Here is a 114,893-nt window from a genome sequence, read left to right as displayed (position 1 = left end):
TAGTAAAGGCAAGCAGCAGTGTTAAAAATTTCTTCATCGCATGCACTTCCAATCTGTAATCACATTGGGTGAGCTCTTGAAACTTTTAGCTTTGTTCAACTGGATGTAGAATGATACATAGCGTTCTGGCCGGCAGCACAATGCCGAATTGGGCGTTGAGGAGAGCGTTATCCGTTCACCTGGTTGACGATGCCCACAAAGAGGGGAACGCCCTCGGTGCGGATGACAAAAAGGAAGGGGCGGTCCAGATCCATCACCATAGGCTCGGGATCTTCCAGAGCGGCGGTGGCGTCCATGGTGAGGATGGTGACGGCGGCGGCCTCCACGCCCTCCTCGTCTGCCTTTACCCGGGCCATCTGGGTGGCGCCGGAGAGGTAGGCACCGATGGAGGTGAGGGGAGAGAGGTCGGCAGCATCCGCATCCAGCAGATCGGTGATACCCAGCGCTTCTAAGGCCGGGAGCAGATCCAGCTCGGAATCCACGTCAAATTTGGGGACCGACCACGTGATAGCGCCGCTTTGGGCCCCGGGGTCATTGAAGTCCAGGCTGGACAGAAGGCTTCCGTCCTCCAGCAGGGACTCGGGAGTGACGCCCTGGTCAGGCAGGACAAAGACTACCTCGCCCAGCTGAGTGCTGAGACTGGCCGCCTGCCAGCCCGCTCCGGTGAGCATGGTGCCGTGGTGTTCCTGATGCATGAAGTCCACCTGAGAGGAATTTCCTGCGGCATCGGTGAAGGTGTCGGCCCAGGTCTGGGACTCTGAGAACTCCTCCGCCCAGGGGGCTTTGTAGTAGAGAGAGGAGGCCAGCAGGGCCAGGGTGTACTCCTTGGTCTCCACCACGGGCTCCTCCCCGCCGATGAGACCGTGGGTCTGCTGGCTCACCCAGTCGGTGACCGCCTGGTCGGCCTCAGCAGTGCCCATGGGGACGGCAAAGGCGCCGGCGTAGTAGTTCTGAGCCAGGGCCTCCAGAGTCTCCTCCACGTAGGAGCCCTCCATGCTGCTGTTGAGCCAGATGGAGTTGGCCAGAAGCAGGGAACTGACTCCGTTGTCTGTGTAGAGCCCCTGCCACACCTGAGCCACCTGCTCCTGAAGGGATTCCAGCCCGTCGCTGCCCAGGGCCGTGAGCACCTGCTGACGGCTCTCACCCCCGGAGCACTGGGCCAGCATAGCCAGAGCGGACCACAGAGACAGGGGGGAGTAGACGGTGTTCTCCCCCTCCATGCCGGCGATGGCCAGGGCGGTGCTGCGCCCGGCAAAGTCAGAGAGGGCCTGCACCGTGTCCGGGGCGATTCCGTCACCCCGCAGGGCAGAGAGATCTTCATAATATTCCGAGGAGGCCCGGTCATAGGACTCCCAGTCCTCCCCAAACTCGCTCAAGTCGGGCTGCTGAGGAAAGTCGGGATAGACAGGCTGGTTGAGAGCCAGCTTGGAGACAGAAGGGGGCAGGGAGCTTCCGGAGCCGGAGTGAGCGGGGGAGCCGCAGGCAGTGAGAGAAAGGGCCAGCAAAGCGGCCAGTGCGGCGGTGAGGATTCGTCGTTTCAAGACAATGCACTCCTTTCCAAAACGGACAGATGCCGGTTTGTTCTGTCTCTTTAGACGGATAAAACAGGAAAAAGTTCCCCCAATGCCCGTAAAACACAGAGAGAAAACAGATTAGACGGGTAAAAAAAGCCCCTGCCTTGCAGAACGGGAGGCAGGGAGTCACAGGGGCTTTCGGAAACGGGGGGAGCGGGGAACTTTGTAGCGGCACAGCTGCTCCGGGCAGTGGGCGCATTGGAGCAGCTTGTTGGAACCGTACCAGAACCGCTCCGGGTGGCGGCGGTAGCGCACCTCCCAGAAGATCAGCACCACCACGCCAATCCAGAACAGGCTCTGGGCGTACCAGTGGGGGACGCACATGAGGGGAGCGGCCATCATCCAGGAGCCCCAGGCAAAGATCCGGCAGTTGACGCAGCATCGGTTTTTCATGAGAAAGGTCTGGAAGGGACAGAAGAACAGCACGCAGATGAGGTCGCAGAGGTAGCACAGGGCACACAGCAGAACCAGCACCGGTACAGACAGCACACCGCGGTGATAGAGAATGCCGAAGCACAGGTTGATGGCCAGCCATACCACAGCCACCTTCAAAGCGCCGCGGTCCTGAATTTTTACCGCCTGCCGCAGATCCTCCGGACGGTAATGGTCCACCGGGTCATAGCGGGTGGGATACTGCTTGAGGCATCCGGTGGTCAGCAGGCTGTTGGGGTTGAGCTGAACCACCATGGAGCCGGCCACAGCCAGCCAGAGCAGCAGAAGGGGCAGGACCGGAGCGTTTCCCGTGAAGTCCAGCCAATCCGGCCGAAAGAGAAAGAGAGTGGCCACAAAGAGAAAGACCGCCAGGCGAAAGGAAAAATCCCGCAGATAGTGCCGGGTCACCTTGGACAGCTTGGGGATGGTGGGCATTGCCGTGACGCTCCTTTCTCAGTGGTGTGGCGCTTACATTTCCCGCCGGCCCTCCAGCGCCCGCATGAGGGTGGCGTCATCGGTGTACTCCAGGTGGCTGCCCACGGGGATGCCGTAGGCCAGGCGGGTGACCTTCACCTGGAAGGGCTTCAGCAGCCGGGAGAGGTACATGGCGGTGGCCTCCCCCTCTGTATCCGGGTTGGTGGCCATGATGACCTCGGACACTCCCCCGGCAGCCACACGCTCCAACAGGGACTTGATGTGCAGATCGTCGGGGCTTACATGGTTCATGGGGGAGATGACCCCATGAAGCACGTGATAGAGCCCCTGATACTCCCGGGAGCGCTCCATGGCCACCACATCCTTGGGGTCGGCCACCACGCAGATGAGAGAGGTGTCCCGGCGGGGGCTGGCACAGATGGAGCAGGGGCCGTCCCCCTCCGTAAGGTTCTGGCACACGGGGCAGCAGTGGATGGCACGCTTGGCCTCTACAACGGCCTGGGCAAAGGCCTCCGCCTCTTCCGGAGACAGGGAGAGGACGTGGAAGGCCAGGCGCTGGGCGCTCTTTCGGCCGATGCCGGGCAGCTTGGCAAACTGTTCCACCAGATTTTCAAGGGCGGGGGGAAAGTATTCCATGGGGACTGACCTCCAGGGGATGAGAAATGAGAAATTTAGGAGTTAGGAATTTTGGGATTCCCGTTCCAGAGTAATGATAAATTTGAGTTGGAACCGGGGCTGACGGGAGGTTCCAGCCACCCGCCAGCCCGCCTGAACCATGTCGTTCATGACCTGCTCTGGACTGTCTGCGGTGAGGAACTGGTATTCCTTTATGCCGCGGTTTTGGTCAGCCTCGCAGGGCGGCGATGGCGGCGGCGGGGTCGGGAGTGCCGTACACGGCGGAGCCAGCCACCAGCACGTTGGCACCCGCCTCTATCACCAGCGGGGCGGTCTTGGGGGAGACACCGCCGTCCACCTCCAGCTCGCAGGCGGGGTTATAGCGGTCGATAATGGCCCGGACCTGGCGGATGGTGTCCAGCTGGTTTTCCATAAAGGACTGGCCGCCGAAGCCGGGCTCCACCGTCATCACCAGCACCATGTCCAGCTGCTCAATGTAGGGCAGAATGGCATTGGGAGAGGTGATGGGGCGAAGGGCGACGGCTTTCTTCACGCCGCACTGGCCCATAATGTCCAGCGCCTGGGCAATGTGCTTGGGGTGGTCGGCCTCCAGGTGGACGGAGAGCAGGTCGGCTCCCGCCTTGGCAAAGGCCTCAATGTAGCGAACGGGCTTGTCCACCATCAGGTGGACGTCCAAAAACATGTCCGTGCACTTGCGGATGGACTGGACCACCGGCACGCCCAGGGTGATATTGGGCACAAAGGCGCCGTCCATTACATCCACATGGAGGTATTCCGCGGAGGAGACGCGCTGAATGTCCCGTCCCAGATTTGCAAAGTCAGCGGACAGAATTGAAGGGGCGATTTTTACCATAACTGACAGCCTCACTTTCCATACGACAAAATAACAAAGCGGTTGCATCAGGGGCAGCCCGGACTCCGGGCGCATAGGATACAGGGCGGAGAAGGGGAGCGGACGCTTCCCGGGAGCCTCCGGGAGAACGGATTTGCTCCGGGCCGAGCCCACGGCCCACCCCCGTCCGTTCCATCCCGGCCGGCCCGCCGCTTTTCAGATAGCCGCCCGCCGGAGGAGCCTCACTCCCCGGCGGGCGGCAGAGGAAGAACAAGGTTCCGCTTCCACTTCCGGTTTAGTTGTAGAAATCGGCGGTGTCCGTCTCCACGGCGTGATAGCCCGCCTCACCCAGGGCCTGGAGAATCTGCTCCTTGTGCTCGTGGCCGAAGGCCTCCAGCGTGACCCGAAGCTCCACGCCGGACTGGCGGTTGATGTTAATGAACTGGTTGTGCTCCAGCTTGATGATGTTGCCGTTGTTTTTGGCCAGCACCTCAGCCACCCGCAGCAGTTCGCCGGGCCGGTCAGGCAGCTGCACGGCGAAGGTGAAGATCCGGCCCCGGCGGATAAGGCCGTGCTGGACCAGGGAGGCCATGGTGATGACGTCCATGTTGCCGCCGGAGAGGACGGAGACCACGTTCTTGCCCCGGCAGTCCAGGTGACGCAGGGCGGCCACGGTGAGAAGACCGGCGTTTTCCACCACCATCTTGTGCCGCTCCATCAAATCCAGGAAGGCCTCCACCAGCTCGGTGTCCTCCAGAGCCAGCACCCGGTCCACGTTTTTCTGGACATAGGGGAAGACCAGATCGCCCGGAGTCTTCACCGCCACGCCGTCAGCAATGGTGGTGGCGGTGGGCAGGGTGACCACATGGCCGGCCTCCAGGCTGGCCTTCATGGAGGCGGCCCCCACCGGCTCCACGCCGATGACCTCCACGTTGGGGTTGAGAAGCTTGGCCAGGGTGGATACGCCGGCGGCCAGACCGCCGCCGCCGATGGGGACCAGGATGACGTCCACATCGGGCAGGTCCTGGAAAATCTCATAGGCGATGGTGCCCTGGCCGGTGGCCAGGGTGAGGTCGTTGAAGGGATGGACGTAGGTGAGCCCCTGCTCCTGGGAGAGCTTGGCGGCCAGCTCAGCGGCGTCGTCAAAGACCTCGCCATGGAGCACCACCTTGGCTCCGTAGTCCTTGGTGTTGTTCACCTTCACCAGGGGAGTGGTGGTGGGCATGACGATGGTGGCGGCCACGCCGGCGGCCTGGGCCGCATAGGCCACACCCTGGGCGTGGTTTCCGGCGGAGGCGGTGACCAGACCGCGCTCCTTTTCCTCCGGAGTCAGGGTGCTGATTTTATAGAAAGCGCCTCGAATCTTGTAGGCCCCGGTGACCTGCATGTTCTCCGGCTTGAGGTACACATGGTTTCCGCACAGCCGGGACAGGTAGGGGGAATCAATGAGGTGAGTGGGCCGCAAAACGCCCTGGAGCACATTCCGGGCGTTTTTAAACTGTTCGAGGGTCATGGTTCCGTCTCCTTTATTTCGTTTCGCAAAATACGATTTACCATTAAATATACATAATTATAAGGGATAAGTCAATGTAGGAGAATCAGATTCAATTGGACCAGCCTTCACCCAGTACCCGGTCATAGGTGATCTGCTCCATGGCCTGGGGGAAGAAGGTGTCCTCCTGACTCAGGGGAAGGAGCAGACGGTTATTGTAGAAGGGGACGTTCTGATAGAAGTCGGCCAGCAGCTCCATGTAGGGGGTGCGGGCCATGCCGGTGGAGCGGGCCAGGGAGTTGAGCAGGTTGTAGTCGGAGATCTGGTTTCCGGTGTGCTCCTCCAGCAGTCCGCCCTCCAGCTCCCGGTTGGAGTAGATGATAAAGGGGGTGGAGTAGAGCAGCTGCCGGTCTTCCGTGGTCTGATTCCCGCTGGCGTCCACAAATCCCGTTTCATCGTAAGCGGAGAAGTTGCTGCCCAGGGTAGGCAGATGGTCACCGAAGAAGAGCAGTACAGTGGGCTTTTCCCGGATGTCAATCCAGTCTGCCAGGGAGCCCAGCATCTGGTCCGCATCGTAGAGCCCCTGGGTGTAGGTGGTCAGGGCGGTGAGAGAGGCCTCAGACATGGCGGGGCAGTCCACCTGAATGTGGATGTCCTCCGCGTCCAGGGCATTGAAGGGCTGGTGATTTTCCATGGTAATGGCAAAGAGGAAGACCGGATCCTCCTGGCTGTCTACCAGGGTGCGGATGGCCTGGAAGGTGGTGTCATCGCTGATGTAGCTGCGCTTATAGGTGGGCTCCACCAGCTCGGCCACCTCCTCCTGGCCGTAGAATTCATCAAAGCCCAGCAGGGGATAGGCGGTGTTTCGGGCGTAGAATTTCTTGTCGTAGGGATGGACGGCCAGGGTGGTGTAGCCCGCGTCCTTATAATTGGATACATAGGTGGGGAAGGCGTGATCCACATACCAGTAGGGGGTGGTGACGTCGGGCATGTAGTCGGTGGTCAGTCCGGTGAGCAGGGCGAATTCCGGACGTACGGTGCCGCCTCCCAGAGCGGTGGTATAAATAAGTCCGCTGTAACTGTTGGGGTCGTCCAGCAGCCGGTCATAGTTGTCCAGCGGATTTTCCGAGAAAGAGACTCCGGGCAGAATGCGGGGGTCGAAGAAGCTCTCGCTGAGGACTACCACCACGTCGAAGACCTGGGCGTCAGGATCGGCGGCCACGGCCTGATAGGGCTCCAGAATGGACTGAATGGTGTCCTGACTGTACCCGGCGGGGGGCTGGACCTGCATACTGAGTACGTTGATGGTGAAGGCGCCCACAAAGCCATTGGCGGCATAGTTGGAGCTCTGAAGGGCGGAATCGATGGTGGACATGCCAAAGCGGTTGAGCACCCGCTCAGTCTTGGTGGTGGTGTTCACCGATAAGTAGACGGCCAGAATGATCAGGGCCGCTGTGGACCAGCGCCAGAAGAAGGGGCGGAGCAGGGCGATGCGGAACAGCCAGAACCAGCCCACCCACAGCAGCACCGCCGCGACACCCAGCCAGAACCAGACAGGGGTATCTCCGCTGATGAAGGAGGTCAGCTCCTTGGCCTGAGTGACCATGGCCAGATCCTGGGGATAGAGGTGGTCGCCGTTGAGGGCGGCCTTGGTGTAATTGACGTAGGCGGCAATCAGGGACAACAGTCCGAAGATCAGCCCCGAGATCCAAAGACGGCGGAGAATCAGGGTGAGGACCGCAAACAGAAGAAGCACCACCACCACTTCAAAGAGTGCGGAGCGGGGGTGCCGCTCCCAGAAGGTGAACTGGACGGTCAGGTGGCCGCCGAAGTTCATGTAGTCCATGACAAACAGACAGAACAGGGGGAAGAAGGGGGTGCTCAGCCACCCCAGCCCAATAAGCACCCGCGTCCCGCGGATACGGGCCAGGGGAGAGGAGACCGCTTCGCCTGCGGGAGCGGCAGGCATCAGCAAGTCGGGCATGGAAATCACAACTCCTTTGCAAAGAATGGGCATAAAAAATGCCCTAAATTATGAGACGGCAGCCGATGGCTGCCGGTGGGGAGAAAAAAGGACAATCTTTGACAACAGATATCGCTATTGTAGCGCGATTAAATTCGGATTTCAAGCGGGAATCGGAGAAAATGGGCAACTTGACACCCCTCTTTGGGAAGGATATAATGCATTCATAAGAAAAATACCCAGCGCCCGGCCCGATTTCGCCGCGGCATGGAAGGCTGTGAGCTGTGGAGGTTTGTTATGGCAAAGCATGTAAAGCGCTCGGTACTTCCCATCTATCTCATCGGGGTGACCAGCTTGGTTTATGCCCTGGTTTTCCCCCTTCGCCGTCCGGTCCACTACGCCCTGTGTGCGGCGGTATGTGCCGTGGTATTTGTGGTGGGCAAAGCCATATTCCCGGATAAAGCCTACGCCATGCCTGGGGAGGAGAAGAAAGAGGAACCCAAGAAAAAGGAGGAGGCCCCCAAGAAGGAGACCCCCAAATCCACCGGAAACCCGGAGATTGATGCTCTGCTGAAAGAGCGGGAGCGGGCTTTGAGTGAGATGCGTCGGCTCAACGACAGCATTGAGGACGAGAAGATTTCTGCCCAGATCGACCACCTGGAGGAGGTCACGGGCAAGATCATCGACCAGGTGGTGGCTCAGCCCAAGAAGCTGCCTCAGATCCGCCGCTTCCTGGACTACTACCTGCCCACCACGCTGAAGATTCTCAACGCCTATGACCGGATGGATGCCGCCGGCATCTCCGGCAGCAACATCGACGCCACCAAGGGCAAGGTGGAGACCATGATGGATACCATTGTCCAGGCCTTTGACAAGCAGCTGGACGCCCTCTTTGGGGAGGAGGCACTGGACATCTCCACCGACATTACCGTAATGGAAAACCTGCTGGCCCGGGAGGGCCTGGGCGGGATGCAGATGGGACAGGAACAGAAGAAGGATACGGACGTGAACCTGGAGCTGTAAGGAGGGCTTGCGGTGATGGGATATCGGAACCGGATCAGCCGGGACGAGTGCCTGGCGGCCGCCCTGCTCTGGACGCTGGTACTGGCTATCCAGCTAGGCTTTTTTCTCGCTGCCGGCCGCAGCCTGGACGGGGTGAGCATGAGCTTGGCAGCGGTCCTGGTTTTGCTTCAAGTCCTGTGCTGCGCCCTTCAATGGTACTGCTATCTGGCATATAATTGGAAAAAATCGAACGATAACAACAATTTAGGAGGAAATCCACATGAGCGATGAACTGAATCTGACCCCGGAGCTGACCCTGACCCCGGATACCGCCGCGGCTGCCCAGGCCCCTGCAGCCCCCGAAGCGCCTGCGCTCACCCTGGAACCCCCCGTCGACACGGCTCAGGCCCAGGCGGAGGCCGTTCAGGCCCAGCGGGATGCCAACGCGGTGAAGCTGGATGAGTCCATGCTCAGCGAGGCGGAGCGGAAGATGGTGGACGACTTTGCCCAGAAGATCGACGTCACCGACTCCAACATGGTGCTCCAGTACGGCGCGGCGGCCCAGAAGAACATCGCCGCCTTCTCGGAGAGTGCCCTGAACAACGTAAAGACCAAGGACCTGGGCGAAGTGGGCGAGGCCCTGTCCTCCCTGGTGGTGGAGCTGAAGAACTTCGGCCAGGGCGAGGAGAAGAAGGGCGGTATCTTCGGCTTTTTCCAGAAGAAGAAGGACGAGCTGGAGGCACTGAAAGCCAGCTACTCCAAGGCGGAGACCAACGTAAACAAGATTGTGAAGGTGCTGGAGAACCACCAGATTGTCCTCATGAAGGACATCGCTATGTTCGACCAGATGTATGACCTGAACACCAAGTATTATAAAGAGCTCACCATGTATATCATCGCGGGCAAGAAGCGCCTGGAGTACCTGCGCACCCACGATCTGGAGGAGCTGAAGAAGAAGGCTGCCCAGACCGGTGCCCAGGAGGATGCTCAGGCCTACAACGACTTTGCCAACCTGTGCACCCGCTTTGAGAAGAAGCTCCACGACCTGGAGCTGACCCGGATGATTTCCATCCAGATGGGTCCCCAGACCCGCCTTCTGCAGAACAATGACACCCAGATGCTGGAGAAGATCCAGTCCTCTCTGGTAAACACCATCCCCCTGTGGAAGAGCCAGATGGTGTTGGCCCTGGGTCTGGAGCACGGCCGTCAGGCCACTGCGGCTCAGACTGCTGTGACCAACATGACCAACGACCTGCTGAAGAAGAACGCAGATATGCTGAAGATGGGCACCATCGAGACCGCTCGGGAGGCCGAGCGCAGCGTGGTGGATATCCAGACCCTCCAGCACACCAACGAGCAGCTCATCTCCACTCTGGACGAGGTCATGAAGATCCAGACCGAGGGCGCCCAGAAGCGGAAAGAGGCCGAGGCCGAGCTGGGCCGCATCGAGGGCGAGCTGAAGCAGAAACTGCTGGAGCTGAGAGGATAAAAGCAGCGCAGAGACGGCGGAGTTATTGACCCGTCCGTGCGGCCAATCCGCAGCGTGACAGCGCGAAGCGCGAAGGATCGCCGCGCGGCAGAAATGAGAACCGGAACAAGCACAGCGAAGAAAGGAACCGGCAATGAAATTTTTTCAGAAAACCTGGGTGGCGGTGGTCATCACCCTGGCGATGGTAGCCGGGGCGGTGTTCATCGGCCTGAACCGGGAGGAGACCGTGCCAAACAGTCCTGCGTCGGTGGGATTGGACACCAGTCTGTCTACCAGCTACAGCGAAGGCTTTTTGCTGGACGAGGCGGACGTGCTGACTCAGGAGCAGGAACGCCAGATCAACCTATACAACGCCAACTGGCTGAAGCGCTATGACAGCCTGGTGGCGGTGGCGGTGGTACCCACTGCGTCCGGCAGTCTGGAGGACTACGCCTATGACCGGGCCATGGCCTGGGAGCTGTCGGCGGCAGATGCCGTGCTGGTAATTGAGACGGGCAGCGGCAGCGCCTACTTCCTTCCCGGAGATAACTACCCTCTTACCGACAGCCAGATCAACTCCTACATGAACACTTACCTCTATGAGGGCGTGGCGGACAAGGAGTATGCCTCCGGCATCCTGGAGCTGTTCCGGGAAGTGAATGAGTACTATGTGGACCAGTATGGCCTGGGCTATCTGGGCAATGGAAGCTATGGCTATCAGAGCGGAATCAACGTCTACGGCATCGTTATGCTGTTGGTGATCCTGCTGGTCATTGCCACGGTGGTGGACAATCTCCGCTACGCCTCTTACCGGCAGCGCTATTACGGCGTGGTCAATCCGCCCGTGATGTTCCGGCCCATTCTGTTCTGGCATGGACCGGGCTACGGCTGGTACCGGCGGCGCTGGCGCCGTCCCCCGCCTCCTCCCCCCGGAGGACCCAGGGGACCGGGCGGCTTCGGCGGCTTTGGCGGTCCGGGTGGTGGAAATCACTCCTCCCGCCCCGGCGGCGGGGGCTTCTCCGGCTTCAGCGGACCGGGCCGTGGTGGCAGCTTTGGCGGAAGCCGGGGTGGCGGAGGCTTCTCTGGCGGCAGCCGAGGCGGCGGTTTCAGCCGCGGAGGCGGCTTCGGCGGCAGCCGGGGCGGTGGTGGCTTCGGCGGTGGCCGCGGCGGAGGCTTTGGCCGGCGCTGAGTCATTTAAAACGAGAGCAAAAAGGGCGTCGTCCCCACGTGGGGCGGCGCCCTCTTTTTGTGTCCGTGCCCAACATATCCCGAAGAGGCGGGGCATATACATGGAAGGAACCAACGATTTGGGAGTGTGATATTCCATGAGACAAAGCTCCGCCGACCTCAACCGAATCCGCCTGCATGGCCGGCTTGAGGAGGCTCCTGTGTTTTCCCACGTGAACCATGAGGTGGAATTTTTCCGCTTTCCCCTGTGTGTTGCCCGTCTGTCCGGAGCGGAGGACCGGGTGTATGTGGTGGCCCCCCGGACCCTGTTGGAGCAGTGCTCCGGCCTTGGAGCCGGGGAGGAGGTAACCGTTCTGGGAGAGGTGCGTACCTTCAACAACCGCAGCGGAACAGGCAGCCGCCTGGTGATCAATGTCTTTGCCCGGGTGCTCCAGCGGGAGCCGGGGGAGGACGAAAACCGTCTGGAGCTGTCGGGCACCCTGTGTAAGGAACCGAGCCTGCGGGTGACGCCCTTGGGGCGGACCATCTGCGATATGATTTTGGCGGTGAATCGCCGCTATGGGCGGGCGGACTATCTGCCCTGCATCACCTGGGGCAGTCTGGCACGTCGGTGCGGCGCCATGGAGGTGGGGGACCGGCTCCAGATGTCCGGGCGGCTCCAGAGCCGGGGCTATACGAAGATCGTGGAGGGCAAGCAGGAATTCCGCACAGCCTTTGAGGTGTCCGTGATGTCTTTGGAGAGCGGCGCAGATTGGATGGCGGATAAGCTGTGCGGTACGGCTCCGGACCTGGCAAGAGTAGAATAAACTTTGGCCGAAATTGTAATGGAATAGGAAAAAATAAACCGGAAATTTGAGAAAATCAGAAAAAATCTGTTTTTTGCACGGGGGAACGTTGACATTAAAATTTGTTCCTACTATAATTTACTCCTGCGTGAAAAAGGAGAACGTTGGGAGGAGATTAGGGTGGGAACACCTGCAAATGAGAATAAAATGGGCGTTATGCCCGTCAATCGTCTGCTGCTGAACATGGCCGTACCCATGGTGATCTCCATGCTGGTACAGGCCCTCTATAATGTGGTGGACAGCGTGTTTGTGGCCAAACTCAGTGAGGATGCGCTGAACGCAGTTTCTCTGGCGTTTCCGGTGCAGAACCTGATGATTTCTGTGGGCGTGGGCACCGGCGTGGGTATCAATGCCCTGCTCTCCAGGAGCCTGGGACAGAAGGACCAGGAGAAAGCAAACCAGACTGCCACCAACGGCCTGTTTCTGGCGCTGCTCAGCTGTCTGGTCTTTACCGTGCTGGGCTTTACCTGTTCCCGCCTGTTTTATGCCATCCAGACGGACATTGCCCCAATTGTGGACTATGGTGAGGACTATCTGACCATCGTCTGCGGCGTCAGTGTGGGTATGTTTGCCGGTGTGACTCTGGACCGGATTCTCCAGGCCACCGGGCGGACCTTCCTCACCATGATTACTCAGGCAGTGGGGGCTATTATCAACATTGTCCTGGACCCCATCATGATTTTCGGCCTGTTCGGCTTTCCGCGGATGGAGGTAGCGGGCGCTGCCCTGGCCACCGTCATCGGCCAGATCTGCGGAGCGTGCCTGTCGGCCTACTTTAATCTGCGCCACAACCCGGATGTGCAGATGAGATTCCGCGGCTTCCGGCCCAACGGGGCCATTATCCGGGGCATTTACAGCGTTGGCGTGCCCTCCATTGCCATGCAATCCATCGGTTCCATCATGGTATTCGGCATGAATCAGATCCTGCTGGCCTTTACCGCCACTGCCACGGCGGTATTCGGTGTGTACTTTAAGCTTCAGTCCTTTATTTTTATGCCGGTCTTTGGCCTGAACAACGGAATGGTGCCCATTGTGGCCTACAATTACGGCGCCGGCCGGCCGGACCGTATCTCTAAAACCATTCGTCTGAGTGTTCTGTATGCAGTGGGCATTATGCTGCTGGGTCTGCTGGCCTTCCAGCTGATTCCCCATGTATTTCTGTCCATGTTCATGGCAGATGGAGAGACCGCGGGCGATATGCTGACCATTGGCGTGCCCGCTCTTCGTATTATTTCCTGCAGCTTTCTCTTCGCAGGTTTCTGTGTGGTCAGCTCCTCTGTGTTCCAGGCCCTGGGCCACGGAGTGCTCTCTCTGCTGGTGTCGGTGGTGCGTCAGCTGATGGTGCTGCTGCCGGTGGCCTTCCTGCTCTCCCGGCTCTTTGACCTCCAGGCGGTGTGGTGGGCCTTCCCCATTGCAGAGCTGGCGTCTGTAACCCTTTGTATCTTGTTTTTGCGCCGGGTTTACCGCAAGGAAATCCTGCCTCTGAAAACGCGGCAGGAACAGAAAAACGCTTAACGAAAAAGACGCATCCATATGGATGCGTCTTTTTTATTTTGGAAAAATTACAGGACTACGATTACCTGGTACATGAGGATAAAGTGAAAGATGCTGCCCAGCAAAATGAACAGATGGAAGATCTCATGGCAGCCAAAGCGGGGATTGTTTCGTCCGGGCCATTTGACGGCATAGAGTACACCGCCTACGGTGTAGGACAGCCCGCCGGCCAGCAGCCAGACGAATCCGGCAGTGGGCAGCGCCCGATAGAGCGGGACAATGGCAAAAATGGCCAGCCAGCCCATAATGAGGTAGATGGTGCTGGTGAGCCAGCGGGGGATTCCCAGCTTGGCGATGGTGAGCACCAGTCCGGCCGCCGCCAGGGTCCATATACAGCTGAGCAGAAGGGGGCCGCCGCTGTTGCGCAGGGCGGTGAGACAGATGGGCGTATAGCTGCCGGCAATGAGCAGATAGATGGAGCAGTGGTCATATTTCCGCAGGGCAATGCGTCCGGGAACGGATACGTTAAGACAGTGGTACAGGGTGCTGGCGGTGTACAGCCCCACCATGGACAGCCCGTAAATCAAGAAGGGCAGTATTTCGGACGGATGACCCAGCTGCAGGGCCCGCAGCAGCAGTGCGGCCGTACCCACAACGGCCAATACCGCGCCCGCTCCATGGGTGATAGCCGACCAGGGGCGCAGGCCGTCATAGGGATCCCGTACCTCCCGGCGGCGCCGGGGTCTGGGCTCAAAGAGAGGGGACTGGGCGGTCAATACATCGGAACGCATGGCGGACACTCCTTTCCGGGGAACGATTCTTTACACCATCAGTATATCCATATCCGCCAAAAATATCAATATAAAAAATGACTAAATATAATTTTAAAAATTAGATTATGAAATATAAAAAACAACGCCGGGAAAACCCGGCGCTGCTTTTTGACATTAGCCCTGGGAAATAGCGCCCACGGGGCAGTTGCCGGCGCAGGAACCGCAGTCCAGGCAAGCGCCAGCGTCGATCACGTAGTGGTCGTCGCCCTGAGAAATAGCGCCCACGGGGCAGGAATCCGCGCAGGAACCACAGCTGATGCAAGCATCACCGATAACATAAGCCATGATAAGTACACCTCCCTTAGAATGTACATTCATTCTAACACAACTTTTCAAAAATGCAATGCTAAATTTTTCAAAAGGGGGAATCATTAACAGAAGATTTACGTAGGGAGGAACACTGCTATGTCCGACAGCCGCTTCACATCCACCGCCCTGGGGGCCATTCGTCTGGCCCAGGAAAATGCCGCCCGCCTGGGGCACAGCTACGTGGGCAGCGAGCACCTGCTGCTGGGATTGGCCAGTCAGGAGTATAGTCCCGCGGCTATGGCGCTGCGCAAGTCGGGGGCGGGCAGTCCGGTGCTGCGGGCGGCCATTGCCCAGCGGGTGGGCATTGGGGTCCCATGCCCGGCGCTGCACCAGGGGCTGACACCGCACTGCTGCCAGGCCATTCAGGGGGCGGTGGGGGAGAGCCGCCGTCTGGGGCAGCGGGCCATCAATTCGGAACATCTGCTGCTGGGTCTGCTGGGGACGGAGGAGAGCGGCGCCTTCCGCCTGCTGCGGGACTGCGGGGTGGACTGCAAGGGACTCTATCAGATGGTGAGCGCCTCCCTGGGCGGGGAGGAGTACACGCCCCGCTTTCGCCCCAGGGAGCCGGAACAGCGGTCCGGTCCCACCGATACCCGCCAGCTGGACCAGTGTGCCCGGGACCTGACCCGTATGGCGGCGTCCGGCAAGCTGGATCCGGTCATCGGCCGGGAGGAGGAGCTGGAACGGGTCATCCAGATCCTGTCCCGGCGCACCAAAAATAACCCCGCCCTGGTAGGGGAGCCCGGCGTGGGCAAGACGGCGGTGGTGGAGGGGCTGGCCCTGGCCATTGCCGACGGCACCGCCCCCAGCCATTTGTTGGGGCGGCGGGTGTGTGCCCTGGACTTGTCCGCCATGGTGGCAGGGACCAAGTATCGGGGGGAGTTTGAGGAAAAGCTCAAACACGTACTGAATGAGGTCCGCAAGGCGGGCAACATCATTTTATTTATCGACGAGCTGCACACCATCGTGGGGGCGGGCAGCGCCGAGGGGGCCATTGACGCGGCCAATATCCTGAAGCCAGCCCTGGCCCGGGGAGAGCTGCAGGTCATCGGAGCCACCACCCTGGACGAGTACCGCCGCCACATTGAGAAGGACTCCGCCCTGGAGCGGCGCTTTCAGCCGGTCACCGTCCGGGAACCCGACCGGGATAAGACGTTGGCCATTCTCCGGGGCCTGCGGGGGCGGTATGAGAGCCACCACCACCTGACCATCAGCGACCGGGCTCTGGAGGCGGCGGTGGACCTGTCCATCCGTTATCTGCCCCAGCGCTTTCTCCCTGACAAAGCCATCGATCTGGTGGACGAGGCGGCCTCCCGGGCCCGCCTGTCGGGCCGGGCCCTGCCCCCGGAGCTGAAGGAACTGGAGAGCCGGGCCTGCCAGGCGGGGCATCAAATGGAGCAAGCCATCCGGGGCCAGAATTTTGAGAAAGCGGCCATGCTCCGGGACGCAGAGAGCAGCTTCCGCCGCCAGCTGGAGGAGGGCAAGAAGCAGTGGATCAGCAGCTGCCAGCCCTGCCAGGTGGAGGAGAGCCACATTCGCGAGGTACTCACCCAATGGACGGGAGTGCCGGTCACTGACCCGGACGAGGCAGACCGCAAGGCCCTGGCGGAATTGGAAGAGACCCTGCACAGAAGTCTGTTGGGACAGGACCGGGCGGTGGAGACGGTGGTCAAGGCCATCCGCCGCAGCCGCCTGGGCCTGAAGGACCCCCGGCGCCCGGTGGGCAGCTTCCTGCTGCTGGGGCCCAGCGGCGTGGGCAAGACCCAGCTGTGCCGCAGCCTGGCCGCCGCCCTCTTCGGCAGTGAGGAGGCCCTGCTGCGTTTTGACATGTCAGAGTATATGGAGGCCCACACCGTCTCCCGGCTCATCGGCTCCCCTCCGGGCTATGTGGGCCATGAGGAGGGAGGGCAGCTCACCGAGCGGGTGCGGCGCTGTCCCTGGTCGGTGGTGCTGCTGGACGAGCTGGAGAAGGCCAACCGGGACATCTGGTCCATCCTCCTCCAGGTCATGGAGGAGGGTGTCCTCACCGACGCTCAGGGGCGGAAGACAGACTTCCGCAACACCGTCCTGGTGATGACCTCCAACCTGGGGGCGGGACGGTTTGCCCAGGGCAAGAAGCTGGGCTTTGCGTCAGGGGATCGTGTGGCGGAGCGGGAGGGCCTGGAACAGGAAGTGCTGGGAGACGCCCGGCGGGCCTTTTCCCCGGAGTTTATCAACCGGCTGGACGCCATGCTGGTGTTCCATCCCCTGGACGGGGGTGTCCTGGAGGCCATTACCCGGCAGCTGCTGGAGGAGAGCGGCCGCCGCATGGCCCAGCTGGGCATAAAGCTGGAGGCGGAAGACCAGGCGGTGGCTCTTCTGGCCGGGCAGGGGAGCAGCCGGGAGTACGGTGCCCGCCCCCTGCGGCGGGCCATTGCCGCCCAGGTGGAGGACCCGGTGGCAGATCTGCTGCTGGCGGGGACATTGAAGCAGGGGGACACCCTGCATGTGACAGCCGAGGAGGGACAGGTCCGGGGGCGGCCCGCCCGACCCGTCACGGAGCTGGAATAAGGGAAAAGCCGGGACTCCGCATTGTATATGCGGAGTCCCGGCTTTGTTCATACAGATAAATCGCGGTTATCCCAGCCGTACGATCTTCTCTATGGGCAGGGCGCACAGCACCGCCTGGGCGGGGCTGCGCAGGCCGTGGGCGGCGTTGATGGCCTCCAAAATGGGGGCGCGCAGATGAGTGGGCACCACGATGGCTACAATCTCCCGCTCAGCGGTGAGGTCAGCCAGGTCGTAGGCCTGCTCCAGCTCCTCCAGCCCGGACAGGCGGGCCTTGATGACGGTGCCGCCCCGGGCCCCCTGTTCCTTGGCGGTGGACATAACCTCATCGGTGTGGCCCCGGCTGCAGGCCACCAGAATCAGAGTGTTCTCCTCGTTGTGATTCATCGCGGTATCTCCTCCGTTTCGCTTGGCCTGCTCCGCCTTAAAAAGTACCAGGGCGGCGGCCAGATTGTTCAGTGCGCTGACAGGCAGGGAAAATACAATGCCCGCCGTACCGGTGCTGCCCCGAAGGTCGCTGTCCAGTTCCTGCAGCAGGCTTTGGCAGGCGGAGGCGGGGGCGAAGGAGAGCACCACATCCTTCTCGCTGGAGCCGAGACCCAGAATATCCATAATTTCCGAGGTGGCTGTCCCCCGTCCGGCACACTGGAGGTGGAGGAACACCTGGCGGGCGGTGTACAGCTTCTGCATGGCCACGCCGTGGCCGCGCTCCACGATAGAGACAATCAAACGCATGGACTGTGCCATAAAAGCTCCTCCTTTCTCAGTTGAAATAGACCATCACATCCTCCACACGCTCCATGTGGTAGCGCAGGCGGCGGCGGGCCAGCTTGTGCCGAATCTGGCTGGCCAGGCCCATGGTCTGGATGGTAATAAGAGGCGTCATGGCCACCATGGCCACAATGCCGAAGGCGTCGGTCATCAGATTGCCGCCCACAGCGGTGCAGGCCCCCATGGCAAAGGGGAGCAGGAAGGTGGCGGTCATGGGGCCGCTGGCCACTCCGCCGGAGTCGAAGGCGATGCCGGTGAAGATGGGGGGGACAAAGAAGGAGAGGGCCAGGGCAACGCCATAGCCCGGAATGAGCAGCCACAGGATGTTCAGGCCAGTGAGCACCCGGACCATCGCCAGGCCCACAGACACGCATACGCCGATGGACAGGGCGTGCCCCATGGATTTATGGGAGATGGAGCCGTTGGAGACCTCCTCCACCTGTTTGGTGAGGACGGCCACGGCGGGCTCCGCCTTGACGATGTAATAGCCGATGAGCATGCCGATGGGCACCAGCAGCCAGCGCTGGCTGCTGCGGGCTACGGTGGCGCCGATGAACTGGCCCGCGGGCATAAAGCCCACGTTGACGCCGCACAAAAACAGGACCAGCCCAAGATAGGTATACAGCAGCCCCGCGCAGATCTTCAAAATCTGATTGCCCTGAAAGCGGCGGGAGATCAGCTGGAAGAGGACAAACAGCGCCACAATGGGAAGCAGAGAGAGGGCTACCTCCTGGAAATAGTGGGGCAGGGCGGAGACAAAGTACCGGGCGGCATCCACCGTGGTCTCTACCTCCGGCAGCTGGGCGGAGGAGTACAGAGTCTCCTCCGGCCGGTAGACAATCCCCAGGATCAGCACGGACAGGATGGGGCCGATGGAACACAGAGACACCAGGCCGAAGCTGTCGCTGGCGGAGTTGGCGTCGCTCCGGGTGGAGGCGATGCCAAGGCCCAGGGCCATGATGAAGGGAACCGTTATCGGGCCGGTGGTGACGCCGCCCGAGTCAAAGGAGACGGGGATAAAATTGCCGGGGGCGGCGGCGGCCAGGGCAAAGACCAGCAGGTAGAAGATAATCAGCATCCGGCGCAGGGGAATGGCCTTTCGGATGCGCAGGGCGGCCAGCACCAGAAAGATGCCGACCCCCACCCCCACGGTGAGAATCAGCACAATGTTCTCAATGGCGGGCACCTGTTCGGCCAGAACCTGCAGATCGGGCTCCGCCACCGTGGTAAGTACGCCCAGAAGAAAATAGGCGACGACGAACAGCAAAGGCCCCTTGTGCCGGCTGATCTCCACCCCCATTCCCTCTCCCATGGGAATCATGGAGATGTCCACCCCCACGGTGAACAGGCCCATGCCGGCCACCAGAAGAATGGCGCCGAACAAAAACAGGACCAGAGTGCCCGGCGCCAGGGGCGCGATGGTGATGGAGAGCAAAAACACGATGGCGGTGATGGGCAGCACGCTGGCGAGAGATTCCCGGTTTTTTTCCTTAAACTGTGGGTTTAAATGCAAGGGAGCGCTCCTTTCCGCGCCCGCCGGGAGGGCGGGCACTGTTTATTGGATCAGGAGCAGAGAACCACAGGGGCTGAGCCGCTCCTGCCCGTCCGGTTCCGGTGGGACGGCTGAGCGGACCTGCGCCGCATCGGGCTGTGGAAGCCCGGTGGGGCGTCTGAGCACCTTGCTGAGCACAGAGGAAAAAGGAATTTCCGCCAATTTTTTGCCAAAACTGAGCTAAGTGTTCAAATTTTGCTCCATGTGCTCCATTATAGAGGAGAATCGGAAGAGATGTCAAATTTCAAAAACAGGGCACAAAACCCAAAAGGACAGGAAAACAAATGAAAAAAGTAATAAAAAACAGGGGGAAATGGGATAAATCAGGGATTTCACAAAACGGCCTGGCTGGAAAGGCCTGGAAAAGAAAAGATAATTTATAAAATCTTTACATACATAAGAAGGTTCTTAACACAATCAAAATAACGTGACGGGGGTTCCCGGTCGGCAGGGCAGATCAGTATAAAAAAACCCGTCCACAGAGGGGTGGACGGGCATGGTTGGAGAGGGATGGAAGACTTTGGATGGCTTGAGGGATCAGCGCTCGGTCTGATTGGAGGGCGATTTCGGGCCCTTCTGGCTCTTCTGACTCCGCTGCTGATTCTTGGAAGCCTGAGGGTCGGAAGAATTCTGGGGATTGGGCGTGTTCTGACGATTGGAACTCATGCTGCAGACCTCCTTTCCTTGAGGGTATTGGTAGCATACCCCCAAACCGGAGAACTATACATGAAATGGAAAAAGAAAACATCCTGAGTGATCAGGATGTTTTCTTTGGACTTGCAAAGGCGAAAAAGCGCTGGCCGAAGTAGTTGAGGCAGGTGAACAGCCCGTTGCCGGCCAGCAGGGACAGCTCGCCCTGCCACTTCACCAGCAGGGGCCAGCCCAGCAGGGGAACGATCCAGTTGGTCAGGGGCTGGGCGATCCCGTAGGCAATGAGATAGCACACGGCTATGTTGATGGAGAAGCGAAGGGCATCCATCCACACATTGCCCTGGCTATGGAAGCTGTACTTCCGGTTCAGGTAAAAGCTGGAGATGCTGGCCAAGAAGAAGGCCAGAGCGCTGGAGGGCCAGTAGCCCCAGTGAAGGTGGGAGTAGAAGAGAAACTGCAATGCCAGGCTGATGGCCGTGTTGCCCAGGCCGATGAGCAAGAAGGAATACAGGCTGGGGTCCCGCACCAGCTGTCTCAAAAACTGTGTCAATCGTCTCATGGCTTCTCTTCCGTGGCCCGGAACAGGTTGAGCCACAGCTCAAAATTCTGCCGGTCCTTTTTGATTACGGTGTCCAGAATGAGTCCGCAGCAGAAGGTGAGCAGGCCGCCCAAAAACAGGAAGCCAGCCACAATCAGTGTGGGGTACCGGGGGACCAGGCCGGTGTCCAGATAGTCCATAAAGACAGGGACAAAGAGGACGAGGGCCACGGCGGCCAGCAGCAGAGCTACCGTGGAGAAAAAGGCCAACGGCTTATAGTCCTTCACCAGGCGGAAGATAGTGGCCAGCACCTTGGCCCCGTCGGAGTAGGTGTTCAGCTTGGATTGACTGCCGGCGGGACGGTCCCGGTAGTCCACAGGGACGTTGACCAGGTGGAAGTTCTTGTCCAGGGCGTGAATGGACATTTCGGTCTCAATCTCAAAGCCCTTGGACAGAACCGGATAGGTCTTTACAAACAGGCGGCTGAAGGCCCGGTAGCCGGTCATAATGTCCTGAATGTTTCCCTTGAAGAAGAGGTTGACCAGCTTGCGCACCAGCACGTTGCCCACGTTGTGGAAGGGGCGCTTATTTTCGGTGAAGTAAGTGGAGGACAGTCGGTCGCCGATGACCATGTCCGCGCCCTCCTCCAGCACCGCCCGGGCCATCTGGGGGGCGTACTGGGCAGGGTAGGTGTCATCTCCGTCAGCCATCAGATAGCACTCCGCCTCAATATCCCGGAACATGGTGCGGATGACGTTTCCCTTGCCCTGGCGGTGCTCATAGCGCACCACCGCCCCTGCCGCCCGGGCGATCTCGTCGGTGTGGTCGGTGGAGTTGTTGTCGTAGACATAGATGACGGCCTCAGGGAGGGCGGCACGGAAGTCCCGTACGACCTTTTCAATGGTGGCAGCCTCATTGTAGCAGGGAATGAGCACAGCGATTTTATCCATGGGAGAGATTGCCTCCTTTGAGGGTTAAAACAGAGTAGGTGTAAGCCAGCAGCAGGGGCATGGCGGCCATAATGGGCAGCATGTAGCGCACCAGGGCGTTCACCGGGGAGACGCAGCAGATGCCAAGGGCCAGCCACAGGGGGAGACAGGCAATGAGGGCAATTCCTCTCCTCCGCCGGAGCAAAGCCACGCTGGCCAGCACCAGCAGCCAGGAGAAGGTGCCCGGAGCGTTGAGCAGCTCCAGCCCCGGTGTCTGGCTCCACCACCGGCTGAAGGCGTCGGCCAGCTGGGGGGCGTCAGGGTGGGCAAACTCCACCTCCAGCCCCCGCTCTGAGGTCTGCATGAAGAAATAGTTGCCGCCGAAGGGGCCATAGCGGTAGCCCGGGAGGAAGTAGCCGAACATGCTGTTGAGGGTAGCCTCCAGATAGACGTCCGGACGGCGCAGGCCCTGGCGAAGCCACAGGCCAAGGTACTCCTTCAGATTCTCGCTGTCCCCGTGGTAGGTGTTTTTCACCGGATCGGACACCCGGGGGTCGTAGGAGGTGACCAGAGTCTCATAGTCCAGAACCTGGTCAATGACGGCGATTTCCTCCTCCGTCAGCGTGTCGCCGCAGATCTGAACATAGCGGGCAGTCTGTTGGAAGGGGAGGCTCAGCACCTCCCGCACCGAGCCGGGAGCCACGCCCCAGGCGGGGAGCAGGACCTGGTTAAAGCACAGGTAGACCGCCAGAATGCCCACAGCCAGCCCGGCAGCGCCCAGGCGGGAGAGCAGGGAGCGGGCGGCGGGAATCAGCAGAAGCAGGGTGGGCACCACGATGTAGAGCCCATTGTTGCGCAGCAGGGCGCACAGAAGCCCTGTGAGCAGCAGGCTGGCCCACAAAATGGGCCCCGCCTTTCCCCGGGCCTTCAGAAAGAGCTCGACGCACAGGAAGAAGGCGGCAAACATGCCGAAGAACAGGGTGTCCTTCACAAACATCTGGGCATAGCCCCCAAAATTGGGTACCAGGGCGAAGAACGCCAGGGACAGCCGGGAGGCTGTCCGTCCGGCCAGCATCCGCACCTGCCAGCAAATCCCGGCCAGGGCGGCGGCACACACCAGGGTCTGGAACACCACATAGAAAAAGATGCCCAGGGACAGGTTGTCCCTGCCCAGGCTCACGATCCAGCCCATAAGCAGAGTAGACAGCCAGGGGTGGTGGTTGGTGGCCTGGGTCAGGCCGAAGAACTGCTCCAGCTGATACATGCCATCGTAGGTGACGCTGCCGGGCCAGCACAGGAGCAGATAGGGGAGCCAGAACAGAAGAATCAGCCCCAGAGACAGAAAAAAGAAGCGCACCTGACCCTTTGGAGAGAGAGAAGCGGAAGAGCCGGTCTGGGCCCGCCGGTCCAGCCAGTGGAAGAGAGCGGACACCAGGGGAAAGAAGAACAGCGCATAGCCCGCTGTCATCACCAGGGACAGGGCCACCCGCAGGGGAGTGCCCAGCAGGGGAGCCCAGCTGTCAGTGGCCTCAAAACTCTGGCCAAAGAGAAGACACAAAGCGAAGAAGAGGGACACCAGGACGGCGCTGGGCAGGAAGGGATGGGACAGAGGCAGCAGGCGCTGATAATAGAAGATCAAGGCCAGAATCAGCACCAGATACACCACGCCGCTGCCCTGAATCAGCTCGCCGATCTGCTCAGGCATGGTTAGTTCCTCGTAGCTGCCGGGCAGAGCCATCTGCACAGCCAGCGCAAAGCCGGTGAGCAGAGCATACAAAGCCGCGCGGCACCAGAGAAGCCCGGGACAGTCAAGTTTGCGGATCAATGCAATCGCCTCCTAAGCGCTGACCCGACTGGATCCATGTTTCATAGGACGCAAAAGTGATGCCCATCACAGAAGAAATGGGCAAAGGAAAAGGAGCGTTTTCCTGAAAATAAGGGGAAAACGCTCTGTCTTGTTCGACTTATTCTACTATATGCCAGGGAAAAAGGCAAGAGGAAGACACGAGAAAGGGCCGGCAGGTACACAGCCTGCCGACCCTCTCTCAGGAAGGATAAGATGGATCGAAGAAGGACGCTTTTGAAAGCGGCCCGCTTGCCGAATTTTGTCAGCCGTTGGGGAACATGAAGTGGATGGGGGCCGTGATGATCTGCGGGAAGATGATCAGCAGGGCCAACACACCGGCGGTGAGGAAAATCCACGGCATAACGGATTTAACCACCTTTTCAAAGGACAAGCCCGTCACATTCTCGGCGGCATACAGACACACGCCAACGGGAGGAGTGATGAGGCCGAAGCTCAGGGTGATAACCAGGAACACCACGAAGAACAGAGGCTCCACGCCCAGCTGCTTTACCACGGGCAGCAGGATGGGCACCAGGATGTAGATGGCAGCGGTAGCGTCCATGAACATGCCCACGATGATGAGGAAGATGAACAGAGCGAACATGATCACCAGCTGGTTGTCGGAGATACCCAGGATGAAGTTAGCCAGCTTGGAGGGCAGGCCGTCCAGCTCGAAGATCTGGCCGGCGGGCTTGGCGGTGATGGCGATAAACAGGATGGTACCGGTCTGACGGGCGTTCTTGCACACGATGCGGGGGATGTCAGACCACTTCAGACGCTTGTACACGTAGATGGAGACCAGAATGGCGTAAGCCACGGCCATGCCGGCGCCCTCGGTGGGGGTGTAGATGCCGCTGTACATACCGACCAGCAGGATGACGGGAACCATCAGGGCGGGGATAGCGCTGATGAAAGAGCGGCCCAGACGACGGACGTCAAACTTGCTCTTCTCACCGATGCCGGTGACCTTGCAGTGGATGTAGTTATAGACCATGAAGGCACCGCCGATGAAGATACCGGGCACGATACCGGCCATCAGAGCCTGGCCGATGGACTCGCCGGCGGTGGAGGCGGCCACGATCATCAGAATGCTGGGGGGAATGACGGAGGCCAGCATACAACCAGCCAGGTTGATGCCCACGCCATACTCCTTGGGGTAGCCCTTCTTGGCCATGGCGTTGATGCTCATCTTACCAATGGAAGCCACAGCGGCCACGGAGGAACCGGACATGGCGCCGAAGATGATGTTACAGAGGACGGACACGTGGCCCAGGCCGCCGTAAATCCAGCCCACGCAGGAGTCGGCCAGATCGTAGATCTTGTCGGCGATGCCGCCCTCGTCCATGATGGAGCCGGAGAGGATGAACAGGGGAACGGCCACCATGATAAAGCTGTTCATAGAGGTGTACATCAGCTGAATCACGGAGGTCAGGGGCATGTTGCCCATAGTAATCAAAACGATAACGGAGGCAGAACCCAGAGAGATGGCGATGGGTACGCCCAGGGCCATCAAAGCCACAAAGATAAGAAGCAGCGCCACACTCATGCCTGGTCACCTCCGATGTCTACTTTCTTAAAGTACTCCAGCATGCTCTGGATGGTACCGATGACACCCAGAACACCGCTGATGGGGACGCATACCATAATGAAGCCCAGGGGCAGGGCCACGGCGGCGCCCATCTCGTTGATCGCGAATTTCTGCATGGTCAGCTCAAAGCCGTACTTGGCCATGAAGCAGAAGAAGGCGATGGAAAATACAAAATACAACAGGGTGCAGAACTTCTGAATAAAACGGGGCAGAACCTGAAGCAAAACGGTCACGCGGGAGGACTCAGCACGGTTGAAGCCGGCAGCCACAGCGATGAACATCATCCAGATAAACAGAAAACGGGTGGTTTCCTCCGTCCAGGCGAAGGACTTGCCCAGCCAGCGGCCGAACACCTGGAGCAGAACTACCAGCAGCAGGGCCACCAGGGTGCCGCCGCACAGGATATCCTCCAGCTTGTCGACCACATCAAAGAACTTGCTTAGCGGGGAATGTTTACGTTCCATAGATTTCCCTCCTCGGGTCACACTTCTCTTCTTTTAGAGCGATGCGGAGAAGCCGAAGGCTTCTCCGCATCGGCAAAACTTGTGGGTTAAACCGGAAAAACGGGGTATGGATTAGGCCTTGCCGCAGAAGGCCAGAGTGGCGTCGAACAGGGTGTCGTCGGCCACGATGGCGCGGAAGTTGTCATACAGGCCCTTGGAAATCTCCACGAACTCGTTGAAGCCCTCTTCGGTCAGGTCGTTGTACTCCATGCCGTTGTCGGTCAGCAGCTTGAGCATGTCAGCGTCGGTAGAAGCCTGATAGTCCACATACCACTGCTGGCACTCCTCGGCGGCCTTAGTCAGAGCGTCCTGCTGCTCCTGAGACAGGGACTGCAGCTTGGCGCTGTTGATGCCCACGACCCAAGCGTCAGCCATGTGGTTGGTGCCGGAGATGTACTTCTGAACCTCGTAGAAGTTGTTGGTGGCAGGCACGTCAACGGGGTTCTCCTGGCCGTCCAGGGTGTTCAGCTGCAGGGCGTTGTAAACCTCGCCGAAAGCCATGGGGGTAACGTTCACGCCGCAAGCCTTGAAGAAGTCGACGTACAGGGTGTTGTTGGGGGTGCGGAGGGTCAGACCTTCCAGGTCAGCAGGGCAGGTGATGGGCTTGACGCTGTTGGTGACCTGACGGAAGCTGCGGGTCCAGCGGCCCAGGCAGGTGATGCCCATCTCTTCCACGCGGTTGAACAGCTCAACGCCGGTCTCGCTGTTCAGGTAGTCCTGGAGTTGCTGGGCGTCGTCAAACATATAGGGAACGGAGATGACGTTGAAGCCCGGCTCGAAGCTGGCGTACAGAGAAGCAGCCAGAATCATAATGTCGAGGGAGCCGCTGGACAGCATGGTCACACCAGAGTTGCCGTCGCCGCCGTACAGGGAACCGTTGGGGTAGATGGTCAGCTCAATGCTGCCGCCGGAGTACTCCTCCACGCGGGCCTTGAACTCCTGAGCCGCGGCGTAGATGTAGGAGTTGTCGGCATCGGGAACGCTGACGTTCAGGGAGACCTTCTCGCCGGAGCCGGAGGCACCGGAGCTGGAAGCGTTGCTGCCGGAGCTGCTGTTGCTTTTTCCGCAGCTGACCAAGGTCAGGGCCATGGCCAGAGCCAGAACGAGGCTGAGACACTTTTTCATTTTTCTTACTCCTTTTTCATTCCGATTTTATTTTTCGGCACGGGTTATTTAATGCCGAGATTTACTTTGTAGAGCTGCTTTACGCTGGGATAGAGACCGGTGTACACCTGATAGCGGCGGTTATATACCTCACTATGGGCGTCGGAGTGATGGATCTCCATATAAACTGCCTTTTCGACTTTGGCGGAGGCCTCATAGACATCTTTGAAGACGCCCGCGCCTACGCCGGCCAGCAGAGCGGCACCCACGGGGGCCATGTCGTTCATGTCCAGCACCGTGATGTCACGGCCGGTGATGTCCGCTTTGATCTGAGCCCAAACCTTGCTCTTGGCGCCGCCGCCGATGGAGGAGAAGCTGGTGAGCTTCTCGCCGGTGACTTCCTCTACCATCTCGATGAGCTGCCGCAGGCCGTAGGCGCAGCCTTCCAGCACCGCACGGTTCATCTCACGGCGGGTGGTCTTCAGGGACAGTCCGAAGAACACACCTCTGGCGTAGGGGTCCCACACGGGGCTGCGCTCGCCCATCATGTAGGGCAGGAACACCAGCCCGTCCGCTCCCGGCTCGGCCTGCTCGGCGTCGTCATTCATGAGCATCATGCCCTTCTTGCCGGTGACCGAGGGGTAGTCCTTGTAGTCCTGATAGAAGTTGTCGTACATCCACTGGTAGGAGGAACCGGTGTGGGACATTGCTCCCTGATAGATCCAGGCTCCGTCCACCACGTGGCGACGATTGATAAAGTTGGGGGAGAACTTGGGCTGCTCCACGCAGACGGTGAGTACATTGGTGGTGCCAACCGATTCGCACACATCACCCTGCTTGACCACGCCGGCTGCCAGAGTGGCGCAGGCGGTGTCGCCGCCGCCGATCACGATTTTGGTGTCGGCGGGGAGACCCATGGCCAAAAGAACGGGGTGGGTGAGGGTGCCCACCACATCGGTGGACTTATGTAAGGGGGGCAGCTTGTTGATGTCAATGCCGATCTTCTCACAGATCTCCTCCGACCACACGCCCCGACCCGTGGTCTCATAGAGCAGGGTGTAGGAGGCGTTGGAGTGGTCGATGGCGAAATTCCCGCACAGCATGTAAGCCATCAGGGTATTCACATGGCCGAAGTAACGGGTGCGCTCGTAAATATCGGGCAGATTACGCTTGATCCACAGCATGGAGGTGCCGGACATGGCGCCGGCCATGGCACTGTTGGCGGTGATTTCAAAGAGCCGCTCAGCGCCGATGGTCTCCCGGAAGATTTCTGCTTCCTGAGTGCTGCGGCGATCGGAGTAGATAATGGGGTCAACCAGCACGTTGCCGTCCTTGTCGAAGGCGGCAAGACCGGGGCACAGACTGGAAATGCCGATGGCTTTGATCTTGGTGGGGTCCACCTTGTGCTTGCTGACCAGGGAGCCAACACAGCCGGTAAAGGCGTTCCACATATCTGCTGTGTCGATTTGAATGGAAACCTGGTCGGGATTGATGAGACGGTACGCGGCACTTTCCTGAGCCACAAACTTGGCGTTCTGATCAATGACCGTGACCTTGATGCTGGAGGTACCGATATCCGCGCCCAGGAGATACTGTTCTTCCATGGGATCCCCTCCTCAGTTGAATGGGTGAGCGGAGACTTAGAACTGGTCGTAGTTCTTGTCGTTCTCCAGCTGAGCCAGGAACTCCTTGGTCTCCTTGACGGAGTAGCCGTGGTGGATGAGGTAACGCAGAGCAACCACCAGAGCGGTCACGTCCTTGTACTCCCAGACAAAGCGGCCCATGGTGACGCCGCCCACACCGCAGTCCATAGCCTCGCGGGTGATGGTCAGGAAATGGTTCAGCTTACCCTCTTCGTCCAGACCGGCAGGAGCGTCGCCGCCCTGAATGACCACACGGAAGCCGCTGGGCACGGTGGACAGAGCCTTGGCCATGGCGTCGGGGTTGCCGCAGTAGGTGGTCTTCACGATGTCCATGCCCATCTCGCAGGCGGAACGGATGCAGTAAGCGATGTTCTCCCAGGAGGTGCGCTGATCAACGGGAACGCTCTCGCCCTTGGGATACACGTGGCCGATCAGGGGCATGCCCTTCTGCATGCACTCAGCAGCGAAGCGACCGATGGCCTCGAACTGAACACCCTGATAGTCGCCCAGGGTCATAGCGCCCATGGAGACACCGGAAGCACCCAGAGAAATGGCCTCATCCACGGTACCGAAGATGGTGTCCTGAGTGGGAGCCACGGGGCTGTAGTTGGAGATCTTGCAGAGGATGGCCACGTCGCGGTTCTTCTCGGCGTCCCAGCACTGATTCAGAATACCGGGGGTGACCGTCATGGCATCGGGCTTACCGGCCACAATCTTGTCGATGGTGGACTGGATGTTGTGCAGGCCGTGCATGGGGGCGATGCCGCGGGAAATGGCGTGGTCCACAGTGATTGCCATCATTTTGTTGCTGACGGGGTTGACCATGCGGGCCATACGTACCTTCTTACCAAGACCGATGTTGCTCATTTCAGATACTTCCTTTCGAATCTGTTATTCTATGCAATGTTGTATTTATAAGGTATAGGGGACTCAGGGCTCGATGACGACCTTCAGGCCGGTACCGGCGACACATACGTCATAGGCCTTCTGGAAGTCCTCGATCTTGAACTTGTGGGTGACGATCTTGTCGGCGTCGATCTTGCCGCTCTTGATCATCTCAGCGGCGGCCAGGTAATCCTCCAGCTTGTAAGCGGTGCTGCCGTTGACGTTGATCTCATTATAGTGGATGGTGTTGACCTCCACGGTAGACTCACCGGTTCCGGCGAAGCCGGCAAACAGGTTCACGGTGCCGCCGCGCTTGCACAGCTTCAGAGTGGAGTTCACCAGAGCGGGAACACCGATGGCCATCACGATGACGTCCATGCCCTGACCGTTGGTCTCGCGGTTGACGATGGCGGCCAGATCCTCCTTGGTGGGATCGACCACCAGGTCGGCGCCCAGCTCCTGGGCGACCTTGCGGCGGGCCTCGTTGGGCTCACTGACGATCACCTTGCGGGCGCCGGCGATCTTGGACAGCTGCAGGTGGAACAGGCCGATGGGACCGGCGCCGACGATCAGCACGTCGTCATTGAAGCCGGTGCCGGCGTTCCGCAGGCCGCGGATGCAGCAGGACAGAGGCTCGATCAAAGCGCCTGCAGCGAAGGAAACGTGGTCGGGAAGCTTGACAACGTTGCCGTTCTGGATGCAGATGCCGGGGATGCGGATGTACTCCTCGAAACCGCCATCGAACTCATAGCCGATAGCCTTGCGGTCCAGGCAGGCGTTGGTGCGGCCACGCAGGCAACTGCTGCAGTGGTGGCAGGGAATCACGTTGGCCACGGCCACCTTCTCGCCTACTTCATAGCCCTTGACATCAGCGCCGACCTCAGCAATGATGCCGCAGAACTCGTGGCCAATGACGGAGGGGTAACGGACACCCTTGGTCTTCTTACCGGTAAGGATGCGCATATCAGTGCCGCAGATAGCGGCGGCCTTCATTTCCAGGAGAATTTCGTCCGGACCGATTTCGGGCTTGGGAATATCGGCGGGGGCGAACTGGTTGGGACCGGAAAGAACAACTGCTCTCATGAAAATCTCTCCTTTAAATAATGTCCAGGAATCTGGATGTTATTGGGCAGTCACTCCAGAAAACCGGGGTGGAAGCTCTCTTTGACTGTATGGTAGCACAAATGTAGCGAAACTACAATACTGAAATTTATTTTCGGAATAATAGTAAAAAAACTACACTGGCTTTTGTAAAATAAAACGAAAATCCAGCTGGAATAAGGCTACGGAATTAAAAAACTGCGAATTTGCGAGGTAGTCATGAAGAAAATGAGAAATTTTTGTAGTCGAAAAACTACAAATTAAGGGCAAAAAGAAAAGCCACAATATTTTGGGGACAAAGACATCAAACTTTATTGTCCGAAGTGGCCGCCCGCGTTTTGTAAATGGCATCAAAGGCGTTGTCGTAATCTTGAAAGGCCACAATCGCCACCAGGCTGTCAATGACTGCCAGCTGGGCGAGGCGGGTGCTGCCGGATTCCGAACGGAAAATGGTTTCTTCGCTAATGGTGGTAATGGAATAGTCGGCGATTTTGGACAGACTGGTCTTGCCGTCGGAGGTAAGGCCCACCACCGTGGCGCCGCAGGATTTGGCCAGCTCCGCTGCACGCAGCACATGGATATTATTTCCGGAGTGGGACACAGCGAAGAGCACATCACCCTTGTGCAGAAGAGAGGTCTCCATCAGCTGGATATCCTTGTCCTCCACAGCACATACATGTATACCGATTTTCAGGAACTTATGCTGGGCATCTCGAGCCACAATCATGCTGCCACCCGTTCCGGCAAAGACGATGCGCGGGGCCTGAGCCAAAATACGGGCGACTTTGGTCATGTTTTCCAGATCCAGGGCGTGCATGGTACGCTGCAGTGCGGTAATCTCTGTGGAGAAAATTTTCTGACAGATTTCGGCGGGACTGTCATCCTTGTGAAGCTTGGGATGATACTGCTCACTGGAAGGAATGGTTTCCAGAGCGGCGCTGATTTTAAACTCCTGGAAGCCGGAATAGCCGATGCTCTTACAGAAACGGACCACAGAGGCATCGCTTACGCCAATGAGTTCAGCCAGCTCCAGAAGGGTGCAGTGGAGCACACGGTCAAAGTTGTTTTTCATGTACAGGGCGATTTTCCGCTCTGTATTGGTGGCCGAATCGCTTTCGTATTTTGCTGCAATGCGCTTTTTGCAGCTGGAATGTTCCATGTTCATTGCCTCCTTTCAGACAACGGACGGGTTTGAAGTTTTACTACATTTTGGATTTTATCATATTGATACCACTTCTGCAACTAAAAAAACAAGGAAATTTGGCGCTATTGCCAAAAAATACGCCGACCGCAGCTGGCGGTCGGCGTATGGAACAGGAAATACATTGTGTGTCTTTGAAGATTGTAGGGGATCCGCAGGACGGTTCTTCATCCCAGCCGGCTGCCGGCCGAAACTGGTGAAGCGGCGGGGATAGCTTCTTCCGGGACATAGTCATCCACGTTGGGGATCGTCAGGCGGCGGATAATATTCTGACGGGTGACAATGCCCACAAAGGCCCCCCGGTCATCCACCACAGGAATAAAGCTCTGCTGCATGGCGCGTTCCAGAAGTTGGGAGAGGGTGACGTCAATACGGACGGCCGGATTGAAATTGGGGCGCAGGACCTGGCGCAGGGGCAGCCTTTCCTGGGTGCGAAGGCTGTTGTCCTTCCCGTCTAAAATATTCCACAGAAAGTCGCCCTCACTGACTGTACCCACATAGCATCCATCCCGAGCCAGAACCGGAATGGCGGTGTAGCCGTGGGCGCGGAGCTTCTCCAGCCCCTGGCGGATGGTAAAATCTTCGTATAAGTAGGCTACTTGAGCCTTCGGAGTCAAAAGTGAAATCACATTCACGGATAAGAGTCTCCTTTCTTGCGGTACGCAAAATGGGAAGGACAAAAAGAATTTTTTCATTATGAAGATACCACAAATCAGGTCCTGATAATGTAAAAAAATTGTAAAGATTTTTACAAGAGGCGGTAGATATACCATAGAATCAAGGGAGAGAAGGAAAACGGCGAAACAGAAATTTTGGGCGGTTTCGTATTTCATTCCTACTTGGTTTATGATAGAATAAATATAAAGTATGCATGGATGGAGCGATATAGATGTCGGACAGGCAGGAAGATCGAATTCGAGAGCTGGAAGAGCGCATATACTGCCTGGAAGACATCATCCAGCATGTGAGCGAAGGGGTCATTCTGACGGATCAGGACTGCCGGATCACGGTATTCAATCCCGCAAAAGAGAAAATGGAGCAGATGAAGGCGGAGGATGTGCTGAATAAAGTTTCCTGGGAGGTCTATTCCCACTCCAACCGGGAAATTTCTGAGCATCAGCAGGTTCTGGATACCGGAGTCCCCATTTTAGACGCCTATCGTCCCCATGCCTACGTGGGTGAGGCACCCGTTTACATTTATTATAGTACTTATCCGGTGATGCGGGATGGAAAAGTGCTGGGGGTATACAGCATCAGCCGGAATGAGAGTACGCTTCGGGAGCTTCTTTATGAGACCCTGGAGCACAAACGCAGCCTGCACGTGGAGGACGAGGAAGAGCGGGCGGGGCGCAGCTTGGCCAAGGGTACTAAATTTACCTTCGAAGATTTTGTGGGCTGTTCACCCCAGATTAAGCAGGTTATTAAGGATGCGCAGACCATTGCCGGTCTGGATGCCTCCATTCTGATTACGGGTGAGACGGGTACCGGAAAGGAAGTGCTGGCGCAGAGTATCCACAACTTTGGGCGCGGCAACAAACGCTTTGTCGCGGTAAACTGTGCAGCCATTCCGGATACTCTGATGGAAAGCACCATGTTCGGCAGCGTAAAGGGTGCGTTTACCGGTGCAGTGGACAGCCAGGGGCTGTTGCGCGCGGCGGAGGATGGGACGCTGTTTCTGGACGAGATCAATTCCATGAGCGTTGCCATGCAGGCCAAGCTCCTGCGTGCTCTGCAGGAGCGGTGTGTCCGCCCCGTGGGCAGTATGGATGAGTATCCCATCCAGTGCCGTCTGATTTGTGCCAGCAACGAGTCGGCGGGTACCTTGCTGCGGGACAAGCTGATGCGTCAGGACCTGTTTTATCGTATATCCGACTTTATTTTGGCCATTCCGCCGCTGCGGGAGCGAAAGCAGGACATTTTGGAGCTGGCAGAGCAACTGATTCGCCAGTATAACCGGGAATTCCACAAAAATGTAACGCATATGTCAGAGCAGCTGCGGGAGTATTTGCTCAACAGTGCCTGGCGGGGAAATATCCGGGAACTGGAGCGGGTGCTGCGCAGTTTAATGCTGCGCGTATCAGAGGTGGAAGAGGAACTGGACGTTCAGGCTGACATCGGCAGTCTGCTGGGCTATGAAAAGGCGGCGGCCCAGGGAGAAGCCTCTTATCTGGCGACAACGGACCTTCAGGAGACCCTTCGGCAGATCCAAATGGAGATCATTACCCATCGCTTGAAGGAGAACAATGGAAATATATCCAAAACGGCCCGGGATTTGGGGCTTCAGCGACAGAATTTGTCACAACGAATTAAGCGTTTGGAGCTGGGAGACCCCTTGTAAGCAAGACAAGGATGCGCAATGTTTTCTTTCACATGTCAATAAAAAGATGCATATAAAAACAGGGGCATCCACACAGTTGTCCGATTTTAGAAGAAAACGTTGAAGAACAGAAAGTTTTTCGTCGATTTTAAATTTTTAATTTTGGCATTTAATTTGCTTATGATAAAATGGTAATGAAATGAAGAAACCTTCGGATGTAAAACAGCTTCATGAACCAGTTCCCCGACCTGATGCAATTAGGCGGCGCAGTCGACTTGAGTAGGATGTTCTCCTCGAGGCGGAAACGGGACGTGTCTGTCGTAGCAGACAAGGCGGGAAACCGGATGAAGCTATTTTCTTCCGACATCTCTTTTTCGTGCTAAAGAGATGTAGTAAGACGATTTCATTGTCCGTGGCCTAAACCAAAAAGGTTTTAAAGTTTGGTTAGGCTGTGATGTTGAAGGAGAGAGGTGAGTTCCGAGACCGAGACTTAGAGTGTGTGAACCGTGCGCAACAATTTAGGAGGGAAGAAAATTTATGACTAATGGATTACCACCTGTACAGTACTTAACGTGGGTTGACAATTTGACCATCGTAGTGGCACTGCTTGTCATTTTCTACGTTGTCCGACAACTGGGCAAGAAGGCTCAGGACATGGACACTTATTACCGTGCCAACAAGTCTCTGCCCTGGTCTCTGGCCGTGGGCACCATCGCCGCTTCCTGGTATGGCGGCAACGGCACCATCGGTACCGTGGGCTACACTGGCACCATGGGCCTGTCTGCCTTCTTCATCTGGTCCATCGGCGCCCACCTGAGCCGGTTCCCCCTGGCCCTGTGGGTCGCGCCCCGCATCTCCGTGAAGGTCAACACCACCATGTCTGAGCTGCTCAACCGCTTCTATGGCAAGTTCGCGTCCTTCCTGGGCGCCATCGTGCTGGTGATCGGCAGCCTGTCCATCTCTGAGATTGCCTGCGCCGGCTATGTGGGCGAGGCAGCCTGGGGCGCCAACAAGTTCCTGGTGGCCATCATTGTTCTGGCCATCTCCTCCGCTCTGGCCTGCATGGGCGGCCTGATGGGCGTGGCGGTTACGGATATGATCTTCTTCTTCCTGATGATCAACTCCGTGGCTCTGGTGTTCCCCACCGCTTTCTTCAGCGTCGGCGGTCTGAACGGCATTGCGGCCGCTCTGGATCCCGTGGACCCCTCTCTGATGACTCCGCTGGGCGGCACTCCCATTGGCAAGGCCATCGTGCTGATTCTGCTCTGTGTCAACATGTATAAGGACCCCGCCTTCTATCAGCGGTTCAGCGCCTCCAACGGCCCCAAGGTGGGCAAGCGGGCCATGCTGACCTGCTTCTCCATCTGGCTGACCATGGATATCTGCCTGATGATGACCGGCATCATCCTGCGCGCTCTGGATCCCGCCATGACCGTTCAGCCCGAGGTGGCCTACATCCAGCTGGTGCTCAGCTATCTGCCCCCCGTGGCCCGCGGCCTGTTCATCCTGGGCATGATGGGCGCCATCATTTCCACCATCGACTCCTACTACCTCATCGGCGGCGAGATTGTGGCCAACGATATCATCGCGGTCCTGCGCAGAAAGCCGCTGACCGACCGCTGGTCCATCAACACCACCCGGGTCTCCTGCGTGGTCTTCGGTATCATTGGTCTGGTCTCCGCCTTCCAGTTCCCGCTGGTGTATGACGCGGTGATCTTCCTGAGCTCCCTGGGCATGTCCGTGCTGTTCTGGCCGGTGCTGATTGCCATTATGTACAACGGCAAGAAGACCAATGTGGCCGGCATCGCCAGCATGGTGGTGGGCGTAATCTCCTGGGTTTGGTTCTACTTCAAGCCCGTCAGCGTGGAAGCCCTGGGCGGCCAGCTGGATCCCGTGCTCATCGCCCTGCCCCTGTCCCTGGTGGCCTACCTCATCGGCAACCAGTTCGGCCACGAGCTGGCCCGCGGTTTTGATCAGATTCCCGGTCTGGGCATCGACCTGACCAAGCTGGACGCCAAGGCCCGCGAGGAAGCTCTGGTCAAGGCGGAAGCCGAGATCAAGAAGATGGTCAAGGTGGAGTGGTTCGGCGTGGACGGTGCGCTGTGTCTGCTGTACGCGGTGCTCGCCTGCATCATCGGCTGGGGCCTGGTCACCAACACTGACTGGCCCGTGGGTATTATGGCTCCCGCCGTGGCAGCTCTGATGACCACTGGTATCTTCATCCGTTACCTGACTGAGGTCTTTACCTTCGGCAAGCACGCAGGCAAGAAACACTAAGCATTTCACAAAGCAACGCAAGCAATCCGGGCTAGGCAGAGCCGGCAGGTTTTGCCTAGCCCATTTCAATCATGTACAGCAATGCCTGGGAAAGGAAGGAACAATACCATGCGAATTGAGGTCACTCCCATTACCATGTCGGAGGAGGAGGCACTGAAAGTTGCCCGAGGCGGAGGAAATGTCATCGGAAAAGCCATGTTTGGAAAAAAGGACATCAACCTTCAGCTTTGGTACCTGGAAAACCGGGAAGTAATCTTTAATCTGGACTATCAGCCTGCGCCCCTGATGCGGTGGCTGGGAAAGACCGGCTCCAAGCGCCCCTCGCAGAAAATCCGGATGGTCGTGGAGGGGACCCGCTGTACAGCCAGCTATGCCGGCGAGCCGATTAACAAACGAGAGATTGAGATTGAGGACTCCGAAGCCATCCAAAAGACAACCTACTCGGATGAGGAGATCATTCAGACGGCCAAGCGTATGGCCGTGCGGATGGTCCGCCGTCAGATCGGTCAGGTCCCCAAGGCAGAGCTGTATGAGATGCGAACCTTCTATCGCCCCTATTACATTGCCTTTTACGGGGAATTGAAGATGGGAACTCGGGTGCGCTACCTCCCCATTCCGGCCGACGGAAACCGGGTCGAGCGGGCACTGTAACAAAAGAAAAGGAGAAGCTGCATGGAACAGACAGTTGTGTTGGGGGGAACTGTCACGCTGGAGGATGTTGTCCGGGTAGCCAGACACCATGCCCCAGTGACCTTTTCTCCCACCTATGAAGAGCGGGTCAAGCGCTGCCGGGCCCATGTGGATCAATTCAGCCGGGAGGGAAAGGCAATCTACGGCCTGACCACTGGCCTGGGGGACAACTGGAGAAAGTTCATCCCCGAGGAGGACCGGGTGAAAATCCAGCGCAACCACATTTTGGCCCACACCTGCGCGGTGGGGGAGCCCATCCCGGAGGAATGTGTGCGGGCCATTATGTTCATCATGCTGGTCCACTTTGGATGCGGCTACACGGGCATCCGCCTGGAGACCCTGGAGCTCATTCGCCAGATGCTCAACCGCGGCGTGACCCCCCGGGTGCCCGGCCACGGTTCCGTGGGCTACATCTCTTTGGAGGCCCATGTGGGCATGGTGCTCATCGGGGAGGGGAAGGCCTGGTACCAGGGCGAGCTGCTCTCCGGCGGTGAGGCGCTGGCCCGCGCCGGTCTGGAGCCCACGGTTCTGGGGTCCAAGGAGGGCCTGACCATGGTGTCCGGCACCACCTCCGTGACCGCCTTTTCTGCTCTGGCTCTCTATGACGCGGTGACGCTGGCCCTGACGGCGGACATTGCCGGTGCGTTCTCCCTGGAGGTATTGAAGGGGACCCTGATGGCCATGGACAAGAAGATCATGGACGTTCGGCCCCACCGGGACCAGGGAAACACAGCGGCCAATATCCGCAATATCCTGCGTGACAGCCCCATCGTGGAGAAGTACAGGGGCTACCGGGTCCAGGATGCACTGTCCATCCGGTGTATGCCCCAGCTCCACGGAGCGGTGAAGCAGTCCATCCGCTTTGGTCTGGATACCCTGGCGGTGGAGCTGCAGTCCGCGGTGGATAATCCGCTGATTTTTGAAGATGAGGACGGCAGCGCTGAGGCGCTGATGGGCTGCAATGCCGACGGCAGCTATATGGGCATTGCCTCGGACCTGCTGACCATTGCAGTGACCGACCTTTGCAAGATGTCCTCCAGCCGCATTGACCGCATGCTCAACCGCCTGGTCAGTGAGCTGCCTGCCTTCCTCAACAAAAATGCGGAGTATAATGACGGCCTCATGATGATTCAGTACACTGCCGCCGGTCTCATGGGAGAACTGCGTGTGCTCTCTCACCCCGCGGTGGTGGACAACCTGACCACCTGTGCCAATCAGGAGGACTACGTCAACATGGGCTACAATGCGGCCAAAAAGGCCTACGATGCCATCCAGCTGGCCAAGTACATTGTGGCCATTGAGCTCATTTGCGATGGTCAGGCCCTGGATTGCTATGAGGATCGGAGCTGCGCCAGCGCCACCGGAGCCGTCTACCGGCTGCTGCGGACGAAGGTGCCGGAGCTGGAGAACGATGCCGCGCTGGAGCCCCTCATCGAGGCGGTGGCCGCGCAGGTCATGGACCGGGCCTATATCCGGGCCGTGGAACAGGAAGTAGGAACACTGGAATTTTAATCTGGAAGGAATATGGAGGAGGATTCCCAAATGGAATTGAAGCAGCTGACCATGGAGGAGAAGAACAAGGCCCTGGACCTGTTTGATACGCCGGTACAGTTTCGGCCGGAGGCCCTGAAGATGCTCTCCCAGCAGGAGCTCAAGCTGATCCTGCTGATGGAAAAGGAGTGCATCCCGGAAAAGGAGTTGGAGAAGCGGATCGGGGAGGCCGGTCTGGCCCGGTGCCCCGAGGCGCTCATCGCCTCTGCCTATTCCCGGGCTGTGCTGTGCAAGGTACGGGATGAAAACGGCGGCCTGCAGTATCAGGTGACCGATTTTTACAGCCGCTTCCCCTACTATGCTCAGTTTGAGTATGAGGAGTATGTCCGCATTCCCCGGGCCCGCCGGGAGCTGATGAACCAGTGGGACCTGGAAGTGTATATGTCCTATTATGAGGATGTGGTCAAGGCGAAAATGCGGGGCGAGGACGTCTTCATGCACGACGGGGATTTTATGACCCTGGAAGAGGCCTGTGAGGCTGTCATGAAGCAGGACTTCATCTGCCGCGTCCCCTGCAACTGCAAGTACATGATGGACGTGACCGACAAGCCCCGGGACGTGTGCATCCACTTCCGTCACGATGACAACTCCGCCTGGGACCGTGGCCACGGCCAGCGGATCACCGCCGAGCAGGCTGTGGAGCTGCTCCATGAGTGGAACAAGCGCGGCCTGATGCCCAACGGCAAGCCCGAGGAGGAGGGCGGCTTCTGCAACTGCGACTGCCCCTCCTGCTATCCCATCCAGATGGCCAAAAAGCTGGGCTCCCAGGGAAAGTATCCCAGAGCCTACTGGCAGATCCACTGGGACGAGAGCCGCTGCATCAACTGCGGACGCTGCACCCAGGTCTGTAACTTCCAGGCCTTTACCATGGGAGAGGACAAGAAGGTCTCCTTTGACCCGGCGAAGTGCTGGGGCTGCACGGTCTGCACCGAGAACTGCCCCAAGGGTGCCATTACCCGTACCCCCATCAAGTGAGCGGGAAACAAAGCATAAGACTGCATAAGAAAAGTCCGCCTGTTCCAAACGGAACAGGCGGACTTTTTTCGTTTTGGCAAGACAGCAATCAAAGCTGGTCGATTTCTTCCAGAAGCCGCTCCGAGCGAATCAGTTCATAGGCATCCCGGATGTCCTCGAAGACATTCCGTCCGCTGGATAGGGTGGGGATGACCGCGCGGATGGTGTCGTAGGCAATCTTTGTGTACTTACCCAGATGGATGTTGCCCCGCAGATCCACAGCCTGGGCGGCAGTCAGAGCCTCCATACCCACCAGATAGCGCAGGTTATCCACCAGCTGCAGACCTCTGGAGCACACCAGAGGCAGGTTGCTGGCGTGGTCCTCAATGCCGCCCTGCATGTGATAAAAGTCCACAGAGGAGGGATTGATGAGGCTGCGGTTCTCCGCGTCAATGGCGGAGTAGGTGTTTTGAATGGTGGAATAACCGTGGGCGCTGCCGTCCCGGGGGGCCAGGAAGCGGGGCAGACCGGTAAATTCCGGGGAGCCCATCTTGATGAGCCGGTAGTTGATGGCCCGGGACAGGTGGCCCAGGGCGATGGAGAGCATCTCCACACCCACCGCCAGAGAGGTGGTCTCAAAATTGGAGTTTACATACAGATGGTCTGTCCCGGGGATGATGCAGGGGTTATCCGAGGGGGAATTGAGCTGGATGCTGAGAATGCGCTTAACGAAGCTGAGGGCATCCACCACTGTGCCGGTGATGGTGAAGCCGCCCCGGAAGGTCAGGGGGTCCTGAAGGGCGCGGTCGGGGTGGTCCTCGTGGAGGTAGCTGCCCTCCAGATACCGGCGGCACCGGGCGGCGCACTCCATCTGGCCGGGCAGGCCGCGCAGCTTGTTCACTTCCTCGCCCATGGCCTCGATGTTGCCGTTTAAGCCCTCATAGTCCAGACAGAAGATGAGGTCGGACATTTTCACCAGGTGCTCTGCCTGCCAGACCAGGGAGGCGGCCATGGCCTCGCCCTGGCAGTTGGAGAGGATGATGGTGTGGGCGTCCTTCAGAGTGAGGTGCAGAGGCTTGAGCCCCTCAGCCTCTATGGCCTGGCGGGTGGGGACGATGTCTCCCTTGTAGCTCACCTCGCCCTCACCGATAAAGGCCAGGCCCATGTGGGAGATGGTGGTGATGTCCGCCTCGCCCACCGAGCCCCGCCGGGGTACCCGGGGGGTAAGACCGTGGTTCAAAAAGTCCCGGTAGCTGTGGGCCAAATCATCCGAGGCGCAGGAGGCACCGATGAGCATGTTGTTCAGCCGGATGGCCATCATGGCCCGGACCTCTTCGTCGGTGTTGTAGGGAGCCATGCCCAGGGTGTGGCTGCGGATGATTTTCAGATTCTGGGTTTCAAAATAGTCCGCGTCAATGTCCTGGTCTTTGTTCCAGCCCACTCCCCGGTTAAAGCCGTAGATGGCTTTGCCGCCCTGGGCCAGATCCTGCATCACCTGGCGGCCGTGGGCCAGACGGGCGTAAGCCTCGGGGGCAATCTCCACCGGGCGGCCGTTGCAGGCCACCTCATGCAGAGCCTCCAAAGTCAGATTGCTGCCGTTTAGTACAAGTGTTTCCATCGTTCATTCTCCTTTTGAACCGGGTGACCGTCATACCGTCTCAATCCGCTCCAGAAGCGCGCCGGAGCGAATCAGGTCATAGGCCTTCAAGATGTCACCGCTGATGCCCCGGGGCTCGTCCAGAGTGGGGATCTTCTCCCGGATGACCTCGTAGGCGATCTGGGTGTACTTGCCCAGGTGGATGTTGTCCCGCAGATCCACGGCCTGGGCAGCGTACAGGGCCTCCATACCCACCAGATAGCGCAGGTTGTCCACCAGGCGGAGAGCCTTGGCGGCGGCCAGAGGCAGGTTGCTGGCGTGGTCCTCAATGTCGCCCTCGATGGTGAAGAAATCCACGGAGGAGGGATTGATCAGCAGGCGGTTTTCCGCATCCAGGGCGGAGAAAGTGTCCTGTACCTGGGCGTAGCCCAGGGCCTTCCCGTCCCGGGGGGCCAGGAAGCGGGTCAGGCCGGTAAACTGAGGACCGCTCATCTTAATCATGCGGTAATTGATGGAGCGGGCCAGGTGGCCCAGGGCAATGGCCAGCATCTCCACCCCCACGGACAGGGTGGTGGTCTCAAAGTTGGAGTTGACGTACAGCTCATCTGTGCCCGGCATGATGCAGGGGTTGTCCGAGGGGGAGTTGAGCTGGATGCTCAGATAGTCCTGAATGTAGTGGATGGCGTCCATCACCGTACCGGTAATGGTGAAGCCGCCCCGGAAGGTGAGGGGGTCCTGGAGCGCCCGGTCAGGGTGGTCCTCATAGAGGTAGCTGCCCTCCAGATAGCGGCGGCAGCGGGCGGCGCACTCAATCTGGCCGGGCAGGCCGCGCAGCTGGTTTACTTCCTCGCCCATGGCCTCGATGTTGCCGTTGAGCCCCTCGTAGTCCAGGCAGAAGATGAGGTCGGACATCTTCACCAGCTCCTCCGCCTCCTTGAGGAGAAGAGCGGTGGTGGCCTCGCCCTGGCAGTTGGAGAGCATGACGGTGTGGGCGTCTTTCAGTGCCCAGCGGTAGGGTGGAAGACCCTCCGCTTCAATGGCCTGACGGGCCTCCACCAGCTGGCCGCGGTAGTGGACCATGCCCTCCCCGGCAAAGGCCATGCCCATGTGGGTGATGGTGGTGATGTCTGCCTCACCCACCGAGCCCCGCTTGGGGACCTGGGGCGTAATGCCGTGGTTGAGAAAATCCCGGTAGCGGTTGGCCAGTTCATCGGTGGAGCAGGAGGCGCCGATGAGCAGGTTGTTCAGCCGAATAGCCATCATGGCCCGGACCTCTTCCACGGTGTTGTAAGGGGGCAGCCCCAGGGCGTGGCTGCGGATGACTTTCTGGTTTTCCAGTTCCAGGGCGTCCTCGTCCACGCCCCGGTCCTTGTTCCAGCCCACACCCCGGTTAAAGCCGTAAATGGCCTTGCCCTGGTGGGCCAGCTTCAGCATGGTCTGCCGCCCCTGGGCCAGACGCTGATAGGCCGCAGGGTCAATCTCCACTGGACAGCCCTCGCAGGCAATGGCATACAGGTCCTGCAGCGTCAGGTCATGTCCGGTCAATCGAACAGCATTCAAAGGTCACGTCTCCTTTCCAAAAGCTGGATGACCTGGTGCTCCGTGTCAATCCGGATCCGGTCACCGTTCTGAATGGTGTCATAAAAGGATTCCTCTACCCGATCCACCATGGGCAGCTCCATAATAATGGCGCTGGAGACCAGCACGGTGTCCGGCTCCCGGACAATGAGGCCCAGGGGGGCGGTGCCGTGCTGTTCCAGCTTATACATGCCGTCCATCTGAACCACCGAGCTGCCCTTTCCGCCGGGGAAGACCAGGATCTTTCCCTTGACACTGATTCCCTCCAGACAGTGGCCCCGTTCGGTGATGACTCCGGTGGCCGGGTCGGCGTGGTAAAACAAAATCTGGTCCTGGGAGAGGAGCACCTCTCCCTCCACGATTCCCCGGGAAATTTCCCGGCAGGAGAATGTCTCATTCATCTCAGCATACGCTCCCGTTCTGTGCCCAGCGGATGCAGGTAGCCCGGTCCCGCACCGCCAACTGGATGCCGGAGGTCTCCATATAGTAGGCCCCCTTTGGAGAATCGGTCACACCCGGCCGGCCCGCCAGATAGCCCCAGCAGCAGGCCTCATCTACGCAGGTGTCGGGGATGAGCTGAGCGCCCAGATCCAGAAGGCGCTGTTCCAGGCCGCATTCCCGGGCTCTGGCCTTGACGGTGGAGGAAGTAAGAATGTAAATGGGGACCTGGGAGGCCTTTTGGGCCAGCAGTTCGGCTACCTCCTCCAGCTGAGAAAGGGTGTAGTGGGGGCAGCCCAGGATGCAGTATTCAATGGGGCCGGAGGGGCTGGGGGAGAAGGTCTCCAGGGCCTTTTCCAGGTCCTCGTCGGTAATGACCACCCGGCGCTGCGGATCCCTTCCGCCGAAGGCGTCCTGCATGTCCCGTACCTCCGCCGTGACGCCGGGGATGTGGAAGAGGTCGAAGCTGCCGGAGACATTCAGCTGGGTGCCCAGAGCAATGAGGGCCTCGGTGGAAATCTCCCGGGGCAGACCCAGAAAGGCGGGGACGCCCTTGCCGATTTTCTTGCCCATCAGGCCCAGAACGGCGTAGTCAAAGTCACTGCGGAGGGTGGCCTGAACCTCCACGGCCACGGTGGCAAAACGGTTTTCCTCCAGCAGCATGCCGTACTCCGGGGTGAAGCCGGTCACCGCGGCGCATAGGGCGCTGGCTGCACTCTCCCGGTTGGTGCGAGCCCCCAGCACGGAGTTGACGAAAATGGTGGCGTTGGTCTCGGAGAAGGCCACGATTTCCCCACAATCCGGGACGTTATCACCCAGATAGGGGGTGCAGCTGTAGGTCATCCGGGCGCCCAGCTGACGGTAGGTCTGGTCCACCTGGCGCATATTCTCCACCGCCGCCTCGCTGATCTGCCCGCCGAAGTAGTCCAGGGAGTAGCCCGGATTGACGGTGGGCGGGACGGCGCAGCTGGCCCCCGCCGCCAGCAGCTTGCCGGAGAACCACAGGTCGGCCTCCTGGGCGCTGAGGGATACGTGGGCCCGGGTAATGGGCACCAGACGGGGCGCGTCAAAGCATTTGCCGATGCCCACCAGGATCTGCATGGCCATAGACTTGCCCTTGCCCCAGACGCCGTCCAGCAGCTCCTGCTGATATGCGGTCAGTTCCATGATGAACGCCCCTTCTGCTTATTTGTGGTCCACGGACAGGTTGCCCGCCTCGGTGTCGTAGCCGGAGTAGAAGCCGCTGCCCGACTTCATGCCCAGGTGGCCGGCGTCGATCATCTCCTTGAGCTTGGCCGGCGGCTTGTCCCGCTCGTCGCCGCTGGCGGCGTAATAGGAATTTTCGATGTTGTAGATGGTCTCCAGGCCGATGAGGTCCATCAGTTTGAAGGGGCCGATGTTGGTGTTCCACTCGATCATCCAGCCCCGGTCAAACTCGGCGGGATCGGTGTAGCCGTTGGCCCACAGGTAGAGGCACTCCCGCTTCACAGCCCGCCATACCCGGTTGATGGAGTAGCCCTTGATCTCGTGCTCGGTCACTACCGGCTCAAAGCCCAGGGTGTGGTAGTGGGCCAGGGCGGCCTTTTTGGTCTCCTCGGAGGTGCTGGGGTTCCACATCATCTCCAGGTAGTTGTTGCGGATGGGGTCGTCGTGGTCCACGGAGAAGGTCAGCGTCTTCCGGTGGTCGGAGACCCGGGCATAGATGTCGCTCATCAGGAGAGAGGAGGTGTTGGAGTTCAGGTAGCAGTCGGGAGGACACACCTGGTCCAGCTGCTCAAAGACGGCCTGCTTGACCTCGATTTTCTCCGGAACGTTTTCCACCACCAACTGGGCGTCCTTGCAGGCCTCCTCCAGAGTACGGGCGTAGGAGATGCGGCTGCGCAGGGCGTCCGCCTCCTCCTGGTTCAGCCGGCCCTCCTCCATAAAATAGGCCAGCCACTTCTCAATTTTGTTTTTGCAGGTCTGAATTGAGGCCTCAGTGCGGCTGTAACCCACCACGGTTTTTCCATACAGCGCGTTGCGGAAAGCGATCATGGAGCCCTGGGTGCCGATTCCCACAATGGTTACACGCTGGATCTTGTCAAGTTCTGCCATAGCGTTATCTCCTCTGTCAATTGAAGTGTTTTGGGGCAGACCAGCAAAAGGAACTGCCTGACTGCTTTTATAAAAAGCAACCTCTGTGCCAACTGTTTTCTCAGGCCAGAGGGGGCAAAAAGAAGACAGAGAAGCCAAACCAGTACCAAAACGGGACGAGGAAGAGAACAAAAAAGAAACGGGTGTATTATTTTAATACACCCGTTTTGATTCACTCTTTCTTGGGCTTATCCACATTCAGCCGCTTCATGCGGGCCAGCAGGTTCTGCCGCCCAATGCCAAGACTGGCCGCCGCCCGGGTAATGTTTCCGCCGCTTTGGGAGAGAGCCTGGGTGAGCAGTTGACGCTGGTAGCTGCGGAGCAGGCCGTTTAAATCCCACTGCCGGGCGGCAGAATCTGCCTCCGGGGGAAGATTGGAGGGAGTGGTCTGGACGGGACGGGCATAGGAGGGGATGTGGTCATAGGTGACTTCTTCCTCTGTCTCGCCCACCCGCAGCATCATGTTTTGAATGACATTTTGCAATTCGCGGATGTTGCCCGGCCAGAGACCCTGCCGCAGCCAGTCCTCCAGGTCGGGGGACATGCGCTGGACATGCTTGCCGAATTCCTTGTTGTAGAGCTTGATAAACAGTTGGGCCAGCTCCACCGTGTCGCCGCTTCGGGTCCGGAGAGGCGGGATGGAGAGGCAGAAGCCGGAGATGCGGTAGAACAGGTCGCTGCGCAGCCGTTTTTCCTGGAGGAGGGTTTGGGGCTCCTCGTTGCTGGCACAGATGAGGCGGCACTGGATGGGGTACTCCCGGGTGCTGCCCACAGGGCGGACGCAGCGCTCCTGAAGGGCGCGCAGGAGCTTTGCCTGCATTAGGGTACTCATGGAGTTGATCTCATCCAGAAAAAGGGTGCCGTCCCCGGCCTCCTGAAAGAGGCCGATGCGGTCCACAGAGCCGGTGTAGGCCCCCTTCACCGTTCCGAACAGGACGCTCTCCACCAGATTTTCCGGAATGGCGGCGCAGTTGATGGCCACAAATTTTTTCCGCTCCCGGCCGAAATTGTGGATGCTCTGAGCCAGCACTTCCTTGCCGGTGCCTGTTTCACCGGTGATGAGGACGGGGGTGTTGAGGGGCGCTACGGTCTGGGCCTCTCGGATGAGATTTTTCATGGCCGGAGAGCTGCCCACCAGATCGGAAAAGGTGTAATGGGTGCCCGGTGCCTTGCCCACCAGCTCCAGCCGCTTGGTGTCCTCTTTGCTCAGAAGTCGCTTGTGCTCAATGGTCTCATACAGCAGCTCCCGCAGAATGGTTTCGTTCCGGCTGATGGTGTAGACCCCCAGAGTCTCTCCTTCCCGGATGACCGGATAGGTGCTGTAATGGATGTAAATGGGAATGTCCCCCACGTAGGCGTGGGGACGGTAGGCATTGAGGATGGGCTTTCCGGTGTCAAATACCCGTTTGTGCTCCGACTGCTCCTTGCTGGAGTGGGAATAGGCGTCCCAGGAGATCTTTCCCAGCACATCCTCCGCCTTCATCTGTTCCATCTGTTCTTTTGCTGGGTTGAAGACGGTGATCTGGCAGGCGCGGTCGGTGAGAATTACGCCTTCGCTGACATGCTGGATAATTTCCCGCAGGCAGAAGTTTTCCTCTTCCAGCTGCTGCATCCTTTGCTGATCGTGTTCCATGGTTCTATCCCCCGCTCCCGTTGGCGTTGTGTTCTAGTATAGCACAGGGTGGAGAAAAGGTCGAGGCAAAGAACAAGATGGGGAAAAGCACGTCGGCATAAAAATCCCCGAAGGAAGCCGGAACGGGATGTTCGACTTCCTTCGGGGGGGATTCTTTTTGGAAAATCAGTGATTGCCGCAGGAATGATCGCCGCAGGAGTGGTGGGCGCAGTCGTGCTCCTCTCCCTCATGGTGATGGCTGCAGGAGACATCCGGGTTATAGGCCAGGGTCCCTGCCAGCAGGTCAGCCACAGCCTGGTCCGCACTGCCGGATACACCGCCATACAGCTGGATGCCGGCCTGCTCCAGAGCTACGCGGGCACCGCCGCCGATTCCGCCGCAGATCAGGGTGTCCACGCCGTGCTGCTGAAGGAAACCGGCCAGAGCACTGTGTCCGCTGCCGTTGGTGTCGGCCACAGAAGTACCAGTCACCGCACCATCGGCAATTTCATAAATTTTAAATTGCTCCGTGTGACCAAAGTGCTGGAAAACCTGCCCGTTCTCAAATGTTACCGCGATTTTCATGTGTCTCGCTCCTTTAATATCAAACCATATCATAGCGGTACCGAGTCAAACGCCTGCCATCCCGGAATAAAAGGCGGGAAAGAGCGGCGTTAAAGGCTCTTTTCCAAAGCTATTTTAGCGCAGTTCAGCGGAAAAAGCAACTGTGCCCCGGCGAAGAAGGGAGGAAAGAAACTGCGATGCAGGGAACGTGCGGTGATTTTTCTAAAAAAGTCACCGCAAATGTTATACCGTTGGCGGTGACGCGCCTATGGCCGTACCGGTTGCACTCCGGCAAACTTTTTGTATAATGGAGTCAAGTACATCATTGAGGGAAGTGAACACGATGTCGACCGCCACGAAGCAGGCCTTGGAGTCCTCTTTAAAACGGATGCTGTTAAAAAAGCCTTTGGATAAGATCACCATACGAGACATTACAGAGGACTGCGGCATCAGCCGCATGACCTTCTACTATCATTTTAAAGATATTTACGACTTGGTGGAGTGGTCCTGTGTGGAGGACGCTGCCCGGGCCCTGCAGGGGAAAAAAACGTCCACGACCTGGTCGGAGGGCCTGCTTCAAATTTTCGAGGCAGTGCTGGAAAATAAACCCTTCATTCTCAACGCGTATCGCTGTATCAGCCGGGATCAGATGGAAAATTTTCTCTTTGAACTGACCTATGATTTGATTCGCGGCGTGGTGGAGGAACAGAGCCAGGGCGTCCATATCTCCGAGGCAGACAAGGCGTTTATTGCTGAATTCTACAAGTACAGCTTTGTCGGTATCATGCTGGACTGGATCAAACAGGGAATGCACGCAGATTATCAAATGATTGTGGACAAAATCAGCACTACTATGCGGGGCAATGTCTTCCGTTCGATCAAAAACTTTGCGGACCTGGCATGATATTTTATCAAACCGGACCTGGTGATTAGTTTTTTATCACTGGGCCCGGTTTGTAAATGGCAGAAATCTGAAAACCGGGGTAGGATATAGTCACATTCCATCAAGCAGACTGTAAAACAGTGATTATGGGAAAGGTGGCTATATTCTTATGGCAAAGAATTTTGGAAAATGGACTGCTGCTGCGGCTGGTCTGGCCGGGGCCGGTGCGGCCGTAGTATTGGCAAAAAAAGCTGCAGCAGCGAAGCAGAGCACCGAGGAGGCCCACATCTCTGCGCCCAGCGACTACCGCAATACAGAGCTGGGCCGCCACGAAAAAAACGCAAAGGGCATCTATTATACTAACGGCAACTATGAGGCCTTTGCCCGCCCGGAGAAGCCTGCAGGCGTGGAGGAAAAGAGTGCTTATATTGTGGGCAGCGGTCTGGCAGCTCTGGCGGCGGCCTGTTTCCTGGTGCGGGACGGACAGATGGACGGGTCCCACATTCACATTCTGGAGGCTATGGACGTGGCTGGCGGCGCCTGCGACGGCATCTATGACCCCACGCGCGGCTATATTATGCGGGGCGGCCGGGAGATGGAGAACCACTTTGAGTGCCTGTGGGACCTGTTCCGCTCCATCCCCTCCCTGGAGAAGCCCGGGGCCTCGGTGCTGGATGAGTTCTACTGGCTCAATAAGCATGACCCCAATTACTCCCTGTGCCGTGCCACCGTCAATCGGGGGCAGGACGCCCACACGGATGGGAAATTCAACCTTAGCCAGAAAGGCTGTATGGAGATCGTCAAGCTCTTTATGACCCCGGACGAGGACCTGTACGACAAAACCATTGAGGATGTCTTTGACGACGAGGTATTCTCTTCCACCTTCTGGCTCTACTGGCGCACCATGTTTGCCTTTGAAAACTGGCACTCCGCCCTGGAGATGAAGCTCTATTTCCAGCGCTTCATCCACCACATTGCCGGCCTGCCTGATTTCAGTGCCCTGAAATTTACCCGCTATAACCAGTATGAGTCCCTCATTCTGCCCATGAAGAAGTATTTGGAAGACGCCGGGGTGGACTTCCAATTTGGTGTGGAGGTGACCAATGTTCTCTTTGACATCAAAGGGGGCAGAAAGGTAGCCACCGCCATTGAGTGCAAGGTCAAAGGCGTGGAGCAGGGCATCGTGCTCACCGAGAACGATCTGGTCTTTGTCACCAACGGGTCCTGCACCGAGGGGACCATCTACGGCGACCAGGACCACGCCCCCAACGGGGACGCCGAGGTGCGCACCAGCGGCTGCTGGAGCCTGTGGAAGAACATCGCCAAGCAGGACCCGTCTTTTGGCCATCCAGAGAAGTTCTGTTCGGATGTGGCCAAGACCAACTGGGAATCGGCCACCATCACTACGCTGGACGACAAGATCCTGCCCTATATCAAAAACATCTGCCAGCGGGATCCACGAACCGGCAAGGTGGTCACTGGCGGTATCGTCAGCTGTCAGGATTCCAAGTGGCTGCTGAGCTGGACCATCAACCGTCAGGGACAGTTCAAGGAGCAGGAGCCCGAGAAGGTCTGTGTCTGGGTATATGGCCTCTTCACCGATGTGCCCGGTGACTTTACCAGAAAGCCCATGAAGGAGTGTACCGGCAAGGAGATCACCCAGGAGTGGCTCTACCATCTGGGTGTGCCAACGGAGCTGATTCCCCAGCTGGCCGAAGAGAGCGCGGTATGCGTGCCCACCATGATGCCCTATATCACCGCCTTCTTTATGCCCCGGACTAAGGGTGACCGTCCCGATGTGATTCCCGACGGCTGTGTGAATTTTGCCTTCCTGGGCCAGTTTGCCGATACGCCCCGGGATACAGTGTTTACCACCGAGTACTCCGTGCGCACCGCCATGGAGGCCGTCTACGGCCTGCTGGGCGTGGACCGGGGTGTGCCTGAGGTATGGGGCAGTGTATATGACATCCGCTGTCTGCTGGACAGCTCGGTGTGCCTGATGGACGGCAAGTCTCCCCTGGATATGGAGCTGCCCGGTCCCCTGAATCTCCTGAAAAAACCGGCTCTTAAACTGATTCGCGGCACGGTGATAGAGAAGGTGCTGCGGGACCACAATATCCTCCGGGAGGAAATGGAGTAAGATTTCCTTTCCCTCTCTTTCCTTTATAATTCTGATTCCACAAAGGGCGGCGTTTGATCACGCCGCCCTTTGTAGTTTCCTGGACGCTCAGGTAGAACAAAGACAGAATTTCAAAAATGATTTTATTTAAGAGGGTGTTATGATTCACCGGAAAGCCTCTGCTCAACATAAGTTCCAGCTTCTGTCAAAGGGGAAAGGCCGGTTTGTCCGACTGCATTTCTGGCGTGATACCCGTGAGAAGGATATGGAACGTCGCAACAGTATAGATACCGCAGCTTCCAGGTTTGCACCCAAAACCAAATCGCAACCCAGCGCAAGCGGTTGTGATTTGGAAAGGAGGAGCAGCGGCATGAGCGCGCTCTGACTTAAAAAAGTCGGAGCAAGCGATATAAAGCTTGCTCCGACGTGTCTTTTGTTGCCGAAAAAGATACAGCCTGGAAAGCCTTGCGGCTCAATGGATTCAGGGTTTTGCGCAACTTTTGTTTTTGTTTTTCTGCGCTTTTTTCAAGCCATTTCCGAACCCCCATATGACATACTGACAAAGCCGTGTGCAAACAGAGGCGAAAAAAGGGCCGTGCGTCAGCACAGCCCTTTGTCTTACTTCAGTCTTATGATCTGCTCATATAGCATGGCATATCTTTTCTCGATCACCATATTGCTGTGATAGTGGCCGAAGAACCAGTACTGGAAGGTACATTTCTGACGCACTTCGTCGAAGAACTCGGTCAGTGCGTCTTTTTTGAACATTCCTCCGCTGAACACATCCTGTATGCTGGAGGGGCAGCAGTGGCTGATGATGTAATCCACATTCCAGTGGACACGCGCCAGATTTGCTCTGGCTTCCAGATATTCCGCTTCGCTGGGCAGTTCCTCGGCCCACCAGGAATGATGGTTCACACGAAACAGCGCACCGCGCTGTTCGAGTTGCTGGAACTTTTCCTCGAAGTCAGGATCGTCCGGTTCCAGGATGCCGTCCTGGATATCATGGGAGGAAGCGCCGCCCATGGTAAAAAACTTCCTGCCATTGAGCTCATATACCTGACCTCGCATGAGGTGCAGAACGGAGGGACGTATCCTCTGGATCTGTCCACCATGCCATTCTTCTTTGGGGTAGTCTTTGTAAGCGTCATAGTTTTCGTGGTTCCCAAGCACAAATGCAGTAGTGTATGGCCGGTCCTCCAGCCAGTCCAGTCCTGCATCATCCCGTGGGTCACCGTGCCAGATTCCACCAAAATCTCCACAGACCAGAACCAAATCCTCCTTGGTCAGGTGTTCCTGCTCATAGAAGATGTCGGGCCGGAACCGGCAGAAATCTCCATGTGTATCTCCTGTGATAAAAATTTCCATAAGTAAATCGCTCCTTGTCTCTATTTTAGCATACAGCCTGTTCAATCTCCAAATCGCTGTATCGGAACTTGACCCGGATTATTTCCGAATCGACTACAGTGACCCGTTCAATCATCTTTCGAACGATCTCGTCATCATAGTGAGGGAAGCCATTGAGGTGCTCCTCCAGATAAGCTGTGTACTCTGCCATACGTGAGTCCTCGTTGATTCTGTTGGCTGCCTTCTTCTTCGCTGCATCGATCCGTGTCTGCAGGTGCTGCTTTTCTTCCAGCAGGGCTTTGAGTTGCTCTGTTAGTGTCAGGTCATCCATGTGGGCCAATACCTGATCCAACAGTGTATTCTGCCGTGCGGTAAGTGCTTCCATGTTGCGTTCTAATTCCAACAGGTTGTTCCCGTCCCCTTCCGGAGTACATACCATTCGGAGCGTCTCTGCAAGTTCATCCTGCAAGCCATCGCTTGCTTCAACTACCCGGTTAAGCACCGTGAGGATCGCGGTATGCAGCTTGTCCTCCGCCATGGAAGGCGAGTTATGGCAGTATTTTTTCCCGAATTCCAGCCGGGAGACGCACCGCCAGACGATCCGTTTGACGCCGTTTCTGGCCCAGGTACACCGCTTATAGGGGGAACCACACTCCCCACAGACCAGCCGCTCACTGAGCGCATATTTGGCGGAATACTTGCCCTGTTCTGTTTTTCCACTTTTCTGCAGGATTTTCCGCCTGCTGGTCCGCCTTGCCATTTCCTCCTGTACCCGCTGGTAGATGTCCCTTGGAATGATGGCAGTGTGGTTGTCTTTGATATAATACTGCGGCAGCTCGCCGGTATTCTTCTTGACCTTCTTGCTTATGCAGTCTGTGGTGAAGGTCTTTTGCAGCAGGGCGTCTCCCGCATACTTTTCATTGGTGAGGATGTTATGCACAATCTGATGGGAGCATGCCTTGACACCCTTTGCGGTGGCGACTCCGGCCTGGGTCAGTTCTCTCTGGATCTGGCCCTCACTGCATCCCTCCAGGTACCGGCGGTAGATTCGCCGCACCACCCCGGCCTCCTCCGGTACGATCTCCGGCTTACCGTCCGCTCCTCTTTGGTAGCCCAGCATGGATCTGTAGTGGAAGTTGACCTTTCCCTCTTTCATTGCCATACGGATGCCCAGCTGGATATTGGAGCTGAGGGATTCGCTCTCGGCCTGGGCAAAGCCGCTGAACAGGGTGATGAGGAACTCGCTGGACTCTGTCAGCGTATTGATATTTTCCTTTTCGAAGATGACCCCGATCCCCCTGGCCTTCAGCATCCGTACAGTCTCCAGGCAGTCCACTGTATTTCGTGCGAAACGGGAGAGGGATTTTGTCAGGATGAGGTCGATCCTGCCCCGCTTGCAGGCGGTGATCATCCGGTTGAATTCTTTTCGCTTCTTCATACTGGTCCCGGTGATCCCCTCGTCCGCGAAGATCCCGGCCAGTTCCCAATCTGGGGACTCCTCAATTTTCTGGGTGTAGTAGGCTTTCTGGGCGGTGTAGCTGTTGATCTGCTCCTCGCTGTCGGTGCTGACCCGGCAGTAAGCCGCCACCCGCTGCCTGCCATGGAGTCTCGTCTTGTTGCCTGCTACATTGGAGCGTAATGCCGGAATACGGTGGACGGTGCGTTCCAGTGATGATTGTTCCATTTTGCTGTCCTTTCTGTTCCTAATCAGAAGTGTACGGTGATTGCGTTATCTGTTCCGATTATGATATGGGAGACCGTTCGTTCGAAGCGTTCCCAGTCGATTTGGTCGGGCTGCGTTTGGCTTACAGCCGTATCCACACCATCATCACAGCAGGCATACCGGGCAGCTGCCCCTTGCAGGATGTGGGAGAGAGCCTCCTTACCGTCTCCTGGCTGTTCCAACGCCCGGTTAATGGCATTGGCCAGGCGAACAGCCTCCGCAGAGGGCGCGTATGGCTTACATATGGGTTTTTCATGTGCCGCAAGCTGCCGTGCCGTCTGCGCAAGCAGTTCCTCCTTCCCGACAACAAATGCGTTTCTGCAGGCAGAACATTTCAGATGGGCGTTTCCGGTATGCCCGATTGGCCCTCCGGTTCGGAGCAGGCGAGTCTGACAGCATCCGCTTCGCAGCTTTTGCCATAAGCCATCCGATTCCGTCCGGCGTGGAAACTTCCCACTTGTCTTTTCTGAGATCTTTTCCTGCACTTGCTGGAAGGTATCTTGGTCAATAATGGGTGGGTATCCATTTTCCCCGGCATAGCGAGAGTTTTCCAGCATTCGCTTGATTTTGTGCTTGTTCCACAGCGGCGATTCCTGAGAGAACGGGATGTTGTCCGCATTCATCCGGTCTGCCAGTGCCTGATAGGATAACCCGGCCAGATAGGTGGTAAATATATTTTGAACAGTGAGTCGTTCCTCCTCCTGGATGACCAGATCGCCGTGTATGATCTGGTAGCCATACAATATCTTCCGATTTGCCATTGCCTACGCCTCCAGTGTTTCTTGGAATTCAAACCCGCCATATAGTTGAAAGCGGATGGTGCCCTGAGTATCTACAACGATTCGTTCCACTAGCTTGGTAAACAGGGCTTCGTCAAAGCTGGACAGAGTCTCCGGACCATTTCGGATGGTATCAATCGTCAGGCGAATTGCATCGACCTGCTCATCAATATCCTCATTGCAAAGCAGCTTTCGCCTCTCCCGTCGTAGTTCTGTCAGCTTGGCGTTGAGTTCCGCCTGCTTTGCGGATAAGGCAGCCTTGTCCAGGAGACCTGCCGTGTGCAGCTTTGTGAGGTGATAACTCTGCTCGGATGCCGTGGCGATGGCTGTGTTGACCGCCAGCATGGCCGGGTTGCCGCGATGCAGGGCATCTGACAAAGTCTCCATTTGCCTCAGCACAGGTGCCAGCACGATGCCGTCATGGGTGCGGAGCTTGCGATACATCCGGAGGAATGCTGCATGGATGCTGTCCTCGCTGATCCGTCCGTTGGGGCAGTCGGCGGCTTTTCTGTCATGCTTGCGACATACCCAGGAGACGTATCCAGCTTTCGAAATTCTCCGCATGTACAGCGTCCCACACTGCCCACAGATGATCTTCCGAGCAAGCGGGGTCTGATCATGTGGAATCGACTGCCGTTCTGCCCGCCGCTTCAGCAGTTCCTGAACTTTTTGAAAGTCCTCATAGCTGATAATGGCAGGGTGGGTATGTTCTACATAATATTGGTCCGCCTCACCATGGTTATCTTTCCTGCGATATGGAAATGTGTTGGTTGTGTAGGTTTTCTGGCAGAGGGCATCTCCAATGTATTTCTCGTTTGTTAAGATCTTTCGAATGGTCTGCTGATGCCATTTTTGCCCACCATGAAGGGGGGCAGGCCCATTCTCACTTAACTCCTGGGCAATCCACTCAGAGCTATATCCTCTAAGATAGGCTGCAAAAATCCACTTTACGATCTCTGCCTGATCCTCTACGATTGTAAGATTCTTACCATCAACGATTTGGTATCCAAATGGTGCGGAGCAGGTAATAAACTCCCCGCGCTCCATGCGGCGCTGATAGCTCATACGTTGGTTTTTGGAGATGGAGATGGATTCCTCCTGGGCCAGAGAAGCGGAAACGCTCACCATCAGTTCTGAGGTGAGCGTTCCAGTGTCGATATTCTCTTTTTCAAACTTGACGGTCACACCCAGCGCGGAAAGTTCCCGCAGGGTGGCGAGGCAGTCACGGGTGTTCCGGGCAAATCGGGAGATGGACTTGACCACGATCCTATCGATTTTGCCCTTCCGGCAGTCTGCCATCAGGCGGTTGAAGTCCTCCCGCTTATCCATCCGCGTGCCGGTCAGGCCCTCATCTGCGTAGATGTCTACCAGATCCCAGCCATCGTGGGCGTTGATCGCCTGCGTATAAGCCCGGATCTGGGCGGCGTAGGAGTGGAGCTGGTCCGCAGAGTCGGAGCTGACACGGCAATAGGCTGCTACCCGCAGGGTGTCTGGTCTCGCTGCCTTGGGTGGGATCACTTGTACTTCAGCCATTTCTCATTCGCCTCCTTCCATCTTTTTCGGCAACGAAACCATACCACACTCCTGCGGGAATAGCCAGCACTATTCCCAAACAGTTCCGGGCCGGTATCGTTCTGCGGACAACCGTTTGGCTCTGGCCAGTTCTTCTTTGGTCAGCAGGCCGTCTGCAGCCATCCGTTCCCATAGACCCACCGATAACAGGTAACGCAGTTCGTTTCGGATCTCCATCACGCAGCCTCCTCAAAGTAGCTCTCATCCTTGACCCGCCGGATAAACCGTTCTACCGCATAGATGCTGCTTGTGACAGGCATTTCCGGCAGCGCGGATTGAACATCCCGGAAGTAACGGCTACCCTTGGCGGCTCGTTCATCCAAAATGGCGATGGCACAGGTGTCAGTCTCCAAGCGGATGGCTCGTCCAAACCCTTGCTTGAGTCTGATCTGCATCTCCGGCACAGCCACGGCCCGGATGAACGTGCGGAGATCAGGATATGCCTCTCTCTTTTTTTCTTGCAAGGCGTCCGGATATTGGAACGGTAGTCGGGGGATGACCAGCAAAGAGACACAGTCTCCGGGAAAGTCAAAACCCTCCCAGGCAGCGCCGGTGGCAAACAGGACGCTTCCGGGTGCCGCCTTGAACTGGGCCATGGTGTGCGGGGCGTTCCGTCCCATGGTAAACAGCGGAAACGGAAGGGGCTGTTGTTTCAAACGATCCTTCACAGCGGACATGGCTGCATAAGAAGTGAACAGCACCAACGCATGGCCGTGAACCGCAATCAGTAATGTGCGGATCTCCTCGGCCAGCTTGGCAAAGTAGTCCGCTTCGTGCTGCCTGGGCGGCATCGTGGGAAAATAGAGCAGGCAGTTTTTCCGGTAATCAAAGGGAGAGGGTGAAACAGATTCCTCCACCCGAGAGTTATCGGTGAGGCCAGCCTCCTCTTTGAAACGACAAAAGTCTTTACCTATGGCCAACGTCCCGGAAGTAAGGAGGACGGGCTGGGGCTGTGACCAGAGTGTTGCTTGGAGCTGGGCGGTCAGGTCGGAGATGGAGGCGCACAGCAATGTGCCGCCATCGTCATCCGCCGCAGTGTAGAATACCAGGTCAGAGCGTTCCTGCAAAAACAGATGGATTGCGGAGGATATCCGATCCAATTCCTTTCTGGCAGTTGGTGTCAGTACCCCGCCGATCTGTCTCTGAATGGTAGCCAGGGTTCGGGCCGGTCCTATCATGTGTCGGACATAGTCCGAAAAAGGGCGATCACCATCATAAGGCAGTGACATAAGCTTCAGAAGCGCCGACGCCATATCAGCCAGGGATTCCGATGCCAGCAGATATCGTTCCGCCCGTAGGGTGCGGATCAGCGTGCGGATGTCCTTGGCTGCCAGGGTAATGCCAAACATCTGCCGGGCAGTCTCAGGCAGCTTGTGTGCTTCATCAATGATCAAAGCGCCAACGTCCGGCAGGATGGGGCGGTGACCGCTGCCACGATGGATGGCGTCTGCCAGCAGCAGATTGTGGTTACAGATCTGAAACAGATAGCGGTCAGAGTTGCAGGCTTCCATATAGCAGAGGTACCGGCAGCCATCCCGGCGGCAATCACAAATCGTTGGGACACATACACGATTTCGGTCATACTGACTGAGATGGGGGGCTTGGTCTGCGTCCAAATGATCCCGCAGGGAGAGGAGTGCCTGTGCGGCCAGCGGATTTTTTCGTTCCAGGTCTACCTGCCGCAGGCGGCGCATCAGACGCTCATCACAGACATAGTGGCCTTTTCCTTTTCGAATGACCGCCCGGATGGGGGCCTGGATCAGCTTATCCTCCAAAAGAACAGAGGAGAGGAACGGGATGTATTCCTCCCTTACCGCCGTTTGCAGGGCGATGCTGGAGGTGGAAATGAGGATGGGCTGGAAAGGGATGTTCTCCCGGCTCAACGCACGAGAAAAAGAAACACCAGCCACCAGATAGGCATAGGTCTTGCCGATTCCCGTTCCCGCGTCACTTAAAGCGATTTTGCTGTGAATCATGGCATCCAGCATCTTGTGGCTCAACTCGATTTGGCTGGGCCGGGCCGTCATGCCATGGCTTGGGAAGAGGTCCTGAAAGATATGGTCGATCTCACGATGTGCGACCTGCCTGTTATGATAACTAATCATTTGTAAAATCTCCTTGAATAAGTGAGTTATTTTTCTTTTTCATTCTCGTCGTATTTGCAGCTCGCCCCCCGACGATGGGGAACAGTACGGATCGGCTTCTGGCAAGAGGCCGCACGGGCTTTTACCTGGAGTCTCTACTGCTTTCAACTCCGGGGCAGCGCCGCCTGTCTTACGCGCAGGCCAAGCGAGGTGTCTCATTATGTACCCAAACAGCGTCATTGCAAAAGCGCGTGCCATAGCGCCCCATGCAGGTGGCGTTCTCGCTCGGCCCAGGGCAGATGCCCTGGGTGTCATGGCGCGCGCTGCATGACGCTCGACTGTTCGGGTGGTTCTCCGTACTGCTGGTATGAACTTTTCAAGGTGCCGTGGAGCGGCGGGCGCTCCTTCAGGAAGCGAAACGGGCCAGGATCTGGTTCATTTCGTCCAGGTCCTCGCCGTGCAGTCCAACCGCCAATCGCTTGAGCAGGGCGGTCTGCTTGGGAGATAGCTTTGGCCGGTCCTGAAAGTACCAGTCGGCCATCCTTACCCCGCCGCCATATCGGCCCCGGACTGTCTCAAGGGGGTAGGTGAGTGTGAGCTCTTCAATGTCACGGCGGATGGTCCGTTCGCAGACGCCGAGTTCCGTCGCCAGATTCTGAACGGTATCGCTCCGCCGCTGGCACAGCAGGTTGATGATCTGCTGCTGCCGGTCGTTGATCCTCACACTCTCACCCCCTTTCACCTCCATGGCCGAATCATACAGGTTAAAGCGGACAGCTCATGTCCGGATTAAAAAACTTTTTTGAAAAAATGAGTCCGGCCTTGGTGGACATAGAATAGCATCTCTGCTGAGTGAGCGTCGGACATGGCGTGTCCGTCGCTCTATATTGGAAATAAAAAACCGGGGCGCATCCAAATGACAATTAAAGTCATTCAGATGCGCCCCGGCGCACATTTCTGAGTCAACTCTCATCTGGCGCTTCCAGGCTACCATGCGAGAGTTGTATTAGAAACGGAAAGATATTGCTTCAGTTTTTTTCCATGTCTTGTTTAGATAGCGCCCGATTTCCTAATTGAAGAAATTTATTTATAATATCCCATTTGTCATCTGCAATTGCGCTTTCTGTAAAACGCACCATGCGATCGTAATCTTCTGGAGAAACATACGGGGTGCAACAGCGCATTTTGGCCATATTCATCAGATCGTAATACATTTGTTCCTCAAAAGGATTGCTTAAATCCAAAATCTTCTTGGCCTTTTCCTGTATGCATTGATAGAGTGATTGATTTTCTATTGCTCGATTGATGTCATCCATCTGTTTTTGTGTTTCAGATTCTTTAGGAAATTCACTCTGAAAAATGAGAGTAGCCAAATACACACCTATTGGAGTCATTTGCTCATTATCTTCAATATAAGTGAATTCTTTGTCATGCATACGAAATGCAAGAAGGTTGATGAGTAATTCATCCAGCGATTTAGAGGAAAAAAGCCCTTTCTGATACAGTGCATCATGTATTGCGTCCAGCTCATGCGCATAAACCAGACGGGCAGCAATTTCCTTCGAATCTTGTCTGGACATCCAGTCGTTTAAGTTCACAAGCTGTTTTATAAATTCCATCATCAGTTTATATCGAATTACTGGTGAAACATGGTACATAGTACGTAAAAGAATGATGAGTTGCTGGTTGATTTGCCGGGACAATTGAGCCTCTAATTCTGCATTGACATAGCTTGGGTTATTTAAGACGAGCTGCTTATCGCTGTCTGTAAGATACTCTCGTACATTTTTTGCTAATTGATTATTAAGGTCAGAACGGGTCTTTAATCTACGATCATTCTTGCGTCCGTCAAAATATTCAGAATTGATCAAGACAACTAGTAGTCCCTGACATTCTGGCCGTATGCAATATGAACTTTTGGGGTTTTCCGGATTTTCTTTAAAATCATCTGGTCGCAACAGCCCATCGCTATGGTCACAAATAGTTTTGATATAGTTTTTAACCGATTTTGTGGTAAGATCAGTACCAAGCCATCGGGAGGTATGTCGAAGAAAAACTGTTAATTCTTCTATTGTCATGTTTTCCATACCAAATTTTTTCTTAACTTCATCGTAAGACGGTGAAGGTTTAGGTGGTAAATCTCGCTGGGGATTTTTGCGTTCAGATTTACGCACACCAGACATGTTGAAGCCTCCTATTTAGCAAACTAAGGTCTCCGGACACAGGGTGTCCAAAATTTTATTTTAGTTCAATATCAAACTCTGCAAGATAAGCCTGGGCATCCTCAACAGGTTCGTTATATTTTACATTTAGGACTTCCTGGTACCAGAGATGAGTGGATTTACTAGGTATCAGTTTAACCCCAAGTGAATCCAGCAGTTTGGAACTGATAATTGGGGGCAAGTTCAACCCCAGACAAATCAGGACAGCAGTCTCTAAGCTTGGAACGTTCTCTCCATTGACGATTCGTCTAATGGTGCGTTCATCTCTATTAATAGCAACGCCCAAGTCAAGATTGCTCATTCCTTTCCAGTTAAGAAGAAGTTTCATGCATTGAGAAGGGTCATCTGTCATTTTCATACGAATTTCTATTTCTTCCTGTTTTTCCTTTTGACGGTAAGCTTTTTGTTGCTCCTTGGTTTTGGCGCGAAAATCCTCATTATATGTAATGTTAAAGGTATAGGCCCCTTCTTCACGATTAAGATAACAAACCGTATGGTATTCCTTGCTAACATCCCCTTGAATCTCCATATCAAAGACCAAACAGCACTCGTCCATATGAGAACGGGCATATTCTGTCAGATGGAGGTGACCTTCGGAATCCTTCTTAATATACATCGGGGCCTTGAAAACATAGTGGTTTTCAAGAAAAAGGTAATCTCCATCCTGCGTCAGAGAATGGAGAGCGGGGTTAACCAGCCGTTGTATTGCTGCATCCCGACCGCTTATGGTAAATGTTTGGTTTCTGGAAATGGCTCCCTTGCTGTAACTGTGCGGTGGGACATAATGGCCATCGATAAAATTAAATGTACCAACAGCCGATTCAAAACCCAGCTCTACCAAGCGAATTTTAGCAGCCTGCTTAGAGACTACAAACTCTACCGAAAGTTGTTGAATTACCGCCTCCATAACTTCAATTTCGTGGTGTGCACCGATTTCGCGCATAAATTTGGCAATATAGTCAGAAGCTTTTGCCTTAAAAGGGGCTGCAGGCATTTGGATTCGAGGAGCTAGTCGGTTAGCTTGCTGTTCCATTTTCTCTGTTGCCTGCTTGGACATATTTGCTCTTGCCCCTCCGACAACCTCACAGGTAATTCCATGTATTTTTTCATTATACAGCTTTTCCAGCATGAACACCTTGCGGTGCTTGATCCAATGGACACATTCGTGGATAATGGTATTGTTGACAGATCCGAGATTACGGAACAGGTACATCCGGGGATCAACAACTATGGTTTTTGCTGGAACATGGATAACTACGTACTTGTCATGTTCGATATCGTACATTTCCGCATCTGCTTCCAAAAAGAAGAGCTGTCCAAAAATGGACCCTTCTTTATTGATACGATGCGTCAAAACCGAAAGCCCCAGACGATCGGCTAAAACATAAGGGTCGACATAAATAGGAGGTTCTCCAACTTTTGTAATTCGTAAGGCTTCTGGATAATATTCCTCAAGAAAGTCTGTAGCCGTTTTTTCATATTGTGCAGGGCGGATATCTGGAACCAGCGCGTCAGACATAGAATTGTCTGGTATATTGCGCTTAGCATAAGGCGTAATTTCGCGGATTTCCCAGTCATCTAAGCCTTTGGAGAGGTCCCCTTCGCAGGAAAAGCGAAGCCATGGATAGCAGGTATCATCGCTGTCATTGTGGTGATCGGCAGACGACACGCAAACCTCTAACTCTAGGCCAATGTCAAATGCAATACAGTTGCCAGGTCGATCTGTAACATAAACCCGTTGTACAGTTGCATCTATCAGTTCAGCATTTTTTATTTCAGCCACACGTCTAGTTTCAAGCCCCATTGTGTGCCAATGGTTATCGAGGTACTTTTTTGCGGCATCGTATAGTCCATTATAGCACTTATTACTGACATACTCGAAAATCGATCTTACAGCTGCCACTTAAAATCCCCCCTACATGTAAATGACTGATTCTGATAACATTTTATACCATCGGGAGTCTGATAACAAGAGCATTGGAAGATATGTATCGTTCAACAAGTCATACATCACTTGTGCTAAAGAATAAGGAATTTTCAGGAAAAAAATAGGCTCGGCCAGTGTCGATCACAGGCCGAGCCATTCTATCTATTCAAATTCCTTGAAATGAGGGTTTTGTGCCAAAAGAGATTGAAGATGCTCTTTCAGCATCGATTCTCCAAACCAGTCACATGCCTCCAGTAACTCCTCTTGCAGGTCGCCTACATAGGCGCTTTGGAACAACTGCCGAACCAGACGAGCATCCTCTTTCAGTTGAGCCAAAAGCTTGGGCTGGACGGTTTGATTCTGACAGAGTTCGTACAGATCATTACCCAACAGCTGTTCGGCGACTTCTGGCTCCTGGAGATGGCACTCGGCAGTATCCAGCAGCAATTTCATCATCTGGATGCCTACTTCCGGTTTCCACTCACTTACTTTTCCCAGGAGTTCCATGGTGTCCATCTCCAAAAGTTCCTCCGCACTCCAGAAGCGGACTGCATCAGGAAAGGCGGCAATCAGCAGATCTCGGCAGGCCCACTCATTCTCTGAGAAGTCCCAGTTGCGGACGGCAGCCTCCAGAGTGGTGCGATTCGGATGGAGCAGGGGATAGGCGCTCCAGTGGGCATCCAGCGCCTCCTGAAGCGAATCAAACAAAGTAGAGCTGTCCTCGCCGGAGAAAAAACTTTCCACATCGCTCAGGCCATCCACCGTTTGATAGAGCCAGTTTGGCCAGGCTTTGTATGCTTCATACTGGGGTAAATCAGGCAGCAAAGATTCCCAAAAAGAACCAAGTCGCTCCTTTGTAAGCAGAAATTGATCCTCAAAGGCTGGTTTTCCGCTGCGGGCCGTACCCAGCACCTCACCTGCCGTGCAGAAGGAATAGCGCTGAAAAAACGCCTGCAAAAGTTGGAGGTTACGTTGTGTCTGATTGTTGGCTGGAACCAATGCTCATGTACGGTAAAGTATCACAAGAAAATTATGTCGAATTGACAGCCGCCTCCGCTATACCGAATAAGGAAATAAAGAGTCCTCAAATTTTGCGCTACTAAATGAAGACGAGCGGAAGTAATCTCCCGCTCGTCAGTAAACTTAACTATGCCATATCAATCCCGCTTCTTTCCCGCCACCGGCACTAAGAACAGCGCGGGCAACAGCAGGAAAGCGGTACAGACCAGCCCCCAGGGTATGGACACCTGCTGGGCTACCAGCCCCACAATAGGCCCGCCGATGATCTGCCCGAAAGAGTCCAGCTGTCCGCTGGTGGAAAAGACTGTGGCGCGCATTTTCTCATCCACATGGTCGTTCATCCAGGCGGCCAGCACAGGCTCCTTGATGGTGCGCATAAGCCCCGCCAGCAGGAACACCAACAACATGAACCAAAAGCTCCGCCCCACCGCGAAGAGAACCAGGCACAGGATATACCCGGCGCTGGTGGACATGACCACACTGGTTCGGCTGACAGTCCCTTTTTTCTCCATGCGGGCGATGAGCAACTGAGAAGCCAGAATACCTAAGCCGCTGCCGATAAGACTGATAACACCGAACCAAGTGACGCTGTTCAGCGGCCCGATAACGGGTATTACCGTGTCATCCAGAAAATGAGCGGTGGAGAGCCGGTCAAAGCCTTCACTGGCAAGTCCCCCGCATAGTGTGATTGCTAAGAGCGCCAGCAACACAGGTGCGCCTTTCACAAAGCCCAGGTTGAGCTTGAACAGGCAGACAAAGTCTTTAAGCAAGCCCTGCCGTTCCTCAATAGCAGGGGAGAAGTTGGTTTCTGGCATGATGCGAACCAACACCAGCCCCAACAACAAGCACAAACTGCCCCCCAAGATGACAGGCATTTGCAGGTTTATGTTTCCCAGCAGTGTGCCCAGCACCACGCCCAGAACGCCGCCGATTTGCCCCATTTGACTGCCCCGCAGGAACACCTTGTCTATGGGTTTGTCCTCTTCCTCCGAGGCAATCCACGCCTCCAGAGCGCCGGTGATGAAGGTATCACCGCAACCCCAGACAACCTGGGCCAGCAGAACCGGCGCGAACCACGGTAGCGCACCCTCCATCAGAAAGCCCAGGCCGTAGAGGAACATTCCAATCAGCACCGAGCGCCGACGGCTATACAAATCCGCCACCACACCGGTGGGTATCTCGAACAGAAAGCAGGAGGTCTCCAGAACCGTCCCTACCAGGACAAGCTGGAAAGCATCCAGCTGCACCACCTCCAGGTGGTACACGATGGAAAGCACTGTGGACATAGAAACCGCCAGGGAAAAGACAAATCGGAACAGCAGGTAGACAGAATATGCCTTTGAATTTTTAGCAAACATGAAGTTACATTCTCCTTTACGAATCAGTGGGTTGTTTTGTGAAACAAGCCCGACTGCCGCGCAGGAAGGGCAAACTTCTCAGCCCTTTCTAACAGTGATTTTAGAAAAGGCCTCCTAAAGTGCCCAAAGCGCCGTTAAAAGACTTGTTTCTGTTTTTGCAGTTTGCCATATGAATACCTCCGATACTGAAATTAGAACAACATGGCTGTTCTTCTTCGCGATATTATAGCAAATGGGCTTTGTGTTGTCAATGTAAAGAGAAGCGAGAGCGAGAGCGAGAGCGAGAGCGAGAGCGAGAGCGAGAGCGAGAGCAAGTATCGACCCGTGGCCCAAATTTCGCTCCGCTCATTTGTTCCCCTGGTCTGCTACTTGTTGGGGAGTGCCTTCCCCAAACCCTGCTGACCGGCGCTCCGCGCCGGTGTTGTGGCGCAGCCGCGCCACAAAAATCCGTCAGCCCCGCCTGTTGCGTTCTCGCCTGACCAGGCGGAAATCGGAAGCCGTTTCCGCAATCGCCGCAGAGCGGCGCACCCGCCGGAATAGTACACCCGCTTTGCGTCTGTACTGTTCCATCGGGCCAATTCGACAAAACTAGACCTCAAAACGCATTGACAATACTTTACATTCGCTCTATAATAGTCTTAACGATGAGCGATATAAAAAGTGAATATCAGTAAAATTCTCTGCACCCAGATGGTCTTGACCACCTGGGTGCATTGTGTTTTTCCAAAGCCTGATGTTCCCTTTTCCATCGCGTAACACATCGCCCATGACAACTGAATATGGAAAACTTGAAAGGTGTATAATGGGCGAACTATACCCTAAAGGGAATTTCAAAACAGGAGGTAAAAGTTTATTGTCCAAACGCTACAACACGCCCCACCGCACCCACATCATCAAGACCCGTGTGACCGAAGAAGAACACGCCGACTTCATGGAGCGCCTGACCGCCTACGGCATGTCTGTAACGATTCTTACAATAGAACTTATCGTAGTAAGCAAAGCACCTGAAAATATACTAATTGAGATATTCCCCATGAGCGTTAATGTGTTGTTTAGGTCAGTTTACAAGGAACTACACGCAGACCGTGAAACGGGCTGCTGACAACAAACGGCGCTATGCTCCCGGCTGGGTGCATAGCACCTGTTTGTTGCGGGGGTTTCCAAAGGGGGCAGCGCCCCATTTGGCACACGACTTTGCGGAGCAAAGTGTAGTGTGTTATACGCTCTGTCGGCGTTGCCCTGAAAATACCGTTGCCGCCGGGGAGGGCAAGGGCATTTGACGCGGCAGGAAAGCAGGGCTTTGTTTGGGGCTGGTAAGCCGGAAACAAAGGGCTGATTTCAGCAGCAGACAGGGCGTATTATGAAAGCCCCCGTCCCTCGTCCTCCGCCCCCGGCCTATGGGACAAAAAGTCCCAAAGCTCTGGACACCGTGACCAGATGTGTGGCCACACTCCGGGAAAAGTAGCAGGACGGCAGGAAACCGTCAAGGCTGAAATGAATGGGCTGACGCCCGGCCTTGACCGTTCCCCGCCGCCCCGCTGGATGGGTGGACAAGGTGGCCAATCCCTAAAAGTGTTTGGCCGCACTCGTTCATTTTGGGGCCTTTCTTCTCCCAAAATTGAAATGGGCGGGAAAGCCCTAAAATGGCTTTCCCGCCTTGATTACCCATTAGCAAAGACGGGCGAGACTGTCAACGGCGGCGCTGAAAGCGCCGTTCATCTTGACCGTTGACTGGCTCGCCTGGCTTTGCTACTGCCCGTAAGAGATGGAAAAACAAGATGGAAAACAAGGTTAAAAATGGTTGACAAGTCTATCGGATGTGTGTTATACTGTGCGACAGTTTGAGATTGGAAGGAGGCTTACGTGTGTTAATTTGTGTACGCTAATAAGCAATAAAAAGTAGAAGTACCTTTCCACATGATGGTGGGCTTTTTTTGCGTGCGTATGCAAAGGAACACGTAGGTTTGACACGAGCAGTCTTTGAACTGTATCGTGGTGTTTTTTCGTGCTTTGTTGTTATGCAGGCGTCTGCCCTCTCTGTGGGACAACGCCTGCTTTTTATTGCAGAAACAAAGGAACAATGCAATAAAAAAGGAGGTTCGCATTATGACCCAAAACGACAATTCATGGAGAAAAACTTATTTTACACTTCTTGCCGGACAAGCAATATCCTTTATTAGCAGCGGTATTTTGCAAATGGCCATTATCTTTTATTTGGTTGCGAAAACTAATTCTGCAATCATATTGACGGCGGCAACACTGATTGGATTTTTGCCGCAAGCCTGTTTAGGCCCGTTTGCAGGTGCTTTTGTTGACCGGCACAGCCGTAAAAGCGTAATGATTGGTGCGGATTTGATAATTGCCGCCGCTGGCGGTATTCTGGCGCTGGTGGCGTTTTACATGGAATTGCCCGTATGGTCTATTATGGTTGTCCTGTTAATCCGAAGTGCGGGAACTGCTTTTCATTCTCCAGCATTCAGCGCAGCAACACCTATGATTGTGCCAAAAGAGGAACTTACAAAATGCGCTGGTTACACGCAGACCATGCAAGCAGTAAGTGCGATTATCAGTCCAGCTGCCGCAGCGTTTTTATATGCTGTTTGGCCTCTTAATGCAATTATATTGTTAGATATTGTGGGTGCAATCCTTGCCTGTGTGACTGTTGCGATTTCGTCCATACCAACGCCTGAACTATGTCCAGAAACGAAAAGACAACAGTTTTTACAGGATATGAAAGAGGGGTATGTGGTATTAAAGCAAAACAGGGGCCTCTTTGCTCTGCTCTGGATTGGTGTAATTTATATGTTCTTTTATATGCCAATCAGTACGCTTTTTCCTCTCATCTGTATGTCATACTTCAAAGGAACACCGGCCCATGCCTCTGCCGCTGAAATTGCTTTTGCGGTTGGTATGCTGCTTGGCGGAGTCATTCTGAGCATTTGGGGCGGTTTTAAGAAACGGCGGTACACCATCGGTCTTTCCGTTCTCCTGATGGGCGTTAGCACTATGCTCTCCGGGCTTTTGCCGCCAGACGCATTTCTTGTCTTTGTTGTGTGCTGTACTGTTATGGGAATTTCCGCTCCATTTTACGGTGTGCAAAATGCGATTTTTCAAGAAACGGTCAAACCAGAATATCTGGGGAGAGTTTTTTCTCTACTGACAAGCGCCGCTTCCCTCGCCATGCCGTTTGGCCTTGTCATTTCCGGGCCTCTGGCGGAGCGGCTGGGAGTTGAGAAATGGTTTGTCATTTGCGGAATTGGCATTATCATCGTTGCGCTTGCCGTATTTTTACTACCCGGTTTGAGAGAGATTGACAATACGCAATAATCAACTGCACCTTTTTCTATTACTACAGAAAAACAAACTTTTATTATTTAGAAGAAAGGATATAAAAATGAAACGTTTACCTAAATATACGCCTGCGGAAGTACGGAATGATCCATACGGATTTACTTACAAAGAAATGTCGGAAGTTATTGGCGAGAATGAAGCAAAAGCCTTATATGAAGAATTATATAAGCAATTACCACGCAAAAAAAATCTATCAATGTTGGTAAAAAATATTTGCAAAAGCAGTGATACTGAAAAGTATGTTTACGAACTGAAAGACAACAAATACATTGAAACGGTTTTTATCAAGCGGCGAGATGGTGGAACTGTTTGCGTGAGCACACAAGTCGGTTGTCCTGTTGGTTGTATTTTTTGTGAGTCCGGGCGAAATGGCTTTGTTCGTAATCTAACATCGTCAGAAATCGTACAACAGATTATATTGTTGCGTCGAAAAGTAAACCGTATCGTTTTTATGGGTATGGGAGAGCCTTTATTCAATTATGACAACTTGATAAAAGCAATCCATATTCTCCGAGATAGATATGGGCTCAACTTTCCAACCGACGGCATTACCATATCAACAGTTGGTCCGGTCGATCAATTAAAAAAATTGCGCGAGGAACATCTTAAAATTCAGTTGACAATATCTTTACACGCAGCAACACAATCTGCAAGAAATCGTATTATTCCTCACATGCGCATATATGCTATTGAAGATGTTGTTAAGCAAGCCTTATCCTATTCTGAAAGGCATAATCGCAAAATTGTCTTTGCGTATTTGCTTTTACCGGGTATAAATGACCGGCCCTCAGATGTAAGACAACTTGCAAAATGGTTTCGGGGCAAAAAAGTTATGATTAACGTGTTACAATACAACCCAACAAGCAATTCAAGAATTAAAGCACCACAGAAACGGGAAATAGTTGCATTCAAACATCAATTAGAGCAAGCAGGACTTGAAGTTACTATGAGAGTTTCTCATGGCAGAGAGATTAACGCGGCTTGTGGACAGTTAGCTAACACATATAATAAATTCAAAAAAAATGATTAAAAGTGCCAGACGCATAGACGCAGAGCCGATAACGCATTAGGTCAAAAAACCTATGTGTTATCGGCTTTTTTATTTAATATTGCGCAAAAGCCGCTGTTCCCTATTATAGAATGGATTGCGGGTAGTGTATTAAAGTCGCCCTTTTTTAAGGATACGGCGGTATCGGGGAGGTATCGCCATGTCCTTTTTCTATATCGCCATATCTTTTAGCTTATCAAAAAAAGCCCGACCGCCGCCGGGAACACTTCTACCCTCATATATGAACTGTCAAATCATCTAAATACCGCTTACAATTCCTTTGCGCTTGTCTGCATCTTGCAGACAGGCGCATTTTGCATTTTCGGGAGGTTTTTTCAAAAAAGTTTCGCTTTCATTCGGCGTTTGAAAAAATCGCCTGTATTATCCCGCGAAAAGGGGAGGTACCGCCACCTTTCAACACGAAAGGAGGTGAGAACATGGAACCTAATCGCGTGGAATTTCAGAAGCAATGTATCTTTCAAAGTTTCTGTAAACGGGTGCTGCACAACGAAGCCTGCAACGCCCACGAGGAAATCCGGCGTCGCAGAGCAAAGGAAGTGTCGTTTTCCGACCTTGCCTTGCATGAGGAACGACAGCTTTATACGCTTGATAAGTATTTTCAAGACGAAGAAGCCGAGCCGAGCTATCAGCAGGCAGGAAAGAAAATCACGCCGAAGCTGCTGCTTGAAGCAATCCGCACTTTGCCGGAAGAAAAAAGGTAAGCTATCATGCTGTACTATTTCGAGGGCATGACCGACGTGGAGATTGGAAAGTTATTCAATACGTCGCGCAGCACGATACAGTACAGACGGACAAGCTCTTTTGAAATCTTGAAGAAATATTTGGAGGAACACGCTGATGAATGGGACGAATGGTAAACAATCTGACTTCCCGGACGTTGCCCTTGTTCCCTATCCTGTCATTGTGGCAGCGACAAAGGGCGACCGCCTGTGCGCCAAAGAAATTATCGGCAACCGGGCCAATCTGACGAAGTGGCAGGACGATTTTCACGCCTGTATGGTGGAGCAGTACCCCGACCTGGAGCGTGGGGAAAGCGCCAGCAAGACGGGCCGGAAGCATATCCCCACCCGGCTGTTCAAACAGGCGGTCAACCTCTCCAAACAGGCGAGGGCCATTGAAGCGGTTCTCTCCGGCATTACCCCGCTGAACGCCGGAAAGAAGAAAGAGGAAGCCCTCTCCATGCTGAAAAAGTGGTTTCCGCAGATGGAGAACTTCTCCGGGCAACTGAAAAAATACAAGGTCACAATCAATGACTTGTTAGCGGAAAATGAAAAGCTGGAAGTCAGGGCAAAGGCCAGCGAAAAAGGCAAGATGAATGACACGATGGAACGGGCGAAGTTAAAAAGCGAACTGGACGATATGCGGCGGCTGGTTGACCGTATCCCGCCGGAGATTTTAGCGGAACTGAAACGGCAACAGCGGCAGCATGGAAAGGAAAGGTGATCTTATAAGTAATATCAGATACAAAAAGGAAATCGAAATCGTGACTTTTCAGGGAAAGGAAATCACACTGGAAAATCTCTCCCCGGTGTTCACGCCGGAACAGGAAGCAGCCAAACGCCGGGAACTGGAACAGCAGCTTTATGAGGTGTTCCGCAAGTACGCCGACAAGCGGGAGAGTGAGGAAGCCGGGACATAAGGTTTTCCAAACCCATCATTGATTTGCGGGGCTGCTGGCGGTATAATAGAACTGTCAGCAGCTCCGTTTCTTTTTTAAGAAAAGGAGCGACAATATGAACAATCGGATAGACGCAATCTATGCAAGACAATCGGTAGACAAAAAGGACAGCATTTCCATTGAAAGCCAGATTGAATTTTGCAAATACGAGTTGAAAGGCGGTAACTGCAAGGAATACACAGACAAAGGGTACAGCGGCAAGAACACAGACCGTCCGAAGTTTCAAGAACTGGTGCGGGACATCAAGCGGGGCTTGATTGCAAAGGTCGTGGTTTACAAGCTCGACCGTATCAGCCGTTCCATTCTGGACTTTGCCAACATGATGGAGCTGTTCCAGCAGTACAATGTGGAGTTTGTGTCCTCTACGGAAAAGTTTGATACCTCCACGCCGATGGGACGGGCCATGCTGAATATCTGTATCGTGTTCGCCCAGCTTGAACGGGAAACGATACAGAAGCGGGTAACGGACGCTTACTACTCCCGCAGTCAGCGGGGCTTTAAGATGGGCGGGAAAGCCCCTTACGGCTTCCATACGGAGCCTATCAAGATGGACGGTATCAACACAAAGAAGCTGGTGGTAAACCCGGAGGAAGCGGCCAATATCCGGCTGATGTTTGAGATGTACGCCCAGCCCACAACTTCCTACGGGGACATTACCCGGTACTTTGCCGAACAGGGGATTTTGTTCCATGGCAAAGAGCTGATACGCCCCACGCTGGCGCAGATGTTACGCAATCCTGTCTATGTGCAGGCAGACCTTGATGTGTACGAATTTTTCAAAAGTCAAGGTACAGTCATTGTCAATGACGTTGCCGATTTTACGGGCATGAACGGCTGCTATCTGTATCAAGGGCGAGATGTAAAGGCCAGCAAGAAAAACGACTTAAAAGACCAAATGCTGGTACTGGCTCCCCATGAGGGTATCGTCCCCTCCGACACCTGGCTGACCTGCCGCAAGAAGCTGATGAACAACATGAAAATCCAGTCTGCCCGGAAAGCCACCCACACATGGCTGGCAGGAAAAATCAAGTGCGGGAATTGCGGGTATGCTCTTATGAGTATCTACAATCCCTCCGGCAAACAGTATCTCCGCTGCACGAAACGGCTGGACAATAAAAGCTGTCCTGGCTGTGGGAAAATCATCACTTCGGAACTGGAAGCGGTTGTTTATCAGCAGATGGTAAAGAAGCTGGCAAGCTACAAGACGCTGACAGGAAAAAAGAAAGCGGCAAAGGCAAACCCGAAAATCACCGCCCTGCAAGTGGAACTTGCCCATGTAGACAGCGAGATTGAAAAGCTGGTGGACAGTCTGACGGGGGCAAACAATGTCCTGTTCTCCTATGTGAATGTGAAGATAGCGGAACTGGACGGGCGCAAGCAGGAACTTCTGGCAAGGATAGCGGAGTTGACTGTGGAGGCCATCAGCCCGGAACAGGTCAGCCAGATTTCCGGCTACCTCGATACCTGGGAGAATGTATCTTTTGATGACAAGCGGCGTGTGGTGGATTTGATGATCACCACCATAGCCGCCACAAGCGACAGCTTGAACATCACATGGAAAATCTGACTGGCGGCACCCCTCCCGTCAGATACCTACCCTGTGTAGTCCCTTGTAAACTGTACTTTTGTTCAGTGCTAACATTATTGCAAAAATGCAAAACTATGGACACAGCTAAAAAGGTTACAGTTATCACAAGAAAAATCCAAAATATTCTTTTTTCAGTGTTCAAAATGAGTCACACTTTCTTTCTCCAATCTCATAATCTCTCTTCTCAATTCCATCTGCCGCCCCAGCTGCTTTCCTTTTTTCATTTTCGCTTTCAGCTGGGCAATTTGCTTTTCCAGCTTCTCCCGCTGCTGGGTCTGCTCCACCGCCTCTTTCAGGCTCTCGCCCAAAGATGCATCGATGTCATCTCCGGCGATCTATCGGACGATGCTCTCACTATCCAGGGCGGTCAGATTCAGAGACAAGTACTTGGGCCGCATCTCCGTAATGGCAGCGGGGAACAGCGCCCCGATTTTCTCAATATTCCCGGCCACCATATCCGGGGTTTCAAATTTCATTTTGTCCATTCCTAAACACCACCTTAAAGCCGACTCTGCACAATGTTATAAAACATTTTTGCAAAGGTCATAATCTTGATCATCGTTTCCACATTTTGAACTGTGTCAGATATTTTGCTCATTACTCGCTTACATAGAGAATCAGCTTCATCTTTGTTGTTAGCTTTGGCCATTGCAAGGATTTCTGCCATTATAGAAATAATTTGATCCTGATTTTCAACGCTATTATGAATTAAATCCACTAAAATTTTCAAATTCGCAGTATTCTTTTCAATGTCCTGTAATATCTCATTGTTTTGCTTTTGAAGGTGTACAAATTCCTCCATTTTTTCATACATCAGCCACTCGTCTTTAATGGGTGGAAACGGTGGAACCATTGATTCATTTGAGCGCCTCACTTGCTCTGTGGCATTTTGTATGACCTCTGCTGTAATGTCGTGGATATCAAAATTTTCATTTTTCATCAATATACTCCTTGCAGTGTTTTTCCAAATCAAGTATCTCCCGCCTTAACTCCATCTGCCGCCCCAGCTGCTTTTCCTTCTTCATCTTCGCTTTCAGCTGGGCGATCTGCTTTTCCAGCTTCTCACGCTGTTGGGTCTGCTCTACCGCCTCTTTCAGACTCTCACCCTGGGGGGCAACAATTGCATCCCCGGCGATCTGGCGGACGATACTCTCATAGAGGGCATCCATATCCAGGGCGGTGAGATTTAGGGACAAGTCCTCCGGCTGCATCCAGTCCGTGTGATAGCTCTGCCGGAGCTGGAAGGCGTTGCTGCCGCTCTGGCTGGCCTCCTTATAGGTCACATGGAGCCGGACGCTGCCGTCGGCCCGCTCCAACAAAAATAGGATATGATATGGAATCTGCTTGTCCATCAGGGACAGCACCCGCTCGTCCAGTTCCTGCCCTTGGAGCGTCAGGCGGAACACTTCGATCTCCCGCACCGTCTGGCCGGGGGCGATGTTCATGGTCTCAGGGGAGAGCTTGTTGGCCCAGGTGATCAGCTTGACCTGCTCCACAAAAAGCCGCTTGACCTCAGCGGACACATCCAGATTCTCATAGAATTTCTGCTTGGGGAACCGGCGGCCAAAGGCCGTTGATTTTGGAAAATCCAGCATGATATTACCTCCATTTTATCGGACGACGAGGAAACAAACAAGCTGAAAATCATCCAGCCCGGACACCTGGCTGAGCAGGGCCGAGGTACCGCCCGCCCGGAACAGGCTGTCCAGATCGCTGTCCTCCTTGGCATCCAGGATGGACAGTACGGCGTCCTCCAGCAGACTGGAGTAGACGGCCATATTCCGCCCGTCATCGGTCTCCTGATTGAAGGCACGGTACAGCTCCTCAATGGGCTTGTCCTTGCCCCGGCACAGCTGCCGCATTGCGTCCAGGGAGTCCTTGGGTGAGAGGTGGTCGTGGACGGTGACGCCGTCCTCGGTCAGATAGACCAGATAATAGGGGTGGAGCCGGTTGCGGTTGTCGATGTTCACCTCGTTGTGGACATTTTTCAGAATAAACACCACGCCCGCCGGAGCGTCCGGGGTGGCCGCTGCCACGGCGCTGATGCCGCCGGGGCAGGTCTCCAGCTCCGGGTGGGTCTTGGCGTACTCCATCAGCTCCATGCGGAACTCGTTGAGGCCAAGGTCGGTGATGGACACGCCGGTGCCCATGTCCTCCAGATCCACCACCTCGGTCTGGAGCCGCTGGAGCTGGGCCTTGCGGTACTCCAGGTCGCCCTGCTCCTCGGGGGAGAGCAGGTTGTCGTCGCCGGTGGAAGTCATGACCAGGGCCTTCATGCGGGTCTCCACCCGGGCTTTCAGGTTGATATAGTCGTCCAGCTGCATATCCGGCCAGAAGTTGATCAGCTGGATCTGCTCATTCCGGCTGCCGATACGGTCCACGCGGCCAAAACGCTGCACCAGCCGCACCGGGTTCCAGTGGATGTCGTAGTTGATGAGACAGTCACAGTCCTGCAGGTTCTGGCCCTCGGAGATACAGTCGGTGGCAATAAGCAGGTCGATGTCCGGGCCGTCCGGCATCAGGGCCGCCTTATCCTTGGAGAGGGGAGAGAAGCAGGTCAGCACATTGTTGAGATCGGCCTTAAATTTGGGTACTGTCGTGCGGCCACTGACGGAGCCGGTGACCAGAGCGGTGTGCAGGCCATACTTGTCCTGGGCAAAAGTGCTGACATGGTCGTAGAGATACTCCGCCGTGTCAGAGAAGGCGGTAAAAATGATCATCTTCCGGTTACCGGGGTTGATGGGGTGGTCGATTTTCTCTGCAATGGTGGAGAGCAGCATCTGCAGCTTGCTGTCGTGCTCCGGGGTGATATCCGTCACCATGTTGACCAGCACATAGAGGGTGTTGAAGTCCTCCTCCAGATCGTGCTGCCAGGTCACATAGTCCATGTCCTCCAGAGCAATTTTCACTTTTTTGCCCACGGTGAACAGATCCGTCTCCTGGTCGTCAGCGTCAAAGTCCACCGTGCTGGTCAGGTCGTTCAGCTCCAGGGTCAGGCTGGGATCGTAATGAGCGATGGTGTCCAGGGTGGAGCAGATCAGGTCCTGGATGCGCTTCAGGGTCAGGCGGAAGGAATGGACGGAACTTTCCAGCCGTTTGAGCAGGTTGATGCTCATCAGACGGCGAATGCCCTGCTCACGGCCTACCTGGGTCAGGCTGTTCTTGCCCTCGTGGTTCAGGTCGGCGTACTTCTCCATGCGGCTGGGCAGAATGTAGTTGGAGGGGGTATAGATGCTCAAGGTCAGGCTGAGCAACAGGTCATAGATCTCGTCGTATGTAATGGCGTCGCTCAAATCGGTCAGCGGCGGGCGCTTGGAGATGGGCGGCAGCCGTGTGGGAAACTTGCCGATTTCGCCTACATTGTAGTACTTCTCAATGTGCCGCCGGGAGCGGGCGATGGTGACAGCGTCCAGGATCTCGAAGAAATCGAAGTCCAGCATCCGCATGAGTTTGTCGGTGGTACGCAGCTCCACATCCCACTCGCTCCAGGTGTTAAAAGCTTTCTGCGCATTGCGGAAGATCTCCTCTACCGAGCGGGTGGTGTCCAGCTTGTCCCGCCATGCCTCGCTGTTGCCCTCGTAGGCCAGAGCTAGCTGGTTGCGCAGGTCATAGAAGCGGTTGTTGACGGGAGTAGCGGAGAGCATCAGCACGCGGGTACGGGCACCGGGACGGATGACCTTTTCCATCAGGGCGTCGTAGCGGTTATATTTTCCCTCGTCGCTATGGCTGCTGCCACCATTACGGAAGTTATGGGACTCGTCAATGACCACCAGATCGTAGGCACTCCAGTTGATTTTCGAGAGGTCCAGTTCTCCGGAAAATCCTTTGCTGCGGGACAGGTCAGTGTGGAATAGAACATCGTACCGCAGCCGGTCACCAGCGATGGGGTTATTCACATAGTTGGCCTTGTAGGTCATCCAGTTATCGCTGAGTTTTTTCGGACAGAGCACCAGCACCCGCAGGTTGCGGTTCTCGTAGTACTTGATAACAGCCAGAGCGGTAAAGGTCTTGCCCAAGCCTACACTATCCGCCAGAATACAGCCGTTGTACTGCTCCAGTTTACTGATGATTGCCAGCACGGCATCCTTTTGGAAGGTGTAGAGCTTATTCCAGACTAAGCTGTCCTTAAAACCATTTGCTTCGTTTGGCAGATCATCCTCACTGAGATTCTCCAGGAAATCATTGAAGATGTTGTAAAGAGCAAAGAAGTAGAGAAACTCGGGGCTGTTTTCCTGATAGGCAGTGGTGATCCGCTCCAGAACCTGCTCCGTTACATCCTGCATACGCCGTTTATCGGCCCAAAGCTGATCAAACAGCTGCAGATAGGCTTTGCTTTCCGGTGCGTCAAGTTGCTGGATCATGCTGAACATATTGCCGCCCCGCTCGCAGCCCAGATCTGCTCGAGTGAAGCCGTTGATGGGAGCATAAGCTACCGGGTGATCACTGTCCACGGCAAGAAAACCCGGCATTGTTTCATCGGTGCAGTTTGATTTGAATTGCGCTTTGCGGCGTACCCAATCAGCACATTCTTTGGAAATGGTTTTCTGTGTAAACTCGTTGCGCAGGCGGATTTCAAATTCGCTGCCATGCAGCGTTTTTTCACGCGCCTGGCGGGGGATATAGAACTCCCGTTTCTCTTTTGCCGACGGTTCGGAGAGGAATGTAGGTGAAGTGAAGATAAAGCGTAATGAATCCACCTGCTCCAGTTGTTCTTTTAATTCTTCATAGGCATAGACGGAGAAGCAGGCGGCAGCAATGGATACTTTGCTGTGGGGAGAGATCTCCACGTGCAGGTCATCGGATAATTTTTCTGTAATGTTATTGATGATCTTCATAAGCTGTATCCACCTCATTACTTGAATCGCATCATTGTGCTGACTATTCATATAAATTATCTACAGGATAGCACAAAATCCCAATAATCTCCACAATAAAAATCCTATCAAATTAGGAGTCCCATAAACAGGTCTATTAAATGTACACCGCCGAAAGTGAATAGAATCAAGCAGCATATATCGTAGTACGGATAAATTTAAGACAATACCACACTGCTCCTCTATTTTTATGTGGTATTGTCCTCCTTTTGCAATTTAATAAAATGATGGTTTTGCAGCAGCCACAAAGCCTTCTGACTCCGTAATAACTACATTATTTTGGCTAAAAGCGCAATGAATTATTAAAAGCCTGCCATTTGTATCTCTGCCGCCTACGATTCCCACGTGCTCGTCACCGGGATAAAACACCAGATCCCCCGGTAGGGCCTCATCCCAAGAGATGGGGGTACAGTAGGTGTGCTGCATGTGGGCACCACCGCCGTGGCCTATGACGTACTCTCCATCAGTAACATTGTAAAATACCCAATCGACGAATCCACTGCAATCTAACCCGTAGGGCAGGTAGGTTCCGGTAGTCGAGCTGCCGTCTGCCCATACCTTGGTGAGCTGGCCCCAGCGGGAGTCCCAGCCAATCACCAGAGACTTCCCGCCCCAGAAGTAGTTGACCTTGCCTACCAGCCTACAGGCTGTTTCCACCACAGCCCGGCGCTCTGGGTCCAGATCAGCGGGCAGGTCAGCCAGCAGCTTCTTTGCTGTGGCGTCAGAGATCGTGAGATCCCCGGTCAAGGCAGCCAGCATGTCGGAATTTGCCAGCAGTTCATCCAGAGCCTTGTTCTGTTCCTCTGTGAAAGAATAAAATACCCGCATATCATCCGGCGTCCTGGCGGTGATCGTCACAGTGAGTATTTGCTCTGTCCAGGCCGGAGTGTCTCCGGAGGCGGGATGCTCCACCGCTCTGGAGGAGGAGGCAAGTTTTGTCATGTCCCAGAAGACTGTGCGCAGGGCCTCTACATTGGCCGCATCCAATATCGCCACGGTCGTTCCATCAGCAGCGCCCGCCGTTTTGGCGGCAAACACCGCCAGAATATCAGACCAGGGGGGCGGCTGTCCCTGGATCTCCAGCGTGTCATATCCACCCTCCGCCTGCATGCTGGAGATCTTCTCTCCCAATTCGCCGTTGATCTGTGCCACCGCCTGGGCGGGAGAGATGGCTCCGGTTGTTTCATCAGGTCCGGCAAAAAAGATCCCCAGCGGTGAGGCAAGGATGATGCCGCACAAACAGATGACAACCACCACCGCGATCACCACCCCACCGCCTGCTGTGGCCGCGGCGGCCAAAGCCTTAGCTGCCGCGATCACAGCGCGTAGTGCGCGGTTTGCCGCCTGTGCGGCCTGTCTGGCGGTCACACGGGCCGCCTGTGCGGCCTTTTGAGTCTGTGCCAGCCTGGCTCCCGCCTCCGCCGCACGGCGGGCCTGTCGGGCCGGAAACGCTCTTACAGGCGGTTTCCCACCCGGCTTTCCAATCCCAGCCGTTTTGCGAATGGGATGGCCAGCCGATTTGACCGGCACGCCTCGTTCTTTTACTGCCGTCTTTGCGGTGCTGCCCATAGCCTGCCTGGAGACCTCCCCGTGAGGCCGGGGCTGCACACGAGAACCACCTGTCTGCCCGGACACCTGATGTAGCTGCTTGCGGGCCTCTGTACCTTGTGGCCGTTTTCCCGAGGGAGGAGCTGCCAAGGGGCCGACCTTTCTCACAGGCAAGCGCTGCTCCAGTTTCCTGCTGCGGAGAAGGTTGCCCTGGCGCTCCCGCATAAAGGACGCTTTTTCCTGCTGCAAGGCACTTGGCGGTGTGGCAGGTGCGGGATCGGCTTGCATCTTCAGATAGGCGTCCTTGGTCTTGATATTTCTTTTTTGAGGCGTTTGGAGTGCGGACTGCGGCTGGGGCTGGCTTCTGCCCGCACTCTGCGTCCGGAGCAGATCTCCCGCTTCTTTCCCGCGGCGGCGGCCCCTTGGAGGCAGAGTGCCGTCATCTCTTGGTCTTGCCGCTCCTGGCGGATCGTGACGGTCAGGGTATCCGTCCGGGCCTGTATCCGGAGTGTGCTTTGCACCTTTCTTTCGTTTTCCCAGCAGATGCTCGGCCAGCTGCTCCGCCCGTTTGACACCGCTCACCTCGGCATCGCCCAGCTGGTCGCCGCCGAAGTCATCCCGCTGGCCGTGCTGGGCCGTGTCCCGCAGCTGGCCCCGCAGGCGTTCTGTGCCGTCATCCAGCCCCCGCCGGATCAATTCCTTCGGCGCGGACTTGACCCGTTCTTTCAAAGTGTGCTGCACCTGGGGTTTCTCTTTGATTTTATCGATATATCTCACCTCACTCCAGCAGGGAGGGGCCTTGGCCCCTCCCTGGTTTTATTACGCGGCCAAGTCAGAGGGCTTGGTCGTCATCAGTTTATAGAGCTGCGTGTGCCTGGGGAAATTGTCCATGAAGGGCACAATGGCGCTGCCGCACTTGATGAGGCCCCGCCCAAAGTCCACATTGGTGATGTAGGAGAGCTGGTTGTCTGAGATGTTCAGCAGACGGGCCAGCTCCAGCCGGTCGGTGCTGGCCTGGTTGAGCATGACCAGGAATTCACTGTTGGCGAGCATGGTCCGGGCCGTGTGGGACTGGAGCAGATCGTCCACATTCTGGGTCAGGCCGGTACAGCAGGCACCGTACTTCCGCACCCGCTTCCAAAGGGTGAACAGGAAGTTGGCGCTGTACTCATGCTGGAACAGCAGATAGATCTCATCGATATAGATCCAGGTATTCCGCCCCAGGCGGCGGTTGCGGGTGATTCGGTTGAGAAAGCTGTCCAGGATCACCAGCATGCCCATGGAGAGCAGCTGTTTGCCCAGCTTCCGGATGTCATAACAGGCGATGCGGGAGCTCATGTCCACATTGGTGGGTTTGGCAAAGGTGTTGAGACTGCCCTCCGTGAACAGTTCCAGGGCCAGAGCCACATCCCGCGCCTCTGCCTCCGGCTGGCGCAGCAGTTCGGCGTGAAAGTCCTGGAGCGTGGGGGCCTGGCCCTGGCAGCCGTCCCGCACATAGTCGTGGTAGCACTGTGCCGTACAGCGGTCGATGATGGACTTCTCCTTGGCAGACAGTTTTCCGGCCCCCACAGACTGCTCACAGAGAGAAAGCAGGAACTCCGATTTCAGCACCACGGGGTTTTCACCCTCGCCGTAGCCCTGCTCCATGTCCATGGCGTTGATGTGGTTGCTGGAGGTGGCGGAGATCTCCACCACCTCGCCCCCCAGCCCTTCTACCAGAGGACGGTATTCCGACTCCGGATCGATGATCAGGATGTCATCCTGGGTAGAGAGGGCCAGGGCGGTAATCTCTCGTTTGGCGGTAAAGGATTTGCCAGAGCCAGACACGCCCAGAACAAATCCGTTGCCGTTGAGGAGCTGCTTGCGGTCGGCAATGATGAGATTTTTACTGATGACATTCTGGCCGTAGTAGATGCCGCCCCGGTCCCGGATCTCCTGGGCTTTGAAGGGCATGAGGACGGCCAGGGCCTCGGTGGTAAGGGTGCGCAGGGCGTCGATCCGCCGCAGACCCAAGGGGAGGGCGGTGACAAGGCCCGCGTCCTGCTGCCAGTTCAGAGTGGTCAGCTGACACAAATGCTTGCGTGCGATGGACTGGAGGGTCTCTGTGTCGCTGTCCAGCTCCTCCTTGCTGTCGGCCAGATGCACCAGAGTCACCACGGCGAACATCATCCGCTGATCCCGTGTGGTTAGATCATCCAGCATTTCCCGCGTCTCTTTCCGCTGCTGCTCCAGGTCGTAGGGCACCACCGCGGAGAAGTTGTTGTTGCTGTTCTGCCGCCGCTGCCAGTTGGTGACGTTGGTCTCCACCCCCAACAGGCGGTTCTGCATCTCACGCACGGCCTCATCGGTGGGGACAGGGATCACGTCGATGGACAGCATCATGGTGCGGTTCAGGCTGGTAAGCTCATTGATCATGGAGTCCTTGATGTAGCTGGCATACTCCTTGAGGAACATGGCCCGGCCATATTTGTCGCCCAGGATGAAGTGATCCTTCCGAAACTCCATGCTGTCCGGGCAGATGGTGTCCTTGAAGGAGCGTCCTGTTTTCATGCACTCCCGCAGGTCGATATGGAACCGGGACTCCTCGCCCACTCGGTAAAAGTCGTGGAGCACACGCAGCCGCTCCACCGCGTCCAACTCCTCGCAGTGGGAATCCAGGTGATTGAGCCGGGTGGTCACATCATTCATGACTCGGTCGAAGAAGGTCCGGGCCTCCTCGGGCGTTTTCTTATGGGTGGAGACGGTGACATATCGCTCCTGCACCATGCTGTTGGAGGAGTCGGTGACCTTGTCAAGCAGCATGGCGTTGTACTCCGAACGGCCTCCGTCCAGATGATCCCCCTGGGGCGGGATCAGGATCTCCCGCTCAAAGTTGCGGCGGTTGAGCCGCTTGTTGTTGATGGTGATTTTGGTGGTAGAGCCGGTGTCCAGGGCATTGAGTAGTTCCGAGTAGCCCAGGAACATGGACGTCTTGTCCTCTTTGGAAGCGATGGCGTAATTGATGTCGGAGAAGCGGATGGTTTTCGAGAATTTCCCGCCGAACTGGAAAAGCCCATCCGGCCAGATCCGGCGGATGGGGATGGTGTCCTGAACGGACTTCGGCACCGTAAGGTGCTCCTTGTCCTGCTTCAATGTGTTTTGAAGGGTCTTAATCAAGTCGAATGGCCTCCTTTATCGATGAATGTTCCATGAGTTGGACATAGAGATCATTTGAACGGAACAAGAGACGTTTGGGCATGAAAAATTCCGAGCGGATATACGCCATGAGAAAGCGTTCCAGCGTCATGCCGTTATAGGTGAAAAAACCACCCAGGGCGAATGGAAACGCGGCCAGGATGCACACCCATCCGATCTCGCCTGTTCCAAGCACCGGGTGCAGGCAAAAGTACACGGCCAGCGCCACCAGAACGGCCAGCAGGGCAAACAAAAATTGCCGCAGGGACAGGCCGAAAAAAAGACTTTCCTGGTAATTCCGCACCTCTTTATTGATGCGTACCTCCAAGGTATCACCTCCTGCATTTCTGTTTGGTTTTCATGGACAGACCGTTGCAAAGCCTGTCCGGCTATGGTACCATTTGCTCAACTTAGGAAGGGAGTTGAGCGTATGGCATATCTGATGCTCGGGAGCGTAATGATTTTGCTCTCCATTGTGTTCCGCCTGGCAGCGGTGTTTCGCCTGACCATCCCACTGGTTTATGCGCTGATCGTTCCCACCATTTTTCATGAATGGTACTATGCCAATCAAACGCTGGCCAACGTCATCTGGTATGCGCTGCTGGCGGTGGTAGTCCTGTCCTGGGTGGTCTCCCTGGTTCGGAAGGTCCAGGACATCCTGCTCCGGAGGAGAGAGGACAAGATGCTGGAACTCATCGTGCTCAACCGGATGCGGGAGGCCCAAATGTACGGGGAACCAGAAGCGGATGGCGGATATAAGATCCGGGTGGACGACCTGTTTGACGATGATTAACCAAGCCCCATCAATTCCCGGATGATCCGGTCGCTCATCTTGATGGAACCAACCAGCACCAGCATATTGAAGATCAACTCGCCAATGTAGTTCCAGACCAGTGTGGCCGGTGCTGTGGAAGCGTCGCCCACAGCGGGCGGAGCGGAGGCAAACTGCGAAAAAATGACGCAGGCCAACACAATGATACAGCCCTCCAGGCAGATGGCGGCATAGCTTTTGAGGAAAGCGACGCCAATGCTGCTGGAGGGCTGTCCCGCGAAACTGGCCAGGGGGATAGGCGCGATGGCGGTGGCCATGTAGAGCTTGAAAAAGCGGGAGTAAACGGTCAGGATCATAACGAGGGACAGGACCCAGATAAACAGGGAGCCCAGCAGAGTCACCGCCCAAAGGGGGATGGACTCCAACAGCCCCACGCTTTCAATGGCGGTAATGAGTTCTTCCGGCAGTGTGGTGGGTGACATGGCAGTCATGCCGGATGCGTCCATGATGGTGGATATTGCCCCCTGGGCCACTTGGAACAGGGCGTTCATTAGTTCCATGCCATAGGTCACTGCCGCCTGTGCCAGCACAAAGCGGATAAAGCACTTGAAGGCCACCTCCGGGCGCTTGATCTCGGTAAAGCTGCCGCAGGTCTTGATTACGCCCATCACAAAAAACAGCACTAACAGCGCATAGCCAATGGCTTGCAGCGCCCCGTTGATACTGACGATCACGTTCCAGATCCCGCCGCCTTTGAAGTCCTCTGGGGTCGTGCTGATCAGGGTCCAGATCTCTGCGAGTTTGTCGTTCCAGGTCTGCAGGGCGGAATTCAGATTGTCTACGATCCAGTTTCCACTGCCCAATCACTTCACCTCCCATACAGGCTGTATCTCATGTTGCAGCCACTCCTTTCTCACCCACAGCCCATTCCAGGGCCGTGGGTGTTCTTGCGTTTCTTCCTCATCAGCCGGTGATGAGGGTGAGGATCTCCTTGGTAAAGGTGATCACGATACCACCGGCGATGGTGAGCATGCCATTGGCCCGCTGGGAGGGGTCATGGCTCTTGAGGGACAGGCCCAGTTGGAGGACGCCGAAGCCCAGCAGGATCAGGCCGATGGCTCGAATCAGGGAGAAGATGAACTCGGAAAGGTTGTTGACGACCGTCAGCGGATCATCTGCGGCAAAGGCCGGGACAACCATAACGGTCAGCGCCAGAACGAGGCAGGAAAACAGGGCGTACAGTTTCCGTGCGCGGCGCTCATACTTACGGGTGGTCAGATCATGTTTCATGCTGCAGTCTCCTTTTCTTTGTTGGTTTCATCGGCAGAAATAACCTGGAAGAACGGTGTGCCTGGAATGGCCGGTGTGGTGTTGTGTCCATGGTGAATATACGGCGCTCCGCCTCCGTCCACGGTGTAGCGGATAGCGGGGTGCTCGGTCAGTTCATACTTTAGGTCCATGACGGGTTTTGCTCCCCGGATAAACAAGATGCAATAGCGATTATCCAACGCACGGACCTCATCAGGGGTAAGCAGCTCCCGTCCACTCATCTGGAAATTGGTGGAGTAGGAGCCCGATTTGCCCTTGGTCTGCCCATGGGTCTTTGTATCAATGGTGGCCTTGCCCAGGGCCTCAGAGATATACTTATGGGTGCTCTGCTCGTTGCCGCCCAGATAGAGGATAGTGTCCGAGTTGCCGGGGATGGTCTCCCAGGAGTCCTTGTACAGTTCCTTGATCTGGGCCATGTTCTGAATGATGGTGCTGGAGGAAATGTTGCGGGAACGCATGGTGGCCAATTCACGAGTGTACCCTGGCAGCGGCATGGCCGCGAACTCATCCAATACAAAGTGGACGTGCCGGGGCAGCGCCCCATGATGGATCTGGTCCGCGCTGTAATAAAGTGTCTGAAACGCCTGGGAATAGAGCAGGGACACCAAGAAGTTGAAGGTGCTGTCATTGTCCGGGATCACGGCGTAGAGAGCGCATTTCTTTTCTCCCAGGGTATAGAGGTCCATATCGTCGTGATCCGTGATGGCCCGGATCTGGGGTAGGTTAAAGGGGGCCAGACGAACCGCGGCGGAGACCAAAATACTCTTGGCTGTCTTGCCCGCGCTCTGCTTGAATACTTTGTACTGCCGCAGAGCCACGCTTTCCGGGTTCTCCCGTTCTATGGCCTGAAACAGTAAATCCAGGGGGGAGAGATACTCGTCATCCTCCTCTCGAACCTCCGCGTATTCCAGCACCCGCATGACCATGGAGAAGTTCTGCTCATACTCCGGGGCCTCCTGGAACAGCATGAGGATGATGGCCTGAAGGAGCGCCGTCTCGGCTTTGGTCCAAAACGGATCAGATTCATGGCTGCCCTTTGGTGTGGTAGCTTGAATGAGGTTATTGACCAGCTTGAGGACATCTTTTTCGTCTCTCAGATAGCGGAATGGGTTGTATCCGTCCGACTCCTCCAGGTTGACCAGGTTGAGCACCCGGATGTCATATCCTTTGCTTTTCAGCCACCCTCCGGTCGCAGTGAGCACCTCCATTTTCGGGTCAGTAATGACATAATTGGTGTTGGCCTCCAGAATGTTTGGTTTCACATAGCTGCGGGTCTTGGCCGCGCCGCTGCCGCCAATAACCAGGACGTTGAGGGAGCGGCGGTGTTTGTGGGTGTCCAGGCCCAAGCGGACATGGCGGGTCAGGATCTTGTTCTCTTTTTGGCGGAACATGGCGTTGACCTGCCGTGGAGAGCCCCAGGTGGCGGAGCCGTGCTCCTCGCCGTCCCGAGTGCGCCGCTGTTCCGAGGCGTAGATACATAGGCCCATGATATAGAGGCTGGTGCAGATCAGGATGGACAGCAGGCTTTTGTCTGTCCAATGGATATCCAGCGGGTGCTGGAGCGCCGTTGCCAGGTTGGTAAGAAGTTCCGGCAATCCACGCCCCAAGGATTGGGCAATGAGCAATGCACCCCAGACCACCGGAACATAGAAAAACAGGGCCAGGACAATGTCCCCGGCCCTGGAGCTTTGTTTCAGGAAATTCACCTCCAAGAAAAACACAGGGGACTCAGCGGATGGATTCGTCTGCTGAGTCCCCCTATTTATGGTGTGATGATAACACACGGAATGTGCTGTTGTTTGGCGTAAGCGATGGTATTTCTGGTTCCGCCGCTCTCACCCGTATAGACCGCGATCACCCGTCCGGAGTGATCTACCATCCATTCATTGCGGCGCTGGTATGCGGAATAGGAGAACTCCTGACTAATACAGCGCACCAGATCTGCCTGCCGTATCACCTCCACATAACGACTAGTCCAAGACGCACTCCAATGAAGCCCAAAATTTTCATACGGAAGTGCGCAGATCAGCTTCAGTCGGTCATCTGATACTCTGCGTTTAAGAACCAGCTCTGCCGCGCAAATATCTACCCCCTTTGCCATACCTGAAATAAAGGTAGTAAACCCATCTTCTATCGCTCGGTCGATTTCCAGTCCTAATCGTACACATAACTGTTCTTCTGAGATGTTCAGCTTTTCTGGTCTGTGTCCCGTAAAGCAGCAACGGTGCTGCCGTAGTTCTTGCTCATGCATAAACCACTCCTCCTTCGGCGTAGACTATAACATTATCTAATGTAATAGTCTATACCTTCGAGTGAGCAATTCCATATTATCTAACTATAGCATTAGATAATAGGAGCATGAGATATGGTGAAACTGAATGTGTTGGAATTGCTGGAGAAACAGGGCAGGACAAAATATTGGCTCTATAAGCAACTTGGAATGAGCTATCAGAATTTCAACCGCATGGTGAACAATGAAACTCAATCTATTAAATTGGAGCGAATTGAAACCCTGTGTTTATTGCTAAAATGCACACCAAATGACTTGTTTGTAATTGATTGTGAGTGTGAACATACTCCCCAACAGTAGGGGCATTATCTCTGTTTGGGGTGTCCTTTTTGTTTACTTCTGGCCGGAGCCGCTTTGTGCTGCCGATTCAGCTGCTCCTGGTACCCCTTTAGCTGTGCCAGAACAGAGGGGCGCTTATGGGTCGTCTCCGTACTGATTTCGCTCTTGGAGATACTGGAGCTGCCGCTGATACCGGCCAAGTCGAACTCCGACCGAGACTCTTTTTTTGGCGTTTTTTCCTCCCGGATCACTGAATCCCGCATGGGGGATTGCTCCTTGGCTGGTGTACTCTGGCGATCCTGCGGAAGGTATCGGATGCGCTCAAAAATGAGATTGGCGCGCTCCAGCTCTGTGACTGGCATGGCCACATCTACCACCTTGCCGCGACCATCCGAATCCCGGATGACAGAAAATAGGATCTTCTGTTTGACTGCCCTCTGCTTGAATGCCTGATACTGTTCCGGCGACATGGGGAACATTCGGATATTCCGTGTCTCCCGGAGCATTTTTCCCATGTTGACCTTCCCGGACAGGGTCTTGTGATGCTTTGCCAAAGCCAGCGTGATGGCCAGTAGATTTTTGAGAGCGGATGCACCCAGCCGAACCGTCACTTCTGTGCCGGTCAACATCATGCGAACCATTTGGTCGGCAGCCTCACCGCCTCCGATGTTCATCGTGTTCCACCTCTTTTCCTCTTGTTTCGGTTTTGCGGATATCTTCTTCCATCTGCTTACTTGCCGTCTGGATCTCCCGACACAGAGCCAGCTTTTTGCGTTCTGCGCGGATCTGCCGGTTCAGATCGGCAAGTTGGTTATACACCTCTGTTTTTTCTTTTGTCAGATGCTCTGGAGGGATGCCGCACTGTTCCAATAGGCGTACGGCTTGCATGTAGCGGGCAAACTCATCTTCCATGCCGGACAGCCCATTCTCATAGAGTGCCTTGGCCGGTGCCAGGGCCTCCACATCCGCCAGGGCGTCGTACAGCGCCTGCCGCTTCTTTTTGCGCACATTGAGGATGGTGCGCTGCTTCATCAGATTGGCCAGAGTTTCCTCTGTGCGGCTTTGATAGGCGGTCATTTCGTCAGTGGTGGAAATGTTGTTCTCTCGCAGGAAAGCGAACTGTGTTCGGTACTGCTCAAACTTCATGACTTCCTGCCGCAGGTGCGGCGTCATCCTGGGGGGATACTGTCGCTGTTCGATTTTTCCCAGCAGGTAGAGATAATGAACGTACAGGGCCAAAAAGCCCGTGTATTTGGGGTGTCTGCGGTAGGGACGAAACATGGGTCTGTCCGCAAAAGCGGCCCGTTGACCTGTCTCGATTTCCTCCAAATTGCCCAGGATGGCGGCACGGATACCGTCCTCTGTGAATGCGGCATTTTTTCTGCCTGGATACTGAAACCGCTCCTGCCCCCGCAGACGGAATCCCAGACGGTTTCCGTGGCGGATCTCGTAGCCCTTGTGCTCCATGAGCAGGAAGAAGTGTCCCAGGTCATTGGCGTCCTCAATGGACTCCCGGAGATCTGCCTCCAGCATGGAGCGAAAGGTAGGTTGACCCTTGGATTGACGCAGCCACTCCAGATAGCTCATGGATTTGGAGGACTCTCCAGAGAGGATCACGGAGAGGCCGTGCTCCCGGCACAGCCGGTCTGAGATGGCCCGGATCTGGCAGTAATAGCTTCTGGCATTGCTATGATATTTCTCGCCGGTGTCCGCATTTACGGAGTTGAACACAATGTGCGAGTGGATATGCCCTCGATCCACATGGGTGGCAATTACCGCCTCGTAACCGTTCAGATGCTCCGCAGCGAAAGTCTTGGCAATTTCCAGAGCCAGCTCGGGAGAGATTTCGCCGGGCTTGAAGGACTGGACAATATGGTAGTACTGGACGCCCCCCATGTTTTCGGTGTCCCGTTTGGTCTCCAGCATCTGACGGCACTCCCGGCCTGGTTCACAGCCCTGATGGGCTGTGAGGATCTTCTGCTCCGTCTTATCGCCGTTGAGGATGTAGTCGATCCCGATATCCAACCGACCTTTTCGAGCCAGGATCTTGGTGACAGCCATTACGGATTGGCCACCTGGTACATCAACTCATAGACTTTATCTAGCAGGAACAGTCCACGCCTGGCATCCTCTGCCGTGGCGATACCGGCATTGACACTGCGGGCAATCTGGTTGATGTTATTGCCGATGTGATGGATCTCCGTGCGGAGGTCCTTGATTTCCTGGGAGGGTCTGGCCCGGATCGGAGTCCCATCGATGAGCCGGACGATATAAGCCCGTTTGCATAGTCCGCAGAGTTTGGCCTGACGGCAGAGCTGCTGATACTGCTCCGCCGTCAGCTCGATGTGCAGATGGTGTTTTTCTTTTGGGAGCCCCAAGCGTGCCTCCTTTCTGCGGCTCTGCCGCAAACCTTCCGCCTGCAGGCGGCATTGGGGTCAGGGGTTTCCCCTGCAAGCGCGCAAAATGTACATTTGCGCTATGCTTGCCCAACGCCGCCCCTGGCGGCGTTGGTGCGGCCCCGCCGAAGCGGGGCCTTTTCTCATGCGGTAGTGGAGGATTTATTCATATTTTTATGGTATACTTCAATGCGACAGTGAGACTTACAAGCCTTAGGAGGTTCCTATGCATATCAGAAAAGAAATTTCAACAGATTATGAGACCGTATATTCCGTTGTAAAACGTGCCTTTGAGAGCGCTGAGCACGCTGATGGAAACGAGCAGGACTTGGTGAATGCTCTGCGAAAAGGAGATGCTTTCATCCCGGAATTGTCGTTGGTTGCCGAGGTAGATGGGAAAATTGTAGGGCATATCATGTTTACAAAAGCAACGGTTGATGGAAAAACCGTCTTAGCTTTAGCCCCGCTGTCTGTTTTGCCAGAGTGTCAGCGAAAAGGGATTGGAAAAGCTCTGATTCGAGAGGGACACAAAATTGCAAAAGAATTGGGTTATACCTACTCTATTGTTTTAGGAAGTGAAAAATACTATCCCAAGTCAGGATATTCCCCAGCAGAAGGTTTCGGGATAAAAGCGCCATTTGATGTACCAAATGAAAACTTTATGGCTTGTAAGTTAGTTGAAACAGATGTTACAATTCACGGAACAATAAAATACGCTCCTGAGTTTGGTATTGAATGATAACGTATGATTAAAATTAGGCAGAAGCGTTTATCCCGGAAGCAAACTAAGATCATATAAGAAAAATGCTCCTTGACAGATCTCTTTCCAAGGGTGTCTGATGAAACACCCTGAATGCAAAAAGATCCGGGCAGGGTGTCACATCAGGCCCCCTGCCCGGATTTATCATGTATTATAATGTAATCTGCTTCCGGTGCTGGATATATTAAGCCATCTTCTGCCTTTGGATTTTCCACGCCTGCGACAGCACATCTTCCTGTGTACCGTCATCATCATACCAAGTGCAGGAAGCTGCAAACTTGGGGAACCAATCCGTCCGAAGCAACGCCACCAGAATCGCCCACATATTAGAGAAATCTTCTTTGTGTCCGCTGTCTGTAAAAGTCATCGGCTCATCGTCGGAGGTACAGCGCAGACCCTTTGCGACAAAGCCTCTGAGAATCGTCTGCTTCACCGCATCCACAGTATATCCGTACTGCTGGATCTGCTCCTTATCAAAAGTGAACTCGACTTTCATGCGCGCACCTCCTCCTGTTGTTTCATTATACCCGCCAGTTGGGGAGTTATCAAGGGCAATCGGCGGACAGCAGGCCGTCACGCACTCTGGGCCAGCTCCCGCGCGATCCGTTCCTTGGACAGGGCAGCGTAGGCGTCGGTGACCTCGATGCCAGTGGCGGAGTAGCCCTCCAGCACGGCGGCCAGCACTGTGCTGCCGGAACCGGCAAAGGGGTCCAGGATACGCCCTCCCGGCTCCGTGATCTTTACCACATCCCTCATGAGCTGCAGAGGCTTCTCCGTCAGATGGATGCGGTTCTGGGGATTGCCATACTTGAATACGCCGGGCAGACAGGGGACGGGTCTGCTGATAGGCATATCTCCGTTGGACCCCCAGACAATGTACTCGGCCTGCTGGCGGAAACGGCCCTTCTGGGGACGGCTGTTACCTTTGTCCCAGACAGCTGTGCCGCGCCAGATCCACCCCGCCCACTGGAGCGCATCGGTGGCTGCGGGGAGTTGACGCCAATCGATGAACATGCACACAGGGGCACCGGGTTTACAGACCTTGCGGGCGTCATAGAGCCATTCAGCGGCCCAACGGGTCCAGGATCGCTGATCCTTGGAGTCGCCGTCAAAGGGAGGGGGCGCGCTTTCTCCCATGCTGGAATATTTCTTGTCGGTAGACTTGTTTTTCTCAGCCTGGGTTCGGCCCCCAGAGGCATAGGGGGGATCGGTGATAACCGCATCGAAGGTGTTAGGGGCGAACTCGCGCAGAACCTTCAGCGCGTCGCCGTGGATGATCTCCCATTTATCGTTCATGAGAATCCCTACCTTTCTTTTTGTTGGATTTTTTTGGGGGTTGTTTAGCGGAGAGCTCCGTCTCCACATACTCGCTGATGATATGCAGCGCCTGATCATAGTCACGGCAGGAGGTGACGCGATCAATCATCTCCTTGTTCTGATCATGCATGCCTGCCATTTGGAGCAGTTGGGAGGCAGTACCCATAATAGAGAAGATATTGCCATCTCGGCCCAACAGCTCCATTTTGGGCTTTACGAGCTTCTGCTCCTGGATAAACCCGCCCAGCCGGTTGGGTACATAATCACTGAGCCAAGTGCCGCCAAATTGACTGTGCGTCTGAATCCGCCACAGCGCAAGCTTTCCCACATTCAGCTGCACCCCCTCAAAAGAGAACATCAGGTTTGTGAGACCATCGTGCTGAAATGTGGCTGCATGTTCAAATTTGGTCCCATTCAGCAGGATTCCTTCCTGGGTGAGCAGATCATTGATGCCGTCCACCCATTCCTGAAGGTCGCCGCCGCAGCCCTGGAGGATCAGCCCCTCCTCGTTGGTCATGTGCCGCAGGTCCTCCGTGGTCTTTTCTTGGATCATTTGACCTCCTCGCGCTTGGCACTTTTCTTTCTTCTGGGCGAAGTGCGTCCCTTCGGTTTGGAATCTGTCACAACGGGGATGTCCAGTTTATTGGCACGATGGATCTCCGCCCACATCCCTTCCGTGACCGGCCCATAGACATTGACTTGCTGGCACTTTTCTACCAGCCGCAGACCCATCTCCCGTGCGGCCAGGTCCTGCGCCGGATCGCCCGGATCTGCGATGGGCGGGAACATGAGATGGGGGCAGACCGGGATGTCGCCCGCCTGAAAGACTTCCTGGGCTTTCTGTCTGGCAAACTCAATGTTTTTCTCCACCTCACCTCGGAGGGGGGCGCAGATGTACACCAATTTGGGGCCGTGGTCTTTTGCCGGGACTTGAATGCGAAAGGTCTCCACATAGTCGCTGGCCATTTGCCGGAGCTGCCGGTAGTCCTCCTGGGTAGGATGATAGGCATACCAATCGATCCGGTTACCATCTACCCAAATATGCGGGTCAACGCCATCCCGCAGGTAGGGGTTGTTGGGGATCTTCTGTTTCCCCCATACATCCTTGAACCGAAGAGTCAGCTTGTCCAACACACCCTGGTCGTTGTCCAGCAGCGTCAGGCGGAGAGCCGCATAGTGATCCGCATGACCCAGTGTAACAAATTCAGCCCTCACCTGACGGTTTCTGTCCAAGCCACCCAGGCAGGCACGGCCTACAAAGACCGGATCATGGATCACAGACCCATCCGCAAACAGTTTGCGGAGTTCCTGCTCAAAAAAGTTGCTCACTTAGTCACTCCTCTCGTGGTTTTGATGTGCAGAGACTTATCTGGAAATACTGTCCCGCTGTTTTCTCTTGGGCGACGATGGATGGATTTTGACCGGCTCCAGGGATGGCTCACGAAACATATTCAAGTATTGTGCCACGGTGCTTCGGATGGCGGCTCGGTCTGCAGCATTTGGTTTATACCCATACCACTCAACTGTTCCATTGTAGATCCAAATATGAGGAGCGACTCCATCCGGAAAATTAGGATTGTCAGGTATCATTTTGCGCCCAATGAGATCGACAATGGGAAGATCGATGTGGTCGACCAATCCGCTCAAACGGTTGATCACCTTCACAGAAAGCGAATCATAATTGCGCAGGACGGCGGGGTCATCGAATTCGATTCTTACTCGTAAATCTCCGCCCAGCGTGCCAAAGCAGGTACGCCCGATAAAAATAGGCTTATGGACGATTGTCCCATCTCCAAACAGATCCCGTAGTTCCTGTTCAAAAAGCGTGTTCATCGGCTCATTTCACGCCCTTTCTGTTTTTGGGGCGTGGGAGGGGGCGGTTGTTGAGGAGCTAGTTCGTCTCGGGACGAATCCCGGATCACAGAACGGCTTTTTCCATCCATGACCAAGGTGTCAAGAGAATCGTTACAAATCTCCTCACCACTGATGACCAGGGCAGTGTCGGTTAAATGCACATCGCCACACACCCTGCCATATACAGCGCAGGTGCCGGATAGAATAGGCGCACGTCCTGTGTCCGGTGAGTCCAAAACCATCCCGCAGTCGGACACTCTGGCGTGGCCGCATAGATTGCTACCTCGAATATAGGCATCATCCTCCGCGCGGGCATGGCCACTCAGAGCAGAACCTTGGGAAATATAGGCATTTCCGCAAACAATGGATTCTCCATATAGGGCCGAGCCCTTATCCACATAGGCGTCATTACACGCAATCGCGTCGCCAAAGATCCAGGCATCATCTCCCGTTTCAAATGAAAGGTTGCTCTCGCTCTCAACAAAGCCGCCCAGCTCCCCAGCCTTTACCTTTTTCCCAATATCCCTTAAGGCCCGAATACGATGAAGGAAGGGATACCTTTCGTGTGAGATCTCCGTGATTTCATATTTCTGATTGCTCGTTGTTCTCATCTCCTTTTTTATGCAGCATTTTGGAACAGACTCTCCTGCGCATCTTCCAGACGGAACTCCGCGTCGATGTCGGAGAAGGTCTCGCTGCGATTGAATTTCTCGCTTACCTTGTTGGGCAAGGCCTGCAGCTCCAACATCCGTTCCCACAGGTTTGGGTGGTAGTCATAGAGATGGCGCAGTTCTTTTCTTTTGGCGTTAGGGCAGAACCAGCAGCCCCCGCGGGTTGTAAATGTGTAGACAGGCGAAAGCAGCCCTGCCCGCTGGCAGAGCTGCTTTGCATCTTCCTCTGTACAGTTGTACTTGTCCAGTAAGGAGACCCGGTTTCCGGCCAATCGAAGCAGCCGTTCCTGCTCGTCCTTGGCGATCCCAATATACTGAACTGTGTCGGGCGGCAGCGATTTTTGGTATCGCAGGATCGGTTTCAGCTTGCAATCTCTCTGAACAGCACACCGTCCGCAGATGGGAAAAGAACGCAGAAGGCCCTTCTTAGGACCGCGGGTGATTTTGCCTGTGAAGAGATCCACATACGTTTTCTCACTGCGCAGGACAGTTACCTTCACACCCCTGCGTTCTAAAGCCGGAATGGCGGTGGTGTAAATAAAATCTCGGTGTTCCGGCACCTCGCCGGAGATCTCCTTGTCGAACATGACCTCACAGTATACTGCCTCATCCAGAGGCTCCCCATGTTCCAGAGCCAGTAATATGGTGGCAAGACTGTCCTTGCCAAAGGAACAGGAGGCAACATGTTTCAACGGTCCGACACACCTGCTTCCTTGATGCGACAGGCGTTACACAGTACCTCCGCTTTGTCCGTCTGCTCCCAGGGAGCGTCCGGATGGGTAAAGTGGCCATAGTTGCAGAACTGAGCGAAGATGGGCCTGTCCAGCCCCAAGGTGCGGCGCATCCCGGCGGGGGTCAGGTCAAAGACGGCCCGGACGGCCTGTTCCAGCACATCGTCCCGGTATTCGCTGGTTCCTTCGGTATCCACGTTGACCGCCACAGGCGCTGCCTTTCCGATGGCATAGGCCAGAGTGACGGTACAGCGATCCGCCAGACCGGCAGATACAATGTTTTTTGCTATATAGCGGGCCATGTAGGCTCCGCTGCGGTCCACCTTGGTGGAGTCTTTACCAGACAGTGCGCCGCCGCCGTGAGGGGCCAGTCCGCCATAGGTATCCACCATCAGCTTGCGGCCCGTAAGGCCGGTATCCGCCTCAAATCCGCCATAGACAAACCGCCCCGATGGATTGATCAGGATCTCCGTTTCCCCATCGAGCGGCAACTCCCGCAGTGCGGGATGGATCACATGGTCCATGAGTTCCTCCCGCAGTTGGTCCAGGTCTTTCTCCGGGTCATGCTGGCAGGACAGAACCACCGATGCAAGACGCACGGGGATATCGAAGTTGTACTCCACAGACACCTGCGCCTTGCCGTCCGGACGCAGGCCCTGGATCATCCCGGTTTTTCTGGCGTTGGTCAGCAGCCGGGTGAGCCGGTGGGCCAGGATGACCGGCAGAGGAAGATAGGATTCTGTCTCATCACAGGCAAATCCATACATGATCCCCTGGTCGCCAGCCCCAGTCTGGACTCCTTCCCGCACAGCGTGAGCAATATCGTCGCTCTGATCGTGGGTGATGACCTCGATCTCATAGTCCAGCCCAGTGTACCCAGCTTCCCGGATGGTCCGGCAGACAATGGAGGGGATATCCGGCATGACCTTTGCCGAGATTTCTCCGGCCACCAGCACTTTGCCAGCTGTGGCCAGTACTTCGCAGGCCACATGGGCGGAGGAGTCACCCTTGAGACAGGCATCCAGAACAGAATCCGCGATGGTGTCGCAGAGTTTGTCAGGGTGGCCCTCGGTAACAGACTCTGCGGTCAAAATGTATTTATCTCTCATGGTCGATTTTCCCTTTCTTTTTTAGGCTATGTCACAACAAACAGTTGATAAATAGCCATTTTTATAGGGGAGTATCAGAACTCCCCTACAAACTGTTATTTGCAGTTATCTATACTCATTTGGAATTTCGATATGAAGTGTCTCACACAATAACTTCACATCATGTGCATCATTTTCATCAAACTCGTATCCCAGATGGAACATTACTTGACTATATGGTTCAATACAGGAAACCTCTATTTCCTCAATTCTTCCTTTACCCGAAAAAGTTTCTACCGGAAAACAATCCCCATCATAAAGAATTTCACCTTCGTCCGTATATTCAAAACAATGCAAATCAATAATTCTGTTTTTCAAATCTTCCCATACAGTATGGTTCAATGTTGTATATTCCATCTTAATCTCATAAAAGCCATTAGCTTTCATTATTTCTATAAAGTTCTGATAATCGTTCTTTTCTACAAAAATGTCAATATCATTATGGGCTCTTGACTGATATCCAAGAAGAGCATCTACACCCCAGCCACCATCAAGAAAGACTTTAATCTCCGCATCTATTGCAAATTGAAGAATCTGTTTTACATCTGTTATATTGACCATCTTATCATCTCCACAAATTCTAATTAGGCGACCAGAGGAACTGCTGGTCTGTTTGATAAATCTCTGCATTTAGCAGTTTTCAATGTTGCCAAAACAAAAGTTAAGAAGATGTTCCTTTTCTCCATGTCGCTTTCTTTGGCGTAATTTACAAGGTTATTCCACACAAGATAGTTGTTCAGATACTTGGTAGAAACACCGTTAAAGCCACGCATAAACCTCTTTAGCTGGCTATGGTAGCTATTGATATGTTGGATATTATAAATGCCTTTCTTGGCTTTGCCAGTCTTTAACTGCACAAGGTCAATGCCATTGGCATTTGTAAATCTCACATAGGAGTTCATCTTGTCCGTAACAAGAGTGGAATTGGTCTTAATCCTACCATCATAAATATGATGTAAATCTCTTGTAGAAACTCTACCAGTATTCGTAATCTTGGAGATAGACAAGCCATTCCTATTAACCGCACAAGGAACACATACCTTTTCTTGGGACAAGCCTCTGATATGTGTAGAATGACCACGCTTATGAGCCTTGCGTGGCATAGCAAATGTCTTACTCTTGCTATGATTGCCCTTGTACGAGATGGCGAAAAAAGTTTCGTCAGCCTCAATAATGCCGTCAAGGGTAACATCGTCTGCCATATTCTGAAGTGCATCCAAAATCTTGTGTCTCCAAAGGAATGCGGTGTTTCTGTGAATCCCACAAGCAACAGCAGTCTTACGAATGGATAAGCCATTCATCATACAATCAATGTACTGCTCCCACACGGACAAGTCTTTTCTTGTACCAGACACAATGGAGTTCGTAGCAATCACGAAGGACTTGCCACAATCCTTACATACATATCGCTGTGTGCCATCTTTACGATGACCATTGCGAACCACATGGATACAGCCACAAAGAGGGCATACACGACCATTTGCAAAGCGTTCCTTTGCTACGAAATCTTCAATATTCAAAGACTTTACAAAGGCAGGACTTAAAAGCATTGTTTTAAGGCTTTCCTGCTCTGCGACAGTCAACTTACCGATAATATCTAATGCGTCTTTGATAGTAGGCATATCCAATTACCTCCTTCGGTGGTACTGTTTCTTACTATTATTATACGCTATTTCTCGTCAAAAATCAACCATTTGTTGTGACAGAGCCCTTTTTTATGTGTTGGTCGCCAACGATCCGTCCCTGTTCTCCGGCTGCCGTTCGCACAGGAAGGATCTGCATGTTGTCGTACAGGGACTTGTATCGCTGAATCTGCTCATCCGTCAGGGAAATAAACTCCTCCTGGCCAAGTCCAGCGACGAAGAAGGTGCCGCGGATGATGTCATAGGGCAGATAGTCCTTATCCAACAGCGGACGATTCATCGGCAGACCAAGGAGCTTTCCCTCAGAATTGCACACCAGGGCAACCGGCTCTTGGAACGGATACACAGCTTCAATATCTCCTCCTACGAGCTGCTGCATATCCGGGAGGCTTTCAATCTCCTGCACACGGCAGGGCTTTTGCGGTTCTACCACTAATACTTTCATGTGCGATCATTCCCCCGATTCCTTTTTTTCATTTTGCTGCCATATAGCGCATTGAAATCCGGTCTGGGGCGGTCTGCCCGCATCCGGTCCGTTCGATAACAGAAGATGTAGAATTTCTGCACTTGCGGGAAAAGCCGAAGGTGGTATCGATATTGGCTGCTGTCCATGCGGAATGCGTAGAAGGTCTGCCGATCAGACATTCGTGCCTCTGGATGCGCTTTGCAATACGTTTCCATGGCGGGAAAACTGTTCAAAGTACCATTGTTTCGCAGTTCATCCAGCAGTTCATTTAACTCTGCAAGAAAACCTGGAGACTCCAGATCACGGTTTTGCCGCATCCAGGTCACCGTGACACCGTCACCAATCTCTCGCCCTGTGAACACGCCTCGCAGGCAACCTACGCAGGCTGTCTCCTGCAATTTTGTTGTAAACAGTGGATTGAGGTCCCCGTTTGATGCATCATAGATAGAAAACTTTTTATCCGGCATCTTATCTCTCTTTTCCGTGCTGCTTTTTGGGGGATTTGGTCTGTTCTATATAGCCGCGATTGCGTTTGACTGTCTCCAGATCCAGTTCTTTGGCACAATGCTGCCACGCCTGTTTTAATTTGGACAGTGGCAGTCCGTTCTGCCGGTAGCCCTCCCGAATGCCCTGGTAATAATATTCCGAGGGCAGAGCAGGAGAGCGCCACCGATCCCCATCCGTCATCACGTAGGCCATGACAGTCAGCTGCCGCCCCGCATGATCCCGCACAGCAACAGACTCTTTTTCGTATAGGTGGGGATATCCCTCATAGAGATCAAGAGACCGCTCACAGCCCGGTGTGATCCGCCAAAGCAGGCCATGTACCTGCTGCCCTTCCTTGGGCTTGATGGTGGCAACGCCATTTCCGCTTGCGTTGCCGCGAAACAGCAGTTCATATCCCTCCAGCACGACAGGCCCCACCACCTGGGCCGCGGGACAGCGGTAGGCCATCTGATCCAGGTTAATGTTGCTGCCGTAGGCGAAATACAATTTATCTTCAGCTATGGTCCAACACCTCCAGTGCGCCGATCTTCGCCAGCGCCATAATCATGGTCTGCGCCTGCGCCTCTACACCACGATCCGGCAGGGGACAGTCCTGATCCGTCATGCGGATGAAATTGCTGCGAAGCTGCCAGATATAGCTCTCTGTGTCCGGAAACTCCGTGGGGTCAAAGGCAGCTTTCCGAAGCTGGTCCATGATTTCTGTCCCGGTACCCTCGTACACGGTATCTTCAATGCGTATTTTCATCGTGCCACCTCACTGCTTCGGTTTTTCTTTTTCTTATTGACATCGTAACTGTCCTTGTCATAGCGCCATGCCCGATCCCCGTCCAAGTTGGCCAGAAGATGATCCCGCGTGTGCTTGAACTCGGGTCCATTCAACCCAAGGCGTACCAGCCATACCCGAAAGGTGAACAGCTCATTATCGCTTTGCGTCTTGCGCATGACGGTGCTGCGCTGGGCGATAGCCTGGGCCGACATGGCAAGGCACAAATTCACATAGGCAGCAGCGCGGCCTGCGTGGAGGGTGGAATTAAAACAGCGGAATTCGACGGTCCCCCGGAAAAACACGGAATGGAGATTGAGCGCATAGTACCGTGTCCAGTTGTAGTGCTCCGTGCTGCCGTTATCCCCCTCATACCAGATGGTTTCCAGCTGTGTCAGATTTTTGGTTTCTTCGGATGAAAGCTTGCGTGCCTTTTGCAGCATGGGTTCCCGTACTTTCTGGCAATAGTTCGCTATGCGATAGGAGTTAACCTGGAGTGCCTTGAACAGAATATCTTCTTTGGAATACATAATGCCCAGCAGGTTTTTCAGGCTCTGGCGATTATGGTTTGCGGCATCCACATGGACATGGATACCGCAGGAGGAATTGACTTTTCCCCCTGCAGTGCGGACGCGGCGGACGCATTCCTGAAATTTGGGCAATTCCGCATAGGTCAGTTTGGGCGTGACCATTTCCACACGATACCTCGGATCTGAGGTAGAGGTGTATCTGGCACCCACTTTCTGTTCACCACGGATGCTGCTGTCACTCATCAGCCGCCATTCTTTTCCCTCCCCATCCCGCACATACCAGCTGTCGTAGTAGTCATCCCCACGGCGAGGCTCCGTCCCAAAATAATCTGCCAAGGCTTGTGCCGCCTGTTCACGTGTAATTCCGGTCAGTTCCACTTCCACGCCGAAACACTGATCTTTTAGTCCTACTTCATTCATGTCACTGCTCCCTTCTAAAAGATGTTTCAAAACCTTGCAAACACTGTATCCGTTCGAAAACCGCTGATCCCGGCGAACATATCAAAATAGCGTATCAGGTGATCTCATCTTCTTCCTGCTGCAGGGCAAGAAGAAAGCCGAGGACATCCTCATCCATGTCCCCGGCCTGCGTCTGCTGGCTTTTTTCTGTTGTCAGATCCAAATTGCGCAACTCTTCCCGGATCAGCCCCCGGATGGCAGACAGAAGGGCATCCTGTTCATGGGCTTTACACACCATCCGACACACAGCGTCTGTCCGCTGTCCGGCAGGGATGGAACTGAGAATGTGCCACGCCTCACGCTGTTGGGATGATGCCAGAGAAAAAGAAAGGTTGAGCCGCCGCTTACCCGCCATGGCCCACACCCCGCGACATCTGCCCTACAAGGCGCTCATATCCTTTGGCGTTCAGGGATACGTCATCCAGGATAAGTGGGCGACACAGGCCATCTGTGGCCGAAAGGTGGCGTTTTAAGAGCGCCGCTCCACCACCCAGGAAGATGGTGGGCATAGCTCGGATGTCCAGGCCGCTTTCTGTGACTGCCGAGAGCAGGTTTCGGGCATACTTGCCTGCCTGGGCGTGGATAACCGCCCTGATTCGCTCATCCATCCCGCCGGAGCTGCCCCGCAGGGCACTCTCGATCTGAGCGGTAGTCATGGACAGCCCAAACAACCGGCGCACCTGTTCGCTGATTTCATCGATACAGCGGATCATGCCCAGTTCCAGACTCCGGCAGGAGGCAGCGTTGGGGATGCGGTTGTCCAGACGCATCAGATCCACCGTCCAGCCGCCTATGTCTGCCACAATGACGGACGGCTCGTCCAGCAGCTCCGTCTGGGTCAGGACGGCAGCATAGCCCTGTGGAAACAGGGACACCTCTTGGATGGTGATGGTATAGTCCTGCCCCTCATAGCGGAAAGGAATGGCGCTCCCATCCCGGTACAGATACGAACGGAAGGACTTCTTGTCCCTGCCAAAGCTGGTCAGGGGCAGGCCCACCGCCAGGTGGATGCTGGCGGTGTGCTCCGCACCCCGGTGCTCCAGCTCCTTGGCGATGGCTGCCAGGGTAAGCAGATAGTAGTCCTCTGTTTGGGTCTTGTCTCTCTGGAGGGGCTGGCGACCGCTGCCCACTACATAGTATCTGCCGCCGTATTCCAGCACATCTTTCTGAGTGTACGGCTCATGTTCATATTCCACCAATCCGGTGGGGAACGAAAAATGTACAGTTTTCATGGCTGCGTAGCCATGATCAATGCCAATGATGATCGAGCCACTCATCGCGGCGTTCCTCCTTTTTTGCGGGACTTCGTTTTTTGGGCGCGCTGTTGTTTGTCAAATGTCTTTCCCTCAATTAGCAGTGCGTTTACATCAGACATCTCCAGATTCCACACATACGGGTGTATCTGGCTTCCGTCTGCCCCTCCGTATTTCTCGCACAATCTTGGCAAAAAATTCGGCAGGTCTTTCATTTCTCTTGGAAACTGAATGCCATCCTTGTACACGATCTCTCTTTTCAAAGATCTGTATAAGTCTTTTACATTTTTGGGTGCTTCTACATGATCTAGATATATATTTCGCCCTGTAAGCTGTTCATAGGCCCTGTAAGCAACATCGGAAAGGCCTCTGAAACAACAGTCTCCGTATATCTCCACGTCAGCCAGTGTATCCGGATCTTTTAAGACTGCCATATAAGTCTCCTTGCCCTGAGCGATCAGCCATGGCTGAAAATCCATAAATCCTTCGTCAGAACAACCGCGCTCCTTGACAATGCTGGCTGCGTCCCAAAGCCCATATTGGTCTGCCAATCTCGAATATATATATACGCATTTATGAAAAACCATGGCGGATTCAGGCCCCATGGAAATCAGACGATCTGTGAGAAAGTGCTCCATAGCTTTCATATCCTGGCCGCAAGCGGTTTTTGCTTGATAAATCAAATCCCAAAAAGCATCCGGATTGTCCTCTGTAATTTTAGTAACATGGTCTTGCTCTGCCGTAATGATCACCTCTTTTTATTTGCCCGGCATCCTGTGGCAACAGCCCCGTTCATCTGGAGTTGCGCCCGTTCCGACGGCGTTGTTTCTGTGTAACCCGCGCTGCCTGCTCATGCTCCAGTGGATTCAGATGGCAATTTTGCATCAGCGTTTCATATAATCTGCGTTCAAACTGTTGGTAGGCTGGTGCGGTAGTATCAATGGGTTGGAGGATTGCGTGTTCATAGCCAGTTCCGGGAACGATCTCCCAGCGGATGGCATGGAACTGATCCGCCAGCAGATAGCGCATGAGCTGATGACCGTTCATCATTTCAAACATCCCGCGGGAGTCCTCATAAGGGAACTGCTTATATAGCTCAAAGCCTGTCAGCCTTTGGGCTGTGAAGTACAGCTTGAAGCCCCCTGGGTCCAGTTCTGGGGCGATCTGCTCATAGAATGTCTTTGCGTCCATCTCAACCAGCCCTTCTCCACTTGTGGGACAGCCGTTCCAGAACAGTCAGCCTGCCGGACACTTTCCGCGCCGAGAGATCCAGCCCATTCATCTGGTTTTGGATGCGGCGGTGGATCTGCTTGAGCTGCCGCCTGTCGCCGCAGCCCTCCAGCACTACATAGCTGCCTTTTCCGTTGGCCAGCACCTCACGCCGCCCGGTATCATCCCGGAGACTGGCCATGAGACGCTGGCCCAGGCGCTTGCGGTAGCTGTCCTGGAGGGCCTCCACATCCCCGCACACGCCATGCTTTTTCAGGATTGCAGCGATCTCGCTGGAGTGGATCTCCATCCCCTCGAACAATGCCTCCAGGATCTCCTGCTCAGCCTCTGGCGGCAGTCTGGGCGGAGCAGTCGGCTTGGCACCCGCGTTTTCCCGGTTCATCGTTCTGCCTCCTTTCGCTTTTTTTGAGGGGAACGCGGTGTTTTTGCAGGCTGCGGATCATCGCGCCAGGTTTCCGGGGCCATGGTGTTGATATGGCGGAGCATATCCCGCACATTTGCACAGGTGAATTCCGGCTGTTCAAATCCATGGCGCTCCGTGTAGATGGTCCACTTATGGGTCTCATGGGGACTGTCCCGGATGACCACAAAATATCTCCCGTTGCGGTCACCATGCAGCGGTTCAAACCGCACGTCATCATAGAGCGGGCCGGACAGCGGGCAGTTGTTCTTGAACCAGACATAGTAGTGGTCCAGGATATAGGGGTCGGTGATCCCCATGACCACCTTGCTCAACTTCTGGAGCCGTCCGGCCAGCGCGTCATCCTGACAGAACCAGTCATACCACCCGGCCTCACACTGAACGGCACGATCTTTCGAGGAAAAATCCCCGGCACGGAACCGCTCCTGCCACTGGCGGACACTCATTTCCGTCATAGCGTCCCCCTCTCCGGCAGGAGGCGCTCCATGAGGTCGGCAATGGTCCGAAACACCTCCGCCAATTCACGGGATTCTTTCACCGTATCTTCCATCTCGTCCCTGGTCATGCGGGTGCATTTAGCCCAGATCCGGACATTTTCTTCTGTGGGGTCCAGCAGGACCGCCTTTTCGTATGCTTTGCAGAAGACTCCGGCGATCTTCCCCTCACGGTCGATCTCCGCGTCCTTTTCCTGGATTTCCTTTTTTGCTCTCAGGATGTCCAACGCCTCCTGGGCGGCCTGCTCCCGCTGCTCCTCCGGCAGATCCTCCACCTGCTTGGTGATCTGGTAGCCCTGGTTGATGGACAGTTCCTTCTTGTCCAGCGCCTCCTTGACCGCTGCGGGGGCGTGCTCGTTGATCTGCATAATACGCCCCATGGTCTGATCTCCGATGCCGACTGCCTGTGCCATCTCTTTACGCGTGTTCACAGGGGGGAGCGCTTTTGGTGAATTCACCAAAAGCGCTCCCTTGTCTGTTTTATCACCGCCTGCAGCGGATTGATTTGACTTGGCCCTGGCTTCGAGTTCCGGCTTGAGCTTCAGGGCGATCTTGCCCAGCTCCCACTTGTCCAGGTTGCGGCGGCCCTTCTGGGTGTCCAGCGCCCACTGCTTGGCCTCCAGCAGATCGTCAAAGGCGAACACCAGCATCTGATAGGGCAGGCCGTGCTTGTCGCACAGGGATTTTCGGTTATGCCCGTCAATGACGACCAGATCCTCATTGACGATGATGGAGGTATAGCACCCATTTTTCAGGAGATCCGCCTCCAGCGCACCGAGCTGCTCCTCGCTCAAAGGCGGGAGCAGCTCGGCCATCTCAGGCAGCACGACAGGGGTGCGCTCTGTGCTGCTGTAAATGATCCCAGTGTTCTTCATCAGGCGGCCTCACACTCGGCCTGGTTCTGCCCGGCAGCGGTTGCATCCTCTGCCCGACGGGGGGAGAGGAGCTCCACCTCCGTAGCCTTGATCAGGAAGCCGGGCTGGCGGGTGGGATCGTCAGAAAAAGTGATGGTCTCGAAGTCGCCGGAGGCGGCCAACTTGCAGCCCTTCCAGGCATAGGCGGCGCAGAACTCGGCCAGGGGACCGCGCACCTTGATGGAGATGAAGTCGGTGAGCCGGTTGCCCTCCTGATCTCGATAGCGGCGGTCCGAGGCAATGCGCAGGATGGCATAGGGCTTGCCCGTGGTTTCGTTCATCTTCAGCTCCACATCATTGGTCAGATTTCCAGTGGCAGTGATCTTCAACATCGTTCATTTCTCCTTTTTCTGTTAGAATAATTGGTTGTAAAAAAGAGGGGGACTCACAGCTTTTGTGAGTCCCCCAAGGGCTTAATACCCCGTCCGGGGCAGGGTGGGAATGACAGGTTTGCCGTACACCGTAGTTACCCAACGGCTGACGGCCTGCACCCACTGGCCGTTGTAGACGCCGCCCACGTCGGCCACATTGACAAAGGAGGTGGAGGCCAGGTTGGCCACGGCGGTGCAGTGGAGGTACGGCTTTTCTACCTGGGCAAAGCCAGCAGGGGCCTGTCCAAAGACGAACATGACCTCTGTGACCCGTTCATTGCTGGCAAGGCCCAGTGCGGTGGCCGAGGCAGCCAGGGTGTAGTTCTTGCTGGTGGACAGGTTGTCTGCCAGGGTCCGATACTCGCCGCCGTTCACACGATAGGTGATCTTATAGGTGCCGGGGAAGTTATAGGTTCCGGTGACCACCGTGTCCAGCCGTACCTCTGCGGGGAGGGTATCGCGCCAATAAAAGTTGTCCAGCCGGACATTGGAGCTATTGGCGATGCCGGAGAAGGTATAGCGTACCGGCTGGCCTGCCATGATCTCCTTGGGGCCGGTTTTGGTGATGGATACGCCGGTAGTTAGGCTCTTGTTGGTCACCTCAAATTTGACGATCTGTCCCTCATGTTCAAGATAGGCAGTGAGTTCCGTTTCATTTACGCCGTAATTGGCCGGAGCCTTGACCTCCCGTATGGTATAGCGGGAGAGAGGCAAAGGTTTGGACACGGCCAGCCCTCGGCTATCAGAGCGGATGGTGTCTACCAGGTTACCCGCTTTATCATAGATCTCAAACACGGCCCCCTCCAGCAGTGTTCCAGCAGGCAGTCCGTTGGTGGGGTTGTAGTCGGCGGACTTCTTGACGATTTGGATTTGTCCTGTGATGGGGGTATTTTCCCACTCTACCAATGTGGTTTCCCCAGCTTTGACATAGACTGTACGGAGTTGGGTGTCTGGGATATACCCCTCATTCTCCAGTTCGCGCAGATAGTACCGGCCACTCTCGGTCAAGTCCTCAAACCAGGCATAGCCTCGGTCGTCGGTGGTCTGCTGGTCGATGGGGTTGTGGCCGCTGTCATACAGGATGAACGACACACCAGGGATGCCCTTACCATCAGCAGTAGAAATTTTGTGAAGCAGGATGCCGGACATGGGCGCATTGGTTACGGTCAGTTTCGTGGTCTGCCCATTCTTTATGGTGAAATAATGGGGCGTGCTGTCCAGCTTGAACCCCTCGGCACTCTCGATCTCCACGGCATAATAATTGTTATCCTCCAGTGTTACAAAGACGCTGCCGCTCTCCCCGGTGGTCACGGTGTCCACCAGGGCATCATCCGACACCCGCCGGATTTCAAAGGTGGTATTGGGGATGCGCTCCGTCTTGTCCGCTTCGGAGACTTTAATCAACTCCACGCCGCCCACAGCATTGTTATAAAATCGGATCGTCTGTGTGTCATTGGGGTTAATGGTGACAGTCTGGCTCTGGCTATCCGGGTCGATAGTGTACCCAGGCACGCTCTCAAGTTCAGTCACTACCACCGTGCCAGTGATCCCGGACAGGATGACCTTACCTGTGGAGTCGGAATAATAGATACCATTGCTGGACAACGTGCCTCCTGCGGCATCCACATACTGCCCATTGGCGTACTTAATCTCAAATTTGACGCCCTCCAGGGGGACTTCCGTAGAGCCGTTCCGTCCCCACTTCTCAATTACCAGATTGCCCAAAGGCTGGTTCCGAAATTCTACGGTGACGGTCTGGCCCTCTTTGACCTGAACGGTCTGAGGTGCATCATCCAGCAGGAAGCCGGGCTTGGCACGGGTTTCCTTGATGACCAGTGTAGTTCCAGGTTCTACCCCTTCCACCAGAAAACTGCCGGTGGAATCCGTCACGAACTTGCCGTTGGCATCACCCACCACGGAGCCGTCCGATTTTGTCACCAGGAACTCCACATCGGAGAGCGGGGAATTGTCTGCTGCCGATACCTTCTTGACCAGGACGCCTCCCTTGGGGGCGTTGGAGAAGTAGAGGGTCACGATGTCCTGATCCTCGCCGGAAATATAGAAGGACTGGGGCGCGGCGTCAATCACGTGGCTGCTGTCGCTCTCCAACTCCTCGCAGATGTAGTAGCCCTTTTTGAGCCCAGTGACAGTGAAGGAGCCGTTGGCCGAAGTCGTGTAAGTGCCGATCACGGTGCCACCGCTGCCGCTGACCTCACCACCCAGATATTTCAGTTGGAAGCGGCAGCCGGAGATTCCAGCCCCGGTCACGCTGTCCTGCTTGTAGACCACCAACGCTGACAGGGGGATGTTGGAAATGGTGATGGTCTTGTTTTCGCCGCCCTTGACATAGACCTCCGTAACAGGATTGTCGGGAGCCTGGAAGCCAGGCGCAGGTTTGGTCTCCTCAATTTTCAGCCAGCCATCCTCAATGGCCTCCAGGATGATCTGACCCGCCTCATCTGTCTGGAAGGTTCCCAGATCCCGCTGTTCCCCAGTTTCCGTCTTATTGCTGGACCATGTGATGTGAAACTCGGCGGATTCAATGGGGTCATGCGTGACGGAGTTTTCCTTCTGGATGGTGACAGACGGCTTTTTGTGGTTTTCAAAATATACCTCTCTGTCCCGATTGGGATAGAGAGTGACAAGCTGGCTGGGAGCGTCCGGCAGGTAAGGCGACGGCACAGACTTCTCGATTACCTCATAGACCATAGGCAGGAGGTTGGGGACCTTGGCGGAACCATCCGGGCCAGTGGTCACCTCGGCCACACTGTGGCCGTCTGCTGTCTTTACAAGGAAAACTGCGCCCTCCACGGGAGCGCCGCTGTCTGCGTCACGCTTCCAAATGGTGAGGTTTGGCCTCTTATCGTTCTCCAAAACGATGGTGCTGTCCTTACCGGGGAATAATTCTACATGATATTCCTTTTCGTCCAAAATGTGGTCTGATACTGTGTCGGTTTCCTTTAGGGAGTATACTCCGGGCTGTAAGCCCTCCCAAATGATCGTACCTGTGCTGGAAGTGGTCTGATCCATATACCGGCTGCCATCCTCAATCCGGGTCAGGCTGTATGTCACTCCGGCCAGGGCGGAGCCATCCGAACTGATTTTTGTGAGGCGGAGGGAAGGCAGCTTGCTGTTGGTAAAGACAAACTGGGCCGTCTCATTTCCATCCAGGTGGATGATCCGCTGTGCCTCGTCAATCACATATCCCGGACACTCCAGTTCAGTCACCACATAAGCGCCCACGGGGAGCTTGGAGAGGTCGATGGTCCCATCCTCCAAAGTCGTATATTCCTCCGGTCCCCAGGAGCCGTCCACCGCCTCAATGCGGAATTTGACATTGGCAATCGGCTTACTGAGATCCGCACTGTCTACCTTGATAAGATGGATGCCGGGCAGCTGGTCATTATAAAACACCCGTTCCACAATGCCCATGCCCGTGGTCAACTCCGCATATTGGGGGGTGGTATCTATAATATGCTCATCGTCTCCGGGGTTTCGTTCCTCGATCCGATAACTGCCCTCGGGCTGGTTGACCAGGAGAATTTCGCCCTGTTCATTGGTACGGAAGATGCCCAGGGAAACATTATCCCGGAAGATCTCAAACGCCACATCCGGCATAAGCTCCATCGTCTTTCGGTCATACTTGATGATCCGCAGACCAGGAAGTTCTTCATTGATAATGGTAGCGGTGGATTCCTCGCCTGACACCACATTGACCGTCTGAACGGTATCGGTCACAGCTTTCCAGCCCTCGATTCCTGCCAGCTCACGCACTTCCCATGCGCCGGGTTCAAGCTGGTCGAAGGTGATGGAACCTCCGGTGGTGGTCTGACCGCTCCGGGTCTGGCCGCTCTCCAAGTGCTTGATCTGGATGGTTACACCGGAAAGTAGATCTCCAGTGTCACTCTTTTTCTCCACCCGAAGTGAGCCGTAGGGGGCGTTCCAGAAAGTCAGGGTTGCAATCTTGTTGTACTCCACATCCGCGTGCTGGGTGCGCTCATCCGGCAAAAGATGATACCGGGGCGGGATCTCCTCGGTTACCGTATAGTGGCCCTCAAGGGTCAGAGGGATTACCACGGTCCCGTCCGGGCCAGTAGAGAAAGAGCCAACCTTGCGTCCCTCTGGATCGTACACAGAGAACACCGCGCCCTCCAGTGGGATTTTTGTGCCCTCCTCCAGCTTTACGATTTTCAGCGCGGTCTCATCCGGGTCGGGGTCCTGACCGTCATAATAGTTGCTGATAGCAGCCACATCCAGCCGTACATTGTTATCTAGGTCGCAGATATAATTTTGCAGGTCGCCGTACTTATCCTTCTCCTGGCAGATGGCATACATGGCGGCATACTGCGCCACGGAGGCGGACAGTGCAAGCTGGACGCTGCCACTTTGGTTCTGGATGGATTCCGCGGGGTACAGCACCTTGAATTGAGCGGAGTAGCCGTCTCCGGTTCCTTCCGCAGCAACAGAGGTCACATCCTGGTTGTCCATGTTGACGATCCGGGTGCCATTGGGAACGGCGGAGGGGTCCTGGAAGGCGACAGAAATGTCGTAATCGTAGACCCATGTCTCGCTCCAAACCGTAAACACCTGCTGATAGTAGTCCTTACCCTCAACACTGACAGGATAGGCCACGGAATGGTCTGGGGTGGCTGTCATTTTGGGCGTGAGCATATAGTTGTAGGTGGTGCCGCGCTTGTAGATGTCCTTGGCGGCGGCCAGGATGCGGTTGCCAATGTCCAGTTCAGAACCGGAAAGGCCGGGGGCCACCTTTAGATTGTTGATGTCCCAGGTGGAAAGCAAATAACACCAGAGGGCCATCTTTGTGGCGTAATACGCCTGATACTTGTTATCCAAATTCAGTTCACCCAGACTGCGGTGGGGGTAACCGTTGGAGATAATGCCCACCACCTTGGGATCGCTGGAGCGTTCCTCCGCAAGATATTTAATGCTTTCGCCGGGTTCTACCTTTTGGGGAACACCTTTGAGATACGGATTCACACAATATGCCGGAACTTCTTTGGTTGTCCCATCATTGCTCTTATACATGAAATAGGTGTAGTCTTGCTTCTTGACAGCGCCGTTGATGGACAGATAACCCAGCTCATATCCGCCGTTATAAATGTCCACTTCGCCCAGCGCCGCTTCTACACTATCCGCGGCCCAAGCGGAGGTCGGAAGAATTCCAAGCAGCAAAACGCAGGCCAAAAACATTGAAAGCAGTTTTTTCATAAGCCCTCCTTAAAATGGACAGAAAGAGGCATGAACAACAATCTGTTCATCACCTCTTTCTGGAAGTAATTCAGTCAGGGTTTCGCAGAAACTAAGCGAAAAAAACGCAGTGCATTTCCCAATTTGGGAGATGCACTGCGTTTAGCATTCCACAGCCTGGACACACCAGCGGTATGCCCGCTGATCCCGCACACAGGTAAACAACGTGATACGGTTGTCACTGGTAGTGGCGGTGCCGCTGGTATCTGTCTCCAATACCTTTTCTACACTGACCACCTGATAGGTGCGTGTGCCCAGCTTGGTGGTCCAGGTAATGGTATCGCCTGGCTCCAGGGTATGCAGGTCTCCAAAATCATCCCGGACCCCGCGGTTGTGACCCGCAATGCAGCAGTTGCCGTCCCAGATACTAGTGCCAGGGAAATGACCGGCCCCTTTTGCCAGAGTGCTGCTGTCTGTCCCTTCGTAGACCTTGGTAGACAGGCCGATAGCCGGGATCTTGAGCGTCCCCAGATGTCCGCCGGAGTAGTAGAGATCGCTGGTGACGGCAGTATAGCCGACGTCCTGGCCAGAACTGCCCCCATTTTCTGTGTCGATCACAGGATAGTTGACGCTCCCTGTCTGGGACACCAGCCCGCCGCCATCCAGAGCGCTGGGGATAAGATTGGGCGTCAGAGGGTCGCCGCTGCCGGGGAGGTAACTGGTAGGCGTGCCAAATCCAGGCGGGATCAGGGCGGTGTTCTTACTCCGGTCTACATTGGGATCTTCCCATTCGTAGATGGTGTCATCGCTGGTAGGTCTGCCGAACAGGTAATCGTCCGGGGCCTCCATGGTATATTCCAGGGCGCTGGCCTGGCCCACACATAGGGCGCATAGCATGGTGGCCAGCAGAAGTGCTCTCAGCTTCAGTTGAATCAGCTCCTTCCTTTGTACCGCTTGAACAGGAAAACCCCACCTGCAGTCAGTAGGAGAACCGCACCGCCAATCAGGAGGGGCTGTTTGATGTCAATTTCTGCCGTGGCCCCATTTGAGTTTTCGCTGGAAGGGGTATTTGTGGGGGCTGGGTCTGTCTGCGCCTCGGGGACCTCCATGCTGCCGAAAATGGCGGTATAAGTCAACACAGAGCAGTTGGTTTTGGAAACTTGGCCGGTATAGTCTGCCGTAACAGTGTAGCCGGTAGCATAGGTGCTGCTGGTAGTGCCGGTATATTTGGCGGTGGCAGTATATCGGGTGACGGCCCCATCCGCCCCGGCTTCACTGGTCTCGGCCCACTGGACGTCTGCCAGAGTCAGGCTTTTTCCATTGTCCTCAATGCTCTTTGGAATCAAAGATAGATCCGCTTCCGAGAGATTGGGATAGGTGCGGGTGGCGGAGAGATCCTTTGTCCGGGTAGCATAACCGTCTGCCGCTACCTTAACAGTGGTATGATCCAGTGTCAGAGTGCCGGTATAACCGTCCTCTGTGGTTACCTCCATCTGTGGTTCCAGACTCTGGAGGATCTTCTCCATATTGTTGGTCTCGCTGGCCAGAGTTTTGGTCTGGGTGATGGTCTGGATGTCCACCCCAACCTCGTCCTTCCGCGTCATATCCAGCAGATAATAGAGGCGGCCATCCCGCTCAAAATCCTCGGTGGGAATCTGGGATGGGTCATCTGCCAGGGACAGCTGGTACACTTTCTTGATCCTGGGGCTGTCTCCCTCCATATACTCCTCCACCGATGTGGGGTAGTAACTGGCACTCTGCTCCGGTTCAACGGCCAGAGCAGGGACAGATGCCGCCAGGAGCAGGGTCAGGGCGCACATCGTGGTCAAAATGCGTTTCATACTGGATTCCTCCTACAACAATTTTTCTTTTGATTTGCCGGAAATCATATTGTTATTTCTTCTTTTGGAAATTGTCACCCCCTTTCCCGGAGCACATTTCGTTGCAGCAGATACTCATTCCAATCCTTTCCCTGTGGAGGAAGTTGTTGAGACACCTCATAGTCCTCTGCGGAGAACATTTCTCGGAGCTTTTGGGTTGCCTGCCGACCATGTTCATCGTTATCCAGGCACAGAATAATCCGGCGTATGTGTGGGTTGTCTCGCAGATAGGTCCGCAGTCCTCCTTCGTACAGCCCACACAGTGCCACCGCGTTGGAGGTTACTTTCCGGTGCAGGGTGCAGAAGCTCATCAGGTCGATTGGGGCCTCAAAGACAAGAACTGCATCATGCTTCTTGCTGCAGTAAAGTCGAAATGCGATGTCCTTATTGCTGCCTGGGACATCCCCCTTAAAGCTGCTGCCGTTCCAATCATAGGTTCCTCGTTGATTGGCAAATACCGGCGCTCCTGATTGGTCCCGGCCAACAAAGACACAGTTGTGATGTTGGGCGTCCTCGTACAGCAATCCAGCCTCCACAAAGCCCCGAATCACCTGGGGCGCGATCCCGCGCTTGCGGAGATAGGCAAACACCCTGCGGTGATCCACGTTGGCAGGTGGGAGGGTAAAGGGAACTTTTTTCTCCTTTTCCTTGGCCTGCCGCAGAGTGCTGGCCGGGGGAGAGTCACGGGCGCGGCCATGCCAGGTCAACAGGTACTCCACGGCCTCCGGGAAACTTTTGTTATAGAACCGCTGGAGGAATGTGATGGCATCTCCGCCGATGCCCTCTGAGTAGCGGAACCAGGTACGTCTGTCCTTGATCCGGATGCTGTCCATCTCCTGCGTGGTGTAGTACCTGCCGATCCGCTTCACCTGGTAGCCCAGGGAGATCAGCAGATCTGGAAGGTCCGTGTCTCGGACAGTGGCCATTTCAGCCTCTGTAAAACGAGTTTTTTCTGACGTTTGTATCATGTTCACCCCCCTTCTAGGAAAAACAAAAAAGGGGCCGGAGGACGCATCTGTTTGAGATGTGTCCTCCGGCCCCTTGCTTTGACGCCTTGTGTTATTGTTCGATGTCCGCTGTGCCTCTCTCCGCCTCCGTGCTGGCCTCGCTGGCGTCTGGGGTGGTACCGGCGGCTCCGTTGTCCTCCGGGGCTTCCTCGGTGCTCTCAGGGCCCTCCTGTGGGGCCAGGCTGGCTTCAGCTTCCGCCAGCGCCTGCTCGATCAGGCCCAGGACGAAGTCTCGCTGGGTGAGCTTTACGCCGGTCCGAGCCGTTTCTCTGGCCAGGTGGGTCTTGATGCGCTGGAAGAGTTCCTCGGGAATCTGGAATGCCATCGTTCTGCTGCCTGTCATGTTGATTCCTCCATTCTCATCTTTCATCTTGTAGTATTCAGTGAGCAGTGCTGCGATGTACTGGCTGGTGGTCATCTCCAGGCGGTCTTTTTCTTCTGTTACCCGGTTGTGCAGGGCGATGTCGATTTGAGCGCATAGGTTTTTCTTGTCTGCCATGGTCTGCTCTCCTTTCCTCGTTTTGCAACGCAAGTATATCCAAAACCATGTCAGAAAGCTATTACCAAGACCACCAAGGAACCAAGGACAAAGCAAGCAATACCACCAACTGAAACAGCTATGTAATAAAAAGAGAGAAGCCCCCGTTGGCAGTTCGATTTGAACTACCAGCGGGGGCTTCTCTCGCTGTTATTAGTTACTTTGGGTGGGTACGGCCCAAGGGTGCAAGAGGGCTTTGCACTCATCGTTAAACGCAACCGAAACTATGTAGGTATATTCTTGGCTAGGGAGAGTTCCTTGTGGGAATTCCAAACATAGGCTATCCTGTAAAAAATAAAGGTATTCCATCTGAAAAGCAGCTTCCATTTCTTCTTTCACCACCGGGTCAGCAGGGCCAGAGCCGTTCTTTTCAGCTATGTCTAAGAGTTCCTTAACAATATCTTCCTTTGGACAGACAAATAGGTCAACAAGCGGAATATTGCCCCCATTTTCCCGATTAAAGGCGGCGCAAAGGGGAATATCCTGAGCAATGTTTCCGCTGATTGTTTTCGTTAAGGTTGTCGTAAAATAAAAGACTTGTTCATTGGAGGCAGCAGGGGAAGTCTCTTGTCTAACTACAAAGGAAGAAAATGCCTTGGGGTCTGCTTGGTATGCTGTCCATGCCCGCTCCAGTTCTGCCTGCAAATCGTACAGCTTGCCCTGTTTTTCGTAGAATTCGGCTACATGGGCCTTGGCTGCTTCGCTGAGGTCATCAATGCTCTCCATATTCCCAACATAGTAATTTTCTGGACCATTTGGAGCATCTTCCCGCAGCAACTCAATACCGTCCTTGGTTTGATAGGTGGCACCGAAAAAGTCTGTTTTCCACGCATCTAGTACAGTACCATCAGACAAGACAGCAGCCTCCGGAATCAAGTAGGCATCTATATGGATGAAAGGGTCGGCGTGGTAGGCTTTCACCTGCTCACCATCTGCTGTGGTAATAGATCCGGCACGCCCTTCAGAGTAAAAACTAACCCGGACGCCTGTATGAGGTTCGGCCTTGTAATTATCACCATCAATACCGTCCATACCAATGATATAGGTATTCTCTTCCAGCAGGACAGCCACTTGTTTACCCTCGTTCGTTTGCAGAATGAGAGCCGATGGAGTAGCTTCCACTACCTCGCCAGAAATGCTGCCTTTGCTACCACAAGCAGACAGCACCAAACAGAGCAACAGAGAAATCAATAGGAATAACTGCCTTTTCATAGAGGCCTCCTCTCTTGAATGAGATGTGCTAATTAAAGGTTCTGCCGCAAACATTTAGATTTATTGATATAAAAATTATATACTCAGCTGTGAAAAAAGACAAGGGCAGGAGCTTTGCCCCTGTCCTTGTCTTTCGAAGTACATTTTCAATATAAATGATAAATCCGAACACATTACCTACTTGGATAGCGCCGTCCTGGAAGGCGTTGCCCACCTTCTCGCCCAGCACACGGTATGCGTTGTGGATGGGATCAAAGGTGATGGGCCTCAGTTTGTCTGGGGCAATCTTGCCGTTCTTGTCCAGTACGGACTCGTCGGCGCTCACATTCACGATCTCACCCACCAGACGGCAGTTCTCCGGGCTATAGCTTACCAGACGGCACTCCACCGCCATAGGCAATTCATCGATGAGAGGAGCGTCCACAAATTCTGATTTGGTGGTGTTCCATCCGGCCTTTGCTACTTTGTCCGCTACCTGGTTGCCAGACTCAATGCCCACATAGTCGCAGGCCACCATCTGCTCCGCTACTGAAACAGCTGCGTAATAAAAAGAGAGAAGCCCCGGATGGCAGTTCGATTTGAACTACCAACAGGAGCTTCTCTTGCTGTTTTCTGTTTGCTCAGAGGTTCGAATCACCCCACATCACAAAAATGGACTTTTGCATCTCCATCTCGACTGGTACTCGATTTTGCCCTCTGAAACGGCTGAAACCCTTGCCGCAGCAAGGGTTTCAGGGGTTGCATCTTTTTCAGCAACCTTAGTTGGTACGGGTAGTGGGACTCGAACCCACAAGCCTTGCGGCACTGGAACCTAAATCCAGCATGTTTACCAATTTCATCATACCCGCATATATGAGCAGCAGGAACACCCTACCGCTATTTTTACAAAAACTTCTTCACTGAGATGACAGCACCTAAATCTCGCATGTCTACCAATTCCATCATGCCCGCAGATTCAATTTTTCAATGCTGCATCCTAGGGTGCAAGAGAAAAGATTAGCATAATGATACACAAAGCAGAGAAAAAAGTCAATGAAAACCCGGTGAGAAGAAGCGGATTG

The 114,893-nt window shown here is 55.1% G+C and carries 109 protein-coding genes, 1 tRNA gene and 3 pseudogenes (1 of these 113 cut by a window edge); 26 read left to right on the top strand and 87 right to left on the bottom strand.

The genetic code is table 11. From position 1 onward, the window contains the following. The 7 genes from DWX58_RS07515 to DWX58_RS07485 all read right to left on the bottom strand — a co-directional run. A protein-coding gene (locus tag DWX58_RS07515) for a hypothetical protein (protein ID WP_118642499.1) crosses the window boundary here: on the bottom strand, positions 1-37 show its start. 590 nt of this gene lie to the left of the window's left edge; the window shows 37 of its 627 coding nt (coding positions 1-37); the start codon lies at positions 35-37; its stop codon lies off the left edge, out of view. 130 nt (positions 38-167) lie between these two features. Beyond that, positions 168-1,541 (bottom strand): serpin family protein, encoded by a 1,374-nt coding sequence (locus tag DWX58_RS07510; protein WP_118642497.1) that lies wholly within the window; start codon positions 1,539-1,541, stop codon positions 168-170. A 159-nt stretch (positions 1,542-1,700) separates the two neighbouring features. Then, positions 1,701-2,441, bottom strand: a complete 741-nt coding sequence (locus tag DWX58_RS07505) for a hypothetical protein (RefSeq protein ID WP_118642495.1) — start codon at positions 2,439-2,441, stop codon at positions 1,701-1,703. Positions 2,442-2,474: 33 nt separating this feature from the next. Next, positions 2,475-3,077 (bottom strand): recombination mediator RecR, encoded by a 603-nt coding sequence (recR, locus tag DWX58_RS07500; protein ID WP_118642493.1) that lies wholly within the window; start codon positions 3,075-3,077, stop codon positions 2,475-2,477. Positions 3,078-3,285: 208 nt separating this feature from the next. After that, the gene (gene rpe / locus DWX58_RS07495) at positions 3,286-3,930 is read right to left on the bottom strand and encodes a ribulose-phosphate 3-epimerase (RefSeq protein ID WP_118642491.1); all 645 of its coding nucleotides are present in this window, start codon (positions 3,928-3,930) and stop codon (positions 3,286-3,288) included. Between the two features lie 274 nt (positions 3,931-4,204). Then, positions 4,205-5,422 carry a threonine ammonia-lyase gene (gene ilvA / locus DWX58_RS07490; protein ID WP_118642489.1) on the bottom strand — a complete coding sequence of 406 codons (1,218 nt, stop codon included), beginning with the start codon at positions 5,420-5,422 and terminating at the stop codon, positions 4,205-4,207. A 91-nt stretch (positions 5,423-5,513) separates the two neighbouring features. After that, positions 5,514-7,385 (bottom strand): LTA synthase family protein, encoded by a 1,872-nt coding sequence (locus tag DWX58_RS07485; RefSeq protein WP_158579231.1) that lies wholly within the window; start codon positions 7,383-7,385, stop codon positions 5,514-5,516. On the opposite strand from DWX58_RS07485, the gene DWX58_RS15370 reads away from it, so the two are divergent. The 7 genes from DWX58_RS15370 (at position 7,384) to DWX58_RS07455 (ending at position 13,382) form a co-directional block, all read left to right on the top strand. Further along, entirely contained in the window at positions 7,384-7,677 is a 294-nt protein-coding gene (locus tag DWX58_RS15370; protein ID WP_199648723.1) for a hypothetical protein, read from the top strand. The genes DWX58_RS07485 and DWX58_RS15370 overlap by 2 nt on opposite strands. After that, a complete protein-coding gene (locus DWX58_RS07480; RefSeq protein WP_118642485.1) occupies positions 7,662-8,387 on the top strand; it encodes a 5-bromo-4-chloroindolyl phosphate hydrolysis family protein in 726 nt (241 codons plus the stop codon). The genes DWX58_RS15370 and DWX58_RS07480 overlap by 16 nt, the downstream gene beginning before the upstream one ends. A gap of 15 nt (positions 8,388-8,402) precedes the next feature. After that, complete coding sequence (locus DWX58_RS07475) at positions 8,403-8,657, top strand: hypothetical protein (RefSeq protein WP_118642483.1); 255 nt, start codon at positions 8,403-8,405, stop codon at positions 8,655-8,657. Further along, positions 8,647-9,855: a toxic anion resistance protein gene (locus DWX58_RS07470; RefSeq protein ID WP_118642481.1), complete on the top strand. Its 1,209-nt coding sequence runs from the start codon at positions 8,647-8,649 to the stop codon at positions 9,853-9,855. The genes DWX58_RS07475 and DWX58_RS07470 overlap by 11 nt, the downstream gene beginning before the upstream one ends. Before the next feature lie 133 nt (positions 9,856-9,988). Continuing rightward, positions 9,989-11,023, top strand: coding sequence for a TPM domain-containing protein (locus DWX58_RS07465; protein ID WP_118642479.1), 1,035 nt, complete (start codon positions 9,989-9,991; stop codon positions 11,021-11,023). A gap of 136 nt (positions 11,024-11,159) precedes the next feature. Continuing rightward, positions 11,160-11,828, top strand: coding sequence for a single-stranded DNA-binding protein (locus DWX58_RS07460; RefSeq protein ID WP_118642477.1), 669 nt, complete (start codon positions 11,160-11,162; stop codon positions 11,826-11,828). A 186-nt stretch (positions 11,829-12,014) separates the two neighbouring features. After that, positions 12,015-13,382, top strand: coding sequence for an MATE family efflux transporter (locus DWX58_RS07455; protein ID WP_118642475.1), 1,368 nt, complete (start codon positions 12,015-12,017; stop codon positions 13,380-13,382). Between the two features lie 47 nt (positions 13,383-13,429). Here DWX58_RS07455 and DWX58_RS07450 read toward each other — a convergent pair whose 3' ends face one another. Further along, on the bottom strand, positions 13,430-14,152 hold the full coding sequence (locus tag DWX58_RS07450) for a hemolysin III family protein (protein ID WP_118642473.1): 723 nt from the start codon (positions 14,150-14,152) through the stop codon (positions 13,430-13,432). A gap of 156 nt (positions 14,153-14,308) precedes the next feature. Further along, positions 14,309-14,479 (bottom strand): 4Fe-4S binding protein, encoded by a 171-nt coding sequence (locus DWX58_RS07445; protein ID WP_158579230.1) that lies wholly within the window; start codon positions 14,477-14,479, stop codon positions 14,309-14,311. Positions 14,480-14,599: 120 nt separating this feature from the next. Here DWX58_RS07445 and DWX58_RS07440 point away from each other — a divergent pair, with 120 nt between their 5' ends. Then, a complete protein-coding gene (locus tag DWX58_RS07440) occupies positions 14,600-17,053 on the top strand; it encodes an ATP-dependent Clp protease ATP-binding subunit (protein WP_118642469.1) in 2,454 nt (817 codons plus the stop codon). 66 nt (positions 17,054-17,119) lie between these two features. On the opposite strand, the gene DWX58_RS07435 is transcribed toward DWX58_RS07440, so the two are convergent. The 14 genes from DWX58_RS07435 to DWX58_RS07375 all read right to left on the bottom strand — a co-directional run bounded on the left by DWX58_RS07435 (position 17,120) and on the right by DWX58_RS07375 (position 31,997). Beyond that, positions 17,120-17,797, bottom strand: coding sequence for a hypothetical protein (locus tag DWX58_RS07435; RefSeq protein ID WP_118642467.1), 678 nt, complete (start codon positions 17,795-17,797; stop codon positions 17,120-17,122). Positions 17,798-17,813: 16 nt separating this feature from the next. After that, the gene (locus DWX58_RS07430) at positions 17,814-19,283 is read right to left on the bottom strand and encodes a DUF1538 domain-containing protein (RefSeq protein WP_243093307.1); all 1,470 of its coding nucleotides are present in this window, start codon (positions 19,281-19,283) and stop codon (positions 17,814-17,816) included. A 627-nt stretch (positions 19,284-19,910) separates the two neighbouring features. Beyond that, a complete protein-coding gene (locus DWX58_RS15885) occupies positions 19,911-20,039 on the bottom strand; it encodes a hypothetical protein (protein ID WP_279229854.1) in 129 nt (42 codons plus the stop codon). Positions 20,040-20,130: 91 nt separating this feature from the next. After that, positions 20,131-20,583: a GtrA family protein gene (locus DWX58_RS07425; protein WP_118642463.1), complete on the bottom strand. Its 453-nt coding sequence runs from the start codon at positions 20,581-20,583 to the stop codon at positions 20,131-20,133. Then, positions 20,580-21,512 (bottom strand): glycosyltransferase family 2 protein, encoded by a 933-nt coding sequence (locus tag DWX58_RS07420; RefSeq protein WP_118642461.1) that lies wholly within the window; start codon positions 21,510-21,512, stop codon positions 20,580-20,582. Before DWX58_RS07420 ends, DWX58_RS07425 begins: the two co-directional genes overlap by 4 nt. Further along, on the bottom strand, positions 21,505-23,316 hold the full coding sequence (locus DWX58_RS07415; RefSeq protein WP_118642459.1) for a DUF6020 family protein: 1,812 nt from the start codon (positions 23,314-23,316) through the stop codon (positions 21,505-21,507). Before DWX58_RS07415 ends, DWX58_RS07420 begins: the two co-directional genes overlap by 8 nt. Before the next feature lie 283 nt (positions 23,317-23,599). Further along, entirely contained in the window at positions 23,600-24,883 is a 1,284-nt protein-coding gene (locus DWX58_RS07410) for a TRAP transporter large permease (RefSeq protein ID WP_118642457.1), read from the bottom strand. Next, on the bottom strand, positions 24,880-25,389 hold the full coding sequence (locus DWX58_RS07405) for a TRAP transporter small permease (RefSeq protein WP_118642455.1): 510 nt from the start codon (positions 25,387-25,389) through the stop codon (positions 24,880-24,882). Before DWX58_RS07405 ends, DWX58_RS07410 begins: the two co-directional genes overlap by 4 nt. A 111-nt stretch (positions 25,390-25,500) precedes the next feature. Beyond that, positions 25,501-26,553: a DctP family TRAP transporter solute-binding subunit gene (locus tag DWX58_RS07400; protein ID WP_118642453.1), complete on the bottom strand. Its 1,053-nt coding sequence runs from the start codon at positions 26,551-26,553 to the stop codon at positions 25,501-25,503. A 44-nt stretch (positions 26,554-26,597) separates the two neighbouring features. Beyond that, positions 26,598-28,136 (bottom strand): FGGY family carbohydrate kinase, encoded by a 1,539-nt coding sequence (locus DWX58_RS07395; protein ID WP_118642451.1) that lies wholly within the window; start codon positions 28,134-28,136, stop codon positions 26,598-26,600. A 36-nt stretch (positions 28,137-28,172) separates the two neighbouring features. Beyond that, on the bottom strand, positions 28,173-29,042 hold the full coding sequence (locus DWX58_RS07390; RefSeq protein WP_118642449.1) for a fructose-bisphosphate aldolase: 870 nt from the start codon (positions 29,040-29,042) through the stop codon (positions 28,173-28,175). Between the two features lie 63 nt (positions 29,043-29,105). Next, on the bottom strand, positions 29,106-30,143 hold the full coding sequence (locus tag DWX58_RS07385; protein ID WP_118642447.1) for a zinc-dependent dehydrogenase: 1,038 nt from the start codon (positions 30,141-30,143) through the stop codon (positions 29,106-29,108). A 322-nt stretch (positions 30,144-30,465) separates the two neighbouring features. Next, the gene (locus DWX58_RS07380) at positions 30,466-31,320 is read right to left on the bottom strand and encodes a MurR/RpiR family transcriptional regulator (protein ID WP_118642445.1); all 855 of its coding nucleotides are present in this window, start codon (positions 31,318-31,320) and stop codon (positions 30,466-30,468) included. 209 nt (positions 31,321-31,529) lie between these two features. Beyond that, a complete protein-coding gene (locus tag DWX58_RS07375; RefSeq protein WP_118642443.1) occupies positions 31,530-31,997 on the bottom strand; it encodes a CBS domain-containing protein in 468 nt (155 codons plus the stop codon). A 254-nt stretch (positions 31,998-32,251) separates the two neighbouring features. Here DWX58_RS07375 and DWX58_RS07370 point away from each other — a divergent pair, with 254 nt between their 5' ends. The 5 genes from DWX58_RS07370 (at position 32,252) to DWX58_RS07350 (ending at position 39,172) form a co-directional block, all read left to right on the top strand. Next, positions 32,252-33,700, top strand: coding sequence for a sigma 54-interacting transcriptional regulator (locus DWX58_RS07370; RefSeq protein WP_118642441.1), 1,449 nt, complete (start codon positions 32,252-32,254; stop codon positions 33,698-33,700). Between the two features lie 516 nt (positions 33,701-34,216). Next, positions 34,217-35,956 (top strand): sodium:solute symporter family protein, encoded by a 1,740-nt coding sequence (locus tag DWX58_RS07365; protein WP_118642439.1) that lies wholly within the window; start codon positions 34,217-34,219, stop codon positions 35,954-35,956. 108 nt (positions 35,957-36,064) lie between these two features. After that, positions 36,065-36,607, top strand: a complete 543-nt coding sequence (locus DWX58_RS07360) for a hypothetical protein (RefSeq protein ID WP_118642437.1) — start codon at positions 36,065-36,067, stop codon at positions 36,605-36,607. A gap of 21 nt (positions 36,608-36,628) precedes the next feature. Continuing rightward, positions 36,629-38,158: an aromatic amino acid ammonia-lyase gene (locus DWX58_RS07355; RefSeq protein ID WP_118642435.1), complete on the top strand. Its 1,530-nt coding sequence runs from the start codon at positions 36,629-36,631 to the stop codon at positions 38,156-38,158. 30 nt (positions 38,159-38,188) lie between these two features. Then, complete coding sequence (locus tag DWX58_RS07350; RefSeq protein ID WP_158579229.1) at positions 38,189-39,172, top strand: 4Fe-4S binding protein; 984 nt, start codon at positions 38,189-38,191, stop codon at positions 39,170-39,172. An 88-nt stretch (positions 39,173-39,260) separates the two neighbouring features. Here the strand turns inward: DWX58_RS07350 and DWX58_RS07345 are convergent, their stop codons facing one another. From DWX58_RS07345 to DWX58_RS07315, 7 genes are all read right to left on the bottom strand, one after another. Next, positions 39,261-40,769, bottom strand: a complete 1,509-nt coding sequence (locus DWX58_RS07345; protein ID WP_118642431.1) for an aromatic amino acid ammonia-lyase — start codon at positions 40,767-40,769, stop codon at positions 39,261-39,263. Between the two features lie 30 nt (positions 40,770-40,799). Then, on the bottom strand, positions 40,800-42,308 hold the full coding sequence (locus DWX58_RS07340; RefSeq protein ID WP_118642429.1) for an aromatic amino acid lyase: 1,509 nt from the start codon (positions 42,306-42,308) through the stop codon (positions 40,800-40,802). Continuing rightward, entirely contained in the window at positions 42,305-42,727 is a 423-nt protein-coding gene (locus tag DWX58_RS07335) for a DUF126 domain-containing protein (RefSeq protein ID WP_118642427.1), read from the bottom strand. The genes DWX58_RS07340 and DWX58_RS07335 overlap by 4 nt, the downstream gene beginning before the upstream one ends. Position 42,728: 1 nt before the next feature. Further along, the gene (locus tag DWX58_RS07330) at positions 42,729-43,931 is read right to left on the bottom strand and encodes an aconitase X catalytic domain-containing protein (protein ID WP_118642425.1); all 1,203 of its coding nucleotides are present in this window, start codon (positions 43,929-43,931) and stop codon (positions 42,729-42,731) included. Between the two features lie 18 nt (positions 43,932-43,949). Next, the gene (locus tag DWX58_RS07325) at positions 43,950-44,858 is read right to left on the bottom strand and encodes a 3-hydroxyacyl-CoA dehydrogenase NAD-binding domain-containing protein (protein ID WP_118642423.1); all 909 of its coding nucleotides are present in this window, start codon (positions 44,856-44,858) and stop codon (positions 43,950-43,952) included. A gap of 211 nt (positions 44,859-45,069) precedes the next feature. Beyond that, positions 45,070-46,530 carry a sigma 54-interacting transcriptional regulator gene (locus DWX58_RS07320; protein ID WP_118642421.1) on the bottom strand — a complete coding sequence of 487 codons (1,461 nt, stop codon included), beginning with the start codon at positions 46,528-46,530 and terminating at the stop codon, positions 45,070-45,072. A 165-nt stretch (positions 46,531-46,695) separates the two neighbouring features. Continuing rightward, a complete protein-coding gene (locus DWX58_RS07315; RefSeq protein ID WP_118642419.1) occupies positions 46,696-47,094 on the bottom strand; it encodes a NifB/NifX family molybdenum-iron cluster-binding protein in 399 nt (132 codons plus the stop codon). 322 nt (positions 47,095-47,416) lie between these two features. Between DWX58_RS07315 and DWX58_RS07310 the strand changes: the two genes are divergently transcribed. Both DWX58_RS07310 and DWX58_RS07305 read left to right on the top strand, forming a co-directional pair. Next, the gene (locus DWX58_RS07310; RefSeq protein WP_118642417.1) at positions 47,417-47,977 is read left to right on the top strand and encodes a TetR/AcrR family transcriptional regulator; all 561 of its coding nucleotides are present in this window, start codon (positions 47,417-47,419) and stop codon (positions 47,975-47,977) included. 148 nt (positions 47,978-48,125) lie between these two features. Beyond that, positions 48,126-50,096 (top strand): oleate hydratase, encoded by a 1,971-nt coding sequence (locus DWX58_RS07305; RefSeq protein ID WP_118642415.1) that lies wholly within the window; start codon positions 48,126-48,128, stop codon positions 50,094-50,096. Between the two features lie 597 nt (positions 50,097-50,693). On the opposite strand, the gene DWX58_RS07295 is transcribed toward DWX58_RS07305, so the two are convergent. The 11 genes from DWX58_RS07295 to tet(40) form a co-directional block, all read right to left on the bottom strand. Continuing rightward, positions 50,694-51,443, bottom strand: a complete 750-nt coding sequence (locus tag DWX58_RS07295; RefSeq protein WP_118642413.1) for a metallophosphoesterase — start codon at positions 51,441-51,443, stop codon at positions 50,694-50,696. Positions 51,444-51,468: 25 nt separating this feature from the next. Next, positions 51,469-53,106 carry a recombinase family protein gene (locus tag DWX58_RS07290; protein WP_243093305.1) on the bottom strand — a complete coding sequence of 546 codons (1,638 nt, stop codon included), beginning with the start codon at positions 53,104-53,106 and terminating at the stop codon, positions 51,469-51,471. Between the two features lie 23 nt (positions 53,107-53,129). Continuing rightward, positions 53,130-53,906, bottom strand: a complete 777-nt coding sequence (locus tag DWX58_RS07285; RefSeq protein WP_118642409.1) for a recombinase family protein — start codon at positions 53,904-53,906, stop codon at positions 53,130-53,132. 3 nt (positions 53,907-53,909) lie between these two features. Further along, entirely contained in the window at positions 53,910-55,457 is a 1,548-nt protein-coding gene (locus DWX58_RS07280; RefSeq protein ID WP_118642407.1) for a recombinase family protein, read from the bottom strand. A 69-nt stretch (positions 55,458-55,526) separates the two neighbouring features. After that, positions 55,527-55,673, bottom strand: a complete 147-nt coding sequence (locus tag DWX58_RS15365; RefSeq protein WP_006574319.1) for an SHOCT domain-containing protein — start codon at positions 55,671-55,673, stop codon at positions 55,527-55,529. After that, positions 55,673-57,601 (bottom strand): ATP-dependent DNA helicase, encoded by a 1,929-nt coding sequence (locus DWX58_RS07275; RefSeq protein ID WP_118642405.1) that lies wholly within the window; start codon positions 57,599-57,601, stop codon positions 55,673-55,675. The genes DWX58_RS15365 and DWX58_RS07275 overlap by 1 nt, the downstream gene beginning before the upstream one ends. A 385-nt stretch (positions 57,602-57,986) precedes the next feature. After that, positions 57,987-58,328 carry a DeoR family transcriptional regulator gene (locus DWX58_RS07270; protein WP_118642403.1) on the bottom strand — a complete coding sequence of 114 codons (342 nt, stop codon included), beginning with the start codon at positions 58,326-58,328 and terminating at the stop codon, positions 57,987-57,989. Positions 58,329-58,608: 280 nt separating this feature from the next. Beyond that, on the bottom strand, positions 58,609-59,763 hold the full coding sequence (locus DWX58_RS15670; protein ID WP_242623653.1) for a hypothetical protein: 1,155 nt from the start codon (positions 59,761-59,763) through the stop codon (positions 58,609-58,611). Between the two features lie 55 nt (positions 59,764-59,818). After that, positions 59,819-61,705, bottom strand: coding sequence for an XRE family transcriptional regulator (locus DWX58_RS15665; RefSeq protein WP_242623652.1), 1,887 nt, complete (start codon positions 61,703-61,705; stop codon positions 59,819-59,821). A 186-nt stretch (positions 61,706-61,891) separates the two neighbouring features. After that, entirely contained in the window at positions 61,892-62,686 is a 795-nt protein-coding gene (locus DWX58_RS07250) for a hypothetical protein (RefSeq protein WP_147382248.1), read from the bottom strand. A 200-nt stretch (positions 62,687-62,886) separates the two neighbouring features. Then, positions 62,887-64,107: a tetracycline efflux MFS transporter Tet(40) gene (gene tet(40) / locus DWX58_RS07245; RefSeq protein WP_002578914.1), complete on the bottom strand. Its 1,221-nt coding sequence runs from the start codon at positions 64,105-64,107 to the stop codon at positions 62,887-62,889. An 853-nt stretch (positions 64,108-64,960) separates the two neighbouring features. Here tet(40) and DWX58_RS15660 point away from each other — a divergent pair. The 8 genes and pseudogenes from DWX58_RS15660 to DWX58_RS07195 all read left to right on the top strand — a co-directional run. Beyond that, positions 64,961-65,068 (top strand): annotated as a pseudogene (locus DWX58_RS15660) (mobilization protein); the annotation flags it as partial. A 533-nt stretch (positions 65,069-65,601) separates the two neighbouring features. Further along, positions 65,602-65,838, top strand: a complete 237-nt coding sequence (locus DWX58_RS07225; protein ID WP_014080336.1) for a hypothetical protein — start codon at positions 65,602-65,604, stop codon at positions 65,836-65,838. Between the two features lie 375 nt (positions 65,839-66,213). Further along, positions 66,214-67,434: an MFS transporter gene (locus DWX58_RS07220; protein WP_118642393.1), complete on the top strand. Its 1,221-nt coding sequence runs from the start codon at positions 66,214-66,216 to the stop codon at positions 67,432-67,434. Positions 67,435-67,501: 67 nt separating this feature from the next. Then, complete coding sequence (gene rlmN, locus DWX58_RS07215; protein WP_006774449.1) at positions 67,502-68,488, top strand: 23S rRNA (adenine(2503)-C(2))-methyltransferase RlmN; 987 nt, start codon at positions 67,502-67,504, stop codon at positions 68,486-68,488. Positions 68,489-68,943: 455 nt separating this feature from the next. After that, positions 68,944-69,384 (top strand): annotated as a pseudogene (locus DWX58_RS15965) (sigma-70 family RNA polymerase sigma factor). After that, positions 69,365-69,970 (top strand): plasmid recombination protein, encoded by a 606-nt coding sequence (locus DWX58_RS07205; protein WP_118642391.1) that lies wholly within the window; start codon positions 69,365-69,367, stop codon positions 69,968-69,970. The pseudogene DWX58_RS15965 and the gene DWX58_RS07205 overlap by 20 nt, the downstream one beginning before the upstream one ends. Then, positions 69,954-70,166 carry a hypothetical protein gene (locus DWX58_RS07200; RefSeq protein WP_002584948.1) on the top strand — a complete coding sequence of 71 codons (213 nt, stop codon included), beginning with the start codon at positions 69,954-69,956 and terminating at the stop codon, positions 70,164-70,166. Before DWX58_RS07205 ends, DWX58_RS07200 begins: the two co-directional genes overlap by 17 nt. Positions 70,167-70,260: 94 nt before the next feature. After that, complete coding sequence (locus tag DWX58_RS07195; protein ID WP_002575864.1) at positions 70,261-71,772, top strand: recombinase family protein; 1,512 nt, start codon at positions 70,261-70,263, stop codon at positions 71,770-71,772. A 152-nt stretch (positions 71,773-71,924) separates the two neighbouring features. Here DWX58_RS07195 and DWX58_RS15650 read toward each other — a convergent pair whose 3' ends face one another. The 8 genes from DWX58_RS15650 to DWX58_RS07155 all read right to left on the bottom strand — a co-directional run bounded on the left by DWX58_RS15650 (position 71,925) and on the right by DWX58_RS07155 (position 81,717). Continuing rightward, positions 71,925-72,101 carry a DUF4391 domain-containing protein gene (locus DWX58_RS15650; protein WP_243093303.1) on the bottom strand — a complete coding sequence of 59 codons (177 nt, stop codon included), beginning with the start codon at positions 72,099-72,101 and terminating at the stop codon, positions 71,925-71,927. A 27-nt stretch (positions 72,102-72,128) separates the two neighbouring features. After that, positions 72,129-72,278, bottom strand: coding sequence for a hypothetical protein (locus DWX58_RS15645; RefSeq protein ID WP_243093301.1), 150 nt, complete (start codon positions 72,276-72,278; stop codon positions 72,129-72,131). Positions 72,279-72,292: 14 nt separating this feature from the next. Next, positions 72,293-72,733 carry a hypothetical protein gene (locus DWX58_RS07180; protein WP_118642389.1) on the bottom strand — a complete coding sequence of 147 codons (441 nt, stop codon included), beginning with the start codon at positions 72,731-72,733 and terminating at the stop codon, positions 72,293-72,295. After that, entirely contained in the window at positions 72,723-73,388 is a 666-nt protein-coding gene (locus tag DWX58_RS07175; protein WP_118642387.1) for a DUF4391 domain-containing protein, read from the bottom strand. Before DWX58_RS07175 ends, DWX58_RS07180 begins: the two co-directional genes overlap by 11 nt. 15 nt (positions 73,389-73,403) lie before the next feature. Then, complete coding sequence (locus tag DWX58_RS07170; RefSeq protein WP_118642385.1) at positions 73,404-76,628, bottom strand: helicase-related protein; 3,225 nt, start codon at positions 76,626-76,628, stop codon at positions 73,404-73,406. A gap of 255 nt (positions 76,629-76,883) precedes the next feature. Continuing rightward, entirely contained in the window at positions 76,884-78,944 is a 2,061-nt protein-coding gene (locus DWX58_RS15350; protein ID WP_243093298.1) for an NlpC/P60 family protein, read from the bottom strand. 90 nt (positions 78,945-79,034) lie between these two features. Next, on the bottom strand, positions 79,035-81,371 hold the full coding sequence (locus DWX58_RS07160) for a VirB4-like conjugal transfer ATPase, CD1110 family (protein WP_118642383.1): 2,337 nt from the start codon (positions 81,369-81,371) through the stop codon (positions 79,035-79,037). Continuing rightward, positions 81,364-81,717: a PrgI family protein gene (locus tag DWX58_RS07155; RefSeq protein ID WP_006574299.1), complete on the bottom strand. Its 354-nt coding sequence runs from the start codon at positions 81,715-81,717 to the stop codon at positions 81,364-81,366. The genes DWX58_RS07160 and DWX58_RS07155 overlap by 8 nt, the downstream gene beginning before the upstream one ends. 102 nt (positions 81,718-81,819) lie before the next feature. Here DWX58_RS07155 and DWX58_RS07150 point away from each other — a divergent pair, with 102 nt between their 5' ends. After that, positions 81,820-82,182 carry a molecular chaperone GrpE gene (locus tag DWX58_RS07150; protein WP_242623650.1) on the top strand — a complete coding sequence of 121 codons (363 nt, stop codon included), beginning with the start codon at positions 81,820-81,822 and terminating at the stop codon, positions 82,180-82,182. Here DWX58_RS07150 and DWX58_RS07145 read toward each other — a convergent pair. From DWX58_RS07145 to DWX58_RS07130, 4 genes are all read right to left on the bottom strand, one after another. Next, a complete protein-coding gene (locus tag DWX58_RS07145) occupies positions 82,179-83,024 on the bottom strand; it encodes a hypothetical protein (RefSeq protein WP_118642379.1) in 846 nt (281 codons plus the stop codon). The two genes, DWX58_RS07150 and DWX58_RS07145, sit on opposite strands and share 4 nt — an antisense overlap. A 100-nt stretch (positions 83,025-83,124) precedes the next feature. Further along, complete coding sequence (locus DWX58_RS07140) at positions 83,125-83,451, bottom strand: hypothetical protein (RefSeq protein WP_006574296.1); 327 nt, start codon at positions 83,449-83,451, stop codon at positions 83,125-83,127. Further along, positions 83,448-85,196, bottom strand: coding sequence for a VirD4-like conjugal transfer protein, CD1115 family (locus DWX58_RS07135; protein ID WP_243093324.1), 1,749 nt, complete (start codon positions 85,194-85,196; stop codon positions 83,448-83,450). Before DWX58_RS07135 ends, DWX58_RS07140 begins: the two co-directional genes overlap by 4 nt. Before the next feature lie 56 nt (positions 85,197-85,252). Beyond that, entirely contained in the window at positions 85,253-85,741 is a 489-nt protein-coding gene (locus DWX58_RS07130; protein WP_118642377.1) for an SLOG family protein, read from the bottom strand. 114 nt (positions 85,742-85,855) lie between these two features. On the opposite strand from DWX58_RS07130, the gene DWX58_RS07125 reads away from it, so the two are divergent. Next, positions 85,856-86,080 carry a helix-turn-helix transcriptional regulator gene (locus DWX58_RS07125; RefSeq protein WP_118642375.1) on the top strand — a complete coding sequence of 75 codons (225 nt, stop codon included), beginning with the start codon at positions 85,856-85,858 and terminating at the stop codon, positions 86,078-86,080. A gap of 5 nt (positions 86,081-86,085) precedes the next feature. On the opposite strand, the gene DWX58_RS07120 is transcribed toward DWX58_RS07125, so the two are convergent. From DWX58_RS07120 to mobC, 3 genes are read right to left on the bottom strand one after another with little or no spacing between them, the layout of a single operon-like run. Further along, positions 86,086-86,733, bottom strand: coding sequence for a DUF3801 domain-containing protein (locus DWX58_RS07120; protein WP_118642373.1), 648 nt, complete (start codon positions 86,731-86,733; stop codon positions 86,086-86,088). Then, positions 86,714-88,120, bottom strand: a complete 1,407-nt coding sequence (locus DWX58_RS07115; RefSeq protein WP_118642371.1) for a relaxase/mobilization nuclease domain-containing protein — start codon at positions 88,118-88,120, stop codon at positions 86,714-86,716. The genes DWX58_RS07120 and DWX58_RS07115 overlap by 20 nt, the downstream gene beginning before the upstream one ends. Next, on the bottom strand, positions 88,120-88,437 hold the full coding sequence (gene mobC / locus DWX58_RS07110) for a plasmid mobilization relaxosome protein MobC (RefSeq protein ID WP_087378833.1): 318 nt from the start codon (positions 88,435-88,437) through the stop codon (positions 88,120-88,122). The genes DWX58_RS07115 and mobC overlap by 1 nt, the downstream gene beginning before the upstream one ends. 244 nt (positions 88,438-88,681) lie before the next feature. On the opposite strand from mobC, the gene DWX58_RS07105 reads away from it, so the two are divergent. Beyond that, on the top strand, positions 88,682-89,194 hold the full coding sequence (locus DWX58_RS07105; RefSeq protein ID WP_118642369.1) for an N-acetyltransferase: 513 nt from the start codon (positions 88,682-88,684) through the stop codon (positions 89,192-89,194). 205 nt (positions 89,195-89,399) lie between these two features. On the opposite strand, the gene DWX58_RS07100 is transcribed toward DWX58_RS07105, so the two are convergent. The 31 genes and pseudogenes from DWX58_RS07100 to DWX58_RS06950 form a co-directional block, all read right to left on the bottom strand. Next, a complete protein-coding gene (locus DWX58_RS07100; RefSeq protein WP_118642367.1) occupies positions 89,400-89,711 on the bottom strand; it encodes a hypothetical protein in 312 nt (103 codons plus the stop codon). A gap of 77 nt (positions 89,712-89,788) precedes the next feature. Beyond that, on the bottom strand, positions 89,789-90,511 hold the full coding sequence (locus DWX58_RS07095) for a DNA methyltransferase (RefSeq protein WP_008980736.1): 723 nt from the start codon (positions 90,509-90,511) through the stop codon (positions 89,789-89,791). Next, complete coding sequence (locus tag DWX58_RS07090; protein ID WP_118642365.1) at positions 90,501-91,085, bottom strand: hypothetical protein; 585 nt, start codon at positions 91,083-91,085, stop codon at positions 90,501-90,503. The genes DWX58_RS07095 and DWX58_RS07090 overlap by 11 nt, the downstream gene beginning before the upstream one ends. Then, complete coding sequence (locus tag DWX58_RS07085) at positions 91,082-91,861, bottom strand: DUF4406 domain-containing protein (protein WP_118642363.1); 780 nt, start codon at positions 91,859-91,861, stop codon at positions 91,082-91,084. Before DWX58_RS07085 ends, DWX58_RS07090 begins: the two co-directional genes overlap by 4 nt. 36 nt (positions 91,862-91,897) lie before the next feature. Next, positions 91,898-92,365, bottom strand: a complete 468-nt coding sequence (locus tag DWX58_RS15120) for a hypothetical protein (RefSeq protein ID WP_147382247.1) — start codon at positions 92,363-92,365, stop codon at positions 91,898-91,900. Then, positions 92,362-92,997, bottom strand: coding sequence for a hypothetical protein (locus DWX58_RS07075; protein ID WP_118642359.1), 636 nt, complete (start codon positions 92,995-92,997; stop codon positions 92,362-92,364). Before DWX58_RS07075 ends, DWX58_RS15120 begins: the two co-directional genes overlap by 4 nt. An 8-nt stretch (positions 92,998-93,005) precedes the next feature. Next, positions 93,006-93,749, bottom strand: a complete 744-nt coding sequence (locus DWX58_RS07070) for a phosphoadenosine phosphosulfate reductase (RefSeq protein WP_118642357.1) — start codon at positions 93,747-93,749, stop codon at positions 93,006-93,008. Further along, positions 93,746-94,897 (bottom strand): methionine adenosyltransferase, encoded by a 1,152-nt coding sequence (gene metK / locus DWX58_RS07065; protein ID WP_118642355.1) that lies wholly within the window; start codon positions 94,895-94,897, stop codon positions 93,746-93,748. Before metK ends, DWX58_RS07070 begins: the two co-directional genes overlap by 4 nt. A 105-nt stretch (positions 94,898-95,002) precedes the next feature. Next, positions 95,003-95,497, bottom strand: a complete 495-nt coding sequence (lnu(C), locus tag DWX58_RS07060; protein WP_019543803.1) for a lincosamide nucleotidyltransferase Lnu(C) — start codon at positions 95,495-95,497, stop codon at positions 95,003-95,005. Between the two features lie 23 nt (positions 95,498-95,520). After that, positions 95,521-96,558, bottom strand: coding sequence for an IS1595-like element ISSag10 family transposase (locus tag DWX58_RS07055; protein ID WP_002837184.1), 1,038 nt, complete (start codon positions 96,556-96,558; stop codon positions 95,521-95,523). A gap of 64 nt (positions 96,559-96,622) precedes the next feature. Continuing rightward, positions 96,623-97,024 carry a DUF3846 domain-containing protein gene (locus DWX58_RS07050; protein WP_118642353.1) on the bottom strand — a complete coding sequence of 134 codons (402 nt, stop codon included), beginning with the start codon at positions 97,022-97,024 and terminating at the stop codon, positions 96,623-96,625. After that, on the bottom strand, positions 97,021-97,512 hold the full coding sequence (locus DWX58_RS07045) for a hypothetical protein (RefSeq protein WP_118642351.1): 492 nt from the start codon (positions 97,510-97,512) through the stop codon (positions 97,021-97,023). Before DWX58_RS07045 ends, DWX58_RS07050 begins: the two co-directional genes overlap by 4 nt. Position 97,513: 1 nt before the next feature. Further along, a complete protein-coding gene (locus DWX58_RS07040; protein ID WP_118642349.1) occupies positions 97,514-98,038 on the bottom strand; it encodes a gamma-glutamylcyclotransferase family protein in 525 nt (174 codons plus the stop codon). A 7-nt stretch (positions 98,039-98,045) separates the two neighbouring features. Further along, the gene (locus DWX58_RS07035) at positions 98,046-98,297 is read right to left on the bottom strand and encodes a hypothetical protein (protein ID WP_008980748.1); all 252 of its coding nucleotides are present in this window, start codon (positions 98,295-98,297) and stop codon (positions 98,046-98,048) included. Beyond that, a complete protein-coding gene (locus tag DWX58_RS07030) occupies positions 98,294-99,265 on the bottom strand; it encodes an amidoligase family protein (RefSeq protein WP_008980749.1) in 972 nt (323 codons plus the stop codon). The genes DWX58_RS07035 and DWX58_RS07030 overlap by 4 nt, the downstream gene beginning before the upstream one ends. Positions 99,266-99,359: 94 nt before the next feature. After that, entirely contained in the window at positions 99,360-99,542 is a 183-nt protein-coding gene (locus tag DWX58_RS07025) for a hypothetical protein (protein ID WP_118642606.1), read from the bottom strand. A gap of 106 nt (positions 99,543-99,648) precedes the next feature. Beyond that, on the bottom strand, positions 99,649-100,581 hold the full coding sequence (locus tag DWX58_RS07020) for a ParM/StbA family protein (RefSeq protein ID WP_118642347.1): 933 nt from the start codon (positions 100,579-100,581) through the stop codon (positions 99,649-99,651). After that, positions 100,578-101,309 (bottom strand): DUF4240 domain-containing protein, encoded by a 732-nt coding sequence (locus tag DWX58_RS07015; protein ID WP_243093297.1) that lies wholly within the window; start codon positions 101,307-101,309, stop codon positions 100,578-100,580. The genes DWX58_RS07020 and DWX58_RS07015 overlap by 4 nt, the downstream gene beginning before the upstream one ends. Positions 101,310-101,349: 40 nt before the next feature. Next, positions 101,350-101,748, bottom strand: a complete 399-nt coding sequence (locus DWX58_RS07010) for a hypothetical protein (protein ID WP_087937033.1) — start codon at positions 101,746-101,748, stop codon at positions 101,350-101,352. Position 101,749: 1 nt separating this feature from the next. Beyond that, a complete protein-coding gene (locus tag DWX58_RS07005) occupies positions 101,750-102,169 on the bottom strand; it encodes a synapsin-1 (Synapsin I) (protein ID WP_087937034.1) in 420 nt (139 codons plus the stop codon). After that, complete coding sequence (locus DWX58_RS07000) at positions 102,166-102,663, bottom strand: hypothetical protein (protein ID WP_118642345.1); 498 nt, start codon at positions 102,661-102,663, stop codon at positions 102,166-102,168. The genes DWX58_RS07005 and DWX58_RS07000 overlap by 4 nt, the downstream gene beginning before the upstream one ends. After that, positions 102,660-103,577 (bottom strand): hypothetical protein, encoded by a 918-nt coding sequence (locus tag DWX58_RS06995; protein WP_118642343.1) that lies wholly within the window; start codon positions 103,575-103,577, stop codon positions 102,660-102,662. The genes DWX58_RS07000 and DWX58_RS06995 overlap by 4 nt, the downstream gene beginning before the upstream one ends. Continuing rightward, complete coding sequence (locus DWX58_RS06990) at positions 103,577-103,948, bottom strand: single-stranded DNA-binding protein (protein ID WP_118642341.1); 372 nt, start codon at positions 103,946-103,948, stop codon at positions 103,577-103,579. Before DWX58_RS06990 ends, DWX58_RS06995 begins: the two co-directional genes overlap by 1 nt. A gap of 81 nt (positions 103,949-104,029) precedes the next feature. Then, a complete protein-coding gene (locus DWX58_RS06985; protein WP_118642339.1) occupies positions 104,030-109,216 on the bottom strand; it encodes a SpaA isopeptide-forming pilin-related protein in 5,187 nt (1,728 codons plus the stop codon). Positions 109,217-109,357: 141 nt separating this feature from the next. After that, the gene (locus DWX58_RS06980; RefSeq protein WP_118642337.1) at positions 109,358-110,092 is read right to left on the bottom strand and encodes a class D sortase; all 735 of its coding nucleotides are present in this window, start codon (positions 110,090-110,092) and stop codon (positions 109,358-109,360) included. Between the two features lie 35 nt (positions 110,093-110,127). Then, on the bottom strand, positions 110,128-111,036 hold the full coding sequence (locus DWX58_RS06975) for a hypothetical protein (protein WP_118642335.1): 909 nt from the start codon (positions 111,034-111,036) through the stop codon (positions 110,128-110,130). 74 nt (positions 111,037-111,110) lie between these two features. Continuing rightward, on the bottom strand, positions 111,111-112,001 hold the full coding sequence (locus DWX58_RS06970; protein ID WP_243093296.1) for a toprim domain-containing protein: 891 nt from the start codon (positions 111,999-112,001) through the stop codon (positions 111,111-111,113). Between the two features lie 133 nt (positions 112,002-112,134). After that, entirely contained in the window at positions 112,135-112,581 is a 447-nt protein-coding gene (locus DWX58_RS06965; RefSeq protein WP_087327443.1) for a translation initiation factor 2, read from the bottom strand. Between the two features lie 192 nt (positions 112,582-112,773). Then, positions 112,774-113,832 (bottom strand): hypothetical protein, encoded by a 1,059-nt coding sequence (locus tag DWX58_RS06960; RefSeq protein WP_118642331.1) that lies wholly within the window; start codon positions 113,830-113,832, stop codon positions 112,774-112,776. 187 nt (positions 113,833-114,019) lie between these two features. Then, positions 114,020-114,367: pseudogene (locus DWX58_RS06955) on the bottom strand (flavin oxidoreductase); the annotation flags it as partial. A gap of 228 nt (positions 114,368-114,595) precedes the next feature. Then, positions 114,596-114,680: transfer RNA gene (locus DWX58_RS06950), tRNA-Leu, on the bottom strand. Positions 114,681-114,893: the final 213 nt, after the last annotated feature.

Origin of the sequence: Pseudoflavonifractor sp. AF19-9AC (assembly GCF_003478995.1) — a bacterium.
Lineage (GTDB): Bacteria > Bacillota > Clostridia > Oscillospirales > Oscillospiraceae > Lawsonibacter.
Note: the sequence above shows the minus strand (reverse complement) of the source record. Positions and strands in the feature narration are given on the sequence as shown.

What these genes read in the sequence shown, in the direction of transcription:
- DWX58_RS07315 (WP_118642419.1), bottom strand. Translation starts at nt 47,094, where the DNA reads ATGAAAATCGCGGTAACATTTGAGAACGGGCAGGTTTTCCAGCACTTT.
- DWX58_RS07050 (WP_118642353.1), bottom strand. Translation starts at nt 97,024, where the DNA reads ATGAAAGTATTAGTGGTAGAACCGCAAAAGCCCTGCCGTGTGCAGGAG.
- DWX58_RS07280 (WP_118642407.1), bottom strand. Translation starts at nt 55,457, where the DNA reads ATGGCTGAAGTACAAGTGATCCCACCCAAGGCAGCGAGACCAGACACC.
- DWX58_RS07175 (WP_118642387.1), bottom strand. Translation starts at nt 73,388, where the DNA reads ATGCTGGATTTTCCAAAATCAACGGCCTTTGGCCGCCGGTTCCCCAAG.
- DWX58_RS15885 (WP_279229854.1), bottom strand. Translation starts at nt 20,039, where the DNA reads ATGAGTTCCAATCGTCAGAACACGCCCAATCCCCAGAATTCTTCCGAC.
- DWX58_RS06975 (WP_118642335.1), bottom strand. Translation starts at nt 111,036, where the DNA reads ATGAAACGCATTTTGACCACGATGTGCGCCCTGACCCTGCTCCTGGCG.
- DWX58_RS07295 (WP_118642413.1), bottom strand. Translation starts at nt 51,443, where the DNA reads ATGGAAATTTTTATCACAGGAGATACACATGGAGATTTCTGCCGGTTC.
- DWX58_RS07270 (WP_118642403.1), bottom strand. Translation starts at nt 58,328, where the DNA reads ATGGAGGTGAAAGGGGGTGAGAGTGTGAGGATCAACGACCGGCAGCAG.
- DWX58_RS07035 (WP_008980748.1), bottom strand. Translation starts at nt 98,297, where the DNA reads ATGAAAATACGCATTGAAGATACCGTGTACGAGGGTACCGGGACAGAA.
- DWX58_RS07485 (WP_158579231.1), bottom strand. Translation starts at nt 7,385, where the DNA reads ATGCCCGACTTGCTGATGCCTGCCGCTCCCGCAGGCGAAGCGGTCTCC.
- DWX58_RS07380 (WP_118642445.1), bottom strand. Translation starts at nt 31,320, where the DNA reads ATGGAACATTCCAGCTGCAAAAAGCGCATTGCAGCAAAATACGAAAGC.
- metK (WP_118642355.1), bottom strand. Translation starts at nt 94,897, where the DNA reads ATGAGAGATAAATACATTTTGACCGCAGAGTCTGTTACCGAGGGCCAC.
- DWX58_RS07435 (WP_118642467.1), bottom strand. Translation starts at nt 17,797, where the DNA reads ATGGCACAGTCCATGCGTTTGATTGTCTCTATCGTGGAGCGCGGCCAC.
- DWX58_RS07475 (WP_118642483.1), top strand. Translation starts at nt 8,403, where the DNA reads ATGGGATATCGGAACCGGATCAGCCGGGACGAGTGCCTGGCGGCCGCC.
- DWX58_RS07360 (WP_118642437.1), top strand. Translation starts at nt 36,065, where the DNA reads ATGCGAATTGAGGTCACTCCCATTACCATGTCGGAGGAGGAGGCACTG.
- DWX58_RS07095 (WP_008980736.1), bottom strand. Translation starts at nt 90,511, where the DNA reads ATGAACGATAAATGGGAGATCATCCACGGCGACGCGCTGAAGGTTCTG.
- DWX58_RS07025 (WP_118642606.1), bottom strand. Translation starts at nt 99,542, where the DNA reads ATGGTGTGTAAAGCCCATGAACAGGATGCCCTTCTGTCTGCCATCCGG.
- DWX58_RS07220 (WP_118642393.1), top strand. Translation starts at nt 66,214, where the DNA reads ATGACCCAAAACGACAATTCATGGAGAAAAACTTATTTTACACTTCTT.
- DWX58_RS07055 (WP_002837184.1), bottom strand. Translation starts at nt 96,558, where the DNA reads ATGCCTACTATCAAAGACGCATTAGATATTATCGGTAAGTTGACTGTC.
- DWX58_RS06980 (WP_118642337.1), bottom strand. Translation starts at nt 110,092, where the DNA reads ATGCTATGCGCCCTATGTGTGGGCCAGGCCAGCGCCCTGGAATATACC.
- DWX58_RS07205 (WP_118642391.1), top strand. Translation starts at nt 69,365, where the DNA reads ATGAATGGGACGAATGGTAAACAATCTGACTTCCCGGACGTTGCCCTT.
- DWX58_RS07445 (WP_158579230.1), bottom strand. Translation starts at nt 14,479, where the DNA reads ATGGCTTATGTTATCGGTGATGCTTGCATCAGCTGTGGTTCCTGCGCG.
- DWX58_RS07010 (WP_087937033.1), bottom strand. Translation starts at nt 101,748, where the DNA reads ATGGACGCAAAGACATTCTATGAGCAGATCGCCCCAGAACTGGACCCA.
- DWX58_RS07180 (WP_118642389.1), bottom strand. Translation starts at nt 72,733, where the DNA reads ATGAAAAATGAAAATTTTGATATCCACGACATTACAGCAGAGGTCATA.
- DWX58_RS07365 (WP_118642439.1), top strand. Translation starts at nt 34,217, where the DNA reads ATGACTAATGGATTACCACCTGTACAGTACTTAACGTGGGTTGACAAT.
- DWX58_RS07200 (WP_002584948.1), top strand. Translation starts at nt 69,954, where the DNA reads ATGGAAAGGAAAGGTGATCTTATAAGTAATATCAGATACAAAAAGGAA.
- DWX58_RS07450 (WP_118642473.1), bottom strand. Translation starts at nt 14,152, where the DNA reads ATGCGTTCCGATGTATTGACCGCCCAGTCCCCTCTCTTTGAGCCCAGA.
- DWX58_RS07440 (WP_118642469.1), top strand. Translation starts at nt 14,600, where the DNA reads ATGTCCGACAGCCGCTTCACATCCACCGCCCTGGGGGCCATTCGTCTG.
- DWX58_RS07045 (WP_118642351.1), bottom strand. Translation starts at nt 97,512, where the DNA reads ATGCCGGATAAAAAGTTTTCTATCTATGATGCATCAAACGGGGACCTC.
- DWX58_RS15370 (WP_199648723.1), top strand. Translation starts at nt 7,384, where the DNA reads ATGGAAATCACAACTCCTTTGCAAAGAATGGGCATAAAAAATGCCCTA.
- DWX58_RS07390 (WP_118642449.1), bottom strand. Translation starts at nt 29,042, where the DNA reads ATGAGCAACATCGGTCTTGGTAAGAAGGTACGTATGGCCCGCATGGTC.
- DWX58_RS06960 (WP_118642331.1), bottom strand. Translation starts at nt 113,832, where the DNA reads ATGAAAAGGCAGTTATTCCTATTGATTTCTCTGTTGCTCTGTTTGGTG.
- DWX58_RS07075 (WP_118642359.1), bottom strand. Translation starts at nt 92,997, where the DNA reads ATGAGAACAACGAGCAATCAGAAATATGAAATCACGGAGATCTCACAC.
- DWX58_RS07020 (WP_118642347.1), bottom strand. Translation starts at nt 100,581, where the DNA reads ATGAGTGGCTCGATCATCATTGGCATTGATCATGGCTACGCAGCCATG.
- DWX58_RS07480 (WP_118642485.1), top strand. Translation starts at nt 7,662, where the DNA reads ATGGCAAAGCATGTAAAGCGCTCGGTACTTCCCATCTATCTCATCGGG.
- DWX58_RS07140 (WP_006574296.1), bottom strand. Translation starts at nt 83,451, where the DNA reads ATGAAACATGATCTGACCACCCGTAAGTATGAGCGCCGCGCACGGAAA.
- DWX58_RS07420 (WP_118642461.1), bottom strand. Translation starts at nt 21,512, where the DNA reads ATGGATAAAATCGCTGTGCTCATTCCCTGCTACAATGAGGCTGCCACC.
- DWX58_RS07325 (WP_118642423.1), bottom strand. Translation starts at nt 44,858, where the DNA reads ATGGCAGAACTTGACAAGATCCAGCGTGTAACCATTGTGGGAATCGGC.
- DWX58_RS07100 (WP_118642367.1), bottom strand. Translation starts at nt 89,711, where the DNA reads ATGAAAGTCGAGTTCACTTTTGATAAGGAGCAGATCCAGCAGTACGGA.
- DWX58_RS07455 (WP_118642475.1), top strand. Translation starts at nt 12,015, where the DNA reads ATGGGCGTTATGCCCGTCAATCGTCTGCTGCTGAACATGGCCGTACCC.
- DWX58_RS07275 (WP_118642405.1), bottom strand. Translation starts at nt 57,601, where the DNA reads ATGATTAGTTATCATAACAGGCAGGTCGCACATCGTGAGATCGACCAT.
- recR (WP_118642493.1), bottom strand. Translation starts at nt 3,077, where the DNA reads ATGGAATACTTTCCCCCCGCCCTTGAAAATCTGGTGGAACAGTTTGCC.
- DWX58_RS07125 (WP_118642375.1), top strand. Translation starts at nt 85,856, where the DNA reads ATGGTGAAACTGAATGTGTTGGAATTGCTGGAGAAACAGGGCAGGACA.
- DWX58_RS15120 (WP_147382247.1), bottom strand. Translation starts at nt 92,365, where the DNA reads ATGAACACGCTTTTTGAACAGGAACTACGGGATCTGTTTGGAGATGGG.
- DWX58_RS07170 (WP_118642385.1), bottom strand. Translation starts at nt 76,628, where the DNA reads ATGAAGATCATCAATAACATTACAGAAAAATTATCCGATGACCTGCAC.
- DWX58_RS15645 (WP_243093301.1), bottom strand. Translation starts at nt 72,278, where the DNA reads ATGGACAAAATGAAATTTGAAACCCCGGATATGGTGGCCGGGAATATT.
- rpe (WP_118642491.1), bottom strand. Translation starts at nt 3,930, where the DNA reads ATGGTAAAAATCGCCCCTTCAATTCTGTCCGCTGACTTTGCAAATCTG.
- DWX58_RS15670 (WP_242623653.1), bottom strand. Translation starts at nt 59,763, where the DNA reads ATGTCTGGTGTGCGTAAATCTGAACGCAAAAATCCCCAGCGAGATTTA.
- DWX58_RS07090 (WP_118642365.1), bottom strand. Translation starts at nt 91,085, where the DNA reads ATGATCCAAGAAAAGACCACGGAGGACCTGCGGCACATGACCAACGAG.
- DWX58_RS06985 (WP_118642339.1), bottom strand. Translation starts at nt 109,216, where the DNA reads ATGAAAAAACTGCTTTCAATGTTTTTGGCCTGCGTTTTGCTGCTTGGA.
- DWX58_RS07385 (WP_118642447.1), bottom strand. Translation starts at nt 30,143, where the DNA reads ATGAGAGCAGTTGTTCTTTCCGGTCCCAACCAGTTCGCCCCCGCCGAT.
- DWX58_RS07195 (WP_002575864.1), top strand. Translation starts at nt 70,261, where the DNA reads ATGAACAATCGGATAGACGCAATCTATGCAAGACAATCGGTAGACAAA.
- DWX58_RS07370 (WP_118642441.1), top strand. Translation starts at nt 32,252, where the DNA reads ATGTCGGACAGGCAGGAAGATCGAATTCGAGAGCTGGAAGAGCGCATA.
- DWX58_RS07395 (WP_118642451.1), bottom strand. Translation starts at nt 28,136, where the DNA reads ATGGAAGAACAGTATCTCCTGGGCGCGGATATCGGTACCTCCAGCATC.
- DWX58_RS07335 (WP_118642427.1), bottom strand. Translation starts at nt 42,727, where the DNA reads ATGAATGAGACATTCTCCTGCCGGGAAATTTCCCGGGGAATCGTGGAG.
- DWX58_RS07310 (WP_118642417.1), top strand. Translation starts at nt 47,417, where the DNA reads ATGTCGACCGCCACGAAGCAGGCCTTGGAGTCCTCTTTAAAACGGATG.
- DWX58_RS07105 (WP_118642369.1), top strand. Translation starts at nt 88,682, where the DNA reads ATGCATATCAGAAAAGAAATTTCAACAGATTATGAGACCGTATATTCC.
- ilvA (WP_118642489.1), bottom strand. Translation starts at nt 5,422, where the DNA reads ATGACCCTCGAACAGTTTAAAAACGCCCGGAATGTGCTCCAGGGCGTT.
- DWX58_RS06995 (WP_118642343.1), bottom strand. Translation starts at nt 103,577, where the DNA reads ATGAAGAACACTGGGATCATTTACAGCAGCACAGAGCGCACCCCTGTC.
- DWX58_RS07345 (WP_118642431.1), bottom strand. Translation starts at nt 40,769, where the DNA reads ATGGAAACACTTGTACTAAACGGCAGCAATCTGACTTTGGAGGCTCTG.
- DWX58_RS07115 (WP_118642371.1), bottom strand. Translation starts at nt 88,120, where the DNA reads ATGGCTGTCACCAAGATCCTGGCTCGAAAAGGTCGGTTGGATATCGGG.
- DWX58_RS15365 (WP_006574319.1), bottom strand. Translation starts at nt 55,673, where the DNA reads ATGGAGATCCGAAACGAACTGCGTTACCTGTTATCGGTGGGTCTATGG.
- DWX58_RS07460 (WP_118642477.1), top strand. Translation starts at nt 11,160, where the DNA reads ATGAGACAAAGCTCCGCCGACCTCAACCGAATCCGCCTGCATGGCCGG.
- DWX58_RS07120 (WP_118642373.1), bottom strand. Translation starts at nt 86,733, where the DNA reads ATGAACATCGGAGGCGGTGAGGCTGCCGACCAAATGGTTCGCATGATG.
- DWX58_RS07470 (WP_118642481.1), top strand. Translation starts at nt 8,647, where the DNA reads ATGAGCGATGAACTGAATCTGACCCCGGAGCTGACCCTGACCCCGGAT.
- rlmN (WP_006774449.1), top strand. Translation starts at nt 67,502, where the DNA reads ATGAAACGTTTACCTAAATATACGCCTGCGGAAGTACGGAATGATCCA.
- DWX58_RS06990 (WP_118642341.1), bottom strand. Translation starts at nt 103,948, where the DNA reads ATGTTGAAGATCACTGCCACTGGAAATCTGACCAATGATGTGGAGCTG.
- DWX58_RS07320 (WP_118642421.1), bottom strand. Translation starts at nt 46,530, where the DNA reads ATGGAACACGATCAGCAAAGGATGCAGCAGCTGGAAGAGGAAAACTTC.
- DWX58_RS07130 (WP_118642377.1), bottom strand. Translation starts at nt 85,741, where the DNA reads ATGCATGAGCAAGAACTACGGCAGCACCGTTGCTGCTTTACGGGACAC.
- DWX58_RS07505 (WP_118642495.1), bottom strand. Translation starts at nt 2,441, where the DNA reads ATGCCCACCATCCCCAAGCTGTCCAAGGTGACCCGGCACTATCTGCGG.
- DWX58_RS07350 (WP_158579229.1), top strand. Translation starts at nt 38,189, where the DNA reads ATGGAATTGAAGCAGCTGACCATGGAGGAGAAGAACAAGGCCCTGGAC.
- DWX58_RS07000 (WP_118642345.1), bottom strand. Translation starts at nt 102,663, where the DNA reads ATGACGGAAATGAGTGTCCGCCAGTGGCAGGAGCGGTTCCGTGCCGGG.
- DWX58_RS06970 (WP_243093296.1), bottom strand. Translation starts at nt 112,001, where the DNA reads ATGGCCACTGTCCGAGACACGGACCTTCCAGATCTGCTGATCTCCCTG.
- DWX58_RS07225 (WP_014080336.1), top strand. Translation starts at nt 65,602, where the DNA reads ATGAATGGGCTGACGCCCGGCCTTGACCGTTCCCCGCCGCCCCGCTGG.
- DWX58_RS06965 (WP_087327443.1), bottom strand. Translation starts at nt 112,581, where the DNA reads ATGGCAGACAAGAAAAACCTATGCGCTCAAATCGACATCGCCCTGCAC.
- DWX58_RS07305 (WP_118642415.1), top strand. Translation starts at nt 48,126, where the DNA reads ATGGCAAAGAATTTTGGAAAATGGACTGCTGCTGCGGCTGGTCTGGCC.
- DWX58_RS07030 (WP_008980749.1), bottom strand. Translation starts at nt 99,265, where the DNA reads ATGAATGAAGTAGGACTAAAAGATCAGTGTTTCGGCGTGGAAGTGGAA.
- DWX58_RS07465 (WP_118642479.1), top strand. Translation starts at nt 9,989, where the DNA reads ATGAAATTTTTTCAGAAAACCTGGGTGGCGGTGGTCATCACCCTGGCG.
- DWX58_RS07285 (WP_118642409.1), bottom strand. Translation starts at nt 53,906, where the DNA reads ATGGCAAATCGGAAGATATTGTATGGCTACCAGATCATACACGGCGAT.
- DWX58_RS07400 (WP_118642453.1), bottom strand. Translation starts at nt 26,553, where the DNA reads ATGAAAAAGTGTCTCAGCCTCGTTCTGGCTCTGGCCATGGCCCTGACC.
- DWX58_RS07355 (WP_118642435.1), top strand. Translation starts at nt 36,629, where the DNA reads ATGGAACAGACAGTTGTGTTGGGGGGAACTGTCACGCTGGAGGATGTT.
- DWX58_RS07290 (WP_243093305.1), bottom strand. Translation starts at nt 53,106, where the DNA reads ATGGAACAATCATCACTGGAACGCACCGTCCACCGTATTCCGGCATTA.
- DWX58_RS07150 (WP_242623650.1), top strand. Translation starts at nt 81,820, where the DNA reads ATGGCATATCTGATGCTCGGGAGCGTAATGATTTTGCTCTCCATTGTG.
- DWX58_RS07425 (WP_118642463.1), bottom strand. Translation starts at nt 20,583, where the DNA reads ATGAGACGATTGACACAGTTTTTGAGACAGCTGGTGCGGGACCCCAGC.
- DWX58_RS07330 (WP_118642425.1), bottom strand. Translation starts at nt 43,931, where the DNA reads ATGGAACTGACCGCATATCAGCAGGAGCTGCTGGACGGCGTCTGGGGC.
- DWX58_RS07005 (WP_087937034.1), bottom strand. Translation starts at nt 102,169, where the DNA reads ATGAACCGGGAAAACGCGGGTGCCAAGCCGACTGCTCCGCCCAGACTG.
- DWX58_RS07410 (WP_118642457.1), bottom strand. Translation starts at nt 24,883, where the DNA reads ATGAGTGTGGCGCTGCTTCTTATCTTTGTGGCTTTGATGGCCCTGGGC.
- DWX58_RS07405 (WP_118642455.1), bottom strand. Translation starts at nt 25,389, where the DNA reads ATGGAACGTAAACATTCCCCGCTAAGCAAGTTCTTTGATGTGGTCGAC.